The organism is Nocardia sp. NPDC051832 (genome assembly GCF_040681285.1).
In the GTDB taxonomy this organism is placed as follows: Bacteria; Actinomycetota; Actinomycetes; order Mycobacteriales; family Mycobacteriaceae; genus Nocardia.
Genome location: NZ_JBFAYL010000002.1, coordinates 1,360,378 through 1,470,880 on the forward strand (window position 1 = coordinate 1,360,378; position 110,503 = coordinate 1,470,880).

At 68.0% G+C, this 110,503-nt stretch carries 115 protein-coding genes, 1 tRNA gene and 1 pseudogene (2 of these 117 running past the window's edge); 59 read left to right on the forward strand and 58 right to left on the reverse strand.

The genetic code is table 11. The features are described 5' to 3' along the window. The 4 genes from AB0M14_RS16140 to AB0M14_RS16155 all read right to left on the reverse strand — a co-directional run. On the reverse strand, positions 1–34 hold the beginning of the coding sequence (locus tag AB0M14_RS16140; RefSeq protein WP_364994835.1) for a hypothetical protein. It extends 929 nt beyond the left edge of the window; the window shows 34 of its 963 coding nt (coding positions 1–34); it begins with the start codon at positions 32–34; the stop codon falls past the left edge of the window. Between the two features lie 6 nt (positions 35–40). Beyond that, positions 41–550, reverse strand: coding sequence for a hypothetical protein (locus tag AB0M14_RS16145; protein ID WP_364994837.1), 510 nt, complete (start codon positions 548–550; stop codon positions 41–43). 261 nt (positions 551–811) lie between these two features. Further along, the gene (locus AB0M14_RS16150) at positions 812–1,228 is read right to left on the reverse strand and encodes an acyl-CoA thioesterase (RefSeq protein ID WP_364994839.1); all 417 of its coding nucleotides are present in this window, start codon (positions 1,226–1,228) and stop codon (positions 812–814) included. A 79-nt stretch (positions 1,229–1,307) separates the two neighbouring features. After that, positions 1,308–1,808 carry a cupin domain-containing protein gene (locus tag AB0M14_RS16155; protein ID WP_364994842.1) on the reverse strand — a complete coding sequence of 167 codons (501 nt, stop codon included), beginning with the start codon at positions 1,806–1,808 and terminating at the stop codon, positions 1,308–1,310. 70 nt (positions 1,809–1,878) lie between these two features. Here AB0M14_RS16155 and AB0M14_RS16160 point away from each other — a divergent pair, with 70 nt between their 5' ends. After that, positions 1,879–2,385, forward strand: a complete 507-nt coding sequence (locus tag AB0M14_RS16160) for a MarR family transcriptional regulator (RefSeq protein ID WP_364994845.1) — start codon at positions 1,879–1,881, stop codon at positions 2,383–2,385. Between the two features lie 16 nt (positions 2,386–2,401). Here the strand turns inward: AB0M14_RS16160 and AB0M14_RS16165 are convergent. Next, positions 2,402–2,483: transfer RNA gene (locus AB0M14_RS16165), tRNA-Ala, on the reverse strand. A gap of 23 nt (positions 2,484–2,506) precedes the next feature. Further along, positions 2,507–3,406, reverse strand: a complete 900-nt coding sequence (locus AB0M14_RS16170) for a LysR substrate-binding domain-containing protein (protein ID WP_364994847.1) — start codon at positions 3,404–3,406, stop codon at positions 2,507–2,509. Positions 3,407–3,475: 69 nt separating this feature from the next. Between AB0M14_RS16170 and AB0M14_RS16175 the strand changes: the two genes are divergently transcribed. Continuing rightward, positions 3,476–3,991: a GNAT family N-acetyltransferase gene (locus tag AB0M14_RS16175; protein ID WP_364994850.1), complete on the forward strand. Its 516-nt coding sequence runs from the start codon at positions 3,476–3,478 to the stop codon at positions 3,989–3,991. On the opposite strand, the gene AB0M14_RS16180 is transcribed toward AB0M14_RS16175, so the two are convergent. From AB0M14_RS16180 to AB0M14_RS16195, 4 genes are all read right to left on the reverse strand, one after another. Then, the gene (locus tag AB0M14_RS16180; protein WP_364994853.1) at positions 3,988–4,197 is read right to left on the reverse strand and encodes a hypothetical protein; all 210 of its coding nucleotides are present in this window, start codon (positions 4,195–4,197) and stop codon (positions 3,988–3,990) included. The two genes, AB0M14_RS16175 and AB0M14_RS16180, sit on opposite strands and share 4 nt — an antisense overlap. A 2-nt stretch (positions 4,198–4,199) precedes the next feature. Next, positions 4,200–5,270 carry a LacI family DNA-binding transcriptional regulator gene (locus AB0M14_RS16185; RefSeq protein WP_364994856.1) on the reverse strand — a complete coding sequence of 357 codons (1,071 nt, stop codon included), beginning with the start codon at positions 5,268–5,270 and terminating at the stop codon, positions 4,200–4,202. Positions 5,271–5,365: 95 nt separating this feature from the next. Then, entirely contained in the window at positions 5,366–5,932 is a 567-nt protein-coding gene (locus AB0M14_RS16190; protein ID WP_364994858.1) for a helix-turn-helix domain-containing protein, read from the reverse strand. A 127-nt stretch (positions 5,933–6,059) separates the two neighbouring features. Beyond that, positions 6,060–8,879, reverse strand: coding sequence for an aconitate hydratase (locus AB0M14_RS16195; protein WP_364994861.1), 2,820 nt, complete (start codon positions 8,877–8,879; stop codon positions 6,060–6,062). 325 nt (positions 8,880–9,204) lie between these two features. On the opposite strand from AB0M14_RS16195, the gene AB0M14_RS16200 reads away from it, so the two are divergent. The 5 genes from AB0M14_RS16200 (at position 9,205) to AB0M14_RS16220 (ending at position 15,656) form a co-directional block, all read left to right on the forward strand. Further along, positions 9,205–9,741, forward strand: a complete 537-nt coding sequence (locus AB0M14_RS16200) for a DUF6676 family protein (RefSeq protein WP_364994865.1) — start codon at positions 9,205–9,207, stop codon at positions 9,739–9,741. A 180-nt stretch (positions 9,742–9,921) separates the two neighbouring features. Beyond that, on the forward strand, positions 9,922–11,340 hold the full coding sequence (locus tag AB0M14_RS16205; protein ID WP_364994867.1) for an NlpC/P60 family protein: 1,419 nt from the start codon (positions 9,922–9,924) through the stop codon (positions 11,338–11,340). Between the two features lie 388 nt (positions 11,341–11,728). Further along, complete coding sequence (locus AB0M14_RS16210; protein WP_364994870.1) at positions 11,729–13,312, forward strand: CocE/NonD family hydrolase; 1,584 nt, start codon at positions 11,729–11,731, stop codon at positions 13,310–13,312. Beyond that, positions 13,309–14,850: a glycoside hydrolase family 20 protein gene (locus tag AB0M14_RS16215; RefSeq protein ID WP_364994872.1), complete on the forward strand. Its 1,542-nt coding sequence runs from the start codon at positions 13,309–13,311 to the stop codon at positions 14,848–14,850. Before AB0M14_RS16210 ends, AB0M14_RS16215 begins: the two co-directional genes overlap by 4 nt. Continuing rightward, on the forward strand, positions 14,847–15,656 hold the full coding sequence (locus AB0M14_RS16220; protein ID WP_364994874.1) for an alpha/beta fold hydrolase: 810 nt from the start codon (positions 14,847–14,849) through the stop codon (positions 15,654–15,656). The genes AB0M14_RS16215 and AB0M14_RS16220 overlap by 4 nt, the downstream gene beginning before the upstream one ends. A 16-nt stretch (positions 15,657–15,672) precedes the next feature. Here AB0M14_RS16220 and AB0M14_RS16225 read toward each other — a convergent pair whose 3' ends face one another. From AB0M14_RS16225 to AB0M14_RS16250, 6 genes are all read right to left on the reverse strand, one after another. Beyond that, complete coding sequence (locus tag AB0M14_RS16225; protein WP_364994876.1) at positions 15,673–16,719, reverse strand: medium chain dehydrogenase/reductase family protein; 1,047 nt, start codon at positions 16,717–16,719, stop codon at positions 15,673–15,675. A 76-nt stretch (positions 16,720–16,795) separates the two neighbouring features. Next, the gene (locus AB0M14_RS16230; RefSeq protein ID WP_364994878.1) at positions 16,796–17,365 is read right to left on the reverse strand and encodes a TetR/AcrR family transcriptional regulator; all 570 of its coding nucleotides are present in this window, start codon (positions 17,363–17,365) and stop codon (positions 16,796–16,798) included. Positions 17,366–17,431: 66 nt separating this feature from the next. Next, positions 17,432–18,223 carry an ABC transporter permease gene (locus tag AB0M14_RS16235; RefSeq protein ID WP_364994880.1) on the reverse strand — a complete coding sequence of 264 codons (792 nt, stop codon included), beginning with the start codon at positions 18,221–18,223 and terminating at the stop codon, positions 17,432–17,434. Then, on the reverse strand, positions 18,211–18,960 hold the full coding sequence (locus AB0M14_RS16240; protein WP_364994883.1) for an ATP-binding cassette domain-containing protein: 750 nt from the start codon (positions 18,958–18,960) through the stop codon (positions 18,211–18,213). The genes AB0M14_RS16235 and AB0M14_RS16240 overlap by 13 nt, the downstream gene beginning before the upstream one ends. A 25-nt stretch (positions 18,961–18,985) precedes the next feature. Further along, complete coding sequence (locus AB0M14_RS16245; protein ID WP_364994886.1) at positions 18,986–19,468, reverse strand: hypothetical protein; 483 nt, start codon at positions 19,466–19,468, stop codon at positions 18,986–18,988. A gap of 104 nt (positions 19,469–19,572) precedes the next feature. Further along, on the reverse strand, positions 19,573–20,574 hold the full coding sequence (locus tag AB0M14_RS16250; RefSeq protein ID WP_364994888.1) for a saccharopine dehydrogenase: 1,002 nt from the start codon (positions 20,572–20,574) through the stop codon (positions 19,573–19,575). An 85-nt stretch (positions 20,575–20,659) separates the two neighbouring features. On the opposite strand from AB0M14_RS16250, the gene AB0M14_RS16255 reads away from it, so the two are divergent. Continuing rightward, on the forward strand, positions 20,660–21,241 hold the full coding sequence (locus tag AB0M14_RS16255; RefSeq protein WP_364994890.1) for a TetR/AcrR family transcriptional regulator: 582 nt from the start codon (positions 20,660–20,662) through the stop codon (positions 21,239–21,241). Between the two features lie 36 nt (positions 21,242–21,277). On the opposite strand, the gene AB0M14_RS16260 is transcribed toward AB0M14_RS16255, so the two are convergent. Then, complete coding sequence (locus AB0M14_RS16260) at positions 21,278–21,670, reverse strand: nuclear transport factor 2 family protein (RefSeq protein WP_364994893.1); 393 nt, start codon at positions 21,668–21,670, stop codon at positions 21,278–21,280. Between the two features lie 92 nt (positions 21,671–21,762). Between AB0M14_RS16260 and AB0M14_RS16265 the strand changes: the two genes are divergently transcribed. From AB0M14_RS16265 to AB0M14_RS16300, 8 genes are all read left to right on the forward strand, one after another. Beyond that, entirely contained in the window at positions 21,763–22,368 is a 606-nt protein-coding gene (locus AB0M14_RS16265; protein ID WP_364994896.1) for a TetR/AcrR family transcriptional regulator, read from the forward strand. Positions 22,369–22,470: 102 nt separating this feature from the next. Continuing rightward, the gene (locus tag AB0M14_RS16270; RefSeq protein ID WP_364994898.1) at positions 22,471–23,652 is read left to right on the forward strand and encodes a MoxR family ATPase; all 1,182 of its coding nucleotides are present in this window, start codon (positions 22,471–22,473) and stop codon (positions 23,650–23,652) included. 17 nt (positions 23,653–23,669) lie between these two features. After that, positions 23,670–24,620, forward strand: a complete 951-nt coding sequence (locus AB0M14_RS16275; RefSeq protein ID WP_364994901.1) for a DUF58 domain-containing protein — start codon at positions 23,670–23,672, stop codon at positions 24,618–24,620. After that, positions 24,617–25,618 carry a VWA domain-containing protein gene (locus tag AB0M14_RS16280; protein ID WP_364994904.1) on the forward strand — a complete coding sequence of 334 codons (1,002 nt, stop codon included), beginning with the start codon at positions 24,617–24,619 and terminating at the stop codon, positions 25,616–25,618. The genes AB0M14_RS16275 and AB0M14_RS16280 overlap by 4 nt, the downstream gene beginning before the upstream one ends. A 99-nt stretch (positions 25,619–25,717) precedes the next feature. Then, the gene (fabG1, locus tag AB0M14_RS16285) at positions 25,718–26,434 is read left to right on the forward strand and encodes a 3-oxoacyl-ACP reductase FabG1 (protein ID WP_364994906.1); all 717 of its coding nucleotides are present in this window, start codon (positions 25,718–25,720) and stop codon (positions 26,432–26,434) included. Between the two features lie 60 nt (positions 26,435–26,494). Then, a complete protein-coding gene (gene inhA / locus AB0M14_RS16290; protein ID WP_194813858.1) occupies positions 26,495–27,334 on the forward strand; it encodes an NADH-dependent enoyl-ACP reductase InhA in 840 nt (279 codons plus the stop codon). Between the two features lie 2 nt (positions 27,335–27,336). Further along, positions 27,337–28,398 carry a ferrochelatase gene (locus AB0M14_RS16295; protein WP_364994910.1) on the forward strand — a complete coding sequence of 354 codons (1,062 nt, stop codon included), beginning with the start codon at positions 27,337–27,339 and terminating at the stop codon, positions 28,396–28,398. A 66-nt stretch (positions 28,399–28,464) separates the two neighbouring features. Further along, entirely contained in the window at positions 28,465–28,986 is a 522-nt protein-coding gene (locus AB0M14_RS16300; RefSeq protein ID WP_364994913.1) for a hypothetical protein, read from the forward strand. A gap of 9 nt (positions 28,987–28,995) precedes the next feature. On the opposite strand, the gene AB0M14_RS16305 is transcribed toward AB0M14_RS16300, so the two are convergent. After that, positions 28,996–29,814 (reverse strand): hypothetical protein, encoded by an 819-nt coding sequence (locus AB0M14_RS16305; RefSeq protein WP_364994915.1) that lies wholly within the window; start codon positions 29,812–29,814, stop codon positions 28,996–28,998. 72 nt (positions 29,815–29,886) lie between these two features. Continuing rightward, positions 29,887–30,714 carry a DUF3097 domain-containing protein gene (locus AB0M14_RS16310; protein WP_364994918.1) on the reverse strand — a complete coding sequence of 276 codons (828 nt, stop codon included), beginning with the start codon at positions 30,712–30,714 and terminating at the stop codon, positions 29,887–29,889. 70 nt (positions 30,715–30,784) lie between these two features. On the opposite strand from AB0M14_RS16310, the gene AB0M14_RS16315 reads away from it, so the two are divergent. From AB0M14_RS16315 to AB0M14_RS16335, 5 genes are all read left to right on the forward strand, one after another. Then, positions 30,785–31,216, forward strand: a complete 432-nt coding sequence (locus tag AB0M14_RS16315) for an NfeD family protein (RefSeq protein ID WP_364994921.1) — start codon at positions 30,785–30,787, stop codon at positions 31,214–31,216. After that, positions 31,216–32,490, forward strand: coding sequence for an SPFH domain-containing protein (locus AB0M14_RS16320; protein ID WP_364994924.1), 1,275 nt, complete (start codon positions 31,216–31,218; stop codon positions 32,488–32,490). Before AB0M14_RS16315 ends, AB0M14_RS16320 begins: the two co-directional genes overlap by 1 nt. A 160-nt stretch (positions 32,491–32,650) precedes the next feature. Then, positions 32,651–33,886: a fused response regulator/phosphatase gene (locus AB0M14_RS16325; protein ID WP_364994927.1), complete on the forward strand. Its 1,236-nt coding sequence runs from the start codon at positions 32,651–32,653 to the stop codon at positions 33,884–33,886. Then, entirely contained in the window at positions 33,883–35,469 is a 1,587-nt protein-coding gene (locus tag AB0M14_RS16330; RefSeq protein WP_364994930.1) for an ATP-binding protein, read from the forward strand. Before AB0M14_RS16325 ends, AB0M14_RS16330 begins: the two co-directional genes overlap by 4 nt. Beyond that, the gene (locus AB0M14_RS16335; RefSeq protein WP_364994933.1) at positions 35,466–35,906 is read left to right on the forward strand and encodes a response regulator; all 441 of its coding nucleotides are present in this window, start codon (positions 35,466–35,468) and stop codon (positions 35,904–35,906) included. The genes AB0M14_RS16330 and AB0M14_RS16335 overlap by 4 nt, the downstream gene beginning before the upstream one ends. Positions 35,907–35,910: 4 nt before the next feature. Here the strand turns inward: AB0M14_RS16335 and AB0M14_RS16340 are convergent, their stop codons facing one another. Beyond that, complete coding sequence (locus AB0M14_RS16340; RefSeq protein WP_364994935.1) at positions 35,911–36,276, reverse strand: STAS domain-containing protein; 366 nt, start codon at positions 36,274–36,276, stop codon at positions 35,911–35,913. Between the two features lie 171 nt (positions 36,277–36,447). Here AB0M14_RS16340 and AB0M14_RS16345 point away from each other — a divergent pair, with 171 nt between their 5' ends. Then, positions 36,448–36,894, forward strand: a complete 447-nt coding sequence (locus AB0M14_RS16345) for an ATP-binding protein (protein ID WP_364994938.1) — start codon at positions 36,448–36,450, stop codon at positions 36,892–36,894. A gap of 3 nt (positions 36,895–36,897) precedes the next feature. Here the strand turns inward: AB0M14_RS16345 and AB0M14_RS16350 are convergent, their stop codons facing one another. Beyond that, a complete protein-coding gene (locus AB0M14_RS16350; RefSeq protein ID WP_364994941.1) occupies positions 36,898–37,998 on the reverse strand; it encodes a 4Fe-4S binding protein in 1,101 nt (366 codons plus the stop codon). A gap of 172 nt (positions 37,999–38,170) precedes the next feature. On the opposite strand from AB0M14_RS16350, the gene AB0M14_RS16355 reads away from it, so the two are divergent. The 4 genes from AB0M14_RS16355 to AB0M14_RS16370 all read left to right on the forward strand — a co-directional run bounded on the left by AB0M14_RS16355 (position 38,171) and on the right by AB0M14_RS16370 (position 43,687). Then, positions 38,171–39,460 carry an ABC transporter substrate-binding protein gene (locus AB0M14_RS16355; RefSeq protein ID WP_364994944.1) on the forward strand — a complete coding sequence of 430 codons (1,290 nt, stop codon included), beginning with the start codon at positions 38,171–38,173 and terminating at the stop codon, positions 39,458–39,460. After that, entirely contained in the window at positions 39,457–41,346 is a 1,890-nt protein-coding gene (locus tag AB0M14_RS16360) for a hypothetical protein (RefSeq protein ID WP_364994946.1), read from the forward strand. Before AB0M14_RS16355 ends, AB0M14_RS16360 begins: the two co-directional genes overlap by 4 nt. After that, positions 41,346–42,965 carry a tetratricopeptide repeat protein gene (locus tag AB0M14_RS16365; protein ID WP_364994949.1) on the forward strand — a complete coding sequence of 540 codons (1,620 nt, stop codon included), beginning with the start codon at positions 41,346–41,348 and terminating at the stop codon, positions 42,963–42,965. The genes AB0M14_RS16360 and AB0M14_RS16365 overlap by 1 nt, the downstream gene beginning before the upstream one ends. Before the next feature lie 104 nt (positions 42,966–43,069). Next, the gene (locus AB0M14_RS16370) at positions 43,070–43,687 is read left to right on the forward strand and encodes a hypothetical protein (protein ID WP_364994951.1); all 618 of its coding nucleotides are present in this window, start codon (positions 43,070–43,072) and stop codon (positions 43,685–43,687) included. Positions 43,688–43,756: 69 nt separating this feature from the next. Here AB0M14_RS16370 and AB0M14_RS16375 read toward each other — a convergent pair whose 3' ends face one another. Then, the gene (locus tag AB0M14_RS16375; RefSeq protein WP_364994954.1) at positions 43,757–44,641 is read right to left on the reverse strand and encodes an SDR family NAD(P)-dependent oxidoreductase; all 885 of its coding nucleotides are present in this window, start codon (positions 44,639–44,641) and stop codon (positions 43,757–43,759) included. An 8-nt stretch (positions 44,642–44,649) separates the two neighbouring features. After that, positions 44,650–45,525 (reverse strand): metal-dependent hydrolase, encoded by an 876-nt coding sequence (locus AB0M14_RS16380; RefSeq protein ID WP_364994958.1) that lies wholly within the window; start codon positions 45,523–45,525, stop codon positions 44,650–44,652. A 207-nt stretch (positions 45,526–45,732) separates the two neighbouring features. On the opposite strand from AB0M14_RS16380, the gene AB0M14_RS16385 reads away from it, so the two are divergent. The 4 genes from AB0M14_RS16385 to AB0M14_RS16400 all read left to right on the forward strand — a co-directional run bounded on the left by AB0M14_RS16385 (position 45,733) and on the right by AB0M14_RS16400 (position 48,391). Continuing rightward, a complete protein-coding gene (locus AB0M14_RS16385) occupies positions 45,733–46,635 on the forward strand; it encodes a trypsin-like peptidase domain-containing protein (RefSeq protein ID WP_364995833.1) in 903 nt (300 codons plus the stop codon). Positions 46,636–46,893: 258 nt separating this feature from the next. Continuing rightward, entirely contained in the window at positions 46,894–47,247 is a 354-nt protein-coding gene (locus AB0M14_RS16390; protein ID WP_364994960.1) for a hypothetical protein, read from the forward strand. A gap of 66 nt (positions 47,248–47,313) precedes the next feature. Then, positions 47,314–47,541 (forward strand): hypothetical protein, encoded by a 228-nt coding sequence (locus tag AB0M14_RS16395; RefSeq protein WP_364994963.1) that lies wholly within the window; start codon positions 47,314–47,316, stop codon positions 47,539–47,541. A gap of 169 nt (positions 47,542–47,710) precedes the next feature. Then, the gene (locus AB0M14_RS16400; RefSeq protein ID WP_364994966.1) at positions 47,711–48,391 is read left to right on the forward strand and encodes a DUF6461 domain-containing protein; all 681 of its coding nucleotides are present in this window, start codon (positions 47,711–47,713) and stop codon (positions 48,389–48,391) included. A 21-nt stretch (positions 48,392–48,412) separates the two neighbouring features. Here the strand turns inward: AB0M14_RS16400 and AB0M14_RS16405 are convergent, their stop codons facing one another. After that, positions 48,413–48,943, reverse strand: coding sequence for a nitroreductase/quinone reductase family protein (locus tag AB0M14_RS16405; protein ID WP_364994969.1), 531 nt, complete (start codon positions 48,941–48,943; stop codon positions 48,413–48,415). Between the two features lie 89 nt (positions 48,944–49,032). Between AB0M14_RS16405 and AB0M14_RS16410 the strand changes: the two genes are divergently transcribed. Together AB0M14_RS16410 and AB0M14_RS16415 are read left to right on the forward strand one after the other, a co-directional pair. Then, positions 49,033–49,611, forward strand: coding sequence for a helix-turn-helix domain-containing protein (locus AB0M14_RS16410; protein ID WP_364994972.1), 579 nt, complete (start codon positions 49,033–49,035; stop codon positions 49,609–49,611). A 75-nt stretch (positions 49,612–49,686) separates the two neighbouring features. Then, positions 49,687–50,283 carry an NAD(P)H-dependent oxidoreductase gene (locus tag AB0M14_RS16415; RefSeq protein ID WP_364994975.1) on the forward strand — a complete coding sequence of 199 codons (597 nt, stop codon included), beginning with the start codon at positions 49,687–49,689 and terminating at the stop codon, positions 50,281–50,283. Here AB0M14_RS16415 and AB0M14_RS16420 read toward each other — a convergent pair. The 5 genes from AB0M14_RS16420 to AB0M14_RS16440 form a co-directional block, all read right to left on the reverse strand. Further along, entirely contained in the window at positions 50,274–50,879 is a 606-nt protein-coding gene (locus tag AB0M14_RS16420) for a DedA family protein (protein WP_364995836.1), read from the reverse strand. The two genes, AB0M14_RS16415 and AB0M14_RS16420, sit on opposite strands and share 10 nt — an antisense overlap. Positions 50,880–51,165: 286 nt before the next feature. Continuing rightward, positions 51,166–52,572 carry a lipase family protein gene (locus AB0M14_RS16425; protein ID WP_364994978.1) on the reverse strand — a complete coding sequence of 469 codons (1,407 nt, stop codon included), beginning with the start codon at positions 52,570–52,572 and terminating at the stop codon, positions 51,166–51,168. Positions 52,573–52,835: 263 nt separating this feature from the next. Beyond that, entirely contained in the window at positions 52,836–53,246 is a 411-nt protein-coding gene (locus AB0M14_RS16430; protein WP_364994980.1) for a hypothetical protein, read from the reverse strand. 250 nt (positions 53,247–53,496) lie between these two features. Next, on the reverse strand, positions 53,497–54,939 hold the full coding sequence (locus AB0M14_RS16435; RefSeq protein ID WP_364994983.1) for an NAD(P)/FAD-dependent oxidoreductase: 1,443 nt from the start codon (positions 54,937–54,939) through the stop codon (positions 53,497–53,499). After that, positions 54,936–56,279: a DoxX family protein gene (locus AB0M14_RS16440; protein ID WP_364994985.1), complete on the reverse strand. Its 1,344-nt coding sequence runs from the start codon at positions 56,277–56,279 to the stop codon at positions 54,936–54,938. The genes AB0M14_RS16435 and AB0M14_RS16440 overlap by 4 nt, the downstream gene beginning before the upstream one ends. Before the next feature lie 189 nt (positions 56,280–56,468). On the opposite strand from AB0M14_RS16440, the gene AB0M14_RS16445 reads away from it, so the two are divergent. The 3 genes from AB0M14_RS16445 to AB0M14_RS16455 all read left to right on the forward strand — a co-directional run bounded on the left by AB0M14_RS16445 (position 56,469) and on the right by AB0M14_RS16455 (position 60,279). Then, a complete protein-coding gene (locus AB0M14_RS16445; RefSeq protein ID WP_364994988.1) occupies positions 56,469–57,713 on the forward strand; it encodes a sensor domain-containing protein in 1,245 nt (414 codons plus the stop codon). Positions 57,714–57,724: 11 nt separating this feature from the next. Then, entirely contained in the window at positions 57,725–58,369 is a 645-nt protein-coding gene (locus tag AB0M14_RS16450; RefSeq protein WP_364994990.1) for a response regulator transcription factor, read from the forward strand. A 182-nt stretch (positions 58,370–58,551) separates the two neighbouring features. Then, on the forward strand, positions 58,552–60,279 hold the full coding sequence (locus AB0M14_RS16455) for an SMI1/KNR4 family protein (protein ID WP_364994993.1): 1,728 nt from the start codon (positions 58,552–58,554) through the stop codon (positions 60,277–60,279). 13 nt (positions 60,280–60,292) lie between these two features. Here the strand turns inward: AB0M14_RS16455 and AB0M14_RS16460 are convergent, their stop codons facing one another. After that, positions 60,293–60,943 carry a class I SAM-dependent methyltransferase gene (locus AB0M14_RS16460; RefSeq protein WP_364994996.1) on the reverse strand — a complete coding sequence of 217 codons (651 nt, stop codon included), beginning with the start codon at positions 60,941–60,943 and terminating at the stop codon, positions 60,293–60,295. Positions 60,944–61,067: 124 nt separating this feature from the next. Between AB0M14_RS16460 and AB0M14_RS16465 the strand changes: the two genes are divergently transcribed. Beyond that, complete coding sequence (locus AB0M14_RS16465) at positions 61,068–61,691, forward strand: hypothetical protein (protein WP_364994999.1); 624 nt, start codon at positions 61,068–61,070, stop codon at positions 61,689–61,691. On the opposite strand, the gene AB0M14_RS16470 is transcribed toward AB0M14_RS16465, so the two are convergent. Next, positions 61,630–62,037: a hypothetical protein gene (locus tag AB0M14_RS16470; RefSeq protein WP_364995002.1), complete on the reverse strand. Its 408-nt coding sequence runs from the start codon at positions 62,035–62,037 to the stop codon at positions 61,630–61,632. The two genes, AB0M14_RS16465 and AB0M14_RS16470, sit on opposite strands and share 62 nt — an antisense overlap. A gap of 149 nt (positions 62,038–62,186) precedes the next feature. Continuing rightward, positions 62,187–62,426, reverse strand: a complete 240-nt coding sequence (locus AB0M14_RS16475) for a hypothetical protein (protein ID WP_364995005.1) — start codon at positions 62,424–62,426, stop codon at positions 62,187–62,189. 112 nt (positions 62,427–62,538) lie between these two features. Here AB0M14_RS16475 and AB0M14_RS16480 point away from each other — a divergent pair, with 112 nt between their 5' ends. Beyond that, the gene (locus AB0M14_RS16480; protein ID WP_364995008.1) at positions 62,539–62,994 is read left to right on the forward strand and encodes a hypothetical protein; all 456 of its coding nucleotides are present in this window, start codon (positions 62,539–62,541) and stop codon (positions 62,992–62,994) included. Positions 62,995–63,745: 751 nt separating this feature from the next. Then, positions 63,746–64,585 carry an AraC family transcriptional regulator gene (locus AB0M14_RS16485; RefSeq protein WP_364995012.1) on the forward strand — a complete coding sequence of 280 codons (840 nt, stop codon included), beginning with the start codon at positions 63,746–63,748 and terminating at the stop codon, positions 64,583–64,585. Here the strand turns inward: AB0M14_RS16485 and AB0M14_RS16490 are convergent. The 3 genes from AB0M14_RS16490 to AB0M14_RS16500 all read right to left on the reverse strand — a co-directional run bounded on the left by AB0M14_RS16490 (position 64,566) and on the right by AB0M14_RS16500 (position 67,635). Continuing rightward, positions 64,566–65,759, reverse strand: coding sequence for an MFS transporter (locus tag AB0M14_RS16490; RefSeq protein WP_364995015.1), 1,194 nt, complete (start codon positions 65,757–65,759; stop codon positions 64,566–64,568). The genes AB0M14_RS16485 and AB0M14_RS16490 overlap by 20 nt on opposite strands. Before the next feature lie 106 nt (positions 65,760–65,865). Next, entirely contained in the window at positions 65,866–66,855 is a 990-nt protein-coding gene (locus tag AB0M14_RS16495; RefSeq protein WP_364995018.1) for a hypothetical protein, read from the reverse strand. Positions 66,856–66,984: 129 nt separating this feature from the next. Beyond that, a complete protein-coding gene (locus tag AB0M14_RS16500) occupies positions 66,985–67,635 on the reverse strand; it encodes a TVP38/TMEM64 family protein (RefSeq protein ID WP_364995839.1) in 651 nt (216 codons plus the stop codon). Positions 67,636–67,904: 269 nt separating this feature from the next. Here AB0M14_RS16500 and AB0M14_RS16505 point away from each other — a divergent pair, with 269 nt between their 5' ends. The 3 genes from AB0M14_RS16505 (at position 67,905) to meaB (ending at position 73,211) form a co-directional block, all read left to right on the forward strand. Beyond that, a complete protein-coding gene (locus tag AB0M14_RS16505; RefSeq protein WP_364995021.1) occupies positions 67,905–69,764 on the forward strand; it encodes a methylmalonyl-CoA mutase family protein in 1,860 nt (619 codons plus the stop codon). Further along, positions 69,764–72,028, forward strand: coding sequence for a methylmalonyl-CoA mutase (scpA, locus tag AB0M14_RS16510; RefSeq protein ID WP_364995024.1), 2,265 nt, complete (start codon positions 69,764–69,766; stop codon positions 72,026–72,028). The genes AB0M14_RS16505 and scpA overlap by 1 nt, the downstream gene beginning before the upstream one ends. A 73-nt stretch (positions 72,029–72,101) precedes the next feature. Continuing rightward, complete coding sequence (meaB, locus tag AB0M14_RS16515; RefSeq protein ID WP_364995026.1) at positions 72,102–73,211, forward strand: methylmalonyl Co-A mutase-associated GTPase MeaB; 1,110 nt, start codon at positions 72,102–72,104, stop codon at positions 73,209–73,211. A gap of 4 nt (positions 73,212–73,215) precedes the next feature. Here the strand turns inward: meaB and AB0M14_RS16520 are convergent, their stop codons facing one another. Further along, on the reverse strand, positions 73,216–73,821 hold the full coding sequence (locus tag AB0M14_RS16520) for a CGNR zinc finger domain-containing protein (RefSeq protein ID WP_364995028.1): 606 nt from the start codon (positions 73,819–73,821) through the stop codon (positions 73,216–73,218). A gap of 89 nt (positions 73,822–73,910) precedes the next feature. Here AB0M14_RS16520 and AB0M14_RS16525 point away from each other — a divergent pair, with 89 nt between their 5' ends. Both AB0M14_RS16525 and AB0M14_RS16530 read left to right on the forward strand, forming a co-directional pair. Next, entirely contained in the window at positions 73,911–74,714 is an 804-nt protein-coding gene (locus tag AB0M14_RS16525) for an MBL fold metallo-hydrolase (RefSeq protein ID WP_364995031.1), read from the forward strand. Continuing rightward, the gene (locus tag AB0M14_RS16530; RefSeq protein ID WP_364995034.1) at positions 74,711–75,955 is read left to right on the forward strand and encodes an MFS transporter; all 1,245 of its coding nucleotides are present in this window, start codon (positions 74,711–74,713) and stop codon (positions 75,953–75,955) included. Before AB0M14_RS16525 ends, AB0M14_RS16530 begins: the two co-directional genes overlap by 4 nt. A gap of 246 nt (positions 75,956–76,201) precedes the next feature. Here the strand turns inward: AB0M14_RS16530 and AB0M14_RS16535 are convergent, their stop codons facing one another. Beyond that, complete coding sequence (locus tag AB0M14_RS16535) at positions 76,202–76,549, reverse strand: cupin domain-containing protein (RefSeq protein WP_364995037.1); 348 nt, start codon at positions 76,547–76,549, stop codon at positions 76,202–76,204. 64 nt (positions 76,550–76,613) lie between these two features. On the opposite strand from AB0M14_RS16535, the gene AB0M14_RS16540 reads away from it, so the two are divergent. Next, positions 76,614–78,038, forward strand: a complete 1,425-nt coding sequence (locus AB0M14_RS16540; RefSeq protein ID WP_364995040.1) for a PLP-dependent aminotransferase family protein — start codon at positions 76,614–76,616, stop codon at positions 78,036–78,038. Between the two features lie 57 nt (positions 78,039–78,095). Here AB0M14_RS16540 and AB0M14_RS16545 read toward each other — a convergent pair whose 3' ends face one another. The 3 genes from AB0M14_RS16545 to AB0M14_RS16555 form a co-directional block, all read right to left on the reverse strand. Continuing rightward, entirely contained in the window at positions 78,096–78,506 is a 411-nt protein-coding gene (locus tag AB0M14_RS16545) for a type II toxin-antitoxin system VapC family toxin (protein WP_364995043.1), read from the reverse strand. Then, positions 78,503–78,778 (reverse strand): type II toxin-antitoxin system Phd/YefM family antitoxin, encoded by a 276-nt coding sequence (locus AB0M14_RS16550; protein ID WP_364995046.1) that lies wholly within the window; start codon positions 78,776–78,778, stop codon positions 78,503–78,505. The genes AB0M14_RS16545 and AB0M14_RS16550 overlap by 4 nt, the downstream gene beginning before the upstream one ends. A gap of 220 nt (positions 78,779–78,998) precedes the next feature. Further along, positions 78,999–79,589 carry a TetR/AcrR family transcriptional regulator gene (locus tag AB0M14_RS16555; protein ID WP_364995049.1) on the reverse strand — a complete coding sequence of 197 codons (591 nt, stop codon included), beginning with the start codon at positions 79,587–79,589 and terminating at the stop codon, positions 78,999–79,001. A gap of 49 nt (positions 79,590–79,638) precedes the next feature. On the opposite strand from AB0M14_RS16555, the gene AB0M14_RS16560 reads away from it, so the two are divergent. The 4 genes from AB0M14_RS16560 (at position 79,639) to AB0M14_RS16575 (ending at position 82,044) form a co-directional block, all read left to right on the forward strand. Then, on the forward strand, positions 79,639–80,037 hold the full coding sequence (locus AB0M14_RS16560; protein WP_364995053.1) for a nitroreductase/quinone reductase family protein: 399 nt from the start codon (positions 79,639–79,641) through the stop codon (positions 80,035–80,037). A gap of 104 nt (positions 80,038–80,141) precedes the next feature. Next, positions 80,142–80,879 carry a thioredoxin domain-containing protein gene (locus AB0M14_RS16565; protein ID WP_364995056.1) on the forward strand — a complete coding sequence of 246 codons (738 nt, stop codon included), beginning with the start codon at positions 80,142–80,144 and terminating at the stop codon, positions 80,877–80,879. 113 nt (positions 80,880–80,992) lie between these two features. Next, entirely contained in the window at positions 80,993–81,382 is a 390-nt protein-coding gene (locus tag AB0M14_RS16570) for a hypothetical protein (protein WP_364995060.1), read from the forward strand. A 23-nt stretch (positions 81,383–81,405) separates the two neighbouring features. Beyond that, a complete protein-coding gene (locus AB0M14_RS16575; RefSeq protein WP_364995062.1) occupies positions 81,406–82,044 on the forward strand; it encodes a DUF3558 domain-containing protein in 639 nt (212 codons plus the stop codon). Positions 82,045–82,173: 129 nt separating this feature from the next. Here the strand turns inward: AB0M14_RS16575 and AB0M14_RS16580 are convergent, their stop codons facing one another. Continuing rightward, on the reverse strand, positions 82,174–82,668 hold the full coding sequence (locus tag AB0M14_RS16580; protein ID WP_364995064.1) for a MarR family transcriptional regulator: 495 nt from the start codon (positions 82,666–82,668) through the stop codon (positions 82,174–82,176). A 110-nt stretch (positions 82,669–82,778) separates the two neighbouring features. Between AB0M14_RS16580 and AB0M14_RS16585 the strand changes: the two genes are divergently transcribed. Then, entirely contained in the window at positions 82,779–83,414 is a 636-nt protein-coding gene (locus AB0M14_RS16585; RefSeq protein WP_364995067.1) for an NAD(P)H-binding protein, read from the forward strand. A gap of 142 nt (positions 83,415–83,556) precedes the next feature. Here AB0M14_RS16585 and AB0M14_RS16590 read toward each other — a convergent pair whose 3' ends face one another. After that, positions 83,557–84,399 carry an oxygenase MpaB family protein gene (locus AB0M14_RS16590; RefSeq protein ID WP_364995069.1) on the reverse strand — a complete coding sequence of 281 codons (843 nt, stop codon included), beginning with the start codon at positions 84,397–84,399 and terminating at the stop codon, positions 83,557–83,559. A gap of 179 nt (positions 84,400–84,578) precedes the next feature. Here AB0M14_RS16590 and AB0M14_RS16595 point away from each other — a divergent pair, with 179 nt between their 5' ends. Then, a complete protein-coding gene (locus AB0M14_RS16595) occupies positions 84,579–85,508 on the forward strand; it encodes a TIGR03621 family F420-dependent LLM class oxidoreductase (protein ID WP_364995072.1) in 930 nt (309 codons plus the stop codon). A gap of 158 nt (positions 85,509–85,666) precedes the next feature. Continuing rightward, on the forward strand, positions 85,667–85,945 hold the full coding sequence (locus AB0M14_RS16600; protein ID WP_364995074.1) for a YggT family protein: 279 nt from the start codon (positions 85,667–85,669) through the stop codon (positions 85,943–85,945). 4 nt (positions 85,946–85,949) lie between these two features. Here the strand turns inward: AB0M14_RS16600 and AB0M14_RS16605 are convergent, their stop codons facing one another. From AB0M14_RS16605 to AB0M14_RS16635, 7 genes are all read right to left on the reverse strand, one after another. Next, positions 85,950–88,100 carry an MMPL family transporter gene (locus AB0M14_RS16605; RefSeq protein ID WP_364995076.1) on the reverse strand — a complete coding sequence of 717 codons (2,151 nt, stop codon included), beginning with the start codon at positions 88,098–88,100 and terminating at the stop codon, positions 85,950–85,952. A gap of 130 nt (positions 88,101–88,230) precedes the next feature. After that, the gene (locus AB0M14_RS16610; RefSeq protein WP_364995078.1) at positions 88,231–89,406 is read right to left on the reverse strand and encodes a peptide synthetase; all 1,176 of its coding nucleotides are present in this window, start codon (positions 89,404–89,406) and stop codon (positions 88,231–88,233) included. Next, a complete protein-coding gene (locus AB0M14_RS16615; protein WP_364995080.1) occupies positions 89,403–90,446 on the reverse strand; it encodes an NAD-dependent epimerase/dehydratase family protein in 1,044 nt (347 codons plus the stop codon). Before AB0M14_RS16615 ends, AB0M14_RS16610 begins: the two co-directional genes overlap by 4 nt. Before the next feature lie 4 nt (positions 90,447–90,450). Beyond that, the gene (locus tag AB0M14_RS16620; RefSeq protein WP_364995083.1) at positions 90,451–90,747 is read right to left on the reverse strand and encodes a hypothetical protein; all 297 of its coding nucleotides are present in this window, start codon (positions 90,745–90,747) and stop codon (positions 90,451–90,453) included. Then, positions 90,744–92,411 carry a fatty acid CoA ligase family protein gene (locus tag AB0M14_RS16625; RefSeq protein WP_364995085.1) on the reverse strand — a complete coding sequence of 556 codons (1,668 nt, stop codon included), beginning with the start codon at positions 92,409–92,411 and terminating at the stop codon, positions 90,744–90,746. The genes AB0M14_RS16620 and AB0M14_RS16625 overlap by 4 nt, the downstream gene beginning before the upstream one ends. Continuing rightward, positions 92,408–93,298: a hypothetical protein gene (locus AB0M14_RS16630; RefSeq protein ID WP_364995088.1), complete on the reverse strand. Its 891-nt coding sequence runs from the start codon at positions 93,296–93,298 to the stop codon at positions 92,408–92,410. The genes AB0M14_RS16625 and AB0M14_RS16630 overlap by 4 nt, the downstream gene beginning before the upstream one ends. An 8-nt stretch (positions 93,299–93,306) precedes the next feature. Continuing rightward, a complete protein-coding gene (locus AB0M14_RS16635; RefSeq protein WP_364995090.1) occupies positions 93,307–94,356 on the reverse strand; it encodes a 3-oxoacyl-[acyl-carrier-protein] synthase III C-terminal domain-containing protein in 1,050 nt (349 codons plus the stop codon). A 515-nt stretch (positions 94,357–94,871) separates the two neighbouring features. On the opposite strand from AB0M14_RS16635, the gene AB0M14_RS16640 reads away from it, so the two are divergent. The 4 genes from AB0M14_RS16640 (at position 94,872) to AB0M14_RS16655 (ending at position 99,666) form a co-directional block, all read left to right on the forward strand. Next, on the forward strand, positions 94,872–95,516 hold the full coding sequence (locus AB0M14_RS16640; RefSeq protein ID WP_364995093.1) for a TetR family transcriptional regulator: 645 nt from the start codon (positions 94,872–94,874) through the stop codon (positions 95,514–95,516). After that, positions 95,513–97,162 carry an FAD-dependent monooxygenase gene (locus AB0M14_RS16645; RefSeq protein ID WP_364995096.1) on the forward strand — a complete coding sequence of 550 codons (1,650 nt, stop codon included), beginning with the start codon at positions 95,513–95,515 and terminating at the stop codon, positions 97,160–97,162. The genes AB0M14_RS16640 and AB0M14_RS16645 overlap by 4 nt, the downstream gene beginning before the upstream one ends. A gap of 77 nt (positions 97,163–97,239) precedes the next feature. Next, entirely contained in the window at positions 97,240–98,733 is a 1,494-nt protein-coding gene (locus AB0M14_RS16650; protein ID WP_364995098.1) for an NAD(P)/FAD-dependent oxidoreductase, read from the forward strand. A gap of 105 nt (positions 98,734–98,838) precedes the next feature. Continuing rightward, positions 98,839–99,666, forward strand: a complete 828-nt coding sequence (locus tag AB0M14_RS16655) for an SDR family NAD(P)-dependent oxidoreductase (RefSeq protein WP_364995101.1) — start codon at positions 98,839–98,841, stop codon at positions 99,664–99,666. Here AB0M14_RS16655 and AB0M14_RS16660 read toward each other — a convergent pair whose 3' ends face one another. From AB0M14_RS16660 to AB0M14_RS16670, 3 genes are all read right to left on the reverse strand, one after another. Then, complete coding sequence (locus AB0M14_RS16660) at positions 99,667–100,470, reverse strand: putative protein N(5)-glutamine methyltransferase (protein WP_364995104.1); 804 nt, start codon at positions 100,468–100,470, stop codon at positions 99,667–99,669. A 151-nt stretch (positions 100,471–100,621) separates the two neighbouring features. Further along, positions 100,622–101,857: an NERD domain-containing protein gene (locus AB0M14_RS16665; RefSeq protein WP_364995842.1), complete on the reverse strand. Its 1,236-nt coding sequence runs from the start codon at positions 101,855–101,857 to the stop codon at positions 100,622–100,624. Positions 101,858–101,970: 113 nt separating this feature from the next. Then, positions 101,971–102,843 carry a YdcF family protein gene (locus AB0M14_RS16670; RefSeq protein ID WP_364995106.1) on the reverse strand — a complete coding sequence of 291 codons (873 nt, stop codon included), beginning with the start codon at positions 102,841–102,843 and terminating at the stop codon, positions 101,971–101,973. 250 nt (positions 102,844–103,093) lie between these two features. Here AB0M14_RS16670 and AB0M14_RS16675 point away from each other — a divergent pair, with 250 nt between their 5' ends. Continuing rightward, positions 103,094–103,933 (forward strand): bifunctional 5,10-methylenetetrahydrofolate dehydrogenase/5,10-methenyltetrahydrofolate cyclohydrolase, encoded by an 840-nt coding sequence (locus AB0M14_RS16675; protein ID WP_364995108.1) that lies wholly within the window; start codon positions 103,094–103,096, stop codon positions 103,931–103,933. Here AB0M14_RS16675 and AB0M14_RS16680 read toward each other — a convergent pair. Beyond that, positions 103,930–104,628: a hypothetical protein gene (locus AB0M14_RS16680; RefSeq protein ID WP_364995111.1), complete on the reverse strand. Its 699-nt coding sequence runs from the start codon at positions 104,626–104,628 to the stop codon at positions 103,930–103,932. The genes AB0M14_RS16675 and AB0M14_RS16680 overlap by 4 nt on opposite strands. Positions 104,629–104,731: 103 nt before the next feature. Beyond that, a complete protein-coding gene (locus AB0M14_RS16685; RefSeq protein ID WP_364995113.1) occupies positions 104,732–105,196 on the reverse strand; it encodes a MarR family transcriptional regulator in 465 nt (154 codons plus the stop codon). A gap of 85 nt (positions 105,197–105,281) precedes the next feature. Here AB0M14_RS16685 and AB0M14_RS16690 point away from each other — a divergent pair, with 85 nt between their 5' ends. Beyond that, positions 105,282–107,039 carry an ABC transporter ATP-binding protein gene (locus tag AB0M14_RS16690; protein ID WP_364995116.1) on the forward strand — a complete coding sequence of 586 codons (1,758 nt, stop codon included), beginning with the start codon at positions 105,282–105,284 and terminating at the stop codon, positions 107,037–107,039. A gap of 4 nt (positions 107,040–107,043) precedes the next feature. On the opposite strand, the pseudogene AB0M14_RS16695 reads toward AB0M14_RS16690, so the two are convergent. Together AB0M14_RS16695 and AB0M14_RS16700 are read right to left on the reverse strand one after the other, a co-directional pair. Then, a pseudogene (locus AB0M14_RS16695) lies at positions 107,044–107,409 on the reverse strand (L,D-transpeptidase); the annotation flags it as partial. A 260-nt stretch (positions 107,410–107,669) separates the two neighbouring features. Continuing rightward, positions 107,670–108,320: a cyclodeaminase/cyclohydrolase family protein gene (locus AB0M14_RS16700; protein ID WP_364995118.1), complete on the reverse strand. Its 651-nt coding sequence runs from the start codon at positions 108,318–108,320 to the stop codon at positions 107,670–107,672. Between the two features lie 59 nt (positions 108,321–108,379). Here AB0M14_RS16700 and AB0M14_RS16705 point away from each other — a divergent pair, with 59 nt between their 5' ends. Further along, the gene (locus tag AB0M14_RS16705; RefSeq protein WP_364995121.1) at positions 108,380–109,417 is read left to right on the forward strand and encodes an LLM class F420-dependent oxidoreductase; all 1,038 of its coding nucleotides are present in this window, start codon (positions 108,380–108,382) and stop codon (positions 109,415–109,417) included. Positions 109,418–109,476: 59 nt separating this feature from the next. Here AB0M14_RS16705 and AB0M14_RS16710 read toward each other — a convergent pair whose 3' ends face one another. Continuing rightward, positions 109,477–109,812 carry an STAS domain-containing protein gene (locus AB0M14_RS16710; RefSeq protein ID WP_364995845.1) on the reverse strand — a complete coding sequence of 112 codons (336 nt, stop codon included), beginning with the start codon at positions 109,810–109,812 and terminating at the stop codon, positions 109,477–109,479. Between the two features lie 170 nt (positions 109,813–109,982). Between AB0M14_RS16710 and AB0M14_RS16715 the strand changes: the two genes are divergently transcribed. Then, positions 109,983–110,447: an SRPBCC family protein gene (locus AB0M14_RS16715; RefSeq protein WP_364995124.1), complete on the forward strand. Its 465-nt coding sequence runs from the start codon at positions 109,983–109,985 to the stop codon at positions 110,445–110,447. Between the two features lie 4 nt (positions 110,448–110,451). Here AB0M14_RS16715 and AB0M14_RS16720 read toward each other — a convergent pair whose 3' ends face one another. Beyond that, on the reverse strand, positions 110,452–110,503 hold the 3' portion of the coding sequence (locus tag AB0M14_RS16720; RefSeq protein WP_364995127.1) for a SpoIIE family protein phosphatase. It continues 2,234 nt past the right edge of the window; the window shows 52 of its 2,286 coding nt (coding positions 2,235–2,286); its start codon lies off the right edge, out of view; it ends in the stop codon at positions 110,452–110,454.

The following is a 110,503-nucleotide window of genomic DNA, read 5'->3' on the forward strand; positions in this document are numbered from 1 at the left end:
CGATCAGGACCGAACCGGGGCGGCGCGCCACCATCGCGGGTCAGTCGAGACTGTCGCAGTTGATGCCGTCGTCGCTGCCGTCGTGCGATTTGGTCTGGCAATAGGTGAAGGTCGCACCGCTGCCGCCGGCCACGTCGACGAGCTGCAGCCGGTCGGCCCACGAGGCCGTGAGTTGTTGCAGCAGTTCGTCGCCCAGCGCCGGCGAAGGTTCCGCGGCGAGGGTCATCGGGCGGTCCACGAGGTCGACCCGGCGGCGCTGGGTGAAATCGGCCAGGGCGCCGGGGCGGATGTTCACCAGCACCGAGTCGCCGGCGCTGGTGTGACCGCCCAGGGTCGCCGAATCCAGCATGCGCAGGACATCGGAGCGCCGGAAGGTCCAGGTGCCCTCGTCGACGCGGACGCTGATATCGCGGGCGGATTCGCCCACCAGGACGCCCTGGAGAGCGGGAGTGCGATCGCCCGACGGCTTGGAACCGGGGTTTTGGATACGGGGATGGTCGGCGCCGGAGCTTGCGGAGTCGCCGGGGTGGGTGGAATCAGCGTCGGTCATAACGTGCACTCCGATCTGCTCGCGATTAGCCAGGGCCCCCGAGCGGGAACTGGATCATAACGCGGGCGGATCCCCGATCGGCTCGGTTCGAAAGATTTCACGGCCGGTGGCAAACGGGGTCCTGAGCCTGGATGGGCTTGCACCGAAAGATTTTCGGTGCCCCCTCGACCGGCAGTAAGCAACCCTGGAGTTATTTCCGTGTGGCAGATTTACTCAGCGAATTGCCCGGAATTGGCGGCGATTTCGCGATCGCGTGTGTTATTAGAGGCCGAACAGCTCCGGGCGTTCGCTGATGGCGCGGAAACGCTCCCGCGGATCGCTCGCCAGCTTACGGGCGGTCAGGTCCATCACGCCGCCGGTCACCGTCACCAAGGCGGAGATGGTGCCGTCGATCTTGCGGATTTCCTGATGCATCCGGAAGGTCTTGCCCTCGGTCCATTCGAATTCGCAGGACACGGTGACCTCGTCGCCGGCCCGTAGTTCGCGCTGATATTTGATGTTGTTCTCCAGGACCACCGGGGCGAAGCCGGTGGCCAGCAGCTTGTCCTGGCCCACTCCGGCGGCGCGCAGCAATTCCCAGCGGGCGTGCTCGGCGTACTGCAGATAGACGGCCTGATTCACGTGGCCCAGGCTGTCGAGTTCGTAACCGCGCACGGTAATGGGGACAGAGAAGGTCATGCTTTGGCGAACCTTTCCCGGCTCCGCGTTTGTTCCCGTTTCCGCTGATAGCTGGGCCACATTCGGGCAGCGCCGGCTCTCACCGCCGGTTGGCGTTGCGTTCGGCCCACCACTCGGGCGCGTCGACGAAGTGGTTGTCGAATTCCTCCTGGGCGGCCAGCAACTCCTCGAACGAGGACTCGCCCTTGCCGATCCGATCCAGCAGCCGGAAGTACTCGAACCGCTCCACCCCCGGCATCAGCGCGATCATGATCCGCGCCGAGCTGTCCGGCGTCGCGCCGAACGCGTGCGGCATGAACTTCGGGACCACGATCGACCCGCCCGCACCCACCGTGACGATCTCGTCGCCCGCCATGACCTGCAATTCGCCGTCGGCCACATAGAACAGTTCGTCGGATTTCGTGTGGAAGTGCGGGGCTGCGCCGTCGGCGCCCCGCGCCATGGTGACCTCCACTGTGCTGACGGTCCCGCCGGTCTCGTTCGAATCGATGAGCAGCCGCACCTGTCCATTGGGATTGCCGAGGGTCTCGGCATCCTGCGGCCGGCGGATGGCGGCGGGGCGGGTGGCGAGGGTGCTCATACTGACTCCAAGTGATTCGTTGTTTGATAATTCGCTACCGAACTATATCTGAGCGAATAGAATCCTGTCCATGGCTGCGTCGAAAAAAGATCCGGTAGACCTCATCGCCGCTCAGTGGCAGCGCGAACGCCCGGACCTGGACCTGGCGGCAATGGCGATCCTCGGCCGCCTCGGCCGTCTGATGACGGTGGCGATGCCCAGGATCGAAGCGGTGTTCACCGCGCACGGCCTCCAGCGCGGCGAGTTCGATGTGCTTGCGGCGCTGCGCCGCTCCGGTGCGCCCTTCGAACTCAACCCGTCGGTCATCGCCGACACCCTGATGCTTTCCCGCGCGGGGATGACGGGTCGGCTGGACCGCCTGGAGTCCGCGGGCCTCGTCCGCCGCACCGCCGACACCGCCGATCGCCGCGCGATCCGCGTCGCCCTCACCGAACAGGGCCGCGACGTCATCGACAAGGTCGTCACCGAGCACACCGAAAACGAAACCCGCCTGCTCGCAGTCCTTTCCGAACAAGACCGCGCCGAACTCGACCGCATTGCCCGAGTCCTGCTGGCCGGCCTGGAGGCGGGGGCATAGCGCACCCCGGAGCGGATGGCGGCCATGGCGGCGGGAATCGAACCCGCGACCTTCCACATGCAGTGAAGACGCTCTACCTGCTGAGCTACGCCATGGCCGGTATCAGCTTAGGGTGCGGACCCTATTGCGACGCAATGTGATTCGGTAGCAAGGCGAGGAAGTTACGGATCAGTGCGCGATCGTCGGCGGTGCGGTGCGCGACGTAGATCGTGGTGTCGGCGTCGGTGCCGGCCAGGGGGAGGATGCGGACGGAGGCCGGGGCGGTGAAGGTGGCGCTGCGGGGGGCGATGGTGACGCCGAGGCCTTCGGCGACGAGGTACATGATGGTGGTCCAGGTGTTGCCTTCCTGGACTATGCGCGGGTGGCGGCCGGTTTCCAGGAGCGGCGCGAGGTTCTTGTCGTGGGCGAGAGTGCCTGCGGCTCTGGGGAAGAAGACCAGGGGGTTGGTGGCGAGTTCGGGGCCGGTGATGGTGGTGCGGGTGGCGTCGGGGTGGTCGGCCGGCAGGACGGCGACGAAGGGCTCGGTGATCATGGGGGCGACGTGGATTCCGGGCAGGTCGTCGGGGTCACGGACGAAGGCGGTGTCCAGCGCGCCGTGGCTGAGCTGCTCCATCATTCGCGAGGTGTAGCCCTCCACCAGGTCCACCTCGACCAAGGGGTAGCGCTCACGGAACAAGCGGACCCCGCGGAGCGGCTCGAGCGGGAGCACCGAGGGGACGAAACCCAGGTGCAGCCGGCCCTGGCTGCCTTGGCCGACGCGGGCGACCTCGTCCAGGTCGCGGGCGGCGTGACCGAGCACCGCGGCGGCGCGTTCGCGCAGCACCGCGCCCGCGGGGGTGAGGGCGACGCTGCGGGACGTGCGGTCGAGCAGGCGGGTGCCCAGCAGGGATTCCAGGCGCTGGATCTGCTGTGTCAACGCGGGCTGTGCGATGTGCAGGCGGGCGGCGGCGCGGCCGAAGTGCAATTCGTCCGCGACGGCGAGGAAGTAGCGCAGGTGGCGGAGTTCGACCCCATCGATCATAAGTTGAGATTATCAATCGCACGTATCAAGTATTGGACGTTATGGCTCGGGGCGGAGCATGCTGGTCGAGTGCCTCAGTCAACCGAATCCCTCGCCCCAGACCAGCGCGGCGCCATCGTCGTGGAACCCATGCGCACGCCCGCCGACGCCCGCGCCTTCAAGGAGATCAACGAGGAGTGGATCCGCGCCTACTTCTCGCTCGAAGCCGCCGACTCGCATCTGCTCGACCATCCGGAGACCGAGATCGTCGCGAAGGGCGGGCAGGTGCTGATCGCCCGCGACGGGGACGACATCGTGGGTTGCGGCGCGGTCGTGCCCGAGGGCCACGGCGTCTACGAGATCTCGAAGATGGGCGTCGCGCCGCGCCAGCGCGGCCGCGGGATCGGACGTCTGGTGCTCGCGGCGGCGATCGACTACGCCCGCGCGCAGGGCGCGAGCACCCTGTACCTGGAGAGCAACAAGCGGCTGGCCAACGCCGTGCACCTGTACGAGTCGGTCGGGTTCGTGCATGTGCCGCCGGGCAGCCTGCGGCAGAGCCCCTACTCCCGGGCCGACGTGTTCATGAAGTACGACCTGACCGGCTAGCGATGCGCCAGGTGGGCGGGGGCGTGGTCGAGCCGGTCGGCCAGCCGGGCGGTGTGCTGCGCGGAGGCGCGCAGCAGTGCCGCCACCCGGATTCGCAGGTGTGGTGTGCGCGGGGGCGGGTCGGGGCGAACCGGGGCGTCGGGTAGCGCCGAATTGGCTTGGGCCCGTACCGCGTTGACGGCCTGGCCGGCGGCGATGGGATGCATGATTATTCCTTTCCGGTGGGCAGGCGGCGGGCCGGGCCGGTGCTGGATCGGATGATCAGCTCCGTGGGCAGCACGACGCGTTCTTCGGTGTAGGTCGGATCCAGCAGCATGCGACCGAGCAGTTGCCCTTTGCTCCGGATCGGCTGACGGACCGTGGTCAGGCCCGCGTTCTCGGCGGCCGGGATGTCGTCGAATCCGGTGACCGAGATATCGCGGCCCGGGATCAAGCCGCGGCGGCGCATCGCTTCCAGGACGCCGAGCGCGAGCACGTCACCCCCGGCGGCGATCGCGGTCGGCGGATCGCGGCGGTCCAATATCAGTTCGGCCGCGGCGATTCCGGATTCGACCGAGTTGTGACCGCCGGTGACAACGGTCAACTTCGCCGCAGCGCCCAAACCCTCGCGGACGCCCTGCACCCGCAACTGCGCGTTGTTGTAAAGCGCCGAGAGATCGGTGATTTCACCCGCCGCGACCGCCGCTCGCCCGGAGTCCACGACCATCGCCACCTCGGTATGGCCGAGTTCGGCCAGGTGTGTGCCGACCGCGTGCGTGGCGGTCAGCTCGTCGATCACCACCCGCCGCCCGGGAAAGTCGTCGTCGGAATGCGCGAACGGCAGTCCGCGACTCGAAATCACCTCGAGCGCAGGATGATTGGCATCGACACAGTAGGCGGCGACGCCGTCGACCACGGCATTGCGCACCGTCTCGACCGACTCCCGGATGGCCTCCTCGTCGGCTCCGGGCTCGAACCGCGGCAGCGGAATGAGCAGCAGCCCGGTGCGGGTCCGCTCGGCGACCTCGCTGAGCCCGGCGAGCAGCCCGACCGCGAACGGATCGGAGAACGCGTAGGACAGCTCCTCGGTGAGCAGCAACCCGATCGCACCGGCACGCCTGCCGCGCAGCGTGCGCGCGGCCGCGTCCGGCCCGGAGTATCCGAGCTCGCGGGCCGCGCTGAAGATCCGCTCGCGCAGGGCGTGCGAGAGCTGTTCCGGCTTGTTGTACGCGTTCGACACCGTCGACATCGACACGCCCACGGCCGTTGCCACGGACTTCATGGTCGCCTTGGGGGGCATGCGGGGAACCTGTCTGTATCGATCTAGTAAATCGTTCTACTAAAACGATACAGAAGAACTCGCGGCAATGCCAGAACGAGGGGAATCCGGTGGTGTCAGTCCTTGCGGCGGACCGAAGCCTCGACGAGATCGAGAACGGCGGAGAGGTTCTCGTTGGTATGGCCCGAGGCGATACGGGCGATCAGGCCGTCCAGGACCAGGTCCAGATAGCCCAGGAGCACATCGGTGGGGACGTCGTCGCGCAGCGCCCCGGCGGCCTTACGGCGTTCCAGGCGGGCCAGCGTGGCGGCGGTGAGTTCGGCGGAGCGCTGCGTCCAGCCGGCTCTGAAATCGGGGTCGGTCCGCAGGCGTCTGGCGATCTCCAGACGCGTTCCGAGCCAGGTGAATTCCTCGGGATGGGCGAGCATGTCCCGCATGACCTGCACCAGGCCCTGATTGGCGGCGACGTCGGCCATGCGCTCGGCGTCCTCTTGCGCGAGCGCGAAGAACAGCGCGTCCTTGTCGCGGAAGTGATGGAAGATCGCCCCGCGGGACAGGCCGATGGCCTCTTCCAGGCGGCGCACGGTGGCGCCGTCGTAGCCGTACTCGCCGAAGCAGCGGCGGGCGCCGTCGAGGATCTGGTTGCGCCGGGCGACAAGGTGATCGTCGCTGACCTTGGGCATGGGCGGACTCCTCCGGGCTGAGCGGGCAGTGCCGAAAAGCGTTGATGCGGAGAGGTCCGCGCACCGCACGCTGCGTTCATGCAGGAAGTGCGGTGCGCGGACCTAACTTTCGAGCCGAGCTACAGGACTAGCCGCGAATCATGTTGCGCAGCACGTACTGCAGGATGCCGCCGTTGCGGTAGTAGTCGGCCTCACCGGGGGTGTCGATCCGGACCACCGCGTCGAAGGTGATCTTCTCACCGTTCTCCTTGGTAGCGGTCACCTTCATGGTCTTCGGAGTCACACCCTCGTTCAGCTTGGTGATGCCCTCGATGTCGAAGGTTTCGGTGCCGTCCAGCTTCAGCGACGCGGCCGACTCGCCGGCCGGGAACTGCAGCGGGACAACGCCCATGCCGATCAGGTTCGAGCGGTGGATGCGCTCGAAGGACTCGACGATGACGGCCTTGACGCCCAGCAGGCTGGTGCCCTTGGCGGCCCAGTCACGCGAGGAACCCGAGCCGTACTCCTTGCCGCCCAGCACGACCAGCGGGATGCCCGCGGCCTGGTAGTTCTGCGAGGCGTCGTAGATGAAGGCCTGCGGGCCGCCGTCCTGGGTGAAGTCGCGGGTGTAACCACCCGAGACGTCGTCCAGGAGCTGGTTGCGCAGCCGGATGTTGGCGAAGGTGCCGCGAATCATGACCTCGTGGTTACCGCGACGCGAGCCCAGGGAGTTGTAGTCCTTGCGCTCCACGCCGTGCGAGTCCAGGTACTGCGCGGCCGGGGTGCCCGGCTTGATCGGACCGGCCGGGGAGATGTGGTCGGTGGTGACCGAGTCGCCCAGCAGCGCGAGCACGCGCGCGCCCTTGATGTCCTCGACCGGAGCCGGCTCCATTTCCATGCCGTCGAAGTACGGCGCCTTGCGGACGTAGGTCGAGTTCTCGTCCCACGCGAAGGTGTCGCCCTCCGGGGTGCTCAGGCCCTTCCAGCGCTCGTCGCCCTCGAAGACGGTGGCGTAGGAGTTGGTGAACATGTCCCGGCTGATCGCGGACTTGATGGTGTCGTCGATCTCCTGCGGCGACGGCCAGATGTCCTTCAGGAAGACGTCGTTGCCGTCGGTGTCCTGACCCAGGGCGTCGGTCTCGAAGTCGAAGTCCATGGTGCCCGCGAGCGCGTAGGCGATGACCAGCGGCGGGGAGGCCAGGTAGTTCATCTTCACGTCGGGGGAGATGCGGCCCTCGAAGTTACGGTTGCCCGAGAGCACCGCGGTGACCGAGAGGTCGTTGTCGTTGATCGCCTTGGAGATCTCCTCCGGCAGCGGGCCGGTGTTGCCGATGCAGGTGGTGCAGCCGTAACCGCCCACGTAGAAGCCCAGCTTCTCCAGGTACGGCCACAGGCCGGCCTTCTCGTAGTAGTCCGAGACGACCTGCGAGCCCGGGGCCATGTTGGTCTTCACCCACGGCTTGGAGGCCAGGCCCTTCTCCACCGCGTTGCGGGCCAGCAGGGCCGCGCCCAGCATGACCGACGGGTTGGAGGTGTTGGTGCAGGAGGTGATGCCCGCGACCACGACGGCGCCGTGATCCAGGACGAAGTCACCGCGCTCCGGATCGGAGACCTTGACCGGCTTGGTCGGACGGCCGACATTGCCGTTGGCGGCGGAGGGGATGAGCACCGCGTCGTCGTCGGCGAAGGACAGCACGGCCGGATCGGAAGCCGGGAAGGACTCCTCGATGGCCTCGTCCAGGTGGGTGTGCGGGGTGGCCGCGGCCGGGCCGGACTCCGCGTCGTTGGTGTAGTTGTGGATGTCCTTGCGGAACGCGGTCTTGCTGTCCGACAGCAGAATCCGGTCCTGCGGGCGCTTCGGGCCGGCGATGGACGGCACCACGGTGCTCAGGTCCAGCTCCAGGTACTCCGAGTACGCGGGCTCGTTGTCCGCGTCGTGCCACAGGCCCTGCTCCTTGGCGTAGGCCTCGACCAGCGCGAGCTGCTCGTCGGTGCGGCCGGTCAGGCGCAGGTAGTTGATGGTCTCCTCGTCGATCGGGAAGATCGCCGCGGTGGAACCGAACTCGGGGCTCATGTTGCCCAGGGTGGCGCGGTTGGCCAGCGGCACCTCGGCGACGCCCTTGCCGTAGAACTCGACGAACTTGCCGACCACGCCGTGCTTGCGCAGCATGTCGGTGACGGTGAGCACCACGTCGGTGGCGGTGACGCCGGGCTTGATCTCACCGGTCAGCTTGAAGCCGACGACGCGCGGGATCAGCATGGAGACCGGCTGGCCCAGCATCGCGGCCTCGGCCTCGATGCCGCCGACGCCCCAGCCCAGCACGCCCAGGCCGTTGACCATGGTGGTGTGCGAGTCGGTGCCGACACAGGTGTCGGGGTAGGCCTGGCCGTTGCGGACCATGACGGTCGGCGCGAGGTATTCGATGTTGACCTGGTGCACGATGCCGACGCCCGGCGGGACGACCTTGAAGTCGTCGAAGGCGCCCTGGCCCCAGCGCAGGAACTGGTAACGCTCGCCGTTGCGCTCGTACTCCAGGTCGACGTTGCGCTCGAGGGCGTCGGCGCGGCCGAACACGTCGAGGATGACCGAGTGGTCGATGACCATGTCGGCGGGGGAGAGCGGGTTGACCTTGGACGGGTCGCCGCCGAGGGTGGTGACGGCCTCACGCATGGTGGCGAGGTCGACGATGCAGGGCACGCCGGTGAAGTCCTGCATGATCACGCGGGCCGGAGTGAACTGGATCTCGGTGTCGGGCTGGGCGTTGGGGTCCCAGTTCGCGATCGCGCGCACGTGGTCGGCGGTGATGTTCGCACCGTCCTCGGTGCGTAGCAGGTTCTCCGCGAGGACCTTCAGGGCGTAGGGGAGTTTCTCGGTGCCCGGCACGGCCGAGAGACGGAAGATCTCGTAGGAGTTGCTTCCGACCTCGAGGGTGCCCTTGGCGCCGAAAGTATCGATACTCTTCGTCACGTCAGCTCCACTCGTCTGTGAGGGTGGCCGTCGGCGGGGCTGTGCCGTCGGCCTACGTTTTTGGAGGATTCCCACCCCGTAAGGTGCGGGTTCCTCGCATGCCTGAGCTTAACAGTACGCTTGTCCTGTGAAACGCCGGGGGCCCAGGGGGTGGCCGGTTGGCGGGCGTCGCGCCACCAATGCGAGACTGCCTCGCGTACTGTGCTTTCGAGCTATTCGGGGTGAGTGCACCCCGTAGTGATGGATGCCCGTCGCCTCGCCTGCCGATGCGGCTCGACAGACCGGATGGAAGATGACCGTCTCGCACACATCGGTTTTCCGACCCATGGCCGCGGAACTGCCGCCGCCCGTCACCGATAAGACCATCAGGAGTGTCATCATTCCTGATCTCGCGGACGATCATGTCGCCAATCTGACGAACAAGCCGATGCCGCAACTCGCGGCCATCGCGGCGGACGCCCGGTCCCAGGGGATCGAGCTCAGCATTGTGGTGGTTCCAGGCAATCCCGGACACGACTCGAGCCTACGTGACCTGGCGACCGAGGTCGGCAAGAGCGAGCACGGCACGGTCGTGGTCTTCAGTGACGACTGGCTGGGCACCTACAGCGATTCGATCAGCCGGGTGCGGCTCGAATGGGCCGAGGACGCCGCCAAATACAAGGGTGGCGGGCACACCGCGGAGGCGGCGCAGATCTTCGTCGACCGGTTGGAGTCCGGCTACGACCTGTCCTGGACAGGGATCACCAGCGTGTTGCTCGCGGGCACCGTGCTGGGTATCGGCGGGCTCTATCTGCTGAAGTCGCGGCGCCGGAGTTCGGAATCGGAGGGTGCGGCGCCGGTGTCCGGTTCGGCTCCGCAGTAATTTTCCAAACGGTCGGTCTCTTTCTCGTCGTTTCTCCCCTTCTTGGGTTGGCTAGGGCGCTGACCAGGGCAAATTACTTCGGTGTGATTCTGTTACTAGAGTTTCTTTAGTGACTGAAGTGTCGTACGGTTCCTGTGAGCTCATTATCGCCAGGCTGGATTTCGGATCCATGGAGGTGCGATGCGCAGGAACGGCGACCCGGTCCAACGACGCCCCATTTCGGTCGCCCTCGGGTTGCTGATCTGCGCGGTGGTCTTCGCGACGGCGGGCCCGGGCAGAGCCGTCCCGCCCGCTCCACCCAATCCCAGCGACGGGCAGATCGCCGAGGCGGGCGCGCAGGTCGAGGCGCGGGTCGGCGAGGTCGGCGCGCTGATCAACGAGGTCGCCGCGGCCGATCAGCAGCTCCAGGAACTGGACGCCGCGGTGGCGGCCCGGCGCGAAGCGGTCAACAAGGCGCTGGTCGACCTCCAGGTCGCCCGCGAAGCCGCCGACGCGGCCGCCGCGCGGGTGCAGCAGACCCAGGATGAATTGGCCACCGCCGCAGGCGAAGTCGACGAAGCCCGGAAGAATTTCGACAGCTTCGCCACGCAGGCCTACACCCGGCCCGGCATGGATTCCATGCTCAGTCATCTGGGGGCGCGCAGCCCCGGTGACGCCATCGACCGCTCGCAGATCATCGGCCTGGTCACCAAGAACCGGCAGCAGATGCTCACCGAGCTACGGCGCGCCCAGATCGGGCTGGGCAACAAGAACTCCGTTGCCCGCCAGGCGAAGGCCGAGGCCGACGCCGCGGCGGCCGCCGCCGAGCAGGCGAAGCTCGCCGCCGAGCAGGCCGTCGCCGCCGCCAAGGCCGAGCTGGAACAGCAGACCGCCCGGCGGGATCAGTTGCAGCGCGACCGTTCCGCCGCCCAGGCCCGGCTGGAGCAGGCCCGGACGAATGTCGCCGGCCTGCAAGATCAGCGCCAGGCTTTCGTGGCGTGGGACGAGCGCCGCCAGGCCGAGGAGACCGCCATGCGCCAGGCCGCCGCCGAAGCGCGCGCCCGCGCCGGCGGCGACCAGGACGCGCTGGATCGCGCCGCGGCGCTCGCCGAAGGCCGCCGCCCGCACACCTCCGTCGACGACGACGGCAAGCCGCGCCGCAGCAAGACCCGCCCGTCCCAGCCCTCGGTGCGGGGCGCCGCGGCGATCGAGACCGTGGTGGACCGTGCGCTGTCCCAGCTCGGCGTCATCTACGCGTGGGGCGGCGGCGACGAGAACGGGCCCACCCTCGGCATCCGGGACGGCGGCGTGGCCGACGCGCACGGCGACTTCGAGAAGGTCGGCTTCGACTGCTCCGGGCTGATGATCTACGCCTTCGCGGGCATCGGCCTCTCGCTGCCGCACTACAGCGGCTACCAATACACCATGGGCACAAGGGTTCCCGTCGAGGAACGGCAGCGCGGCGACATGGTGTTCTGGGGCGCCAACGGTTCCGCGCACGTCGCCCTGTATCTGGGCGACGGCCAGATGGTGGAGGCCCCGCAGTCCGGCGACGTCGTCAAGGTGACTTCGGTACGCGAAGGCGGAATCATGCCCTACGCGGTGCGCCTCGTCGACTGACACATACCGCGTTTCGGCTGGTGGCCGAAAGATGCCGCAGCCCATGGCATGTCCCGAAATTGCCATTTGGTTTACGCATTATTCGAGATAGGGCGGCTAGTCGAGGGTTCGGATCAAGATCTGTGCCGCCCCGGCAATTGATCCGATGATTGTTGATGATCGGTTTAATCATTTATAAAGCACAAACGGTCAGCTAGCGTGTGTGCGAGATGGGTACGAACGCGTACCTATCTCGGCCTCGGCGATGGGTAGGACTGACCGCATGCACCAACTTCCAGCTCCCGATTTGGTCGGCACACTCCTGGGCTATCTCCTGATGTCGCCGCTGTCGCTCCTGCACAATCTCGGACTCGCCCTCGCGAATCTGCTCGGCCACTAGGGAGTTTCGATGTCGAAGCGACTGGCGAGCGTTCTGGCCGCCGCCACCCTCATCGCCGCCGGAGCCACCCTGGGCGCCGCGCCGGTGACCGCCGTCCCGATTCCGGGCGGCCAGGCCACCACGCTGTTCATTCCCGGCGCCGGTGGCGTCCGGCTCAACGCAGTCATCACCGCGCCCGCCGATTTCGGGGCGCGCAAACATCCGCTGGTGCTCCAGCCTTCCGGGTGGGGCATGCCGGCCATGGGCAGCCTCGGTTCGGCCTACAAACTGTCCAGCGGAGCGGATTTCGTCTCGATCGAGTACACCGCGCGTGGCATGTACCTGTCCGAGGGTGAGGTCGACATCCTGGGTGCGAACGACGCCGCCGATGTCTCGGCGATCATCGACTGGGCCATCGCGACCTTGCACGTCGATCCGGACCGCATCGCCATCGCGGGCGGTTCCTACGGTGCGGGCATGGCGATCATCGGCGCGGCGCACGATCCGCGGATCAAGGCGCTGGTCGCCGACTCGCCGCCGGGCGACCCGGCCGAAGCGCTCGCGCCCAACGGCACTCCGAAAACCGGTGGCCCCGTCGCGCTTGCCCTCGCGGGTGCGGCGACCAACCGGTTCAGCCCCGATCTCACCGCGCGCGGGCTCGACACCATCCTGCGTGGCCGGGGCGGCGCTTTCGATTCCCTGCCCGCCGCGCGGTTGCTGGCCCGTGCGGTGCCCGCGCTCAACGCCAACGGCACCGCGGTCTTCCTCGCGCACGACTGGCAGGACAGCCTGCTCCCGGTGGACCCGGTGTACTCGCTGTTCGATCAGCTCACCGGACCCAAGAAGCTGTTCCTGCAACCGGGCGACCATTCGACCGGCGGCGGTCCGGGTCAGGTAGCGGGGCTGCCCAATCCGATCTGGGATGCCGCGCTGCGCTGGCTCGATCACTACACCAACGGCGCGGCCAACGGGATCGAGAACGAGCCCGTGGTGACGATGGAACCGGCCAATACAGGCCCTTACGTGCACTTCGCTTCGGTCGCCGCCGCCGCGCGGGCCGTGCGCTCGCTGCCGCTGTCCGCGCCCGCCGCCGGTGTCATGGGCGCGGATCCGGCCGAAAGCTGGGTGCAGTCAACGGTTTCCGCGCCGACCATCGCCGTAGCGGCCGTGCCCTACCTGACCGGAACACTGGCGCAGCTCGGGGCGGCGCCATCGATTCCGATCGGCGGCATCGACCGCACCATGGCGGGAGTGTGGCGCAGCGCCCCGTTCGCCGGCGGCGGTGTGGTCTCCGGACACCCGCGCCTGAATCTCACGGTGATTCCGGCGAGTACGGATCTGACCCTGATCGGCATCCTGTACGACGAAGCGCCCGACGGCACCGGCAAGGCGATCAGCTATTGGCCGCTCACCCGGCGCGGATTGGCCCCGGGCGTACCGGCCACGATGGCGTGGGATCTCGCGCCCACCTACTGGAATATCGCGCCTGGGCACCGGCTTTCGCTCACCGTCACCTCGCAGGATCCGATTCCGTTCCAGAGCTCCACGCCGCTGGGCAGCACCGTGACTTTCGCCGCGCCGTCCACCGTGGACCTTCCGGCGAGTGGCGCGTGAACCGGCGTTCGCTGCTGGCGCTGACGTTGCCGGTGCTGGCCCTGGGGGCAACACCGGTCCCGGCGGCAGCTGCCTCCGCCGTGCCGGTGACGGTGCCCAGTATTCGCCGATTCGATGGCGGCCCCGGGCAATTCACACGCACCGCGGATACCCGCATCGTGGCTTCCGGTGCCGCCGCGGCCGTGGCACAGCTGCTGGCCGGTGATCTCGCCCGAGGCGGCCGCGCCGTCGCGGTGGCCTCGGGACCCGCGCGGCCCGGCGATGTGGTGCTGCGCGTCGACGCCGCGGGCCCGCCCGAACCGGAGTCCTATCGCATCGACATCGGCGACGTCGTGACCCTGCACGCCCGCACTCGGCAGGGCCTCACGCATGCGACGCAGACTCTCCTGCAATGGTTCTCGCGTTCGGCCACACTGCCCGGCGGAGTCGCCACGGACTGGCCGGACTTCACCGAGCGCGGGCTGCTGCTCGATGTGGGCCGGCAATTCCTCAGCGTGGACTGGATCAAGCAGCGCATCCGCGAGATGGCCTTTTATCGGATGAACCTGCTGCAACTGCACCTTTCGGACCGTTTCGGTTTCCGGCTGGAAAGCAGCAGCCGGCCCGAGATCACCTCGGCGCAGCACTACAGCCGCGCCGATCTGACCGAGATCCTTTCCTATGCCGCGGATTTCGGTATCGAGGTGATTCCCGAGATCGGATTCCCGGGGCATATGAACGCCATCCTCGCACCGTACCCGGAGATGGTTCTGCATCCGGCCGCCACCGGTCTTGTCGACGCGGTTACCGACGGACTGCTGGCCGGCACCGCCGAAGGCCGGCTGGACCTGTCGCATCCCGGCGCCGGTCAGCTCCTCGAGGATCTGCTGCACGAATTCGTGCCGATGTTCCCCGGCCGCTACTTCCACCTCGGCGGCGACGAATATGTGTCCGACTTCAGCCGCTATCCGCAGCTCACCGCCGCCGCGCGGGCCCGGCTCGGTCCGGAGGCAGGCGGGGCGGACCTGGTGGCGCACCACGTGAATTGGGCAAACGGCATCGTGCGTTCCTACGGCCGGACCGCCCGCCTCTGGAACGACGGAATCCCGCGTGGCACAAGCCTTCCGGTGGACACCTCGATCATCGTCGACCATTGGACCGGTGGCGGCGGCCTGCTGCCGTGGGCCGGCAACGACAACGGCCCCGAACAGCTGGCCGATCAGGGCTACGTGCTCAGCAACTCCGCGTTCACCCCGACCTATTGGGCCTCGGGCGGCTACGCAGCCCCGATGAACGCGCCGACGGGGCTGCTCTACGCGTGGGACCCGGGGCTTTTCGTGACCGGCGCCCGGCTGCGCCCAGACCAGCGTGCGCGGCTGCTCGGATCGAAACTGCATGTGTGGTGCGATGATCCGACCGCGATGACCGAGCAGCAGATGATCGGGCCGGTGCGGGAACGGCTTCCGATCATGGCCCAGCAGTTGTGGTCGGGGACCGGTGGCATCGGTTACGCCGACTTCGCCGAGCGGGTGCGAATCCTGGGGGTGCCCACCGCATGACCGCACGGCGGCTCCGCACGGTGACGGCGGCCATCGCGGCGGCGTGCGCGTTATCGACCGTCCCGGCCGCCGCGGCTCCCGCCGACATCGGTACCTGCACACCGGCTGCCGCGCACCGGGTTCCGGTGGTCCTGTTGCACGGCACCATGGACGATGCCGCCGCCTGGAACGAGCTGGCTCCGCAGCTACGTTCGGCCGGATTCTGTGCGTACGCGCCGACCTACGGCGTCACTGGCTCCCTGCTCGGCCTGGGCGGCCTCGCCCCGGTCGCGCGGTCGGCAACGGAAGTGGCGGAATACATTTCGCGGGTGCGGGCCGCCACCGGGGCCGAGCAGGTGGATATCGTGGGCCATTCGCAAGGCGGAACCATCGCCGCGTACTACGCGAAGGTCCTCGGCCAGGCGGCCAGGGTGCGCTCGGCGATCCTGCTCGCGCCGGTCTCGCACGGCACGAGCCTGGGTGGCGTCGTGGGCCTGGCCGACGCGGTGCCCGGCCTGCGAGGCGCCCTCGATTCCGCTGTGCTGCCGCTCTTTTGCGCCGCCTGCGCGGACCTGGAAACGGGCTCCGCGTTCATGAACGCCCTGGCCTCCGGTCCGATCGCCCAGCCCGGGGTCCGCTACGCGGTGCTCGCCACCCGTGACGACACGGTCAGCACGCCGCCCGGGACCGCGTCCTTCATCGACGAACCCGGCGTGACAAATCTGTTCGCGCAGGAACTGAATCCGGCCCCGGTGTCGCACCAGGGCCTGCCCCGTGACGGGGCGGTCCGGGACTGGATTCTCCAGCAACTGGCCGAGACCCCTTGAGGCCGAGCCGATTCGGTCAAGACCGGGCGTCGGGAACGATCACGACCTTGCCGGTGACGGTTCCGGACTCGGCGAGCTCCAGCGCGCGTGCGGCCTGCGTCAACGGAATTCGCGCGGCGACCTGGGCGTGCAGCGTGCCGGCGGCCGCGAGGTCGAACACCGCGCCGAGGTCCTCGGTGATCCGGTTGCGGAACCGCGTGAGATTGCGCTTCCCGGCCCATAGGTTGTAGAAGTGTGCGTTCCGCTTGTTGGGCAGCATGTTCCACCACAACAGCCGCGCGAACAGCTTCAGCACGGGCAGCCGGGAATTCCCCTCGTCGTTCTTCGTCGAGGCGGTGCCGTAGGAGACCAGCGTGCCGCCCGGTGCGAGCAGTCCGAACGAATCCACGATGCCGGGCCCGCCCACATGGTCGAACACGGCGTCCACGCCGGCCGGTGCGAGTGCTCGGACCTGTTGCGCCACATCACCGCGGTAGTCGACGGCGGTCGCGCCGAGGGCTTCGACGGCCGCCGCGTGCCGCGCCGACGCGGTGCCGATGACGCGAATCCCGGCGGCCCGGGCGAGCTGAACCAAGGTGGAGCCGACCCCGCCGTTGGCGCCGTGCACCAGAATCGTCTGCCCGGCCCGCACCCGGGCGGTCCGATACATCATCTGCCAGGCCGTGATCCCGTTGACGACAAAGGTTTCCGCCTCGGCGGGGTCGAGGGCGGCCGGGACCCGGACGAGATCCGCGGCATCGAGCACGACGTGGCTGCTCCAACCGCCGATCTTGGTGAGCGCGGCGACGCTGCGCCCGACCAGTGCCGGGTCTGCTCCAGGGCCCACCTCGAGCACCGTGCCGACGAGGTCGTAGCCGGGAACGAAGGGGAAGGGCGGCTGGTCATAGTACTTCCCGCGGCGCATCTGCTGCTCCGCGAACGAGACGCCCGACGCCTCGACCCGGATCAAGGCCTGCCCCGGGCCGGGAGCGGGCATGTCGCGGTGCGTGACGAGCAGCCCGTCCGGCTCCACCCGCCCGGGCAGGACGATCTCGACGGCGGTGCTGTTGGCGGTGGTGGACATGATCTTCTCCTAGTGTGTGACTGGTCAATCACTCGTTGGGTAAAAAGAGTGCCCCGCACGGGGGCTACTCACTGAATCAGTGCGCGTTCGGGTGGCGAATGCCCGCGGTGAGCACGGCGGCCCAGTCGCTGTCGTCCCCGTCGAGTTCGAGGGTGGTGATCAAGTGGCAGAGCTGACCGAAGGCGATGAACCGCTGCACCGCGCTGTCCGGCGCGCCGGAGCGCGCCTTGGCGAACTCGGTGACCCGGGCGAGCCCCCGGCGCATCGCCTCGGAAATCTCGGGGATATCGGCCGCCGACAGTGCGTGCACCTGAAGCATCAGCAGACTCTGGTCGGTGATGAGTTCGGCGTACGCGCCGCCCATCTCGTGCAGGATCCGCTCCGGGTCGGCGCCGTGGGCGCGGGCGGCCCCGGCGGACAGCGCGCGTTCCACCAGCTCGAAGCAGCGGTCGAGCGCGGCGACGAACAGGGCTACCTTGCCGGGGAACAGCTTGAACACGTAGGCCGGTGAGATCTCGGCTTTCGCGGCGACGCTGTTGATCGGCGTGCCGTGATAGCCGGTCCGGGCGAACTCGGCGATGGCGGCGTCGACGACGACGTCCCGCCGGGCCTCCGAGGTGGAGAGTGTTGCGCCGCGCTTAGTCATGTGAGTGACTGTACACTCACTCTTCGGGCCGCGCAAGAATTCGGGCCGTGCAAGAAGAGGTATCGATCAGTCGGTGGTGAGGTCGCGTCGGGAAAGACGCACAGTGCCCAGCACGAAGAACACTGCCGCGATGAGGGCGAAGTACGCGAGGGAGCCGTTGGCGCCGCCGAAGATCGGACGGATCGTCGGATACTGGCCCGCACCCAATTCGCCGTTCTTGAACGGCATCCACTGTTGAACGACGTTGCTGATCCGTACCGGCAGCATCGCGGAGAAGGCTTCGATGCCGAACTTCCACAACAGGACCACGCCGACCACGACGCCCGGTCGTGGGATCAGGCCCGCCAGGCCGATGCCGAGGGCGCTGACGAAGAACGCGAAAACCGGCAGGGCCCAGAGCAAACGGAGGCCAGGTGCTGAGGTCAGCTCGACGCGACCCCACACCGTGGGAAACAGGGTTGGAAAGGCCGCGAGGAGAACGAGCACGGCGATCAGGGTGGCGGCCGCGGCGATCAGTCCGAACACGATGAGCTTCGCCGTCGGCAGCAGCCAGCGCCGAGTCTGCGCGCCGTACGCCAATTCCGCTGTCGCGTACTTGAACTCGTTGCTCAGGGAGGCGACGCCCGCCGACATCAGGATGATCGTCGAGAAGATCATGACCCAGTAGCCGGCGTTGTTGGTGTCCATGCCGCCGGTTCCGTTGACCTTGTTCATCTGAGTCGCTATCGCCAGGCTCGCGTTCAGGGCGATCGGCAGTAGGACGGCGATCGGTACGATCGCGAGCCAGACCGGGCTGCGCCAGGACAGTTTCGCGAGTTCGCTGCGGACCGCGCGGCCCAGATCCACTACGGTCCGCACTGTTTCCCCTCGCTGGTACCCGCGTATTCGACACTGCCGCGCGTGACCGCCAGGTAGGCGGATTCGAGTCGGCGCGGGCCCGAGCCGAGCGCTACTGCTTCGTCGCGGTCGGTGTCGGACAGAACTCGCCCGCGGCCCATGATGACGATCCGGTCGGCGGTGATCTCGACCTCGGTCAGATTGTGCGAAGCGACCAGCAGTGTCCGACCCTGCCGGGCGAGTCCGGTCAGCAGCTCACGGAGCCAGAGGATTCCGTCGACGTCGAGGCCGTTGTCCGGCTCGTCGAGCACGATGGTTCGCGGATCGCCGAGCAGTGCGCCGGCGATGCCGAGCCGCTGCAGCATGCCGAGCGAGAAACGGCCGACCAGACGGTTCTGGACGTCGGACAGGCCCACTCGCGCGAGCACGTCGCCGACTTCGCTCGTCGGAATCCCGCCGAGGCGGGCCTGCCACGTCAGGTGTTGCTTCGCCGTGTGTTTCGGGTTCCGCGCGAAGGTGTCGAGGTTGAATCGAACCTCCCGCATGGTGTCGGAGAGCTTGCGGAGTGGCTGTTCATTGATGCGCACTGTGCCCGTGTCCGGGGTGGTCAGCCCGGCGATCATGCGCATGGTCGTGGACTTCCCGGCGCCGTTGGGCCCGAGCAGATAGGTGATCGAGCCGCCGGCGGCCTCGAAGCTGACATCGCTCACAGCGACCTTGTCGCCGAATCGTTTGGAGATGCCGGAAACGCTGATCATCGGCGAGCGGGTCGTCGGCAACGGGTCAGTAGCCGAAGTCGGGGTTGCCGGTGCAGCCGCCCATGCCCGCGCAGGTGGCCTTCCAGTCGACCTTCCACAGGCCGTCCTCGCGGATGTAGGTGTAGGTCCCGCTCGACGCGGGGAAGCCCGCCATCACACCGGACATGTTCGCGGTCATGGTGTTGCCGGTGATGCTCTTCGACGTCCCGCGCAATTGGATGGAGAGGAAGTCGTAGACCCCGCCCTGGGACAGGATGCCCTGCAGTGCCGGGCCGACCGAGGCGCCGTGGTAGCTGACCTCTTCCTTCGCGCTCATCGGCAGATTCGGGTTCCAGAGCGCCGCGAACTGCCCCGCGATCGCATCCAGCGACGGATCCGCGTCCCGGAGGTAGAGGTCCGCGACAGTCGCGTCCCGGACCGAGCGGTCCGCGAGCGCGGGGGTCGCGGTGCCGACGGTGAGCAGACCGGCAAGAGTCAGGGCGGCAAGCAATCCGGCGATTTTCCTCATGACAACTTCCTTCGCGGACGGCGGGGACGGTGCGGCGCCGGGAACGCTACCCGTCGTAATTAGGGTAGTCAAACCTAACTTGGCACCGCCCCGGCCGAGGTGCCTCAGGCTCCGACGAACATGCCCCCGATCTCGGTTATCCGCTCCACTGCGTAAGCCGGATCGTGCAGTCCCTCGGGAGTATGGATGCCAGGCGCCAGCGCCTCACCCCGCAGGCCGAGCATCCGCTCGACACCCAACGCGATGGCGAGCGCGGTCAATGGGCGCTGGCCTGCGGGGTGCGAGAGGTGGTGCGTGGTCGCCAACGGCGCACCTTCTGGATCGGCGCCTTCCAGGTCGATGCGGAGCTCGGTGGACGCGGCGGCGCCGTGGCGTCTGCCTGCGGATTCGCCGATCGCCAGGTCGAATCGGACGTTTGGTGCGCCCGTCGCGAGCGCGAGACTCGGTACGTCGAGAATGCCGACGCTCTGGGCGGACAGCGGGGTGCCGTCGAGGCCCGCCACTTCGGTCTGCGCCTCGGATTCGGAGATCCAGGTGAAAACGCCGTCCCGGCGGACCAATCCCGCCGCGGTGACGGTGGCCCAGCGCTCCAGGTCCGCCAGGCCCGCGGGTCCACCCGCATCCAATTCGTCCAGTACCGCGCCGATCCGGACGGAATCGATGCGGGCGAAGGCGCGGGCCGCGTGCAGAGTCGCGACGACGCCGAGACCGGCGAGGTAGTGGCTGGCGACCAGAATCGGGGCCGCGTTCGCCTGGTGGGCGCCCGCGACGACCTCCGGCGCGATATCGAGCAGGCCGCTGGAGATGCTGAGGTAGGGGAGCCCGTGGGCTTGCGCGTAGCCCAGGCCGTTGAGGCGGTTGTCCCAGACCGTCGCCACCACCGCCGAGTAGTCGCGGTCGCGGGGTAGGCCGAGATCGGCGCGGGCCAGATCGATGGTCACCGCGTCGGCGGTGCCGAGCCGGTCGGCGACGCGCTGTGCGCGCTCGAGATTCCGGCCCGCGATGGTCAGCGGCAGCCCCGGATGCCACCGGCGCAGGAGGGCGGCCGTATCCGAACCTGCTTGGCCCGAACCGCCCATGATCAGAACTGATTTCGACTGCTCCACGGTGTGTCCTCTCGCATGACCAATAAGCTACATTTTGTAACCTACATTTTGTAGCTAAACTTGGGCGAGAGCGCAAGGAGGATCGATGCCCACACCATCGCAGCGCCTGTCCAAGCAGGCGCGGCGCGAACAGTTGCTGGATACCGCCATGGCGATCGTGCGCGGCCGCAGCACCGATGAGCTGACCTTGCAGACCCTGGCCGAGGCCGCCGGGGTCAGCAGGCCGATCGTGTACGACCACTTCGGCACTCGGCCCGGCCTGTTGTTCGCGCTGTATCAGCGGCTCGAGGAGCGGCATCGCTCGGCGACGGAGCAGGCGTTGCGGAACGCGGGCGGGAGCCCGGGGGAGGTCGCCGGCGTCATGAGTGCCGCGTACTTCGCGTGCGCCACCGACATGCCGGAATTCACCGCGATCTCGGCCGCGCTGAAGGGGAGCCGCGAAATGGAGCTGAGCCAGCGGGAGATGCTCGACGCCTACACCGCGTTGATGGCCGACGCGCTGCGGCGGCATTCGGATCTCGGGATCGAGGAGCTCCGGCTGCGCTGCGTCGGCGTGCTCGGGGCGGCCGAAGCGATAGCCGCGGAGCTGAATTCGGGGCGGATCACCGCATCGGTCGCGGTCGCGGCGCTGACCGATCTGATCGTGGGCGGGGTGACCGCCCGGTAGCAGGCACGACGCACCTGCTACCGGTGGCTTTTCCGGCTAGGCGCTAGCCGGTGGGGTCAGCGCTGCCTGCATGGCCACCCCGTCGACGTAGGTGTGCTTTTCGAGCACCTCGCCGTCGGCGACCAGCACCAGATCCATGATGTCCACGTCGACCACGTTTCCGGCCACCGAGGTGCCCGACAGCGTCCACTGGACGGTCCAGAAATCGTCGCCGACGCGCAGGTTGACCAGATGGAAGGTCAGGTCGGGGACCAGGGCGAAGTTGGCCGCGGCGGCGGCGCGGATCTCGTCGCGGCCACGAGCGGGCTTGCTGCCGGAATGCAGATGGAAGATCGAATCGGCGGCGTGCAGCTCGGCGATGCGGTCGGGATCGCGGTCGGCCCAGCAGGCGTGGTAGCGCTCGAACAGGTCTCTGGTGGCTTCGGACATCTCGGAATCCTCCCAATATACAAACAGTCTGACTGTATGTTCCGTCACGGCGCTGTTTACGGTCAAGGGGTGCAATAGACTTCGACGTCGCCATGAACGCAGACCGCCGCACCCAAGCCGAACGCTCGGCCTCGACCCGCGCCGCCGTGATCCGCGCCGGGCGAGAACTGTTCGGCGAGCACGGGTACGGCGCGGTGAGCACGATCGCCGTCGCGGCGGCCGCGGGCGTCAGTCGCGGCGCGCTCTACCACCAGTTCGCCGACAAGCGCGACCTGTTCGAAGCGGTCTTCGAAGATCTGGAACGCAGCGTGGTCGGCATGATCAACGACGCTGTCGGACAGGCTCGAGCTCCCGACCCGCTCGCCGGGCTCCTCGTGGGCTGCCTGGCCTGCCTGCAAGCCTCGACCGCGCCGGACGTGCAGCGCATCGCGCTGCTGGACGGGCCCGCCGTGCTGGGCTGGCCACTATGGCGCGAGATTCAAGGCCGGCACACCACCCGCCTGGTGGAAGACGCGCTGACCGCGGCCATCGACGCGAACCAGGTGCGCCGCCAGCCGGTGCGCCCGCTGGCGCTGGTCATCGTGGGAGCGCTCGACGAGTGCGCCCGGATTCTCGCCCATTCCGAGGACGTCGCCGCCGACACGGTGGTGGTTCGCGGCGTCGTCGAGCAGATTGTTTCCGGGCTCGCGCTCGACTAGAAAACATTACGAATTCCCGTGAGAGCGGAGCCGGTTGCGGCAAGTACCGCCATTCAATGGAATAGTTGGTGCAGCACGCACAGGACCAAAGCGAAAGCGGGGATGTTGGTGACTTCGACGGACAGTGTGAGTGGGGCGAACTTGGCGAAGGATGCGCCGGAGCCCCCGTCGGGCACCCTGGAACGTGACGTCCAGACCCTGGAGAAGGCGATCTACGAGGTCAAGCGGGTGATCGTGGGCCAGGATCGCCTGGTCGAGCGCCTGCTCGTCGGTGTGCTCGCGCGCGGCCACGTGCTGCTCGAGGGTGTGCCCGGCATCGCGAAAACCCTTGCGGTGGAAACCTTCGCGAAGGTGGTCGGCGGCTCGTTCTCGCGGGTGCAGTTCACCCCCGACCTGGTGCCCACCGACCTCGTCGGTACCCGCATCTACCGGCAGGGCCGGGAAGAATTCGACACCGAGCTCGGCCCGGTCGTCGCGAACTTCGTGCTCGCCGACGAAATCAACCGCGCGCCCGCCAAGGTGCAGTCGGCGCTGCTCGAGGTGATGGCCGAACGGCACGTCACCATCGGCGGCAAGACCTACCCGATGCCGAACCCGTTCCTGGTGATGGCGACGCAGAACCCGATCGAGAGCGAGGGCGTCTACGCCCTGCCCGAGGCGCAGCGCGACCGCTTCCTGTTCAAGGTGGTCGTCGACTACCCGTCGGTCGAGGAAGAGCGCGAGATCATCTACCGGATGGGCGTCACCCCGCCGGAGGCCAAGGCGATTCTCGAGCCCGAAGAGCTGATCCGCCTGCAGAAGGTCGCGGCCAACACCTTCGTGCACCACGCGCTGGTCGACTATGTCGTCCGCGTGATCGCCGCGACCCGGACCCCGGCCGAATTCGGCATGCCCGACGTGGCGAGCTGGATCTCCTACGGCGCCTCGCCGCGCGCCAGCCTCGGCATCATCGCCGCCGCCCGCGCGGTCGCGCTGATCCGCGGCCGCGACTACGTGGTGCCGCAGGACGTCGTCGAGGTCATCCCGGACGTGCTGCGGCACCGTCTGGTGCTGTCCTACGACGCGCTGGCCGACGAGGTCACCCCGGACGACGTGATCAAGCGCGTGCTGCAGACCGTCGGCCTGCCGCAGGTCGCGCCGCAGGCGGTGGCCCCCAACGCCGCGCCCGCCCCGGCGCCGGCCGTGCCCGCGGCCCCCAACGCCGCCGCGTCGCAGAAGATCCCGCAGCCGCCGCAGGCCGCCCCGGCGATGTCGCAGGCGTCCGGCAACAACCAGCCCAAGTGACGGCAGCACGAGCAGCGATGGCATCCCATGCTCCACCGTCCTTCCGCGCGGGCGAACTGACCGACCCGAAACTGACGGCGGCGCTGAAAACCCTGGAACTGACCGTGCGCCGCCGCCTCGACGGCGTGCTGCACGGTGATCATCTCGGGCTGATCCCCGGCCCGGGTTCGGAACCGGGGGAGGCGCGCACCTATCAGCCGGGCGACGATGTGCGGCAAATGGATTGGTCGGTCACCGCCCGCACCACGCATCCGCACGTGCGGCAGATGATCGCCGACCGCGAGCTGGAGACCTGGATGGTGGTCGACCTGTCGGCCAGCCTGGACTTCGGCACCGCGAACTGCCAGAAGCGCGATCTCGCGATCGCGGCGGCCGCCGCCATCACCCACCTCACCAGCGGCGGCGGCAACCGGATCGGCGCGGTCGTGGCCACCGGCGAACAGCTGGTGCGCATGCCCGCGCGCAGCGGCCGGGTGCACGCGCAGTCGCTGCTGCGCGCCATCGCCACCACCCCGCACGCCCGCGACGGCGTGCGCGGCGACCTGCTCGGCGGCATCGAATCGCTGCGGCGGCCGCAGCGCAAACGCGGTCTGGCCGTGGTGATTTCCGATTTCCTCGGCGACATCAACTGGCAGCGTTCGCTGCGCGCCATCTCCGCCCGGCACGACCTGCTCGCGGTCGAGGTGCTCGATCCGCGCGATCTGGAACTGCCCGACGTGGGTGATGTGGTGCTGCACGATCCGGAGACCGGCCGCACCCGCGAATTCAGCGTGACGCCCACGCTGCGCGCCGATTTCGCGGCCGCCGCCCAGCGGCATCGGGAACAGGTCGAGCAGGCGCTGCGCGCCTGCGGCGCACCGGTGCTGACCCTGCAGACCGACCGGGACTGGATCGCCGACGTGGTCCGGTTCGTGTCCACCCGGCGCCACAGCTTCGGCGCCCCGAGCGGACGGGCCCCGCGTCAGTGAGTATTTCGCATTTCACCGCGCTGATCTGGCTCGGTTTCCTCGCCGTGATCGCGCTCATCCTGCTCGGCTATGTGCTGGTACAGCGCGGCCGGCACAAGCGCATGCTGACCTTCTCCAATATGGAGTTGCTGGAGAAGGTCGCACCCGCGCGGCCCTCGCCGATCCGGCATGTGCCGATCGCGCTGATGCTGGTCGGGCTGGTGCTGCTCACCATCGCCGCCGCCGGGCCGACCGCGGTCAAGAAGGTGGCGCGCAACCGCGCGACGGTCATGCTGGTGATGGACGTGTCGCTGTCCATGCAGGCCACCGATGTGCAGCCGAGCCGGTTGCAGGTGGCGCAGAAGGCGGGCAAGGAATTCGTCGACGGCCTGCCGCAGGGACTCAACATCGGATTCATCACCTTCGCGGGCACCGCCTCGGTGATGGTGTCGCCGACCGTCGATCATGAAGCCGTCAAGGTGGCTATCGACAATGTGCGCTTGGCCGAGCGCACCGCGACCGGTGAAGGCATCTTGACCGCGATCCAGGCGATCGAGACCCTCGGGACCGTGCTGGGCGGCGGGTCCGAACCGCCGCCGGCCCGGATCGTGCTGATGTCCGACGGCAAGCAGACGGTGCCGTCGTTCGAGGACGTCGACAATCCGCGGCACGAGTTCGTCGCCGCCCGCCTGTCCAAAGCCAAGAACATCCCGATCTCGACGATCTCCTTCGGCACCGACTGGGGTGCGGTCGAGATTCCGCGCGAGGGCGGCGGCCAGGACGAGGTGAAGGTTCCGGTCGACAACGAAGCCATGCGGGAAGTGGCGAAGCTCAGTGGCGGCGAGTTCTATACGGCCTCCTCCTTGCAGGACTTGACCAGGGTGTACGACACCTTGGAAGAGCAGATCGGGTTCGAACTGACCCGCGGCGACGCCAGTCGCCCGTGGCTGTTGTTCGGCCTGCTCATCACTTCCGCCGGTGTGATCACCGGACTGCTGCTGCGCCAGCGTCTTCCGTAATTTCGCGTTGCTCGCATTGTGGGTTGACACAATGCGAGCCCCGAAAGTCTGGGGTGCCCGGGCGATGACGCGCGAACTCGAACAGATAGGTTGAAGCCCATGTCGAACATCACATCCCGGTCGGTCCTGGTGACCGGCGGTAATCGCGGCATCGGTCTCGCGGTCGCGCAGCGCCTGCTCGCCGACGGCCACAAGGTGGCCGTCACGCATCGTGGATCGGGGGTGCCGGACGGGCTGTTCGGCGTGAAATGCGATGTGACGGATACGGAATCGGTCGACGCCGCGTTCACCGAGGTGGAAGCGCATCAGGGACCGGTCGAGGTGCTGGTCGCCAATGCCGGCATCACCGACGACACGTTGCTCATGCGGATGACCGAAGAGCAGTTCGAGAAGGTCATCAATGCCAACCTGACCGGCGCTTTCCGCTGTGCCAAGCGGGCTAATCGGGCGATGCTGCGGGCCAAGTGGGGCCGGATGATCTTCCTCGGCTCGGTCGTCGGCATGATGGGCCAGGCGGGGCAGATCAACTACGCCTCCTCCAAGGCCGGCGTCATCGGCCTGGCCCGCTCGGTCACCCGCGAGCTCGGTTCGCGCAATATCACCGCGAATGTCGTGGCTCCCGGTTTCATCGAAACCGATATGACCGCGGACCTGCCGGACGATATGAAGGAAATGGTCGAGAAGTACATCCCGCTGCGGCGGGTCGGCCAGCCCGAGGACGTCGCGGCCGTGGTCAGCTTCCTGGCCTCGGAGGACTCGCGCTACGTCTCCGGCGCCGTCATTCCGGTCGACGGCGGCATGGGCATGGGCCACTGAGCCCCGCTGCTCGAACCCCCTAGTCCGCAAGAACTTTCAACGAGGAGAACCGACCAACCCATGAGTGGACTGCTCGCCGGCAAGACCGTCCTCATCACCGGCATCATCACCGATTCCTCCATCGCTTTCCACGCGGCCGCGGTCGCGCAGGAGCAGGGCGCGAAGGTGATCATCACCGGTATTCCGGAGCGGCTGCGGCTGATCGACCGGATCGCCAAGCGCCTGCCGCAGGAGGTGCCCCCGGCGATCCCGCTGGATGTCACCAGCGAAGAGAACCTGGCCGAGCTGGCCGGGAAGCTGCGTGAGCTGGCGCCCGAGGGCATCGACGGCGTGCTGCACTCGATCGCGTTCGCGCCCAAGACCCTGATGGGTCCGGACGCGGTGTCCTTCCTGGACGCGCCGGGCCCGGACGCGGCGCGGTCCTTCGAGATCTCCGCCTGGTCCTACGCCTCGCTGGCGCGCGCGGTGCTGCCGGTGATGAACGAGCGCGGCTCCATCGTGGGCATGGACTTCGATCCGCGCACCGCCATGCCGTACTACAACTGGATGGGCGTGGCCAAGGCCGCGCTGGAGTCGGTGAACCGGTATGTGGCGCGAGAGGTGGGCGAGGCCAAGAAGATTCGCTCCAACCTGATCGCCGCGGGCCCGATCAAGACCCTCGCCGCCAAGGCCATCGCCGGCACCGCCACCGACGACGCCAAGCAGCTCGACATGCTCAACACCTACTGGGACGGCGCCTCCCCGATCGGCTGGGACGTCGACGACCCGCGCGCGGTGGGCAAGTCCATCTGCGCGGTGCTGTCGGATTGGCTGCCCGCCACCACCGGTTCGATCATCTACGTCGACGGCGGCGCCTCGCACAACACCTGGCTGCCGACCGACGGTTTCGGCGCGAACTAGCCATGGCCGTGGCCGCCGACGCACTACTAGTCCTGTCCTTCGGCGGCCCGGAGCGCCCCGAGGACGTCATGCCGTTCCTGGAGAACGTCACCCGGGGCCGGGGGGTGCCGCGCGAGCGCCTCGAGGAGGTCGCGCAGCACTACCTGCACTTCGGCGGCGTCTCGCCGATCAACGCGCTCAACCTGGCGATCATCGCCGCGGTCGAGGGCGAATTGGCGGCTGCCGGCCTCGAGTTGCCGGTGTACTTCGGCAACCGGAACTGGCATCCGATGGTGGAGGAGACCGTCGCGCGGATGGCCGCCGACGGTATCGGTTCCGCGCTGGTGTTCCCGACGTCGGCGTGGGGCGGATACTCGGGCTGCCTGCAATACCAGGAGGACATCACCAGGGCCCGTGCGGCTTTCGGTGACACGGCGCCGGAACTGGTGAAACTGCGGCAGTACTTCGATCATCCGCTGTTGATCGAGTCCTTCGCCGACTCGATTCGCGCTGCGGTGCAACAGATTCCGGCGGACCGGCGGGACCGTGTCCGGCTGGTCTTCACTGCCCACTCGATTCCGGTCTCCGCCGATGTCGCCGCGGGCCCGCCCGCCGACGGCGGTCACCTCTACAGCCGCCAGGTCGCCGACGCGGCCCGATTGTGCGCCGCCGCAACCGGATTCGACGACTACGACGTGGTGTGGCAGTCGCGCTCCGGCCCGCCGCAGGTGCCTTGGCTGGAACCCGACATCGTCGATCATCTGGAAGTGTTGTCCGGCAAGGGCGTCGACGCGGTCGTGGTGTGCCCGGTCGGCTTCGTCTCCGATCACCTCGAGGTCATCTGGGACCTGGACAACGAGGCGAAGGACAAGGCCGCTGAACTCGATATGGCCTTCGCCCGCGCCGCCACCCCCGGCACCGACCCGCGCTTCGCGCAGCTGGTCGTAGAGCTCGTCCGGGAACAGCTCGGTGCCGCTGACGTGCGCCGCCTCGGCGCGGTCCCGGGCTACGGCTGCACGCCCAACGGCGCGCCCTGCGCGCCCGGCTGCTGTGCCCTCACCCGCCCGGCGCGAACAACCTCCTGATGCGTTAGCATCGGTGCGTTCCTCGGCCTTTGGGCCACAGCTCTTTTCGACGGGGGAGGCCCATCGTTGTTCGGTGATGTCCTGGCCAATGCCAATCTGCTAGCCGTGCAGACACTGCAGCTGACATCGGTCACGGAGACCTTCGAGGCGCGCCGGGGCGGTGGCGGCGGCAGTAGCAGTTCCTGCAATCCCGAATATGAGGATTGCGACGACAACGACTGGATCCTCTGGCTTTTCCTGGCGATCGTCGTGGCCGTCGCGCTGTTCTTCCTGATCCGCTTCATCATGCGCCAGCAGTCGAACCGGCCGTCGCCGCCGCCGTACCAGCCGCCGCAGCAGCAGTTCGGCCAGCAGCCGTATCAGGCGCCGCAGCAACAGTTCCCACAGCAGCAGTACGGTCAGCAGCCGCAGTACGGCCAGCAGACTCCGCAGCAGGGTTATCCGCAGCAGCAGCCCTACGGTCAGCAGCCGCCGCAATATCCGCAACAGGGTTATCCGCCGCAGGGCTACCCGCAGCAGGGTTATCCGCCGCCGCAGGGCTATCCGCAGCAGGGCGGCTATGCGCCGCAGCAGTACCCGCCGCGCTGAATTCGCCTACTACTGCCCGCCGCGGGCCGCCGCGTGCACAGCGACCAGGCGGGCCGCGCGGATTGCGTTCCAGAGCGGGCGCAGCAGGTCTTCCTGAGCGTTGATCGCGGTGGCCGAGGTCGGGGAGGACGCCGGTTCCCGTTGCGCCACCGTGAGAATCGCGGCCACGTGGTCGGCGGTGTCCAGGATTCTCCTGGCCCGCAACGGGATCGATTCCGGGTAGTCGTGGCGGGAGTAGGCGGCGAGTTCGGCCTCGATGAGCTCGCGCGGGTCGGCGTCGGAATCGCCGCCGACCGCGGTGGTGTGCAGTTTCATGAGGGCGTCGGCCGCGTCGCGGACCGCCTCCCGCATCGTGTATTCCGCTTCGCCGAGCGACATTTCGTCGACCGGGGCGGGCGGAACCGGCGCGGTATAAACAGTCCACCGCAGCGAGTTGTCATCTTCGAGGTATGGGATCAGCCCCGTGCCTTCGCTCCCGGGCACGCCGATGAGCAGCCCCTGTTCGGCCTCGATGGCGTCGGCGGCGAATTCGGTGCCGATCGGCAGCCCGCGCACGTCACCGGGGACCGGCAGCACCAGCCGCAGCTGGGCGCCGGGCGCGGCCATGGCTTCGCGAATCACCTTCAGCAGGGCCATGACTCCGCTGCCGGCGGTGTTGCCGTGCGCCGACCACGGCAGGTCGGTGCGGCCGCCGGTGATCGGGTCGCCCGCGGCGATGGTGTGGCGCGGGGCCCAGGCGTGTAGTGCCTCCAGGATGTCGTCGGGCGCGCTGGAACCGGCCAGCCAGGAGCCGGCCCACACCGTCAGAGTGGCACTAGGAGAGCACATAATTATCGAGCATAAAGGGTCCGCGCTACTGGTGGGCGGCGCCACCACAACCCTCGTGAGCTGCCCCCTTTGTTACTCGGGTTCTGTCACGAAGTCGATCAGCCGTTCCACCGCGCCGATCAAGGGCGACTCCAGGTCCCGGAACGAATCCACCGCGTTGTAGACCCGCCGCCAGCCCTCCTGCGGCGTGCCCCAGCCGAGGCGGCGGCAGATACCGGTTTTCCAGTCCTCGCCGCGCGGCACGACCGGCCAGGCCTCGATGCCGACGGCGGCCGGGCGCACGGCCTGCCACACGTCGACGAAGGGGTGCCCGGTGACCAGCACGTGCGGCCCGAGCCCGGTGGTCAGCTGGGTTTCCTTGGAGCCGGTGACCAGATGATCGACCAGCACGCCGACCCGCTGGCCCGGACCCGGCTCGAAGTCGGTGAGCCGCTGCGCGAGGTTGTCCAAACCCTCGAGGTGTTCCACGACAACGCCTTCCACGCGCAGATCGTGCCCCCAGACCCGCTCGACGAGTGCGGCATCGTGGACGCCCTCGACCCAGATCCGGCTGCCGCGCGCCACCCGCGCACGCAGGCCCTCGACCCGGGTGGATCCGGACGCCGAGCGCGTGGCCTGCTTGGGCGCGGCCGCGGCGGGTTTGATCAGCGTCACCGGCTCGCCGTCGATGAGGAAGGCCGCCTCCCGCATCGCGAACAGCCGGACCGCGCCGCGCGCGTCCTCGAGTTTGACGAACTCGCCGTCGTAGCTGCGGTCGAATCCGACTACGGCGCCGCAGAATCCGGTCGCCGCGTCCTCGACGACGAGGTCTGGCTCGGCCGGCACGGTGGGCACCGCGCGCGGCTTGGCGCGGGAGTGTCCGGAGAAGATGTCGCCGCCGTAGATATCGCGTCCGCTCACCCCGCTGAAGCTAGCACCGACGCCCCGGTATCCGCCTCCGAGATCATCACCGGCGGCCTACAGTGGTGGTGTGGCCGCAATAGTTTGGCTGGTCGCGGGTGTGCTGCTCGCGGCGGCCGAGATGCTCACCGGTGATTTGACCTTGCTGATGCTCGGCGCCGCCGCGCTGGGCACCGCGGGGGCGAGCGCCGCGCTGGACACCTCGGTGGTCGCCGATGCCGTGATCTTCGGCGTGATCTCGCTGTTGCTGCTACTGGGGTTGCGGCCGATGTTGCGGCGCAAATATGGTGCCCCGCCGATGATTTCGACGAACGTGGATGCGCTGCTGGGCAAGGAAGCCCTGGTGCTGGAGCAGGTCGGCGCGCACGCGGGCCTGGTGAAGTTGGGTGGTGAAACCTGGACGGCGCGGCCGATGGATCCGGCCGAGGTCTACGAGCCGGGGACCACCGTGAGTGTCTGGAAGATCGACGGCGCCACCGCCGTCGTGTGGAAGGGGCCCTAATGGCTTTGCTCATCGTCGCCGCCGTCCTCGTCCTGCTGTTCGTGGTCGTGGTGTTCAAATCGATCGCGCTGGTGCCGCAGGCCGAGGCCGCCGTGATCGAGCGGCTCGGCCGCTACCAGCGCACCGTCTCCGGTCAGCTGACCTTCCTGGTGCCCTTCGCGGACCGGATCCGTGCCAAGGTCGACCTGCGCGAACGCGTCGTGTCGTTCCCGCCGCAGCCGGTGATCACCGAGGACAACCTGACGCTGCACATCGACACGGTGGTGTATTTCCAGGTCACCAGCCCGCAGGCGGCCGTCTACGAAATCAGCAACTACATCGCCGCGGTCGAGCAGCTCACCGTGACCACGCTGCGCAACGTGGTCGGCGGCATGACCCTCGAGCAGACCCTGACCTCCCGCGACCAGATCAACGGCCAGTTGCGCGGCGTGCTGGACGAGGCCACCGGGCGCTGGGGCCTGCGGGTCGCCCGCGTCGAGCTGAAGAGCATCGATCCGCCGCCGTCGATCCAGGAGTCGATGGAAAAGCAGATGAAGGCCGACCGGGAGAAGCGCGCGATGATCCTCACCGCCGAGGGCCAGCGCGAATCCTCGATCAAGACCGCCGAGGGCGCCAAGCAGGCGCAGATCCTGTCGGCGGAAGGCGCCAAGCAGTCCTCGATCCTGGCGGCCGAAGGCGAACGGCAGAGCCGGATCCTGCGCGCCCAGGGTGAACGCGCCGCCGCCTACCTGCAAGCGCAGGGTCAGGCCAAGGCCATCGAAAAGGTCTTCGCCGCAATCAAATCCGGCAAGCCGACCCCGGAACTGCTGGCCTACCAATACCTCCAGACGCTGCCGATGGTGGCGCGCGGCGACGCCAACAAGGTGTGGCTGGTGCCCAGCGATTTCGGCAAGGCCCTGGAGGGGTTTGCCAAGAGCTTCGGTACCCAGGGCGAGGACGGCGTGTTCCGCTACGAGCCGCCGGAATCCGATGGTTCCGAGTCCAAGGTCGAGGACGATTCCGACGTCGCCGACTGGTTCGACACCGCACCGGACCCGGCGATCGAGAAGGCGGTGCGCGACGCGGAGGCCACCGCCCGCGCTTCGGTCGAGGGCTACAGCCTCTCGCCCGGCCGCGCGCCGCAGCCCTCGCCGCATCAGCAGGTGCTGCCGGAGTCCGAGGAGCCGCCGCAATTGGAGAAGAAGCAGTCGCCGGAGCCGAAGCCCGAGCCGGCGCGGGAGGAGCGCCCGGGCTACGGCCGGCCCTGGCAGCCGCCGGAGAATTACCGGCAGTAGACAGACCGGTCCGACCCGCCCGATCGTCATGCGAGACAATGCATCAGAGGATCGCGCCGGATGTGAAATAACCCACGCATAGTCTGCGCGATGCTGGGTATGACGCCTCTCGGCTCAGGCCTCGATCTGACCACCCGCATGAGAAAGGGGCCGTTGGCCGATGCTCGACGACCGGCGCGCGCAGCGCGGAGACCTCGACCGCCCGGTCGGAGTCGGATGGGACCGGGAAGCGACGCTGCTGCTGGTCGAGGACGATCCGGCCGACGCGCTGCTGGTGGAGGAACTGGTGGCCGATGTCGGCCCCGGTTTGCGTCTGGAGTGGGCGCGGTCGCTGGCCGAGGCCGCCGAGCGTCTCGGCGCGAGCGTCCCCGACTGCGTGCTCCTGGATCTGCACCTGCCCGACGCACAGGGCCTGGAAGGACTGGCCCGGGTGCGGGCCTGCGCCGACGAGGTCGCGATCGTGGTGCTCACCGGTTTGGATCAGGAGCAGACCGGGCTGGCGGCGGTCGCGGCGGGCGCCCAGGACTACCTGGTCAAAGGCCGGGTCGAGCCCGAATTGTTCGGGCGCGCGGTGCGCTACGCGATTCAGCGTAAGCAGGCCGAGCGGGCAACCGCCGAACTGCGGGCCAGCCAAATGCGGGCGCGGGAGAACGCGCGCCTGGAGCGTGGCTTGTTGCCGACGCCGCTGCTGCACGGTCCGCGCCGGGTGGACGTGGTCGCGCGCTACCGCCCCGGTCGCGCGCAGTCGCTGCTCGGCGGCGACTTCTACGACGTGGTGCAGCTGCCGGACGGCACCGTGCACGCGGTGATCGGCGACGTCTCCGGGCACGGCCCCGACGAGGCGGCTACCGGCGTCGCGCTGCGCCTGGCCTGGCGCACCCTGGTGCTCAGCGGTTTCAGCGGCACCCAGCAGCTGGCGCTGCTGGAGCAGATGTTGCTGGCCGAGCGCACGGGGGACCAGACCTTCGTGACCGCGACGACATTGGTGTTGTATCCCGACGAGCACCGGGTACAGATCATCCGGGCGGGCCATCCGGGCCTGCTGCTCTGCTCCGCCGAGGGCGTGGACTGGTTGGAGGTGCCGGGCGGTCCCGCGCTCGGGTTCCTTCCGGGACAGGTGGTGTGGACCACCTACGATCTGCCGCTGCCGGTCGGCGGCGGACTGGTGCTGTTCACCGACGGCCTGTTCGAAGGCCGCGTCGGCCCGGGCTCCGAGCGGCTCGGCGAGGAAGGACTGCTGGAACTTGCGCGCACCCTCGCCGGACGCGCGCCGGCGGAGTTCGTGGACGAGCTCATCGACCGCGTCGAGCTGGCCACCGGCGGCGGCGACGGCTGGGACGACGACCTCGCCGTCATGTATCTGCACTGGACCACAAGGAGTTCCGAAAACCGATGACACTCTCCCCCGAGCGACCTCGCGGCGCCGGCCGGCTCACCGTGCAAGGCTGGTTCCAAGTGGTGCTGGCTTCGATGATCCTGCTGGCGGCCGTCGGCACCATTCTGGGTGCGCAGGTGATCAGGGAGACCAACGCGGTCACCGATCGGCTGCTGAACAAGTCCCTGCCCGCCGCCGCCGAGACCTACCGGCTGCAGAGCGCGCTGGTCGATCAGGAGACCGGGCTGCGCGGCTACGCCATCGCCGGGGACCGCGAGCTGCTGCTGCCTTACACCCAGGGCAAGGCGGACGAAGCGGCCGCGATGGCCCGGCTGCGCGACCTGCTCGCCGGACGCGAGACGCTGCTGGCCGAGCTGGACGCGGTGGAGGAGACCGCGCAGTCCTGGCGCTCCGACTACGCCGAGCCGGTGGTCGGCACCGCGGCCGTGGGGCCGGTCTTCGCGCCGAATGTGGTGCGCGGCAAGGAGATCTTCGACACGCTCCGGTTGCGTTTCAATACCCAGAACGCGGGCGTGTCCGCCGTGATCGCGGCCGATCGCGAGGAGCTCTCGCAGACCCGGCAGCGGCGCGATCTCGTGCTGGGCGGGATCGTCGCGGGTTTCGTGCTGCTCGGTGTGGTGATGCTGATCCTGGTGCGCCGCTTGGTCGCTCGGCCCCTGAGCTATCTGGAGAACGGGTCCGCGCGCGTCGCCGGCGGCGATTTCGATCATCACATCGCCGTGCACGGCCCCGCCGATCTGGCCACCGTCGCGCAGTCGGTGGAGGCCATGCGCCGCCGGATCGTCGAGGAGCTGGCCGCCTCGCGCGACCAGGAGGCGGTATTGGCGCAGCAGGCAGCCGATTTGGACGTGCAGACCATCGAATTGCGCCGCTCCAATGCCGAGCTGGAACAGTTCGCCTACGTCGCCTCCCACGATCTGCAGGAGCCGCTGCGCAAGGTCGCCTCGTTCTGTCAGCTGCTGGAGAAGCGCTACGGCGACCAGCTCGACGAACGTGGCAAGCAGTACATCGATTACGCCGTCGACGGCGCCAAGCGCATGCAGGTGCTGATCAACGATCTGCTCACCTTCTCCCGGGTCGGCCGGATCAACGACAGCAATGTGCCCACCGACCTGCGGCAGACCCTGGACAAAGCGCTGGGCAACTTGGCGACGGTGGTGGAGGACGCCGACGCGCGGATCGAAGCGCCCGAGAACTTGCCCGAGATCCTCGGCGATCCGACGTTACTGACCATGTTGTGGCAGAACCTGATCGGCAACGCCATCAAGTTCGCCCGGCCCGGCGAGGCGCCGGTGATCCGCATCGAATGCGAAGCGGGACCGCCCGAGTCCGGCGGCTGGCAGTTCAGCGTCGCCGACAACGGGATCGGCATCGCCCCGGAGTTCGCCGACAAGGTGTTCGTGATCTTTCAGCGGCTGCACAGCCGCGACGAATACAGCGGCACCGGGATCGGTCTGGCACTGTGTAAGAAGATCGTCGAGTTCCACGGCGGCACCATCCGGATCGACACCGGATACACCGGCGGTACGCGATTCTGCTTCACTTTGAATCCGGCTGTCATCGACGAAGGAGTTCCCGCATGAGTCTTCCCGGCCGCCCGATCGACATCCTGCTCGTCGAAGACGATCCGGGCGATGAACTGATGACCCGGGAAGCGTTCGAGGACAACAAGATCGGCAATACCCTGCATGTCGCGCGAGACGGCCAGGAGGCGCTGGACTTCCTCTACCGGCAGGGCGTGCACGCCGAGGCGCCGCAGCCCGATCTCATCCTGCTCGATCTGAATCTGCCCCGATACGACGGCCGGCAGGTGCTCGAGAAGATCAAGTCCGATCCGGACCTGAGCCATATCCCGGTGGTGGTGCTCACCACCTCGGCCGCGGAGGAGGACATCCTGCGCAGCTACCGCCTGCACGCCAACGCGTACGTGACGAAGCCGGTCGACCTGGACCAGTTCGTCGCCGCCATCAAGCAGATCGACGATTTCTTCGTCCAGGTCGTCCGGCTTCCTCCGCGCTGACCAGCTAGCCGGCGGTGGGTTTGCCCACCGCCAAGGCGTCCTTCAGGGAATCGAACACCGCCAGCATGTTGTCCAGCCCGGTCAGCTCCATCGGCCGCCGGGCCGCATCCGTCGCGACGATCCGCAGCTCGGTGTCCGGATAGGACCGGGACGCACCGAGCAGCACACTCAGGCCCGCGGACCCGAGGAACCCGACCTCCGACATATCGACGACCAGCGTCGCCGGAGACGTACGCAACACATCGTTCAGCCCGGCCTCCAGTTGCGGCGCGGACGCCATGTCGATCTCGCCGCGCACCGCCACGATTACTGTGGCCGCTTCCGTCCGCGATCCGATCTCGAGCGACCCCGGGGCACTTTCAGCACTCACTGTCCACCTCCTGTGACGCGTAACTCCGCGGTGAACTTACCCCATCGCGTCCGGTCTAATCGCCAACCGCCGATGCGCTCCAAGGCATTTCCCGGCGGTGGTTCAAGATCGCGCGCGGAGGTATGTCCGTCGGGGAATCGGGTATGTCTACATCGAGCAGGGAGGTGACCCATGACGAATATCCACCGACCAGCGCCCTTGGACCTGAGTTTCCCCGCCGAGCCCACCCGGCTGGCCGAGGCCCGCCGTGCGCTCCGACAGTGGCTGGCCGAGCGCGCAATCGGTGCCGAGCAGGCCTACAACATCCTCGTCGCCACCGACGAGGCCTGCGCGAACGCCATCGAACACGGCTGCCGCGACCGTCGCGACGGCTCCGTCCGCCTGCGCGTCTCCGCGGAATCGCACTACCTCCGCGTCACCGTTCGTGACAATGGCCACTGGAAGACCCCGGCTACCAAGCACGACAACTATCGCGGCCGTGGCCTGACCTTGATGCGCAACCTGATGGACCAGGTCAACGTCCAGCCGACGCCGGGCGGTACCACCGTCGACATGCACACCAAGCTCCCGGAGCCGGCCCGAAGATCGGCCGGCGCACACGGCTTGGTCGCGCACTGACGGTCAGTCGGCTGGGTCGCGTGGTCTGGGGCGGGGGCCGATGGCGTCGAGCAGAGCGTTGACGTCGTCGCCGAAGCCGTTGCCGACCCGTTTGACGGATTTGTTGGGGAAGCGTTTGGTGGCGTGTTCCTCGGCGGCGGATCCTTCGAGGACGTAGACGGGTTCCGGTTTGTTCTGCAGGGGCCGCACGACCTCGTCGAGGTGCTGTTTGCGGCTGTCCAGGAAGGGGCCGATGACGTCCTCCCCGGCCGGGCAGACGGCCATGCAGTAGCCGGCTTTGTAGTTCGGTTTGAAGGACAGGCTCTGCCACATGGAAAAGGATTCGCCGCGGGTGACGCGCTCGTTGTATTCGGCGCGGCTGTCGCTGTCGGCGACGGTTTCGGCCCAGTCGGTGAAGCCGCCCATGAATTCCCGGTAGTTGTGGGTGTAGCAGGCCTGGAAGTCGAAATTGTTCTCCATGATGGCGCCGACCGGACAGGCGGAGATGCAGAGTTTGCATTCCAGGCAGGGGTTGTAGTCCAGGGCGGCGGTCGGCTCGTCGATCACGGCGTCGGTGACGACGGTGCCGAGCAGGATGAAATTGCCGAACTTCGGGTGAATGACGTTGCGGTGTATGCCCATCACGCCGAGACCGGCGGCCTGGGCGATCACCTTGTGTTCGAGCACCCAGATCCGGCCGGGGAACTGATCGACCTCCATCGGGTAGCCGGGCGCGGGATAGACCGCGCGATAGCCCGCGTCCTGGAGTGCCCGGGTGATCCGGCGCGACACCTCGTTGGTGTCGTCGTCGGCGTGATTGAATTCGGCATTGGCGAGGCTGCGCTGCGGAGCCCGCAGGTTGTCGCGGTTCATTCGCACGCAGAATGCGATGTAAGTCGCTGCGCTGGGCAGGATTCCGCGCGCGTGCTCCAGTTCCGCGGCCACGCTCGGATGCTCGACCGAGACGAAACCCGCATCATCGGCGCCGGCCGCGAGACAGATCTCCCGCAGCCGCGCCGCCTCGAGCACCGGCGGTGTCGTCCGCTCCCGCTCGCGCATCTTCACGACGGTCGGATGATCCGCCAGCCGTCGCTGACCCGTTGGTTCGTTGTCCGGTACCGACATCGGCCCTCCTGGTATCGCTGAGACCGATCCGGTCCCATGCAGATAAGACCGCACGGCGCCGCGAAACTCATCGGCACGAATTCTTTTGGCGCGGAAAGTGTGTGGCGTCGATCTTGCCCGGCGGCGCGGTGCGATGGGCAATACTGGGCGAGGAGCTGCGATACGGGGTGATATGGGGAGCAGACGAGCCTTCCTCCGAGCGAGCGCGATCATGCCGCTGGCTGCCGCCTGCGCTCCGGAGGTGCTGCTCGGCCAGTCGGGCGTGGTGCGGATCGCGGTGCCGTGGAGCGGATCGGAGCTGGCGGCGTTCCGCGGCGTGCTGGCGGGCGTGGCCGGTAGTCAGCCGGTGGAGGTGATTCCGCTCGGCGACGAGATCGAGACGGCGTTCGCCGCCGGCGGGCAGACCGCGCCCGACATCGTGATGCTGCCGCGGGCGGGGCGGATCGACGATCTGGTCGCGAACGGGAAGCTGCTCCCGGTGCCCGAGACGCTGTGGGCCGGTGAATATCCGGACTACTGGCGTCCGCTGCTGACGCACGACGCGAAGCTGTACGGGGTGCCGTTCAAAGTGGCCGATAAATCCATGATCTGGTACGACCGCGAGGCGGTCGAGCGATACCGGCTCGGCGATCCGGAATCGTGGACGCTCGCGTCTTGGACCGAGGACGCGATGGGCAAGCTGGCGCGCACCCCGAGCCGGCTGCTCGCCCTGGCGGGCGCGGACGGCTGGGTGCTCACCGACTTGTTCGAGAACATCCTGCGTTCGGAGAACCCGGACGCCTACGACCTTTTGGCAACCGCCCGCGGCGACCGAGACTGGAGCATCCCGGGCGTGCCGGAAGCCTTCGGGCACTTCGGCACCCTGTGCGGCGATCAGCATTCCTTCCCGGGCGGTGTCGGTGCGAGCTTGACCCGGCAGTTCCCGGACGCCGTGCGCGAGGTTTTCGAGCGCCGCAACGCGGTGCTGGTCGTCGCGCCGGACTTCGCGGAATCGGTGGTGCGCCGCAGTATTCGCCGCGCCGGGCGGCCCGACAGCGTCGTCGGCATCGCCGAGTTCCCGCGGGTCGCCGCCGGCAAGGATCGGCCGCATGTCATCGGCGGCGACATCATCGTGCTGACCCGGGCCGCCGGCGCGGCAGCCCAGACCATGGTGGCCAAGCTGGCAGCTCCGCGCGCGCCGCTGGCCTGGATCCAGGAGCACGGCGGATTCCTGGCCGCGAACAAGCTGACGCCACCGGCCTATTCGGAGTGGCTGCGACCGCGGGCGGCGGCGCTCGCCACCCGCGGCGACAGTCTCGCTTTCGAACTCTCCGACCGGATCGGCGTCGTCGGTGGGCGAAACGGGCTGTGGCGCATCCTGACCGAGTTCCTGGTCGCGGTCGGTGACGGCGGCCCCACCCCGGTGGCGCTCGCGACCGATAGAGCTATCGCCGATCTGAACAAGCTGGAACGGCAGCGATGAGCCAGACACCGAGCACCGAGCCGAAACTCACGATCCACGGGCTGGAGCTGGAGCTCGCGACCCGGCGCATGCGCGGACCGCTCGTCCCCGGGCGGCCACCGTGGCAGTGGCCCGCGTGGGCGGCCCGGATTCCGGCCATCGTGCTGATCGTGGCCTTGCTGGTCGCGCCGTTCCTGTGGACCGTGGGGATCGCGGCGATCGACAATCCGCCCATGGTGCTCGGGTGCGTCCTGATCGTCGCGGGAGTGGCCGGATTACGAGGGGTCTACCCGGTTGGGGCGGCGTGGAATTGGCGCAACGGCGGATCGGCGGCCGTCCTGCTCGTCGTCGCGGTATCCGGTCTGCTGGTCACCGGCTGGGCCCTGCGTGAGATCGGCCTGTGGTCGTATGTCCGGACGGTGCTCTACGGCGTCGGCGGGGTCGCGCTGGTCTTGGTCTTCGGTCTTGTGCTCGCGTTTCCCACCCGGCGGATGCGGTGGTTGTGGCTGCCGCTGCTGGTGGCGTTCGGAATTTCGGCGCTGGTGTCCGGAGTCGCGTTCCGGCTCGTCTTCCAGCGGCTGGGCAGCGGAATCGACAGCCTGTGGGGATACCAGGCGCTGTTCGTCTGCATGCTCGGCTCGGCGTTTCTGTGGACCTGGCTGGGATTCGCGGTCGGCGCGTTCCGCGCGGGCCTCCGCGCGCTCGAAGCAGACCCGGCGAATTCGGAGTTCCTGGAATGGCCGGGGTGGAGCGGCGCGTTCGGCTTCGGTAAGAAGTTGCTGGAGTTGCTCTCTCCGGTGGTGATGGTGGTCGTTCTGGTGGTCGCCGTCGCCGCCGCGCGGGTCTTCGACATCGTGCTGATCGGTGTGCCCGGATCGATGCAGCACCAAGTGGACACCGCGACCGTGCAGTGGTGGCGGCTGGCGACCGAGGCGGAACCGGGTGTCGCCGCGGCGTACTCCTTGCCGCTGGTCGTGCTCGTCGGGTGTGTGGCGTGGTTTCTGCGGACGCACATCGGGGCGCAGCGCCGGAGCCTGACGGCAGTGCCGGAACCAGGCGCGGAGATCGTGCGCGATCGACCGAGGCGGCGGTCGACGATCGTGGTCGCGCTGGTGTCGGCGCTGGCGCTGGTTCCCCTGCTCGCACTGGCCGCCGCCAGTCTCGGATTGCCGGACGATGCCGGCCTCGCGGCGCTGAGCCGGGCGCTGCGCGACGCGGCGCTGTGGCGGTCGCTGGCGACCACCGCGGTGGTCGCAGGCACCGCGACCATTCTGGTTGTCGCGCTGGCGGTTCCGGTCGCACATCAACTGGCCGCCTGGGAGCCGGAGGATCCGGTCGACTCGACGGGTCACTGGGTGCTGCGGCGCCTGCGCAAGCTGAAACCGCATGCCCTGCAAGCGGGAATGGTCGCCGTGGTGGTGCTGGCCGTGCTTCCGGTGCAGAGTTATCTCGGCCCGCTCGATCTGTTCCTCGAGGAGCACGGGCTCTCCGGCACCCGGGTGCCGCTGGTCGTTTTGCATGTCGCCGCCGGACTGCCGATCTCGATTCTGATTCTGCGTGGCGCGCTGCTGGCGAAAAAGGGCAGCCCGGAGGCAGATACGCTGCGCGGACTGGCGAGCCCCGGACAGATCCGGGTGCGGGTGCGCCGGGCGGCGGGCCCCGCGCTCGTGGCGGTGGCGGTGCTCGAATTCGTCCAGGTCTGGAACGATTTCGTGGTCGGGCTGATGATCAGTGGTGCGGGCGCGAGCCCGTGGTCGCTGCTGCTGTGGGGCGAGGCCCGCCAGTTCAGCGAGAACATCGGCCAGCTGGCGGCCGGGGCGTTGCTCTCGTCCGTGCCGCCGGTCGTGCTGGTGCTGATCACCTGGCGCCGGTGGTTGCTGCCGGGGCTGATCGGCAAGGTGCTGTGATGAGTGCGCCCCAGTCCAGCGCCCGGGACGACGACGAACCCGCCGCGATCGGGCTCACGCGGTCCTCGGTCTGGCGGCAGACCGTGGCGGCGGCGTCGCTGATCGGCACCGGCGTGGTGACCAAGTTGCTCGGCGACATGATGGTCAAGTCGCTCACCGAGGACTCCTTCCTGGCTACCCTCGGCCGCGCGCTCTCGGGTCTCTGGCTGGCGCTGCTCGCGGTGGCGGCGGTGTTCGCGCTGTATCGGTGGACCGAGAGCCGACGCGAGAAGCGGCGCGCGGCACGGGAAATCGAGCTGATTCAGCAGCTCGTACCACCGGGCCCGATCATCTACCCCCCGGCGCATGATTGTCCGCAGTCCGCGCAGGACAGCGACCTGGGCGACTTGACGGGCTCGTACCGCGAGCTCGCGGCGGCATTGCGGGTACTGCCGTTCGAGGAGTACGACCCCGCTGTGCTGCTGGCGATAGTCGCCGCGGTCGCGGAGACGGCGGTGCCCGCACCGGGGGCACAGGACGCGGTACCCGAGGCCGTCCATGCGCTGCTGCGGAAGCTGGTCGATGCACGTGTGCTCCATCTCGGCGGACGGCAAGGCTACTGCGCGGGCCCGAGGGCTGCGCCTTCGGCGCAGGACCGCGCGGCTGCCGAGCAATCGCGCGCGTGGCGGGTGACGGTTTCGGTGCTATTGCACCACTGGTCGGAACTGGCGGGGCTCTGGGCGCTCGGGCTGAACCACAGTGACCTGGCGGAGGGTGCGCGACGGTGGTTCGAGTACCGGGAGACCTTCCTGTACGCCTTGGCCGAGGAGGCCGCGCGGGCGGGCGACAAGGTTCCCCGAGACGCGATTCCAGCCGCCGCTCGGCTGGTCGATGCACTCGACGTGTGGCAGGCGGCGATCGGGCGGCCTGCCTACCGGGTGCGGGTCACCGGCTGGATGTCGCAGCGGCTCGACGACAAGCGTCTGGCGTGGATGCGCGCGGGCCGACTCAACGAGCGCCCGCGGTATCGCAGTCGATTCCTCGTGCTGCCGGGGCGCCGGGCGCGGAAACTGCATCGCGCGGCCCTCGACGATCTGGTGCGAGTAGCGAATTCCGCGCCACCGGGCTCGGCGCCCGCGGCAGGGAGTTTCGATCCGGTGGTGGGCAAACTCACCCGGGTGTGGTGGCGGCTGCCGCGCACCGACCTGTCCGGAGAGGTATGCACCGCGATCAACTTGGCGATCACGCATATCTTGCAAGGCCGCTACGACGCGGCCGACGACCGGCTAGGGCTGGCCGAATCGCTCGCCGAGCGCGGCGATCCCGGGGGGCTGGCGCACACCTACGAGATCCGGGGGTGCCTGTATTGGGCGCGCGGTGAATCGCGCCAGGCTTTGAGCTGGTGGATGCGGGCGTTCGAGGCCTATCAGCCGCTCGCCGACGGGCTGGGCGCGAGCCGCTGCCGCAAGCACATGGGCGCAGCGCTGCGGGAAGCCCCACAGCATGCGGGCGTAGTGTGGGACATCGACCGGGACGGCGACCCGACGCTCGACCGGGTGCGGGCGAAAGCCGATGCGTGGGTGGCCGAGGCGACCGAGCTGCGCGCAGCCGTCGAGCGCTTGGGTTCTGCGATCCCTTAGTTCCGTTGTGGTGCTTGATATTACGGTTTCGCATCCGAGTAACGCCGCGCTGAGCCCGATCGATGAACAGCACAGTTCGTCGGGGTGTTTCCGGAGGAGGCGACATGAAGTCCTTGGGGATGACGATCGCGGCGATGGCAGCGGTCGTGGGTCTGGTGGGATGTGGCGGCGAGTCCGGTACTGCCGGGTCAGCGTCGGGGACGAAAGGGGTGGCCTCGCCCGCCGAACCCAGTGCGCCGGCGCCCGAGCGTTCGCCGACGGCCGCACCCGCGACGACGCCGCTCCCTACCAGGAACGACGCGACGGTAGACGCTCGGGACTACCAGATCGGCGACAAGTTCTACTTCCAGTCGCCGAGCGGAAACATCATGTGCGGGTTCATCAACGACGACAACTTCGGCACCGGCTGTCAGTTGAAGGATGCGAAGGTGATCCCCGCGCAGTTGCAGCCCCGCTGCGACAACAGCCCGGCCCGGAAGGTCGGCGCTCATCTGCAGGGCTCCAGCGCCACGTTCATCTGCCTGAGTCAGGGGATATTCGTGGGCTTCCCGGAGTACCCCGGCTCCGACGGCGGCTCCCGCGAGGGCGGCGGCAAGGTGCTGAACTACGGCGACACCCTCATCGTGCGGGGGACGGCCTGCACCTCGTTCACCACGGGCGTGCGCTGCGACCAGGGCGGTCACGGGTTCTTCCTCGCCGCGGACCAGCAGTCCCTGTTCTGAGCCGGACCACCATGCGGTGGCGCCGGGTTGTCGCCGGCTTTCCGGCGCCGCCGCATGGTGATCATTCATTCAGCTGGTGCGCACTGCGCGAGCGGCCCAGCGCTCCAGGAGTTCGATCGAAAACGGCTGCGTCATCCGGCGATTGATGCCCGGCGCGACGCGCAGCAGGAAGTAGCCGAGCCAGGCTTCCGGCCGCACCGGCACGATGGCGAGGTCGTAGCGGACCGCGCGCTGCACCGCCCGGGCCACCTGGTCCGGGCTCAGCGGATCGAACGGCAACCGCGCCGCGGCCTGCTGGAGGCGGCGGGTGAACTCCTTGCCCCGGGCCACCAGGTCCGGATCGACGCCCACCAGCTCCGCGTGCTCGCCGATATTGGTGTTGATCACGCCGGGACAGATCGCGCTCACCCCGATGCCCTTCGGCCCGAACTCCAGCCGCAGGCATTCGGTGAGCATCTTCACCCCGGCCTTGGACACCGAGTACGCCGACATCACCGGTGTCGGGGTGAACGCGGCCGCCGACGCGATATTGACGATGTGGCCGTGCTTTCCGGCTTCGATCATCTGCTGTCCGAAGGCCCGGCAACCGTGTACGACGCCGAAAAGGTTGACCGCGAGCTGCTTTTCCCAATCCGCGGGCGTCAGGTCGACGAACGCGCCCGACACGGCGATGCCCGCGTTGTTGACCAGAACGTCCGGAACCCCTTGTGCGGCACGGACTTCGCGGGCGAAGGCGGACCAGGCGTCGGCGTCGGTGACATCGAGCCGGGCGGCCGAGGCACGGCCGTGCCGATCCTGGATCAGCTCCACGGTTTCCTTGGCCGCCGGCAGATCGATATCGGACACGATCACGTGCGCGCCGGCCGCGGCGAAGCGCAGGGCGGTGGCGCGGCCGATACCGCTGCCCGCGCCCGTGACCACCACCAGGTCGGGGTGAATGGTGTTGAGTTTCATTCGAATCCTTACCGGAGATGGTCGACGAGCTGACCGTCCTGGCCGAACAACTCGCGCTGCCACTCGGCCAGCAGTTCGCTGGTGTCGTAGTCGTCGGGATGGAATCCGGGCCGCAGATAGCGGGCGAGTTCGCGGCCGATGCCCTGGAAGATGGGGCCCCGGAACAGGGTTCGCGCCTGCCGCGCCACCAGGATCGGGTGCCGCCGGGCGTAGGTGTCGAGCGCGAGGGCGACGCTGAGCCCGCCCGCGGTGAGCGGCACCGTCAAGGCGAGCAGACCCGCCATGGTGGCGATGCGCATCGCCTCGCCACCGCCGACCGCGCGGTAGACGTCGAAGGCCACCGACTTGTGCTCCACCTCCTCCAAGGCGTGCCAGTTCAACAGGTTTCGTACCTCGTCGTCCCCGGCCAGGGCCTGGATCTCGGGTTTGCTGAGGACCCGCACCGCGAGCACGGTGGTGTAATGCTCGGCCGCCGCGGTCGCGGCCAGGTGCAGGCTCGCGGGTACCAGCAGTTCGAGCTGTTTCGTGCGATCGGCGACGCGCGAGGAGTCGATCCAGGCGATGGGATAGCCCAGGGCCGCCAGTTTCGCGTTGAGCTTGCGGTGCTCGCGTCCGTGCGTGGCTTCCTGGGCGGTGAAACCGGTGGCGCGCCGCTTCAGGTCCGGATCGGTGATCTTGCCGGACATCCGGACCACCGACCGGATGAAGGATTCCTCGCCGGGCGGGAATCCAGCGGACAAGCCGGCGATGAAATGGCTGAACACCATGTCCCCGCCGGCGAAGTACTTCGACATCGGCTGTGGTTCGCCGAAAGTGAACCGTATTCGCCTGGCCTTCGGATAGACGGCGGCGTGGTCCTTGATACGCATGCTCGGGTTGCTCATGAGACACCTCGTTGTATCGGTACCCGTGGTACTGGGTTTCTCCACGATAGCGTCTCAGACAGTCGTTGCCCAGTCTGGATTTCGCCACCAAGATCACGAATTCGCTTGTGCCTCTGGCGAACACGGTGCGCAACCTTGCGTTCGCAGGCATGCTGGAAGGGGCGGCAACGGGTGGGCAGGAGGGTGGTCGAAGTGGACGACGCTGCGATGGACGCGTATTCGCGCACCGTGATCGAGGTCGCGGGCTCGGTGACGCCGCATGTGGCCAGCGTGCGGACCCGCCGGGGGAGCGGATCGGCGGTGGTCTTCACCGACGACGGATTCCTGCTGACGAACGCGCACGTCGTCGGCTCGTCCTCGGGCGGCGAGGTGGTCTTCGCCGACGGCGTCGAATCCCGGTTCGATGTGGTCGGCATCGACCCGCTGTCGGACCTGGCGGTGCTGCGCGCCCGCGGCGGCGCACCCGGCGCGGTCCGGCTCGGTGACGCCGACAAGCTCGTGGTGGGGCAATTGGTCGTCGCGGTGGGCAACCCGCTGGGGTTGGCGGGTTCGGTCACCGCGGGCGTGGTCAGCGCGCTGGGGCGGGCGGTCCCGGTCGCCTCCCGCCGCGCCGGCCGCGTCATCGAGGACGTCATCCAGACCGACGCCGCCCTGAACCCCGGCAATTCCGGTGGCGCACTGGCCAATTCGGCCGGCCGGGTGGTCGGCATCAACACCGCCGTCGCCGGTATCGGTGTGGGCCTCGCCATCCCGATCAACGCCACCACCCGCCGCATCATCGGCACCCTGCACAGCGAGGGCCGGGTCCGCCGCGCCTACCTCGGCCTGGTCGGCGTCCCCGCGCCCCTGCCCGCCACCCTCGCCTCCCGCACCGGCCAGCGCGCCGGCGTCCGCATCATGGAGGTCGTCCGCGGCGGCCCCGCCGAACTCGCAGGCTTGCGCCGCGGCGACCTGGTCCTCAGCGTCGCCCGCTCGGAAGTCCGTGACGCCCAAGGCATTCAACGCCAGCTCTTCGGCGACGCCATCGGCAAATCGATGCCGGTGACGGTGCTGCGCAACGGCGCGATGGTCGACGTCTTCGCCATCCCGATCGAACTGGCCGTGGACTAGGTTGGGTCGAGAGCCCGGCAGCTGTGAACCGTGCGGCCACGAGACCATGGTCCGGCAGACTGCCGGAACCTGAGCCGGACCCCGCGGTCGAGCCCGCGCGGCCTCGTTCGCGTCGGATATCGGTGTTTCATCGGGCTGAAGGCCACCACGAGGGCGGCTTCGGTTACCGAGAGACTGTCGACAGCCGCCGAGCGATTGGGCGCTGAGTTACCTGAAGGTCGGCGTAGAGTCGGTAGCCCCAGGCGACAGGAGTTGCTGATGTCCATACGCGCCAGACCAGCGGTTTTCCGGACCGCCGCGATCGCTGTGGCCGTGGGTGCCGCCACGCTCTTCGGCACGGTCGGGCAGGCATCCGCCGACGTCGAACCCGGCCCTTACACGTCCACGACGTGGTCGGCCGGCATCGTGCTCCTGCAACGTGACGCACGCGTCGAGGGCGGGGAACTGGTTTTGATAGGGCGCTACCCGATCCATCCGACGCCCGAGGGCGGTTATGTAGATCTGTTTCCCGGGCATCGCGTCCTGCTGATCAGCGACGGACGTGGCGGGTACGCAGGCCCGGCGTACTTCGGTGGAGTGGAAATCGGCAGCATCACGCTGACGCCCCGCTGACTATCCCTCCTGAGCGGTTAGCGCGGAGCGGCGCAAGATCAGCGACCGTAGTGCAGACTCGGCGTTGTGAGTGCGGACGATGCCGTAGACGTGATGCTGTTGCTCGACGATCTATGTGCCCAACTCGGCTTCTGCCTGTCACCAGCAGAAAGAAGCAGACTGTGTGCATCGCCGCCTGCCGACGCCGAGTCATTCACCGATGCCGTCTTCGTTGCCGAGGGCATGGATCCTCAGGCGGACAAGCGTCTTCGTAACTCGGTCCACCAGCGAGTGCTGCACGCGTTCCAGCATTGACAGTGCCCGCACGCGTGCGCAGCCCGGATCGAACGCACCCTATTGGCTCCTCGCTCTGGAAGTCCTGACCGCGACCAGGAACTAGAGCTCAGCGGTGTCTCGAATTGTCCTCTGGCGCAGAAAGAAACGAGGCCGCCGATTGTCGGTAGCAGCTGCCATCATGCACTGTATGGCGACTTCCGACCCGCTGGCCCCGTACTACTGGCTCAATGCCGACGACGGAAATGCCTGCCCGCTGGGCGAGATCTTCACCGTAGCCTTCTTCCGCGGGCTCGACCCGTCGGAGGTGGTGCGCCGCTTCAGTCGCGGCGCGGACCAGGGCCGGGAATCGGACTTCGATGGGATTATGCGGCAGGCCAGCGAGTCCTGCTCCACACCATCCGAGGGGCTCGCCGTGGGTGTTTGGCAGGCCGGTGAGTGGAGCGTGGCGATCGAGCCGTTCGGGTGGATGGCCACGCTCCCCGACGTCCTGGCCGAATTGTCGCGTGATTGTGAGGTCGTGGCCATCACTCACCACGCCTACGCCGAAGACTGCTTCATGTACGCGATCGACGGCACGCTTGTCACGGGCTACAAACCCTTGTCGTGCCCGCACATTCGATTCGGCTCCGAGCCCGACCGGCTGTATGAGTTCATGCGGGAACTCGGCATGCCGCTGGACATGGAGGAAGAGGAGCATGAATGGGACTGGGATGATGACGACGACGATTACTTCGCTGCCTTGCCGAGAGCTTTCGCCTTGACCGCGCAGCTCACGCAGGTGCGGTTCACACCGGAAATGCTCGATCGTGCGATGCTCGTCGGACCTGTCGCGTTCAAGTGGTCGGCCGGTGGTCGCGGCGACGAGTAGGTGCAGGGTCCCAAGGTCGGGTCAGCGGTAAACCGTGTTCCCCAGGACTCGCTCCAGCACGACAACCGGGATCTGCCTGCCCGCGGCCGCTTCGAACTCGGCGAACTTCGGAACGAGCGCTATCTCTTTCGCCCAGATCCGTTCGCGCTCAGCACCTTCGGCGACTCTCGCGACGGCAGTCACTGTTTCGGTGCCGGTCTCGACGGTGATCCGCGGATTCGTCGTGAGGTTGCGGTACCACGCCGGATTGCGTGGACTGCCACCGTGGGTGGCGAAGACGGCCCAGTTGTCGCCGACCGATTGATAGAACAATGGGCTGATCCGTGCGAGTCCGGACTTGGCTCCGGTGTGGTGCACCAGGATGAGCGGCATGCCCGGGTGCTCGTCGTAGAGGCCGGGGATTCGAGGCGGAACCGGGCGGCCCGCGGCGAATTCGGCTGCGGTACTCCAGAGCGCATACCCGGCGTTCGCCCTGACCTCGGCGATGATTCGGGCGTTCCAGTTGTTGAGGTCAGGGACCTCGGTGCGGCGTGTTGCCGACGGATCAGACATGGTGTCTCCCTGCACTATCCGGAGCAGATGCTCCTCAAAGTTAGCATAGAACGGAGCAGCTGCTCCGGTTAAGGGATAAGCTGGGCGGTATGACCGAAAGCCGACGCCGCGCGCCCCGGGTGGACGCGATCCGCAACCGCGAGGCGATCATCGAGGCCGCCTCGGCTGTACTGGCCGAGCAGGGCACCGCGGTGGATGTCCGCGAGATCGCCCGCCGCAGCCAGGTGGGCATGGGCACCCTGTATCGGCACTTCCCGAAAAAGGAAGATCTCGTCCAGACGGTGCTGCGCAGGGACTTCACGAACTGGGCGGAGTCCGCGCGCGCGGCAGCCGCTGAGGCCGAGGATCCCTGGGCCGCACTGACCGACTTCTACCAGCAGGCGCTGACCGGCTACGCCCACCACCGCGCGATCATGGAGCACTTCGCAATGGTCGTGCCGGAGCCCGGCCCCGACGGCCTCGGGCGGCTTCGCCTCGTCATCGAGGACCTGTGCACCCGCGCCGAAGGCCTGCTGCGCCCCGGCGTGACTGCCGATGACCTACTGCTCCTGCTGGTCACGCTGGGCCATGCCGTCCAGATCACCGACCGGTGCCGCCCGCACATGTGGCACCGACTGCTACGCATCTCCCTCGACGGCCTGCGCGCCGACCTCCCACCACTCGCCTGACTACCGGGGTCGCACGGATAGGCTCGCGCCAGGCAACAAGATCAAAATCCGCGAAACGGGTATGGAGGTCGAACGATGACTGACAGCACCGCCGGCGTGAAGTCCTCCACTGACAAAGTGGCGGTAGTGATCGGCAGCACGCGACCCACCCGCATCTGCCCGGAGATTGCCGCATGGATTCGGGACGTCCTGCAGGAGGGCAGTCCGTTGCAGTACGAATTGCTCGATCTGGCAGAGCAGAAGTTGCCGTTGCTGGACGAACCCCTGAAGGCGGCCTTACGGCAGTACCAGCATGATCACACCAAGCGGTGGAGTCGGACAGTCGACTTCTACAGCGGATTCCTGTTCGTCCTCCCGCAATACAACTGGGGCTACCCCGCCGCGCTGAAGAACGCGCTGGACTACCTGTATCACGAGTGGAGCGGCAAACCCGCTGCGGTGGCCACCTATGGAACCCGTGGCGGCGGCAAGGGTGCGGCACAGCTGTTGCAGGTCCTGCAAGGTCTGCACATGCGTGCCGTGGATGATCACCTGGAACTCGTTGTGACCGATGCCGATGTCGATGAGAACTGGCAGTTGATCGACGTCGGTGTGACCCTGCGTCCGTACCGGGAACAGGTCCGTGGGATCGATCAGCAGCTGGTCGAAGCCATCAAGGACGATCAGCTCTGACGATGTGAGCCCACTGATCTGGGTGAGTCGTTGCGGCGGCGTAGTCGCCGCAGCACGAACCGCACCACGACGAGAACCACGACCGCGCTCACCACGTATTGCAGTGCCGCCGAATACGGCTCGACGACATGCCAGTTGGCGCCCAGCGCATAACCGGCACCGATGAACGCGCAGTTCCAGATCAGACTACCCAGCAGTGTGAACAGGGTGAACGAGGCGAAGTTCATCCGCTCGGTGCCCGCGGGTAGGGAGATGAAACTGCGGAACAACGGCACCATGCGGCCGAAGAAGACGGCTTTGGTGCCATGGCGGGCGAACCACGCGGTGGTCTTGTCGATGTCGTCGACCTCGATCAGCGGAATACTCGACGCGAGCTCCCGCATCCGGTCGTGCCCCAGCCACGCACCCAGCCCATAGAGGCACCACGCGCCCAGTATCGAGCCGATCGTCGTCCACACCACTGCCTCGACCAGGGAGAAATGGCCCAGCCGTGCGGAGAATCCGGCCAGGGGCAGCACGACCTCGCTGGGCACCGGCGGGAACAGGTTCTCCAGGAAGATAGCCAGGCCGGCACCGGGACCACCGATGCGCTCCATCAGGCTCACGGCCCAACCGGCCAGGCCTCCGATCTCGGCAGTTTCTGTGGGTGGCAACGAAATCGGACCTTTCGACGGCAGCAGGGCGGAAACTCCCCATGTCGGGCAGGGGCGTCTCTGGTCCTCTAATACCCAGTTCTGCGGCAGACCCCCAGTGCACGCGCTGAACTACCGATTAGGTGATGGTTCGTCCGCACAGCAAGAGAACGGCGAACGGCAGGACGAGCCGCCGAGCCGAGCGGGACCAGGCCTGGGCCACCCAGTTTGATCGGAGGATCGAGTGTGGTCAGACGGGTAGGCCCAGCGTGGAGGCGAGGGTTTGTCCGATCATGTTGACGAAGAACTGGATGGAGCCGGGGTCGAGAAACGCGGAGAGCACGTCGCGGTTGTTGCAGCCGGGCGGGATGTCGATGCCGTTGAGGCGGTCGTTGAGCCACATGGCGGCGGTGCCGATGCTCGCGGCGTCGGCGATGACGTGCTCGCTGAGCAGGTCGCGGGTGTAGTAGACACGTGCGTTGCTGTCTCGGCAGTAGGTGTCGTAGAGGTTGTTGACCGCGTTGATCGGCATGGCCTCGTCGAAGGGGGATTCGAAGAGGAACAGCGGCGATGTCGGGGTGCCGCGGTTGCCGAGGCTCAGTTCGTCGAGCACGGCCTGCATGTCGGGCGCGCGCATGGGATCGCCGGGATAGTCGAACAGGCCCTTGAGGTTGACGAAAGGGAAGGCGGCGGCTTGTAGTGCCACGCATTGGTTTTCGTGCACCAGCCGCAAGGCTTTGCCGAACGGGTTCAGGTATCGCTCCATGAACTGGTCGACCTCGGGGTATTCGCGTGCCACACCCAGCAGGCCCCCGATGACCAGGCCACCGACGAGCGAGGTGGTGTTGTTGTAGTCGACGGCCATGCGAACATCGGCCATGATGCCGCCGGCGGCGGTACCCACGAGGTTGATCTCCGGCGCGTAGGTCGGTTGCAGTTCCGCGGCATGGGCGGTGGGGATGGCGCCGCCCGAATAGCCCCACGTGGTCACGCGGGTGTCGGTGCCGGGCAGTCCGGCCGGTTCGAATCGTTCGGCGGCGCGGATGCCGTCGAGGGTGATCCGGGCGCCCAGCGGTCCGGCGGCATAGGCCGCGTTGGGTCCTTGGTGGTCGGGCATGACCACGGCGTGACCCAAGTGCAGCATCGCCTGCACCTGTGCGAATTCCACCGAGATGACCGCGTTCAACGGGTTCGGCAGTGATCCCATCTGCAGCGTGTACGACGGTGCGCAGTTGATCGACAGGGAATCCTCGGCGAACTGGAAGGAGACCAGTCCGCGCTGCCCGGTCGGTGCGGGGCGCTGCGGAACGACCACGGTGGCTACCGCTGCGATCGGTTCACCGCGGGTGTTGGTACTGCGGTAGGACAGCTGCCAGGCCTTGACGTTCAACGGGATCAGCCAGAAGTTGGCGAGATTCACCTGCCGCGCCGTCAGGATCTCGCCAGGTTCGGCTGCCGCGACGCGAGCCGGATCCGGTTGGTAGAACGTGGTATCCAGGTAGGGAGGTGCGGGTGGCACCGGGAATGGCAGCGCTGGCTGCACCGGAATCTCTTGCCCCGAAGCAGTATTGGCTACCACCGGGCTGGCTGAGATCGTCAGACCCGCCGCGACGGCCAGACATGCCTGGCCGAGCGCCTTCCGGGCTCCCGTTGTCACATGAACTCCTCTGTGTCACAGGGCGACCCGCACCCCACACATAGAGAGCGCCCGATCGCTAAGAATGTGTTCCGGACGTTAGGGCGTGATTATGAAGAGCGTCAATGGTCATAGGAAAAGCTTGTGCACATGGTCTAAACCGCTCGGCGAGTTTGCGTCGCCAGACCAACATTCGCCCACCGCAGAACAAGGAACCTAGGCACGATCCGGACGCTGCCGGCGCTCGACAGCCGGATGCCCCCGCGGTATGGGACACGATCGGTTCAGAACGATGAGCCGGTACCGCCGAAAGGCCACGGTGGAATCGGGCTGTTGTCGACGACAACATTGTCGTACCTGATCCCGAAGATAAGATTGGGGCGGCTGCATGAACTCAGGCTCTTGCCGCCATCCGAACAGGGCTCGCTGCGACTACCGCATCCACCGTTCACACTCGTCGTCCTGCGCGCCGGAAGATGCGCCCGAGTGACACGCTCCATCCCGAAACCGCAGTCGACGATCACATCTACGCGATAGGTGTCATCGGTTTCGTTACGGCACCAGAATTCGGTGCACGAAACCCAGGGCGCCAACACGACCGTTGGCGCCGCGGCGGCCTGGGGAGCGGTAACGCCAAGGGTGATGGCGAACAGCGGACTGGTGATGCCCAACAGGGCTGTCAATCGGCGGGGCATATCGATCTTTCCATGCTGCGCAGTGGAACTCGCGATCGAATCTACACCGCACGTCCCTGGTCTACGAAGTATCGAACTGATCAGCAGCTGCCCCCAGTTCTACTGTTTTGCAATGGCTTTCAATCCATGGTCAGGCCATGCAGTAATCAGCGCTCAATGCGGACCAAGTCCGTCGGAACGCCCTCTTCTGCCGACGAGCGGATATCAGCAAGGCCGCAGCGTCGTGGTGCGGCCGGGTCCGGCGGGTCGGTCATTCCGGCCTCGCCCTCCGCGCGGCCGATTCCGGCAGTCGACGAAGGGCCGACAGTGCGGCGTTGTGGCCGGACATGCCGTGCGCGCCCGCGCCGGGAGGGGTCGCGGCGGAGCAGATGAACATCCCCGGAACGCCGGTGTAGTACGGGTCGGGGGCGATGCGGGGGCGGGTGAGCAATTGTGCGGGGGTGGCGGCGCCGCCGATGACGTCGCCGCCCACGAAATTGGGGTTGGCGGCGGCTAGGCCGGTTGTGGTGGTGGCGGATACGGCGAGGACCCGGTCGCGGAAGCCCGGGGCGAAACGTTCGATCTGGGTAAGGATTGCTTCGGTGGCGTCACCGGAGAATCCATGGGGCACATGGGCGTAGGCGTAGATGGGGTGAGTGTCTCCCCGTGAGCGCCCGGGGTCGGCCAGGTATTGCTGGCCGACAATGAGGAAAGGGCGTGCGGGCATGCGACCGGCGTTCGTGTCCCGCTCGGCTGCCACCATTTCCTGGAAAGAGCCTCCCACGTGCACGGTTCCGGCTCGACGGCAGGTCTCGTTGGTCCAGGGGATACCGGCCTCAACCGCGAAATCCAGTTTGAATGCGCCCGGGCCGTAGGTGTATCGGCGATAGGCGCGCTGGATTCGATTCGGCATACGGTCGGCCAGCAGGTCGGCGACCGCGCGCGGGCCGAGGTCGAACAGGGTGAGGTCGGTGGGTGGCAGTTGCGCCGCCGAGGTGACGCGCACACCCGTCTCGATTCTTCCGCCCAGCGAAATCAGCAGCGCGGCAAGCGCATCGGTGATGGTCCGAGAGCCCCCACGCGCCACCGGCCAGCCGTAGCGCTGGTTCACGGCCAGGAACATCATGCCGAGAGCCGAGGAGAACGGCCGGGTCAACGGCTGGAAGGAGTGCGCGCACACGCCGCCGAACAGCGCTTTCGCCTCGTCGGTCCGCCACAGTCGCGCCAGTAGCGCGGCCGGTGCGGCCGCGGGAATACCCAGGCGCACCAATGTAATCGGATGGCGCGGCAGATGCAGTGGCGGCTGGAACACCTCGTCGAGCAGGTCGTCGATGCGTTCGGACAGTTTCCCGTACAGGTGATTCCAGCGCGGCTCGTCGACCCCGAACCCGCGCGCGGTCTCGGCTACCGAGCGCACCAGCGCTCCGGCTTTCCCGCCGGGCAACGGATGCGCCAGGTCGATGGGTGCGTAACACCATGTGAGACCGTACTTTTCGAGGTCGAGACCGCGCAGGAACGGCGAGGCGGCGGCGAACGGGTGGACCGCGGAACAGTGGTCGTGCAGCAGTCCCGGCAAGGTGTACTCGCCGCTTCGGGTGCCACCGCCGATGGATCGGTCGGCCTCCAGCACGGTCACCTCGACGCCGCGCTGGGCCAGCGTCACGGCCGCGGCCAGACCGTTCGGCCCCGAACCGACCACGGTCGCGGTCCTCACGCGCCCGCCCGAGATGGTGACGGAAACAGCGGATGGGTTCCGTCGTTCTGCACCCACGGGACGTCGCCGCGTTTCAAGGGGAAGGTCTCGGGGTCGATTCGGGTCGTGTTCATGTGCAGTCCTTGGCCGTCGAGAATCAAGCTGTCGTCGGGGCGCTCGAAGCGCAATCGCACGGTTTCCTCCGGCTTCCCGGGCATCGCCAGGGTGAGCATCCGGTTGTCGGTGTCCACCGTAGCGGCGTAGACCGTGCGCGAATCGTCCATGCTCGAGACGGTCACGAGCCCCGGCAGATCGAAGATGACGCGCCGCCAGCGTCGCGTATCGGTGACCAGCGGCGGCTGCGGCACACCGTCGCGCGAGAATTCCTCGACATTCCAGATCCCGTACAGCGGAACCGTTTTCGATCGGTCGTCGAGTTGCCGCCAGGCCGTCCCCGACTCCCATGCCTGATATCCCAGCGTCCACAATCCGCAGATCAGCACGACCAGGGCCATGACAACGCCACCGCCCGGGGATCGCAGCGGCGCGCGCCGGGCCGACGGCCCCGCCGCACGACCACCGAAGACCGCGAGCAATCGCGGCACATCGGGAGCCACCAGCACCAGCGCCATCAGCAGCAGATGAAACGAATGCAGTCGTACCGGGACACCGAAGCAGACGTCCATGAGAAACACCTGGCCCATCGACACCGCACACAGCAGCGCCCCGGGCAGCACCGTCCGCGGGAGCAACAGCAGCAGCCCGCCCGTGACCTCCGCGCAGCCGAGCAAGATCTCGTACGGAGTCGACGCGCCCACCTGCGCCCACATGATGCCGGCCGGGCTCAGCTCGCCGAGCGGTTGTACCAACCGGTCTAGCGGCACCCACATCTGTATCGGGAAGACCTTGGCCATGCCGTACAAGAACATCTGTGCCGCCAGCATGAGCCGCAGCAGAATTCGGAACCAGGGCAGCAGCGCGGAATAGGTGAGGCGACGGCAATCCAGGACCGTCCAGACCGTCGCGGCCGCCAGGGCGATGATCAGGTAGACGCCGAGCCGCGTCCATTCGAAGGTGCCGTCCCCGGAGCCACCGATGGGCGATCCGGTCTCGACACCGAAGATGTGCCGTCCCGCCCACTCGACCAGGCCGGCCGACCAGTCGGCGGTGCCATTGTTCAGATCGCGGCCCAGATACCCCAGCATGGCCAGAAAGACCTGCGGAATGCCGAGGCAGTACAAACCGAAATAGACGACGCCGAACCGGAATGCGATCCGGGTGAGCGGATTCCATCGGTCGGCAGCCGGATGCCCTTCGCTGTCTATCTCTTTCGGCGGGGTGATGACCGCATTGATTCCCATGGTGGGTTGCTCCTGATTCTCTGCGCTGGCATGGCGCGGCAGCGTCACGACGACGTGTTCGAAACTTAGGAACAAGCGGCGTTGAGAACACGCCCGCCCGCACCAGAGCCGGGGTGGGGGTAGCCCCAGGGTGCCGCCGCCTGCTGGCGGGGTGGAACGACGCGGATCGGACCTGGAATCCTTGCCCTCATGTTCAATCTGCCGCAGGCCCGGCGCGATCTGGTCTATCTCCTGCCCGGCATCGTCGTGGGGCTGGTCGGTTTCCTCGTGCTGACCTGCGGACTGCTCCTGGGCGGCGCGACGGCGGTAATCGGCATCGGAATCCCCCTCCTGTTAGGCACCCTGACGGCGGCCAAGGGGTTCGCCGCCCTCGAACGACGCCGAGTAGCTGCGGTAACCGGGCATTCGCTGCTGCCCGCCTACTACGGCAGCACCGGCGGGCCCTGGTCACGCCGAATCCGGACGATGCTGACGACTCCGCAGTACTGGCGCGACCTGGCACACGGCGTGCTGACACTGCCGGTGTCCTTGTTCACCTGGGGTATCACCATGATCTGGGTGGTCGGGGCGGTGGCGGGCACGCTGTATCCGCTCTACGGCTGGCGGACTTATGCCCCGGACTCGCAGGGCCTGGCCGATCTGCTGGGCCGACACGGCCTACTGCCCAACATCGTCACGAATACGCTGCTGGGGCTGGCGCTCCTGGGTACAGCTCCGATCGTGCTGCGCGGCCTCGCCTCCGTGCACACGGGTTTGGCCCGCGCGCTGCTGACCGATGAGACGGCCGCACTACGGGCGCGCGCCGAGCAGCTCACCGAGAGCCGCAGTGCCGTGGTCCAGGCCGAGGCGCAAACGCTGCGCCGGGTGGAGCGCGATATTCACGACGGGCCGCAACAGCGACTGGTCCGGCTGACCATGGACCTCGAGGCGGCCCGCCGGCGCATGAAGAGCAACCCCGACGCCGCGGAAGCCTTGGTCGGCGAAGCGCTCGAACAGACCCGCGAGGCCCTGAGCGAACTGCGCGCGGTCTCCCGCGGTATCGCGCCACCGATCCTCATCGATCGTGGCCTCGCAGCCGCGCTCGCCGCCGCCGTGGCCCGCTGCCCGGTGCCCAGCACGCTCGAATGCACGCTGCGCGAGGATCAGCGGCTGGCCGAATCCGTCGAGAACGCAGCATATTTCGTGATCAGCGAGGCCTTGACCAATATCGCCAAGCATTCGCAGGCGGACAGCGGCGTGGTGTCGGTGACCACCGATGCGACGACCCTGTGGCTGCGGGTGACCGACAACGGGTCGGGTGGCGCGCACCTCGGAAAGGGCCACGGCCTGGCCGGTCTGGCCGATCGCCTCGCCGGAGTGGACGGCCGGCTCGACGTGCACAGCCCGGCCGGCGGACCGACAGTGCTGACCGCCGAGATACCGCTGCCTCGTTAGGCTCGCCGGTTATGCGTGTAGTTCTGGCGGAAGACTCCCTGCTCCTGCGGGAGGGGCTCGTGCGATTGCTCGACGAGGCGGGCGCCACCGTTGTCGCGGCGGTCGGCGACGGTGTGGAGCTGGTGCGCGCGGTGGTCGAACATCGGCCCGACGTTGTGGTGACCGATGTGCGCATGCCGCCGTCGTTCACCACCGAGGGGTTGCGTGCCGCGCTGGAGGCCAGGCGTCTCGTGCCCGGCACGGCGGTATTGGTGCTGTCCCAATACGTCGAGCAGGCCTATGCCACCGATCTACTCGCCGAGGCCGGACTTGGCGGCGTCGGCTATCTGCTCAAGGATCGGATCGCCAAGCTCGAGGAGCTGGCCGATGCCCTGCGCCGGGTGCAGGACGGCGGCACCGTGCTCGACCCCGAGGTTGTCGCCGGGCTGTTCGCGCGGCGGCGCAGCGGCCCACTGGACGAACTGACCCCACGGGAGCGCGATGTGCTGGCCCTGATGGCGGAGGGGCGTACCAATCGGGCGATCAGCAAGCAACTGACGATCACCGAAGGCGCCGTGGAGAAACACATCTCCACCATCTTCGCCAAACTGAATCTGCCACCGTCCGCCGATGACCACCGTCGCGTCCTAGCGGTAGTGGCCTGGCTACAGTCCTGACACGGCGCGGCTTCCACACCCGATCCGATCCGATGGCTGCAGCTGACGGCAAGGCGGCCGGCGGAACGGTCAGGCCAAGCGGCTCAGCGTGAGGTGAACTCGGGCCGTTTCGATGCCCGCTCATACCGATTACCGCTCGATCAGCAGGCATAGATGTCAGAGGTTGATGTGATGATCGCGCCATGCACGTTCACCTCGTGGAAGAGTCGTGGCGACGGATTGACTCCTGGCTCGCCGCGCACGCGCCGCGCACCTTCGCATCCCTGCGCCCGCCCGCCTCGCAGGCGGCCATCAGCACCGCAGCCGCCGAGCTGGGGGTGGAGTTCCCGGCGGACCTGATCGCGTATCTGCGGCACCACGACGGAGTTTCCGCCGGGAAGCGGGGTTACGTCGCCCCAGAGGAAGGGGGTTTCAGCTTCCCCGGCTTCGAGCCCTACACCCTCGCCGAGATCCTCTCCGCGGGCTCGAGCAAGCAGGAGTCGTGGGCCAGGTACGCCGAGGACGAGCTACTCGAGGGACCCGGGGGCTATTGGCACCGGGATTTCCTGGCCTTCGCCCGTAACTTCAGTGCGGACGCGCTGGTCCTGGATTGCCGTCCAGGAGAGTCGTTCGGCGCGGTGGGCCAGGATGCGGAGGCCGAGGGCACGCGGTTCGGGGAATGGGCAAGCTTGGCAGCCTTCCTGCAACAGGTCGCCGACTCCCTGGAGGGCGGAACCGCCATGACGGTGGGGCTACCGTATGTTCCTGTCGTCGACGACGGGATGCTGCTGTGGGAGCTGGTTCCCGAACGGCCCCACGAGCCTCGGTCTCTGTTCGACTCAGCGCTCGTCGACCCGGTCATCGCCGCGCCGCGCCGGACGACTTCCCACGCCACACCGGGCATGGCCTGGCCCCGCGGGTACGACAATCTCTGCCTGACCTTCGCGCAGGCATTGGACGAGGACGAACTCCTGCGCCGGTTCGGCGCGTTGCCCCAGACCCGGCGTCCGCGGTGGCGGGAGGAGGCGGAAAGTCCAGACCAGCAGGTGCAGAATCCTCGCGTGTTGCTGCCGGTGGTGCGGGTAGGAACCCACCGCGGTTGGGCTTTCGGTGTTGAGGAAGGTCCTCAGATTTTCGAGGGCACCCGCGATGAGGTGCTGCGCCGTGTGTCCCGTGGTACCCGTGCGGTGTCGGTCAGCTATCGGGGTGACCGCGGCTTTATCTTGGTGTCCCTTGTCGACAACGGCGAATTGGTGACGAAGTACGACACGCAGGGGGCCGCGCTGCTATGGGCAGTCCCGCCTGACTACGGGCGCGACCCGTTCAAGGTCTTCCCCGGTCTGCCACCGTACGACGGTCAGGAATCCACACCCGAGCAGTGGCGGGAACGGCTGCTGGCAGTATGTGATGCGGTCGCTAGCCGCTGCGGCATCGCACTGCCGCCGCCCGGCCTGGACGGGGAACTCGACAGCGCGCGGATCCTTCCCCTGCTCCCGGACAACAACTTCGGGTACCCGGAACACAACTTCAAGACCCCCGTGCCCGACCGGTTCACCCCTCTCGTCGACGCCGCGACCCCCGAGCGCCTGCGCCGCGTTCTCGCCGCGCAGATGTCGTCACTGGCCGCCGAGACCGGACTCGACACCTATACCGAGGTCACTGCCGCACTGTCCCTGCTGAGCGCGGAGGATCACCCCGGCGTTACCGACGACTCTGCCCTTGACCTGCGGCTGCGCCGCGTGCACGCCGAGGCCCAGGTGACATACGCCGACTGGAAGGACCGCTCGGTCTGGCAGGACCGGGCCATGGCCGCCCGCGCCCTGGCCGAGGCGCTCAACCTGCCGGCCCGGGAATCTCTGGGCTTGGTCGTGGGCTGCCGTCAGGACCCCCGTTGGCGGCAGGAGTTCCGCAAGCAGTTGACCGACGACTGATCCCTGCGTGGAACTACTGGTAGGGCTGGTGCCGTGCGAAAAGTATTGCTTGCGATGCTCTTTCCTCCGGGGCGAGGAGCAGGTGAGCCTCGACCTTGAATCCGGCATCACGCAGCCAGGTCGTCATGAGGTCGGGCTGTCGATGGTGGACATGGACGTTCATCGGGTGACCGCCATAGCCTTGGGTCTTCAACTGCGACTCGTTGCCGACGTGGAACAGTAATTGCAGAGTTCCGCCGGGCCGCAGTACTCGATGAAAGTGCCTCAGCACGGCCGGGACCTCGTCGTCGGGGATGTGGATCAACGACTGCCAGGCCAGCAGGCCGGCCATCGAGGCTGCCGGGAAGTCCAGCTCCGTCATAGAACCCACTTCGAACCGCAGGCCGGGGTGGTCACGCCGAGCCGTCTCGATCATCCCGGGGGAGAGATCGACGCCGAAGGCATCGACACCCAGCTGGTGCAGGTAGGCGGTGACGTGTCCGGGACCGCACCCGACATCGGCTACGAGCCCGCCGCCGGCGGCCCGCACGCTGTCGGCGAACAATGCCAGAGCTGCACGGAGGTATGGGTGTCCAGCCAGGGCATCGCGCACCTGGTCGGCATAGCTCGACGCGACTGTGTCGTAGGAGATTCGGGTATCGGTCAACCAGTCGTCCGCGCTCATCATCGGCAGGGTAGTCCGTAACCATGAGATCGGGGATGGCCGGCGAGTTCTATAGAGTGGCGGGAGGTCCGGCTGCCGGAGTCGCGCCGATTTGGACAAGTTGGCCCGGGCGTTGGGGAATCAGATGGATCCCGAGTCGAGTGGGCAGTGGCCCGCGTTCGACAGGGCGGTGCGTCGTTGGCGCATCGCCTGGCTGGTCACGGTTGCTGCGCTTTTGGTGGCGGCTCCCGCGGCAGTACTTGCGATCTATGTGTCGGACCGTTTCTATCGGTTGCAGGAGATCCCGTTTCTGTCTCCGATGGTGTGCTGGCTCGCAACGGGGGCGCTGATTGTTTACGCGCCGAGGTGGGGTTGGCCGCGTTTGCGGGCTCGGCTTGTGCCCGCAGTTGTCCTGGCGTTCGAGGTGGTGCCTCTGCTGCCGTTGATGTTGTTGTGGGCGGCCTTCGCTCCGGGGCCGAGCGCGGTCGTGGCCGTCGAGGTGAGCTCGGACGGTCGCCACGAGGTCGTCACGCACTACGTGAAAGACGTGATCGATACGCTGTGCGCCGTCCGGCTGCGGGAGCGTGTCGGGGTGTTCAGCAGGCAAACCTCAGTATGGACGGGGGTTGAAGGTGAACGCTGTCCTCAGCGGGTGTCCTTCATCGGGGATGACAGGATCAGCATCCTCGATGGGCGCGGCCGGGAGATCACGGCACGCTTCGACGCCGGCCGGATGCAGTTAGGGCAACTTGTGCGGCAGTCGTCGTGACTGATGCGGGCCCCGTGCAAGTCAGCAGGATCCCGGCCGCCACCGGGTGGTCGCCCATGGCCGCGGCCAGGCTCTCGACGACATCAGCGACAACGCTGGCGGTATTGATGTAAATCATGCGGCGACAGCCCAATGCGCGATAGTTGGCCCACATCGCGGCAAGATTTCGTTCGGCCAACCCCCGACTGTCCATCGGTGGATACGCCGCCATATCGAGGAAATCGCCCTCGATCAGGCAATGCCGTACCCCTGCCGCCGACAACTGCGCGTGCACCTCGTAGCCGACGCTGCTCTTGCCCACACCGGACCGGCCCCCGATGAACAACACCTCTGTCGCCGCGCTCATCTGCCACCCATCCCTGCTCGACTTGTTGGGCGTGTCGCCGAAAGCGCTGATACCGGCATCATCAACGCCGTCACGACCCCCACCTCACACCGAGAGAGGCCGCCGGGCAACCGAACGTCTCAGTGCCTTCAAGTACTGCGGTGTGGAGCTCACCGATCGGCGGACGAGGAGTTCCCCGGTCGATGCTGTCGGGGCCGAGAGCGGTGACCGGGCAGCATCGAAGGACGCGAAGCCGTCACCAGCACTGTCAATTTCCGGAACGCTGCCCAGGCCGATGCCGCGGCCAGGATCAGCGCGGCGAGCAAGCGCCGCGGCAACGGCCCGCCGATGTCCAGCGGACTGCCGTTGCGGGTGATCTCGAGCGGTCCGAGGACCCGAGCCACAAGCACACCGCCAGCATACGAAAGCAGTGCGCAGCGCGGTTGTATGCGGCCTGTAAGGGTCGTGAGCCACAGTTGCCGCCTCGGGTTCACGGATAGCGACATCGGGGAAGGAACGATCATGACCACATCGCACATGCGAGTTCTCTTCATCGCCGCCCTATCAGCGGCGCTGCTCAGCACACCGCCGACGGCGGCGATTGCCCAGCGCCCGCAGGCGACCGCGCCGCCTGCGTTTATCGGCCTGTGGAACAACACAACCCACCGGCTGACAGTGAGTGCGGTCGTGATCGACAGCGGAGCGGGTTTCGACATCGATCCGCCGCAGATCATCGAGCGGGGTGCCAGAGGCTACTGGATAGTCCGCCCGAGCTATGTGCACACCCGCTCCGAAGGCTATGTCACCTATTCGGTCGAGAATGCCTACCCGGCGTACGCCCACGTCCACTGGGATGCCCGCTACACCGGTCCGACCAACTTCGATGGTCAAGCAGGGGGCCTGTTCACCATCACACGCACCCTCGCCCACGGCTACACCGCGGAGTTCCAGTTCAACTGCGTCTCTCCGCACTGCTGACCGGGAGCCCTGTGGGCGCAGGGGCTCGGTTGGTCGGGCGGGTGCCGCCCGGATTTGCCAGGGGAACGCTCGAGTGGGTCAGTCGACGTGAGCTCACCCGAGCTGTGCGCACCCCGCTGCGACGGAGTGCGCACAGCGAATCAGCAACAGGTTCGAACGCACGCTACTGCCGCGACCCGGGGGCGTTTCGGACCAGGTGTGTCCGCGGCCGACGAATGCACGCGCATGCCGCATGCGGCGCTGACGGAACCATCATGCGCTCCAAGAGCCGTCCGGGTTTTGCTTCAGTTCACGGTCGGCGGAGCGAGGAACCAGTGGGCCTATCAGCTGGTTGAGCTCAGCATCTGTCATCGTGCCGCCATGGCCTAGGCCAACCCAGTTCCACGACTCTTTGAGAGACTTCAAGGAGATTTCGAAGGCATGAGACAGGTAGCCAACGAGCTGGATGTTGCGGACTGACCCAAGCTCTCCCACCAACCAGGTACCGACCTCGGCTGGAGTATCTCCTCGCTGAGCCCGTGCTCGCAGCTCACCGATGATGCGCTCCCTGTCACGCACGATGAACACCCTCTCTCGCTGTGCCAGCAATCGTGGCGAAAACCGCGGTCAGGCTATCCCGATCCTTGACTCATCAACATCCGATTTTTGCCGCGACCCGCTCGGTTCGGCGAGGTCAGCATCCGGGGGTGCATGATCTGCGAGCGTCGAGCATACAGCCGTTGGTACAGTTTTCAACCATGAGGGGCGCACGGTGACGCAGGTCGAGCGCGGCATCGATGACGTGCTCGCCGGTGTGCAGTGGCGTTTCGCGGGGCGTGATGAGTTCACCCTGACCGCAGGTCAGTGGCAATTCATGGCCGAACCGAGCGTGCTGGTCGTGCTCGAGGGGCTCGTTCGCGTCGAAGGGCTCAGTGCGACAGAGGATTTGGCCAGCGGTGACTTCTTGCTGGTTCCCGGTAGCGACCGATTCGCGATCAACGCGCTGGCGGCGGGCACGGTACTGCGCGTGCGGCTCGATCCGGTCGGGACCGGTAGCGCTATGACCGCGTTGCCGCAGCGGCTGTTGCTGACCGATTTCGTCGAGCACACCCCGCTGGCGGCGACGATGATGCGCCATCTGGTCGAGCAATGCCCGGACCCGTTCGGTGTGCAAGGCGACCGGGTCGCCACGTTGATCACGTCGATGGCGATCGAGTCCTGGCATGCCCGCGGGTGCGCCCCGCCGCGGTGGCTGTTGAAGGTGAATGAGCCGGGGGTGGCGCAGGCAGTGGCCGCCATGCACGCCGATCCGGGGCAGGAGTGGACCGTCGAGGCACTGGCGCGCGTCGCGCTGGCATCTCGGTCAGGTTTCGCCGCCCGGTTCCAGGCGGCGACGGGGCTCCCGCCGGGGCGGTATCTGACGAAGCTGAGAGTCGAACGGGCACAACGTTTTCTGGCGGAGACTGAGATCCCGATCGGGGCGGTGGCACGGCGTCTGGGCTACCGGTCGGAGACCGCGTTCGGACGAGCGTTCCGCCGGGATACCGGCCACACGCCGTCGGAATGGCGGCGTGTGGCCCGGAGGTCGTCGGCTAGTGCGGTGCTCGGATGAGCGATGCCCGCACCAGCACCCCGCCGACTATCGCGGCCAGCGCCGCGAACCCGTAGGTGGCGGTGAGCCCGATGCTGTCCACACCGCGACCGCCCACCGCCGAGCCCAGGATGATCGCCAACTGGAAGCTCCCGACGACCAGTCCGCCACCTGCCTCCATCCGCTCGGGCAGCATCCGCGACGCCCACACCTGGACGAGGTTGAGAATTCCGCCGAACGCGGCGCCCCACACCAGCACGGCGAGGTAACCGGGCAACGGAAGTGCCTCGGCCGCGAGTATCACCAGCAGCGAGACTCCGATAGCTACCGGTACCGCGATCAGCAAGGTACCGAGCCGCCGGTCGGCCAGCGACCCGACGACGAAGTTCCCGATCAGGCCGCCGATGCCGAACAAGGCCAGGAGAACGGGGATCACTGCTGGACGGGCGTGCAGAAGTTCGTCCAGGGCAGGACGGATATAGGTGTACCCGGCGAAGTGCCCGGCGATGACCGCTACCACGCTGACCAGGCCGAGCGCCACGCCAGGCGCGCGCAGCGCGGCACCGAGCGCCGCGAACCCGACGCCCTCGCTCGGTGCGATCGGCGGCAATATCATCCGTACCGCGACCGCCGTCGCCACGGTGAGCGCCGCCGCGACGACGAACGTCGCCCGCCAGCCCGCGGCGGCGCTCAACAGCACCCCCAGCGGAACACCGGCGACCGTGGCGACGGTGGTGCCGGCGTTGACGATCATCATCGCCTTACCCAGCCGTTCGGCGGCCACCAGTTGCGACGCGATCACCAGCGCCATCGACCAGTAACCGCCCACTGCCAGCCCGAGCAGCAGTCGCGCGATCAGGAGCAACGCGATGTTCGGTGCCAGCGCCACAACGACATTCGAAGCCGCCGCCGCGATGGTCAACCAGATCAGCAACGTCCGCCGATCGATCCGCGGGAACAGCGCTCCCAACGCGAGCGCGGCGATCAGCGCGGTGAATGCCGTCGCACTCACCGATAACCCCACCACCCCTTCGGGCACCCCGAGGTCGTGCGCGAGCGCTGTGAGTACGCCCGGCGGCAGGAACTCCGCGGTCACCAGCGTGAAGCTGCCGAGGAACATGGTCAGCAAGGCGGGCCAAGCCTTGCGGCGGGCCACCTTTGGTGCGTCGGCTTCGGCCGTCGATCTCGTAGTCATGCCGGATGCAACGACTCGGGACTGTCCTGCGACGCGACTCAAACGCCACAGCGATCGTCCCAAACGCCAACGTGTCCGAGCGACGACTTCGCCGCCCGAAGGTTCCTCAGGGCTCTCGAGCCGCGGGTCTGTCGTCCGGGCGCACCCGGGACGTCCAGTGGCCGTACCGCACAGTCTCCGCGCTCATCCGGTGTGCGGTGAGAAGCCGTGCGAGTTGTTCGAACTCGGTCGGCGTCACGAAGGCCAGGTAGAAGTCTTGCGCGGATTCCAGCGACGCCAGGACGGTACCGAGGGCGAAGGCGCGCTCACCGATCTCTTCGAGGAACTCTTCGACATGACCGACGCGGTAGCCGGCCGGCAGGGCGAAGGTGGCGGCCCAATCCCAGGGCAGCGCTGTGGGATAGGAGTTCAGCGCTGTCAACTGCGCACGGACGGACACGAGATCGGCCTCGCGGGAGATGACCGCGATATCCGCGGTCCCGTTGGGCGATTCGGCGTCGCGAAACGATTCGGGGCCTTCAGGGGTGAGTTGCGCTCGTCGCTGGGCCATGAGGGCCCGCGCGCGGACCCGGTCGTCGGGTTGCCGGCGGGCCCAGTCATGGGAATGGGCCGCGTGCTGTGAGGTTTGGCGCACGATGCGGTCCGGTTCGGGTGGGGCGGGCCAGAACTGGAGGAGGTAGCGGTCCAGCAGTGGCTCCTCGCCGAGTCTGACGTCTGCTTCTTGTGCCTGGTCCATGCCCTTGGCGCAGTAACGCACCCGGTAGTCGAGTCCTTCTTTCAAGTCCAGTTCCCAGAAATCCTCGCCGGCCCACTGCAACAGGAAGCTCTGATCTGAAAGCGGGTAGAAGGAGACTTCCACGACGTCTTCCCAGGACGGATCCAGTGCGGGAGCCTGGCCGCGCACTTCGACAGTGAAGCCGACGCTGCCAGTGTGCAAACCGGTCGACAGGAAAAGTGCGCCGGGTACCGCGGCGCCGCACAGCCCTGAGTTCTGTCCGGCGAATGCCTCGTGCATGCGCGGGCCGAAGTCCCCGGGGTCACTTTCGACATAGATCTGGCCGTAGTGGACGTGCACTTCGCCATCGAGTCTGAACACTGCTCACACCACCGGCAAGTGCGGCCGGGAAAGACTGTGCTGCGGTCTGGTTCTGGAACGGGTCATGGTCGGCAGCGTAGAGAAACCCACCGACACTCAGCTCTGTCCAACCCGAATCCGGCGAGAGCGTCAGTCGCGCACCGGAATTGCGGGCGGCTGCCAGCGGGCGTCGACGATCAGCCCCGCGACGCCGATCGCGAAGCAGACCGCGGTGATGACGTACATCGCGGGATGTGTTCCGCCGGTGAGGGAGTCGGCCAGGATGACGGTGCCGACGGTGCCGGGCACCGAACCCAGCACCGAGGCGATCAGGTACGGCCAGAAGCGGATCGCCGACAGTCCGCAGCAGTAGTTCACGATCGAGAACGGGGCGATCGCGATCATGCGCAGCGATCCGACGGCGAGCCAGCCGCGGCGGGCCAGGCGATCGTTGATGGTGCGCACGGCGGGGTGGGTGAGCCGCGAGGCGACCTGGTCTCGATCCAGGGCCCGCACCAGGAGCAGGGCCAGCGCTGCCGCCGCGGTGGTCGCGACCAAGGCGACCACGAGCCCGAGACCCGCGCCGAAGAGCACCCCGCAGCTCACCGTGAAGACCGACCGGGGCAGCGGAGCCACCGTCGCGACCGCGTAGATGGCGCAGAACAGCAGCGGGAACCACGGACCGAACGAGCCGGCCCACTGCTGGATCTCCACGGGGGTCGGCAGCGGAGCCAGCGATCCGGCCACGAACAGCGCCGCGACCACTGCGAGCAGAACGAGGGTTCGAGGGTTGCGGAGCAGCCGGAACGCTGTCGCCCGCCACGCCGGCGCGGTGCCCGCGCGGCCGGAGGACTCGCTCGCCACCGCGTCCTCGATCAGCTCACTCACCGGCGCCAGGTTACCGGTTGGTAGTGGCGGCCAAGGTCAAGGCTCGGTAAGGGTGCCGCTAGCATCAAAGGGAACGAACGAATGCTCGTTAACTAAAGTGGGCTCTGACCTGGATGTATATCCAGATAAACAGTGTTCACCGAGGGTGCGCCGCTGGCGCGAGTGGAAGAGGGATAGCAGCGATGCCGATTGCTTCAGATCCAGGCGGATCGGAACCGGTGCCGGAGTACGCCGCGTGGCGTAAAGGTGTGGCGGGCGTGCTGGCCAAGGCCCGCAGGGTCGACGCCGCCGACCTGCCGGATGAGCCGGAAAAGCTGCTCGACGAGACCACCTATGACGGGTTGACGATCGCCCCGCTGTACACCCGCCGCGACGAGCTGCCCGAGCAGCCGCTGCCGGGTGCGTTTCCGTTCGTGCGTGGCGGGACCGCCACCCGCGACGTGCATCGCGGCTGGTACGTCAGCGCGTATGTGGCCGGCGACGGCGCCGCGGCGAACCGGGAGATCCTGGCGGGCTTGGAAACCGGCCTCAGCGCGATCTGGCTGGGCGCCGGCGAGCGCGGCGTGCCGGTCGGCGAGCTGCCGACGGCGTTGTCCGGCTTGCTGTTCGAGCTCGCACCGTTGACCCTGGCCGCGGGTAGCGACGTATCGGCCGCCGCCGCACAGGTTTTCGCGGTGCTCGACGAATACCAGGTGGCCGATCGCGCGGCGATCCAGGTCGCGCTCGGCGCCGCCCCGCTGACCAGCCGCTTCGCCGGAACCGCGGACATCGAGCCGGCCGAGGCCGTGCAGCTGGCCGGCCAGGCGATCGCGCGACCGGAGACCGTGCGGGCGATCACCGTGGACGGCACCGTCTTCCACGACGCCGGCGCGGCCGAAGCGCAGGAACTCGGTGCGGCGATCGCCGCCGGCCTGGAGTACCTGCGCCAGCTCACCGCTGCCGGATACGACACCGCGGCCGCGCTGCGGCAGCTGGAATTCCGCTTCGCCGCGACGGACGACCAGTTCGCCACGATCGCGAAATTCCGGGCCGGCCGCCAACTCTGGGCCCGGGTCGCCGAGGTCTGCGGTCTGCCGGACTTCGGCGGTGCGCCGCAGCACGCGGTGACCTCGGCCGCCATGATGAGCCAGCGCGACCCGTGGGTGAACCTGCTGCGCACCACGCTCGCCGCGTTCGGCGCGGGCGTCGGAGGCGCCGACACCGTGACGGTGCTGCCGTTCGACGCCGCGCTGCCGCCGGGCGAACTCGGCGTCTCGAAGTCGTTCTCGGACCGCATGGCTCGCAACACCCAGCTGCTGCTGCTCGAGGAATCCCACCTCGGTTTCGTGCAGGATCCGGGCGCCGGTTCCTGGCACGTGGAAAGCCTCACCGCCGAACTCGCCGCCAAGGCTTGGGAATTCATGCAGGAACTGGAGACCGCGGGCGGCTACCTGGCCGCGCTGGATTCCGGGCTGCTGGCCGAGCGCATCGCCGCGACCAAGGCCGCGCGCGATGCCGATGTGGCGCACCGCAAGACGGCGGTCACCGGCGTCAACGAGTTCCCGAATCTGGCCGAGAAGCCGCTCTCGGCGGCGGCGCGGGAGCCCGGCCGGGTGGCGCGCTATGGCGCCGCGTTCGAGGAGCTGCGTAACCGTTCGGATGCCTATCTGGCCGAGCAGGGCGCGCGCCCGAAGGCGCTGCTGGTGCCGCTCGGCAGCGTCGCCGAACACAACGTGCGGGTCACGTTCATCGCGAACCTGCTCGCCTCGGGCGGGATCGAATCGATCAACCCGGGCCCGCTGACGGTCGAGGGCATCGCCGCGGCCGCAAAAGAATCCGGCGCTTCGATCGCGGTGCTGTGCGGCGCGGACAAGCGCTACGGCGAAGAAGCCGGTGCGGCGGCGACGCAGCTGCGCGCCGCCGGCGTGGACACGGTGCTGCTGGCCGGTGCGGCGAAAGCCGTTGCCGCGCTGAGCGATGCCGAGCGGCCCGACGGCTATCTGGCCGCGAAGATCGACGCGGTCGCGGCGCTATCCGGCCTGCTGGAGAAGGTGGGAGCCTGATGACAATGTCGGAAATCAAGCATGTGATCGGCAATTTCGCCGAGGTGCCGCTGCACGAGCACGCCCCCGAGGCCGCCGCGGTGGACGCCGCGCAGGTCGAGGCGTACATCGCGGGCGCGGCCGAGGCGAATCACTACGCGCCGAGCCAGCTGTCCTGGCCGACCCCGGAGGGCATCGACGTGCCGCCGGTGTTCACCAAGGCCGACCGGGATGCCGTTGTGGCCGAGGGCTATCCGCTCGACAGCGTGCCGGGTATCGCGCCGTTCCTGCGCGGCCCGTACCCCACGATGTACGTCAACCAGCCGTGGACCATCCGCCAGTACGCGGGCTTCTCCACCGCCGCCGACTCCAATGCCTTCTACCGCCGCAACCTGCAAGCCGGGCAGAAGGGCCTCTCGGTCGCCTTCGACCTGGCCACGCACCGCGGTTACGACTCCGATCACCCGCGCGTACAGGGTGACGTGGGTATGGCCGGCGTCGCGATCGACTCGATCCTGGACATGCGCCAGCTCTTCGATCACATTCCGCTGGACCAGGTTTCGGTCTCGATGACGATGAACGGCGCGGTACTGCCGATTCTCGCGCTCTACGTGGTCGCCGCCGAGGAACAGGGCGTCGGGCCCGAGCAGCTGGCCGGAACCATTCAGAACGACATTCTGAAAGAGTTCATGGTCCGCAATACCTACATCTATCCGCCGAAACCGTCGATGCGGATCATCTCCGACATCTTCGCCTACACCAGCGCGAAGATGCCGAAGTTCAACTCGATCTCGATCTCCGGCTATCACATCCAGGAAGCCGGTGCGACCGCCGATCTGGAGCTGGCCTACACCCTCGCCGACGGCGTCGAGTACATCCGTGCCGGGATCGACGCGGGCATGGAGGTGGACAAGTTCGCGCCGCGGCTATCGTTCTTCTGGGCGATCGGCATGAACTTCTTCATGGAGGTCGCGAAACTGCGGGCGGGACGGCTGCTCTGGAGTGAGCTGGTCGCCAAGTTCGAGCCCAAGAGCGCGAAATCGCTGTCGCTGCGCACCCATTCGCAGACCTCGGGCTGGTCGCTGACCGCGCAGGACGCCTACAACAACGTGGCGCGCACCTGCATCGAGGCGATGGCCGCGACCCAGGGGCACACCCAGTCGCTGCACACCAACGCCCTGGACGAGGCGCTGGCGCTGCCCACGGACTTCTCCGCCCGGATCGCCCGCAACACCCAGCTGCTGATCCAGCAGGAGTCCAACACCACCCGGCCGATCGATCCGTGGGGCGGTTCCTACTATGTGGAATGGCTGACCCACCAGCTGGCCAACCGGGCCCGCGCGCACATCGCCGAGGTCGAGGCGCACGGCGGTATGGCCCAGGCCATCGGCGAGGGCATTCCGAAGCTGCGCATCGAAGAGGCCGCCGCCCGGACCCAGGCGCGCATCGACACCGGCCAGCAGCCGGTGATCGGCGTCAACAAGTACCAGGCCGAGGAGGACCAGCAGGTCGAGGTCCTCAAGGTCGAGAACTCGCGGGTGCGGGCCGAGCAGATCGAGAAGCTGGAACGCCTGCGCGCCGAACGGGATCCGGACGCGGTGCGCCGCGCGCTGGACGAATTGACCCGGGCCGCAGGCTCTTCGGCGGGCGGTATGGAGAACAACCTGCTCGCCCTCGCCGTGAATGCGGCGCGCGCCAAGGCCACCGTCGGCGAGATCTCCGACGCGCTGGAGAAGGTATACGGCAGGCACCAGGCCGAAATCCGTACGCTCTCCGGTGTGTACCGCGACGAAGCCGGGAAATCCACCAACATCACCAAGGCCATCGAGCTGGTCGAGGAATTCGCCGAAGCCGAGGGCAGGCGTCCGCGCATCCTGGTCGCCAAGATGGGACAGGACGGGCACGACCGCGGCCAGAAGGTGATCGCCACCGCCTTCGCCGATCTCGGCATGGACGTCGATGTGGGCCCGCTGTTCCAGACCCCCGAAGAGGTGGCGCGGCAGGCGGCCGACAACGACGTGCACCTCGTCGGCGTCTCCTCGCTCGCCGCGGGCCACCTCACGCTGGTGCCCGCTTTGAAGCAGGCGCTGGCCGAGGTCGGGCGGCCCGACATCCTGGTCATCGTGGGCGGCGTGATTCCGCCCGGTGACTTCGACGAGCTCTACCAGGCGGGTGCGGCGGCCATCTTCCCGCCGGGCACGGTCATCGCCGACGCCGCCATCGATCTGATCAAGAAGCTGGCTCTTTCGCTGGGCCACGAGATCGGTTCCGGCACGGCCGAATGAGCGAGCGCTGCGAGCGAGACATGGGCCGGCGCGCGACGCGCACGCCGGGGCCGATCGCCGGCGAGGCGGAGGCATGAGCGACGCCGGACGCGGAGCCGGGGAGGGTGCGAATCATCCCCGGCTCGGCACCACCGCCGGGGTGGCGTTGCCGGGTCAGGTGACCCCCGGGGTCGCCGCCGGCGTGCGGCGCAGTATCGATGTGGCCGATTTGGCGGAGCGGATCCGAGGCGGCGAGCGCGCCGCCCTGGCGCGGGGTATCACGCTGGTCGAGTCGACGCGGGCCGATCATCGGGCGCTGGCTCAACAGCTGCTCTTGCGGTTGACACCCGAGGCCGCGAATTCCGAAGCCGGCGCGGTGTCGAATCGTGTTGGTATCACCGGTGTTCCGGGCGTCGGCAAGTCGACGTTCATCGACGCGCTCGGCATGCGCCTGATCGGGCAGGGTCATCGGGTCGCGGTGCTGGCGGTCGACCCGTCCTCCACCCGCACCGGTGGTTCCATCCTCGGCGACAAGACTCGGATGGCACGGCTCTCGCTGGAGCGTGACGCCTACATCCGGCCGTCGCCGACCGCGGGCACCCTCGGCGGTGTCGCCAAGGCGACCCGCGAGACCATCGTGCTGCTCGAAGCCGCGGGTTACGACGTGATCCTGGTGGAGACCGTCGGTGTCGGCCAATCGGAAGTGACCGTCGCGAACATGGTCGACGTGTTCTGCTTCCTGACGCTGGCCCGCACCGGAGATCAGTTGCAGGGCATCAAGAAAGGCGTCCTGGAACTGGCCGACCTGGTCGCGGTCAACAAGGCCGACGGCAAGCACGAGCTGGAAGCCAAGTCGGCCGCCCGCGAACTGACCGGCGCGCTGCGGCTGATCCATCCGCACGACGCGCTCTGGCGCCCACCGGTTCTGACCATGAGCGGTCTGGAAGGCGTTGGCCTGGACAAGTTCTGGGACACCGTCCTGGACCATCGCCGGGTCCTCACCGATGCGGGGGAGTTCGACGAGAAGCGCCGCCGCCAGCAGGTCGACTGGACTTGGACCATGGTGCACGACCAGCTGCTGCGCCGCCTCGCCGACAACCCCAACGTGAAAGCCATTCGGGCACAGGTGGAGACGCAGGTCCGTGCGGGAACGCTGACCGCCGCCCTGGCCGCCGAGCAACTCCTCGACGCCTTCGACAGCTGATCGATCAATCGGGGTCTGTCCGCGGCTGAGTACGCCGGGTGTAGGCACGGGCCGCGCGAACTCGGTCGCCGCAACGGGTCGAGCACCAGTGCCGGCGGCCGTGGCGGATCAGGTAGCGGTTGCACGGGGGTGAATCGCAAGTCGTGAGCGCGCCCGCGTCCGGTCCGGTGAGGAGGTCGGCGGTGTCGGCCGCGAGTGTCGCGAGCGCGCGGTCGAGGATCTCGCCGGGCGGGCAGGTCTGTGCGCGAAACGGGCCGCGCTGCTCGTCCCACTCGAGCAGGGCCGCGGTAGGGGTTCTGCGCATCGCGTCGTTGACAGCGGACAGTGCCGTGGGCAGGGCGGGCAGGCCTGCGGTGTGGGCGGCGAACAACGCTCGGACATGTTCGCGCAGCGCGCGTAGCTGCGTCGTGCACATCTCTCGCAGGCCGGCGTCGGCGGGCGCGAGATCGTGCGCGGTGAGCCAGCGATTCGTCGCTTCGGGCGTGCCGAGCAGGTCGAGGAACCGGTCGCCGGGCAGCGCGATGGCGCTGTTGGCGAAGTCGAGCGCGCGGTACTGCTCGGCCCCTGGTGCGGGCGGGAGCCCGCGGGCGGCGGTCAGGGTCTCGCTCATGATTCTCATGGTACATCTTGTGTTTATCCGTGAGAACTGCCTACGATCTCTCACGGATAGATTTGAGATTGCCCGTGAGGAGTTCGTTCGTGGTTTCCGTAGCTGCCGCCGATCAGCATGTCCCAGTACACGTTCTGGGCGGCCCGACCGCCCTCCTCGAATACGGCGGGTTGCGCTTCCTCACCGACCCGACCTTCGACGAACCCCGTGACTATCAGCAGGGCGGCGGCCGGCTGACCAAGACCGCAGCCGCCGCCGTGGCACCGGCCGACCTCGGCCGGATCGACGTCGTGCTCCTTTCCCATGACGAGCACCCGGACAATCTCGACGAATCCGGACGGGCGATGCTTGCCGGAGTCCCGCTCACCCTCACTACCCCCGGCGGCGCGCGGCGGCTCGGGAACGGCGCGGTGGGGCTGGCGGATTGGGAGTCGATCGAACTGGACCGCCCCGGCGGCGGGGTGATCTCGGTGACCGGGGTGCCCGCCATCCACGGGCCGGGCGCACGCGAGCAGGTCGAACCGATCACCGGCCAAGTCGTCGGATTCATCCTGACCGGTGCGGGGCTGCCCAGCGTCTACGTCAGCGGCGACAATGCCTCGCTCGACGCGGTCCGGGAGATCGCCGATCGCTTCGGTCCCGTGGACACGGCCGTCCTCTTCGCCGGGGCGCCCCGCTTCCCGTTCCTTTTCGACGGTGCGCCACTCGTGCTCGACAGCGTCCAAACCGTCGTGGCCGCAACGATTCTCGGTGCCAGGCGGGTAGTCCCGGTGCACTTCGAAGGGTGGGCGCATTTCACCGAGGGGCGGGCCGCGCTGGCCGCCGCCTTCGCCGCGGCTGGGGAACGGGACCGGCTGGACCTGGATATGACGACCGAGTCGACCCGCTCGTGACTGTCGCACCCACGCCGACCGTCGACCTGGCGCAGGTCCAACGCCGGACCCTGCGGGTCTTGGTCGCCGCGCAAGCCTTCAGCGGCGCTGGGCTGGCCGCCGGAGTCACCGTCGGCGCCTTGCTCGCGCAGGACATGCTCGACTCCACCAGCCTGGCCGGTCTGCCCGGTGCGCTCGCGACCGGCGGTTCCGCGCTCGCCGCCGTTGCCGTCGGGCGGATTTCGCAGGCGCGCGGCCGGGGACCCGGCCTCGTCGCCGGGTATCTGACCGGTGCGCTCGGCAGCGTCGGCGTCATCGCGGCCGCGGTCGCCGGTAATCCGGCCCTGATGTTCTTCGCACTGTTCGTCTATGGCGCGGGCACCTCGACCAATCTGCAAGCGCGTTACGCGGGAGCCGATTTGGCGGGTCCCGCCCACCGCGCCCGCGCCGTGTCCACCGTGCTGGTCGCCACCACGCTGGGCGGTGTGGTCGGTCCCAATCTCACCGCGCCGACCGGCGAACTCGCGCACGCGCTCGGCATCCCGCATTTGGCCGGACCGTTTCTTCTGGCCGCTGTCGCATATGCGATGGCGGCGATAGTCCTGGCCGTCTGGTTGCGCCCCGACCCGCTGCTGCTCGCGCGGACGCTGGACGCAGAACGCGCCGCCGAGGCGCCGGACGATCCGGGGCGGCCCGCGACCCGAAGGCGCGGCGCCGGTGTGCTGGTCGGTGTGCTCGTCATGGTGCTCACCCAATTCGTCATGGTCGCGATCATGACGATGACGCCGGTCCACATGGACCAGCACGGTCACGGCACCGCCGCGGCCGGCCTTGTCATCGCCATTCACATCGGCGCGATGTATCTGCCCTCGCCCGTGACCGGCCGCCTCGTCGATCGCTACGGCCGCCACGCCATCGCGGCCGTCTCCGGGTTGACGCTGCTGGCGGCGGGTATCGTCGCCGCCATCGCACCTGCCGACTCCGTGGCCCAATTGGCTTTCGCCCTAGCGCTATTGGGTGTCGGCTGGAATCTGGGTCTGGTCACCGGCACCGCCATCATCGCCGACGCCGTCCCGCTGGCGACCCGCGCCAGAACGCAGGGCGTGGTCGACTTGGCGGTCGCGCTGGCGGGTGCGGCCGGTGGCACCGCCTCGGGTCTGGTGGTCGCCGCGGTCGGGTATCCGCTGCTGGCCATCGGCGGTGGCATTCTGGCGCTGGCGATCATGCCCGCGGTCCTCGTCGCGCGCGGCGCCCCGCGGTAGATTGACCGGCTCGCGATCATCGGCAGCTAAATGGCTGGATTCGTGCACCGGTGGGACCGTAGAGTCCGGGGGGACGGGCCGGAGACGATCGGTTATCGGCCACGCAGGAGATTGTGGGTTCGATTCCCGCCGGGGGCGCGAAGCTCCCGTGGCCTAATTGGAAAGGCGCCTGCTTTATATTTCCGGTCGGCACCACCATGACCGTCGGTGGGCCAGGGGATCTTGCGGGATCCCCTGGCGCACAGGTCAGTTCCCGTACTGTGCGGTTTCCGGACGTTCGATGAGCACGACGTGGGCGGGGCTGTCGGCGACCGGGCGGTGACGAACGCCCTTCGGGACGACGTAGAGTTCGCCGGCGCGCAGGACGACTGGCGGCTGATCCGCCAGCTCGATTCGGAAGGCGCCGTCCCAGCACAGGAACAACTCGTCCTCGTCGTGGTGGTGCCAGGGGAATTCGCCGTGCAGTTGAGCTACCCGGACGACGGTGTCGTTGACGAGGGCGAGCTCGCGCTGCTGGAACGGGCCGGGTAGAGCGGCGATCGCCTCGATGACGGAGACGGCCGCGGTGGCTGGGGCGCTGATGTTTTCGCTCATGGGAGCAATGGTCGGGCAGGCGCGTTCGCCCGCACAGAGCCAATCGGGCAGAATTGGTTTGGTTATGGAGCCAATTGATGTGCCGGAGCGGTTGGGCCGGTGGTCCTCGGGCCGCGGGTCGTTGTATGTGCTGCTCGCCGCGCGCCTGCGGCAGCTGATCGATGACGGGGAGCTGCCGCCGGGCACGTCGTTGCCGCCGGATCGGCAGTTCGCGGCCGACCTCGCGGTGGGGCGAAGTACCGTGGTCGCCGCCTACGATCAGCTGGCGGCCGAAGGGCGGATCGTGCGGCGACAGGGGAGTGGGACCAGGGTCGCGGGTTCAGCCGAAACAGCGGTACCCGACACCACCAGCGCGCCGATGTTCCTGCACCTGATCGAGCCTCGGCCCGAGGTGATTTCGCTGGCCTGCGCAGCGCCGGACGCGCCGCCGCCGGAGATCGCGGCGGCGTACGCGCGGATCGTGCCGGAACTGGCCGCGATGACCGGCGAAATCGGTTACCACCCAGCCGGTTACCTGCCACTGCGCGCCGCGATCGCCGAACGCTACACCCGGCTCGGCGCGCCGACTCGGCCGGAGCAGATCCTCGTCACCAACGGCGGCCAGCAGGCGCTGACCCTGCTCGCCCGCGCCCATCTCCGGCCAGGGGACGGCGTTTTGCTCGAAACGCCCACCTATCCAGGTGCTTTGGCGGCGTTCCACGAGGCGTCCGCGGTGCTGCGGCCCCTGCCGCTGGGCCTGAGCGGCTTCGAGGCCGCCGCACGCACGCACCGTCCGAAGCTCGCTTACGTCACCCCGACCTTCCACAACCCCACCGGCACAGTCCTTTCCGCGCTCGTCCGCCGCCGGCTCGCCGAAGCGGCCGAAGCGGCCGGGGTTCCCCTCGTCGTCGACGAAGTCCTCGCCGACCTCGCCTTCCCCGGCGAACTCACCCCACCGCCGGTCGCTGCCGACGTCGACTCGGTCCTCACCATCAGTTCACTGAGCAAGAACCTCTGGGGCGGTCTCCGAGTCGGCTGGATCCGCGCCAGCCCCGCCCTGGTCGCGCGCTTGGCCCGCCTGCGCGCGGTCGACGACCTCGGCGGAAACCTCCCCGCCCAAATGGCCGCCGTGCACCTGCTCGCAGACCTCGACACGCTGTGCCGTACCCACGCCGCCGAACGAAAAGCCGCCCACGACAAGTTGTTGGCGGCTCTGTCCACCCACCTCCCGGACTGGCGCCCCACTCCGGTCCGGGGCGGCCAATCCCTCTGGATCCGCCTGCCGCACGGCGACGGCGACTCTTTCGCCCAAACCGCCCTCCGCCACAACATCGCCATCCTGGCCGGCAACGGCCTCGACATCACCGGCGCCGGCAACGACCACATCCGCCTGCACTTCCGGCACCGTCCCGAAGTGCTGCAAGAAGCGGTTTCTCGCCTGGCTACCGCCTGGCACGCCTACCGTCCGCCGGCTCGCAGAACAGCGCCCCCACCAGCGTTCGCGATCTAGAAACTCGATCCGTATATCGAATGCGCTATTACCAGCGGGGTGCTGTTCTATCCGGAATCATTCGAATGGGTTGACGGTCGGGACTCCCGAGGATTCGAAGTCCTTGGTGTTGCCGGTCACGATCGTCAGTCCGTGATTCAGCGCGGTTGCGGCGATCCAGGAATCGCACGTCGCCATTGGCTGTCGAGGACTGAGTTCGGCCCACGAGCGCGCCACGTCGATTGTCACCGGCAGGATTCGGTCACTGAAGAACGACTCCAGCTCAGCCACTTTTTGTTCGATCCGCACTGCTTGGTCGAAATCCTTGCGGTTTCGCAGCAGCGTGATGCCCCGCCTCATCTCTCCGACCGTGATCACGCTGATCCACCGCTCGTCTTGTGCGGTCCGCCCGACCCAATCCGGCACGGACTTTTTCGGTCGCTGTTTGCAGAGCTCGGACAAGACGTTGGTGTCGAGCAGGTACCTCATTCGTCCACCCCGAAGACATCACGCGGAAGGCTGTTCTTGCGTTCCGCGATCACTTCGTTGAGCACATCCGCGACCTCGTCGCCTAAGCCGACGAAACTCATCAGGTACTCGTTGAACGTGATTTTCGGCTGGGTCAGCCGCCGATACTCGCTGATACCGATTACGACGGCGACTTCCTCGCCGTGTTTGGTGATAGTTTGCGGGCCTTCGATTTCCACTGCGCGTAACACCTCCGAGAATCGCTGCTTAGCCTCTTGGACTTGCCATTTCATGAGTCGACCTCCTCGGCATCCAATGAGTTAAGTAGCTGCAGCGGTCGCTTGCGTGCGACCGTCATGTACCGATTCAGAACCCTCGGTACCCTCGGTTTGTCCCGATCACCGTGAGCGGCAGCGAACCATCGGGAATCTTCGCTGTCACAGAATGATGCCGCGTATCTGGACAGACTAGACCGAATTTCTGCCGCCGTCGAGGTCCAAGGCTTTTCGGGGTTCATGGTGCTGCGCGCAATTGGGTGGTCAAGGCGGCGGCGAGGTCGGTGGCGGTGGTGTGTAAGGCGTTGGGGCGGAAGAGGATTTGGTACCAGAGGACGCCGAAGGCTTGGTCGACGGCCAGGGGGATGGGGGCGGTGGCGGGGATTTCGCCGCGGGCGTGGGCGCGCTCGATCAGGGCCGTGAGGGCGGTGCGGCGCTGGGCGAGGAAGGCGTCGAGGGCTTCGGCGAGGTTCGGGTCGTCTTGGGCGGCGACGGCGGCGGTGATCAGGGCGCGCCGGTTGCGTTCGAGCGCGGCGGCTTCGAAGGTGGCGCGGAGGAATTGCTCGAGGTCGGAGCGCAGCGCGCCGGTGTCCGGGACCGCGACGGCGTGTTCGGCGCTGTGTATCAGGGCGTCGAGCAGGACGGCGTCCTTGGAGGACCACCAGCGGTAGATGGTTTGGCGGCCGACCCCGGCGTGCGCGGCGAGGCGATCGATGGTGACGCCCGTGGCGCCGTGTTCGGCGAGGAGTTCGGTTGCGGCGCTGAGGATTGCGGCACGGGCCTCCTCGTTGCGGCGGGAACCGGTGTGCGGGCGGCGGGGCGTCGGCATGAGAACAGCATAGCTTGACGAGACTGTTAGTCTCGACAACACTCGGAGTATGGCTACAGCAACGAAATCCTGGCGGCTTCGGTTCGACCATTTGTTTCATCGACGCCTCGCGAATCCCATCGCCACTCGTACGCCGGGGCAGATCCTCTTGGAGACGCTCGGGCGCAAATCCGGGCAACCGCGGCAGACGCCGGTGGGCGGGAAGATCGACGGCGCGCATTTCTGGATGGTGTCCAACCATGGCGATCAGTCCGACTACGTGCGAAACATCAAGGCCAACCCCGCGGTTCGCGTTCGCGTCGGCGGGACCTGGCACAACGGCATCGCCCGGCCGATGCCCGAGGACGACGCGCTGGCACGCTTGAAGACGCTGCCGCGCATGAACAGTGCCGTCGTCCGGGCGCTCGGCACCAATCTGCTGACTATCCGGATCGACCTCACCACCTGAAATCTGTGCGCACGCTGAGAGCGGGTCGGCCGGTGCTCGGGCTGGTGGGCAGTGCCGATTAGGGTGGCTGGGCGAATTTCTTCGGCTAGCGAAAGTGATGGTGCGTGACGGTGAACGCCTACCCGGGCGCGGGGACTCCTCCGCAGCGCAATGACCGCAAGCTTCTGATCCAGGTGCTGGTGGCGGTCGCTTTGGTGACGGTGATCGCGGTGGTCGGCGCGGTGCTGGTGCTGCGCAAGACCGCGACCGCGGACGATACGGTCGCCGGGCAGGCGCTGCCGGTGACGCCGCGGAACGTGGCCGCCGACGGGTCTGTGCGCGTGGGGGATTCGGACGCGAAGGTGACGGTGCGGTTGGTCGCGGACCTGCAATGCCCGGCCTGCCAGGCGTTCGAGAAGTTGAATGGCGCGGTGCTCGAGGACGTCGTGGCCAAGGGTGAGGCCGCCGTCGAGTACAGCATCATCACCTTCCTGGACCGCGCCTCGACCGATCAGTACTCCTCGCGCGCGGGCAACGCGTCCTACTGTGTCGCCAATACCGGCACCGAGAACTACCAGAAGTGGCTGAAAGCCATGTTCGAGCAGCAGCCGCACGAAGGCGGCGCCGGACTGCCCGACAGCACACTGATCGATATCGCCGAGCGCGCCGGCTACACCGATCCCGCAGTCGCACAGTGCATCACCGAACGCACCTACGACAACTACCTGCGCGGGAAAACCCAGGAGGTCTTCGCCACCGGCGTGAACTCCACCCCCACCGTCCTGGTCAACGGCACCAAGGTCCCCAACAGCCAACTCGGCACCCAGAACGGCCTCGCCGCCGTCATCGCCGCCGCCCGCTGACCCGCCGCCCCTTCCGCCACACCCGGATTCGGCCGAAATTACCGGCCGATGGAACCTGTGCACCCGCCCATGCGTCTCTATGATCAAGCGGAACCAGCGGAAGGGGCGTGACGGTGGCGATAGCAAGCCCGTTCGGGGCATACATCGAGGACGCGAAAACGGGGGCGTTGGCGGTGCGGATGGAACCACAGGTGTTCCTCGACATCGACAAGGCCTGCCAGGACCTGATCATCGAACTGTCCACGGTCCAGAACGACGCGCGCGCCCTAGGCGAGCGAGCGTCCTGGGGCCTCGGTGAAGACAACCCGCGCCTGTGGTCGGCGATCGAACTGGTGAAGTTTTTCCGGGAGAAGGCGTTCGGTGGACCGAACAACGCCTACGACACGCTCGCGGACTACATCGCCGTCGCCACCGAGATCCAGTCGCTGTTCAAGACGATCCAGGAAACCTACGAGCGCACCGACGAAGACTTCGCCCGCCGCCTCCGCGAGCTGCGCGTATGAATACCGGCACGAGCACATCGCGAATGGCGCACCAGGGCAGGGCTTCTCGGCGTTCGCCGCACTCCAGCGTCGCCCGCCGTGGGATCCTGCGTGCGAGTTGGTTGCTGTGCACGGGCGCGGTGGCCGTGCTTGCCGCTGCCTGCACCAGCGATCCCGCCGACCCACCGCCCACCACCTCGGCCGGCGCTCCCTCGACCTCGGCGGCGAAAACCACAGGCGCGGCAACGACTACGCCTACCTCGTCCGCCTCCTTCGACCCCTGCACCGCACTGACCTCCGACTTCCTGGCCCAGCACCAATGGAACGCACGTCCACCCGCGCAGCGCCAAGACCAAGTCGGCGGTTTCACCTGGCAGGGCTGCCTGTACGTCGCGAAAACCACTTACACCTTCCGAGTCCAGACCAGCAACGCCACCCTCACCCAAGTCCGCGAAAAGTTCCCCACCGCAGCCGATCTCACCATCAGCGGCCGAAAGGCCCTGCGCTACGAAGCCCGCCCCGACGTACCGGGTGGCTGCACCATCAACATCGAACTACAGTCCGGCTCACTGTCGATCCTCGTCGACGACCCCCGCAGCACCCACCCCCGCAAACTCAGCCCCTGCGACAACGCCAAAGAGATCGCTGAGGCAGTGGCACCCCTGCTTCCATCGGGAAGCTGACTGCCGCTTTTGCCCAACGGTCGTCCTGATGTGTCCTGCTTTGGCATCACGCGACCCTGCGCCATGTCGGGCCACGTTCGGCGCTGGGGCTGCAGGCAGCGGTGGGGATTGGCCTGTGGCGGTGGGGGATTAGGGGGTGTCGCCGAAGGATTCGAGTAAGGCGCGGAGGGTGGCGGCCAGGCGGGTTCGTTGAGCTGGGGTCAGGGTGGAGAGGAGGCGCTCTTCGGTGGCCAGGTGATCTGGTAGGGCCTTGTCGATGAGGGCCCGGCCCTCGTCGGTGAGGGTGACCTGGATGCCGCGGCCGTCGGATGCGCTGCGGGAGCGGGTGACGAGGCCGCGTTCCTCCAGGCGGTCCAGGCGCTGAGTGATCGCGCCCGAGGTGACCATCGCCGAACGCATGAGCTCGGTCGGGGTGAGGCAGTGCGGCTGGTCGCTGCGGCGCAGGGTCGCGAGGACGTCGAAGGACGCGGCGTCCAGGCCGTGTGCGGCAAAGGTTTTGCGCAGTTCCGCACCGGTGAACTGGCTGAGCCTGCTCAGCCGGCCCAGCACGGCCATCGGCGAGACGTCCAGGTCCGGACGTTGGGTCTGCCACTGGGCGAGCACCCGGTCGACATGATCGGTCACGTCAGCAGCCTAACGAATACCTCACCGGTGAGCTATCTCATAGCGGGATTTTTCTTAGCCCTAAACTATGTTCCTTAGAGCTAAGTAACCATGCTCGGAGAGGAAAGATCATGCGCATCACGGTGTTCGGAGCAGCAGGCGCGGTCGGCAGTCGAGTCGTCGCCGAAGCATTGACCCGCGGACACGAAATCACCGCCGTCGTCCGCGATCCCGCCCGCGCCGCCGCGGTGCCCGCGGGCGCACAACTCGCCGTCGGCGACGCCTCCGTGCCCGCCGACGTCGAAAGGCTGAGCGCCGGAGCCGATCTCGTGATCACCGCGACCCGTCCCCCCGCTGGATCGGAATCCGCCCTGGTGGATGTCACCACCGCCCTCCTGCGAGCCCTGGCCGGCTCGCCCACCCGCTTGCTGGTCGTCGGTGGCGCCGCCACCCTCACCGTTCCCGGCGGCGCCACCCTGCACGAAACCCCCGATTTCCCAGCCCAATTGCGCGGCATCGCCCAAGCCTGCTCCGACCAGCTCGACCTGATCCGATCCGCCACCCACACCAACTGGACCTACCTGAGCCCGCCCGCCGACCTCGTCCCCGGCCACCGCACCGGCACCTACCGCCTCGGCCGCGACGAACTCCTCACCAACGCCGCCGGAATCTCGACAATCTCCATGGAAGACTTCGCCGTCGCCCTCCTCGACGAAGCAGAACGCCCCGCCCACCACCGAACCCGCTTCACAGTCGCGGCGGCCTGACAAACCCAACCCCCTGGCAACACCCGCCCAGCATCTCGCCGGGCCGCACCGCAATACCAGCCACCTCGCCCTGGTGGTCGCACGTCGACTCGCGACTGCACACACGTCAACTCGTGTGTGCAGTCGCCGTTCGCTCTGTGGGTCAAGCCGCTGGGTGGTAGCGGTCGGCGCGGGTGCCCGCGCCGACGACCCGAAGGGCGGTGCGCAGGCCCCAGTGGTTGAGGCGGTGGGGGACTATGCGGGTGCCGTGGGTGAGGGCGGTGGCCATGGCGGTGAAGGTGGCGTTGTCGGCGAGGGTCCAGGGGATGGCGAACCGGTCGCGGACCATTTCGGGGAGGCAGCCGAAAGTGATGACGCGCAGGGGCGGGGACAGTACGAGCCCGGCGGCTCGGCCCAGCCGGTCCGGGGCCATCGGCACCATGTTGACGCGGCCGCCGCCGTGCTGCGCGATGTGCAGGGCGCGGGCCGCGGACGGTGTCAGTTCCAGGTCTTCGGCGCAGATCTGACGGAATTTCGTCTGGAAGGCAACATAATTCGGCGGCACCGGGCGGGTGCTCACGCCGTAGCGCTCGTACCAGTCGACGGTTTCGCCGTAGAGGCGTTCCTGCTCGGCGGTGGTCAGCGTTTCCGGGTGGAAGAACTGGACGGACCGGAAGATCTCCCAGGTGAAGGTGGCGTGTGCCCACCAGAAGGTCTCGGGTTGCAGGGCGTGGTATCGACGCCCGCGGGTGTCGGCGCCGCCGATGCCGCGGTGCAGGTCGCGGATGCCGCGGGCGCGGGCGGCACCGTCGGGGGCGAGGATCGTCGCCCAGATCTGCGGGACCGAGCGGGTGATCCGCTCGAAGGGTTCGTTGAAGAAGTCCGAATGTTCCTCGACGCCGGCGCCGAGCGACGGATACATCAGCTGCATGACGCCCGCGGCCGTGCCGGGGATCAGGGAGCGCACATCGGCGGCATACCGCCGCAGCAGGGAATCGGAGTTCATCGCCGAAGCCTTTCGCGAACCACACTGTTCCCCTTCAAGGTAAAGCGACTGAGATAGTGAGACAACAACTGTCTCGGACTTGTTGGCGACTCGTTAGCCGGTCGCGCTTCGCCCAGAGCAGAACACCGGTCGCCGTGTCCTCCGGCGAACTACCGTGTGCCGCAACGGAAGGAGCTCCCATGACGGTTGCGGTGACGTTCTCGATCCAGGGCAATCTCGCCGGGGTCGAGTCCTGGACGGAGTTCGCGCAGGACTGCGAACGGGACGGTTTCGACACACTGCTGCTGCCCGACCACCCCGGCGCGTGTGCCGCGCCGTTCGTGTCGCTGGCCGCCGCGGCGGCGGTGACGCGGCGAATTCGCTTGGGCACCAACGTGATCAACGGCGGCCTGTGGGAGCCGCTGCCACTGGCGGTGGAGGCGGCGACGCTGGATCTGCTGTCGGCGGGCCGGGTCGATCTGGGTGTCGGCGCGGGTCACAATCCGTTCGAGTGGAGCATGCAGGGCGCCGACCGTCCGGCGCCCGCGGCCCGGATCGCGCGCATGATCGAGCTCACCGAGCTCACCCGCAGGCTGCTGGCGGGGGAGACGGTGTCGGCGGCGGGCGAGCATTTCACGCTGCGGGAGGCACTGCTCGACACCCCGCGCCCGCTGCAGCAGCGGATCCCGCTGCGCGTGGGCGGCAACAATCCCCAGCTGCTGCGCTACGCCGCCGCCCACGCCGACATCATCGATTTCACCGGGCTCGGCCGCACGCTGGCCGACGGTCGTGACCATGAAACTCGCTGGGGCCGAACGCAAATCGACCAGCAGGTGGACCTCGTTCGCCAGGCCGCCGACGCGGCGGGCCACGCCCCGGAATTCGAGGTGCTCGTCCAGCATCTGGAAGTCACCGACGACGCGGAAGCGGCCGCCGACACCTTGGCCGCGGAAGTCACCGGCGCCACGGGACAGGACTTGCTCAACGCCCCCTATGTCCTGATCGGCACCCTGGCGGACCTGCGCACCGAGATCCTCGACCATCAGAAGCGCTGGGGCTTCGGGAGATTCGTCGTCCGGGGCGCGCATCGAGCGGAGGCGGCCCGCCTGCTGGCCACGCTGCGCGGGTGAAATAACGGCCTTCCAATACCGGGATCCAGCCAGGTCACTGCTTATGGTGATGGTGGAGTGCAGAACCAACCGTCGGCGCGGCGGCCGGAACTTTCGGACTGGTCAGCCGCGTTGAAGCCGGTAAGACGCCATCGCGGCGATCACTAAGGAGTGCACCAATGGCCGCTCTCGGTACCCTGCTCGGTGTCCTGACCACCGTGTTCATCGTCCTGCTCATCGCCAGGATGGTGCTGGACTGGGTCATGATCCTGGCCGACCGGCCGCAGTGGGCCGAAAAGCCCCGCCAGCTGGTCACCACCCTGACCGAGCCCGTCCTCGCGCCGGTCCGCAAGGTGATCCCGCCGATCCGGTTCGGCGGTACGGGCATCGACCTGGCGTTCACCGTGGTGTTCATCGTCGCGCTGATCCTGCGCGCCTTCTTCTTCAGCTGGGGCTGAGGCCTCAGGCCTTGACCTCGGCCGCCGCCGCGCGGCCGGGGTCGGCGGCCGTTTCGACCACCGTCACCGCGTGCCCGCGCCGCCGGAACGGCAGCCACCAGTTCGCCGGGCCCATCAGCTGCACCAGCGCCGGAACCAGCAGCATCCGCACCAGCGTCGCGTCGAGGACCAGCGCGGTGATCATCCCGATGCCGATGAACCGCATCGGCGTCAGCGGCGAGAGCGTGAACGCGCCGGTCACGAACACCAGCAGCACCGCGGCCGCGGTGATCACCCGAGCCGTCTTGATGGTGCCGATCCGCACCGATTCGGCGGTGTTCGCACCGGCCTGATGCGCCTCCGACATCCGCGACAGCAGGAACACCTCGTAGTCGGTGGACAACCCGAAGATCACGGCGATGATCAGCACCATCATGCCCGCGTCGATCGGGCCGGGCGCGACGCCGAGGACACCGCCCAGATGACCCTGGTTGAAGATCCAGGTCAGCACGCCGAAGGTGGCGGCCAGACTCAGGAACGCCATCGCGACGGCCTTGAGCGGCAACACGATCGATCGGAACGCGAGCAGCAGCAACAGCACCGTCGCCAGCACCATCGTGGCGATCATGAACGGCATCCGGGACATGATGGCGTCGATGCCGTCGCGCGCCGCGCCGGTGTCACCGCCGACCTGGATCGTGGTGCCCGCGGGCGGGGCGACCTCGCGCATGGCCCGCACGGTGTCCTGGGCGGCCGGGCTGCGGTCGCCCGCCTCCAGGAAGGCGTGCAGCACCACGAAATCCCCGGTGCGGCCGACCTGCACCACCGAGCCGACACCCGGGACCGCGTCCAGATCGCGGACGGCGGCGGCGAGCTGGGCGGACTGCGGGACCGCGCCGTCCACGCCCTGCAGCACCGCGGTCGCGCCGGTCTTGGCCGCCGGGAACACCGCGCTGAGTTCGTCGACGGTCTGGCGCATGGCGTTGTCGGCGGGCAACGCGCGATGATCGATCTCGCCGAGCCGGATATCGAGCACCGGCGCGGCCAGCAGCAGCAGGATCGCGCCGACCACCAGGGCGACCGTCCCGGGTTTGCGCAGCACCGCGTCGACCACCCGGCCCCAGAACTGCTCCGTCCGGTCCTGCCGGGCAAGCTTCTTGGCCTTGGCCCGTCCGATGCGCTTGCCGAACAGCGCGAGCAGCGCCGGCAGCACGGTGAGCGACAGCAGCGCCGCCAGCGCGACCGCGGCGATGGCCCCGAAGCCCAGCGAGCGCAGTACCGCTTGCGGGTAGACGAACATGCCCGCGAACGCGCAGATCAGCAGCAGCGCGGAGAAGGCGACGGTGCGGCCCGCGGTGGCGCAGGTGCGCTGGATCGCGGCGGGCACGTCCCGGCCCTCGCCGATCTCCTCCCGGAACCGGTTGACCAGGAACAACCCGTAGTCGATGGCCATGCCGAGCCCGAGCAGCGAGGCGATGTTCACCGCGAACGTGCTCACCTCGGTGAATTCGGTGAGCACCCGGATCGCGCCCATCGAACCGGCGACCGCGAGCAACCCGACCACCACCGGCAGCGACGCCGCGACCATACCGCCGAACACCAGCACCAGGATCAGCAGCGTGATCGGCAGCGAAATAGATTCCGCGACAACGATATCGCGCTGCGACTGGGTGGTGATCTCGGTGGACACCGCGCTGTAGCCCGACATTCGGGTCTGCACGCCCGGAACCTGTAGCGCCGCTTCGAGTTCCGGATACGCGGCCAGGCGGGCCTGCTCGTCACCCGCGGTGAACACCACCGCGATCGCCTGCTTGCCGTCGGCCGAGCGCAGGAGGGGCCGCTGCGGCGGCATACTGTGCCAATAGCTTTCGATCGGCTTGGCCAGCAGCGTCGGCTCGACCCGATCCAGCCGCGCCCGCACCTCAGGGCCGATATCGTCGACCGTCTTGCCCTCGGGTGCGGTGTACAGCGCGATCAGGTCGGCGTTCTGCGGTCCGAAATGTGCGCTGACGAGCCGATCGACCTGTGACGATTCGCTGTGCGGATCGGTGAATCCGCCGGCGCTGAGGTTCTTCGAGCCGCCCGCGCCGTAGATCCCGAACAATCCGATACCGGCGACGACCAGCGCCAGCACCAGCTTGGGGTGCGCGATGACCAGCCGTGCCCAGGCGGTCATCGGGCGCTGCCCGCGCGGGTGGGTCGGATGTCGGACGCGATAGGGGTGCTCACGGGTGCCTCTGCTGCGGTCTGGCGGAATCGATCTCGCTTGATTCTGTCCGGGCTGCGGTCTGGTCTTGGACAGGGGGTCAGTCGTTTGCGGAAAACTCCTGTTCGAGGGTCTGCACGATCCGGTCCAGCAGGGCTTCCAGGCGGCTTTCGAGGCCGACGCCGTTGCGGGCCGACACCGTCAGCTCGGTGCGTCCGTCGAACTCCATCAACCCGAACAGCAATGGCATCGCGACGCTGTGCTGCGGCAGGGTGTAGATGGCGGTCGGTTCGAATCCGGGGACGGCGAGTTCGTCGCGGGTGAAGCGGCCCATGTGGGAGACGGTCGCCGAGGCCAGATTCCGCCCGTAGTCCGCGCCCAGCCGGTTGAGCGAACGCAGCAGCGCGTGGTTGGCGGGGTCGGGGATCAGGGTGAGTTTGGCGGCGGCCATCTGGTTCAGTTCCCGGCGCTCGATCAGGCCGGACTTGATCTGTTCCTTCACGGCCGTCCACGGGGCCCCGGGCTCGATATCGAGGAACAGCGGCAGCGCCAGGTTGGCGGTGGAGCGCAGCTCGGGGTCGTGGCGGCGCAAGTCGACCGGCATCATGATGCGCGACTTACCGGCGGTCTGCGCGGCCAGCAGCGCCGAGACCCGGGCGACCGCGCCGGCACCAGTGGCGTGGATGGTGCGGCGGCGCAACAGGTGTCGCGGGGCGCGAGGTTCCTGACGGCCGTGGCCGAGCGCGGTGCGGAAGATCGGCAGCATCGCGGCCGGGCGGCCCGGCGCGCCGACGCGGCGCACCAGTTCGGCGTCGGCGATCGGGTCGGGCAGCTCGGCCGGAGCTTCGCCGCGCAGAACCCGCAGCACGCTGGTGGCGAACAGGACCATCCCCATGCCGTCCATGACGCCGTGGAAGACCCGGAACACCAGCGTCACCGGCGCTCCGGTGACCAGGAGCACCTCGACGGTGGAGTCCGGGTTCGGGCCGATCGGGCTGGTCAGCACCGGATCCGCTTCGATCTTCGGATATTCGAGAGTGTGCCCGGCAACCACCCGGACGGTCGGCGCGATCCCGCTGTCGATCCACTCCTTACCGCGCCGGACCAGCCGGGCGCCCGGGCAGGCCTGCGCGGCGATCTTGACCGCCTGCTGGAGCTGTTCGGCATCGATCGCGCCCTCGCCCGAGATCACCAGCTGCATGAGGAACGGCGGCGCCAGCTCGCGCATCGGGAAGTACATGCGCTCGGTCGGCGAGATCGCCCGGCGGAAGGTCATCGCACATCCTTGGTGAGAGTTGTTACGCCACCCTGGGTTTCGAGCCAGGCGAGGAAACTCGCCAGGCCGGTTTCGCGGTCCACGATCGGCCGATAGCCGAAATCGCGGGTGGCGGCGCCGGTGTCGTAGGTGGCGCTGCGGGTCATCAGCGCGACCGCGTAGCGCGACAGCGGCGGCGACCAGCGGGTCGCGACGAACGGTATGCGCCAGACGGTTTCGATCGCGGTGACGATCGCGCCGAGCACGCGCGGATTCGGCTGCCGGGTCGGCGGCTGGTACCCCAGCCGGGTCGCGACCTCCCCGAGGAAGCGCCACACGTTGGTCCGCTCGGCGTCGGCGACGAAATAGGCCTTGCCGCCCACCGCATTCGAGCTCGCCGCCCGCACGGCGGCCTCGACGATGTTGTCGACATGGCAGAGCGAGGCGTAGATGTCGCGGCCGTAGGACAGATCCGGCAGCTTGCCGGCGGCCGTGCGGCTGAGCAGGCGCACGATCGGCCCCGATCGGTCGCCCGCACCCCAGATCGCCCGTGGGCGCAGCGCGCAGGCGCTGAATTCCGGTGTGTTCGCGGCCAATACGGCGCGTTCGGCGGCGGCTTTAGTTTCGGAGTACAGGTTCAGATAGCGCCGCGGGTACGGTACCGACTCGTCGACGTCGAGCTGGTCGCCGCCGTCGTAGTCCATCAGCGCGCTGGGACTGGAGATGAACACGAACCGCGCCGCGCCGTTGCGCCGCGCCGATTCCAGCAGGCGCTCGGTGGCGGTGACGTTCTCGGCCCAGAACTGTGCGCGGGTGCCGCGCTCGTCGACCCGGGCGGCGCTGTGGAACACCACATCGATGCCGCTGGTCGCCGCGATCAGCGAATCGGGGTCGGCGAGGTCGCCGTACACGAGCCGCACCTGCTCGCGGGCCGCGCCCAGATCGGCCAGATCGCTGGTGCGCCGCACCAGAATCGAGACCTCGTGCTCGCCGTCGGCGACGAGCCGGCGCACCAGCGCGCCGCCCAGGAATCCGGACGCGCCGGTCACCAGTACCTTCATCGTCTTACTCCTCTGTCCCGCAGCAGGATTCGCAGTCCGCGGCCGAATCCTGGGTACGCCAATAGGTCAGGCCGAAGATCTGGGTCAGGACCGCGGTCTTCACCGGGTCCTGACCGGGGGTGGCCCGCAACGCCGCCGGGATCTGAGCGGCGTGTACGACGATGCTCAGGAACGCGTCGATCCACCAGATCGCCCGCAGCGCACGGCTCTTCGGTGCGCGACCGGCGAGCGCGGCGAGCAGGCCGCCGATCAGGTAGATCCAGCCGAGCACCGGGATTGCTTGGAGCGCACTTGTTTTCACAGCGCACGCACCTGCTTGGCAGCCCAGACCGCGAGCTGTTCGCGGCCGATCTTGGCGTTGTGCCGGATGTCGACGGGGAATCCGGGATGCACCAGGAAGTGCTCGATCGTCTTGGTGAGCTCGAATGCCGTGGCCCGGGCCAGCAATGCGCTGATGGTCGCGCCCCGATCCGCGCCCGCGGCGAGCTCCACGCACAGCACCGGACGCTGGGTCCCGGCGGCTCCGATGCCGACCAGCGCGGTCCGGGAGACACCGGGCAGACTGTTGAAGATCTGCTCGACCTGCACCGTGAACATCGGCCCGTCGGCCGTCTCCAGCCGCTGACTCTTACGCCCGCAGAACCAGATCCGGCCCTGGTCATCGATCCAGGCGAGGTCGCCGGTGCGGTGCCAGGTCACCGCGCCGTCGGCGATCTTGCCCGCGATATTGGCCTGCTCCGGCCAGTAGTAGTGCGTGCTGACGTTCGGGCCGGACACGACCAGTTCGCCGATGCCGCGCGAGTGCTCCAGGCGCCCCGCCAGGGCGCGCGCCTCCGGCCAGGTGGCGATCGGCTCGTCGGTGATGGCGATCAGCCGGGCCTCGATCCGGTCGGAGGGCCGCCCGATGCAGGTGCCCTCGCCCTGGTGCGCCCGCTCGACGAGACCGTCGAGCAGTTCCCGCGATTCGATGGTCGACATCGGCAGCGCCTCGGTCGAGCCGTAACCGGCGAACACCTGCGCGTCCGGGCGCAACACCGCGCGCAAGCCCGCGATACACCAAGCCGGCACCGGCGCACCGCCGGAAAAGATGCTGCCCAGACTGCGCAATCCCGCGGGGTTGGCTTCCAGATGCCGCAGCAGCGGAATCAATACGGCGGGGGAGGCGAACATGGTGCGCACCTCGAACCGCTCGATCGCGTCCACCACGTGCGCGGGATCGGTGGAGCCGACCTTGCTCGGAATCAAAGGCGGTAGCACGCACCGGGATCCGAGCAGCAGATCGAGAATCCCGACCAGCGGCAAGGTGATCAGCGAAGTGTCCGGCGCGACCTCGCCGCGCGCGGTGTGCACCTGCTCCACCATGGCGGCGAGGTTGCCGTGGGTCAGTTCCACGGCCTTGGCCGGACCCGTACTGCCCGTGGTGAATCCGATGACGAGCACGTCCGCCGGGTCGGCCGGGACCCGCTCGGGCAGCGCACCCGTCGGCGTGCGACCCCAGCTCGCCAGCGTCGGCCCGCCCCAGAACCAGCGCTTGCCGACGGTGACCACGGTCCGGACCCGCCGGAAACTGCGGGGGAACAGCACCCGTAGCGCGTGCGCGGGCGGAATCCCGATGAACGCCTCGGCTTCGACCGCGCGCAGGCAGTGCACCATCCGGCGCACCCCCATGCCGGGATCGATGACCACCGGCACGGCGCCGATCTTCAACAGCGCGAACAGGATCGCGTACAGCTCGGGGCTGGGCAGCACCAGCACGATGGTGCGGGTGCCGCTGCCGACGCCGGAGGCGGTCAGCTGTTCGGCGATCGTGTCCGACCAGTCGTCGAGCTCGCGGTAGCTGAGCGTGCGGTAGACAGGCAGCCCGTCGGGTGCGGTTCCGTCGGGGTAGATCACCGCGGGTCGAGCCGGTTCCGCGCGCGCGAACGCGCGGAACCGGTCGATAGCCTGCCAATAGGTGGCGGTCATGCCGCCAGCCGGTAGAGCACGGCGGCAGCCGAAGGCCCGGCGCCGGCCGCCACGAACAGCACCTGGCTGAATCCGCCCAGCGTATCCCCGGCCACCGCACGGTCGTAGGCCAGCGGCAGCGCCGCGGTGTGCGGATCACCGTCGGACAGATCCGGTGTGCGCACCGAATCCTGGTCGATGCCCAGGGCGTCGGCGAGCAGCTTCGGGAACTCCGGCGACGGCGTGGAGGCGATCAGCGCGATCCCGGACAGGTCCTGACCGGCCAGCGCCGCCTGTGCCGCCTGTACGGCCACCTCGAGCAGGCGGTCGGTGAAATCCGGGACCCGCTCGATCGTCATCAGTGATCGGCCGACGGTGCCCATGGTGGCGGTGTCGACGTAGGCCTCGCCGGCGGGGCCGCCCGGCCCGGTCGCGGTGTGCACCGGTCCGAAGCCCTCGTGATCATCGGTGCGCTCCAGCAGCAGCGCGGCGCCTGCGGTGGCGTAGGGGAACTCGTCGTCCGCGGCGAACCGCTCCAGCGACGGATGGGTGTCACCCGAGACGATCAGTACGTGCTCGACGCCACCGGCCGCCAGCGTCGCGGTGGCGACCTGCACCGCGTTCAGCACGCCGACCGCGCCGTTCATCAGGTCGAACGAGAACGTCCGCGGGTCATCCTTGGAGTGGTAGTCCAGGCCGATCCCGGCGGCCTTCTGGATCAGCGCCGAGACGGCCGGTTCCACGGTATTGGAATCGCGGAACACGCCCGCGTTGATCAGCACGCCGACCTGTTCGGGCCCGATTCCGGCCCGCTCCAGGCTGATTCGCGCGGCGTGACCGCTGTGCTCGACGATGCTGTTGGTGCTGCCGCCCCGGCTGGTTCCGGTGGCTTTGATACGGATGCCCATGTCTGACCTCAGACCTTCAGCGACGAGATGGTGGTGGACAGGAAGCCGGCGACGACGCCGGAGGCCGCGGGGACCATCAGCACCTTCGAACCCGCGTCGATGTTCTGCTCGCCGAGCTGATCGTGCAGCACGATGAAATGCGAAGTGGTGGAGGTGTTTCCGTACTTATGGATGACATTGAGATCCGGTGGAATGGCAGCGCCGAACTCCCGCGCCGCGATCGCGTTGGCGTAAGGCACGGCCGCCGCGCCGAATTGGTGGTGGATGATGTAGTCGAACGCCTCGTCGGCGAAGGTGGAGTCGCGCTGCTCCAGGAAGGAGCGTTGCGCGTCCGGCCACAGCATGAACCGCGCCTCGTTGTGCATCTTGCGGTTGTCGGTGTAGAGCGCCACGCCGGGCGTCTTGTCGCTGGGCATGCCCAGACACAGGTGCGAATGCTCGGACGCGGTGAGCAGTTCGATGTAGTGGATCTTGTCGGCGTCGTCGACGGCCTCGTCGAGCACTACCGCGCAGCCCGAATCGCCCACCGACAACGACGCGAATTGCAGATCGTATTTCTCCGAAATCTCCTCGACCGCCGTTTCGGCGATCGGAGTAATGGCCTCACCGCTGACCACGAGACCATTGCGGACCGCGCCGGAGCGGATCATCCGGTCCAGAATGTAGGTGCCGGTGAGCATTCCGGCGCAGGCATTGGAAACGTCGAAGGTAATGGCTTTTGTGGCGCCGAGCTGCTTTCCGATGAAAGACGCGAAGGACGGCTCCATGTACATCCGGGTCGCGTCTTTGCTGCGCGTGATCGAGGTGGAGATGATCACGTCCAGTTCCGCCGCACCGTAGCGCGACCTGGACAAACAGTCGTCCGCGGCCTTCAGTGCGAGCGTGAGGGAATCCTCGTAGGACTCCGGCCGGGTGTCGTGCACGCGGCGTTCCTTGATTCCGGTGATCTTTTCCAGATCGAAGGCGGGCGGCTCTTTCAGCCGCGCGATCAGATCGTCGGTGGAGACGATATTCGAAGGCAGATAGGCGCCGATGGATTCGAATCGAGAATGCGACACGGAGGCTCCTGGAATTCGCTGACAGATTTGACCGGCGGATCGTCGGTGATCATCGGCGAGCGGAACATTACCCGACAGTAACAACGGATGGGCAAGTGTAAGAACGTTTCCAACCTTCTGGGACAGCGGTCGCGGAAAAGTGTGTGTGTCGTGAAGTTTCGGAAACTGGTGATCGTGCGGCTATGCGATCTCACGCTGTGCGGATGTGCCGGAGTGTGCTGGTGTCACCGGGTTTCGACTGAAAGCCTCGGACTGATATGCCCACTCTGGAACGCATGGCTACTGTCTGGCAATTCATAGCTGCCGGGGTGTCGTGGGAAGAATGGTGAGCCACTTCATTCTCTGGGTGTGAGTGACTTCACGCCGGAATCGGACAAATGGAGGCCGCGCGGTATGTGGGGCGTGGGGGCGAACGGCGCACGGCCGGAAGGGATTCCGGGCATGAACGGAGTCATGTTCTGATTGTGCCGGAAAGGTAAAGTTGCCGAAAGTGCAATATTCCGTATACTGAGACCATGGAGACAGACGGCCTCGGATTACGGGAACGCAAGAAGCGCGCGACCCGGCTCGCGCTGAGCGCGGCCACTATCCAGCTCAGTGTCGAGCGCGGCTGGTCGAACGTGTCCGTCGAGGACATCGCGGCCGCCGCCGACGTCTCCGTGCGTACCTTCCGCAACTATTTCGCCAGCAAAGGCGAAGCGGTCGCCTTCCGGCAGCTGGAACGGATGCGGCAGGTCGCCGAGGCGTTGCGGGCCCGCCCCGCGAAAGAGCCGTTGTGGACCGCGATCTCGGCCGCGGTGGCGGAACGGTTCCCGCTCGGGCACGACATGAGCGCCGAGAGCGCGGGCCAGCGGGAACGGCACTGGGTGGCGGGCGTCCGGCGCATGCTGGCCGAACCCGCGGTGCGGGCCGCGATCCTCGAAGTCAATACCCGCGCGCAGCACGAACTAGCCGTGGCCGTCGCCGAACGCACCGGCACCGACGCCGAACACGACCTCTACCCGAAACTCGTTGCCGCCGCGGTCGGTACCGCCACAGCGGTCGCGATCGAACACGGCCAGGCGGCGAATCCGCCGCTGCCCGTGCTGCCGCTGCTGGCCGAAGCCCTGAACCAACTCGCGACGGGTCTGCCGGAACCTGCGCCACGGAGGAATTCATGATCGACGTAATCATCGCGGGCGCGGGCCCGTGCGGGCTGCTGCTGGCCTGCGAACTCGCGGCCGCCGGGATCCGCCCCCTGGTGCTGGAACGCCTACCGGAGCCGAGCGCCGAACCGAAGGCCAACGGGCTGGTGGGACAGGTCGTTCCGCTGCTGGGCCGCCGCGGCCTGCACGAAAGCCTCAGCGGCACTGCGGAACCGCCGCAGCCCAACGGCTCCTACTTCATGTTCGCCGCGATGCCACTGAATTTGCGTGTGCTGGAACGGAGCCCGGTGTACACACTGCCGGTTCCGCAGCAGCGCATCGTCGAAGTGCTGGAGCGGCGCGCCCTCGAACTCGGGGCCGAGATTCGGCGCGGCGCCGAGCTGATCGGGATCACACAGCACGCGGACGGTGTGTCCGTGCGGGTTTCGGGACCGGGTGGGCCCGCTGAGCTGCGCGGCCGGTTCCTGGTGGGTGCCGATGGCGCGCACAGCGCGACCCGGAAACTCGCCGGAATCGGATTCCCCGGCGTCAGCTATGACCGCACCACCACCCGCACGGCCCACGTGACGATCCCGGCGAACCTGGTGGATCCGGAGGCCGGCGCGCTGACAGTGCCCGGCTACGGCACCATCCCGCCGTTCCTACCGCATCGCAACGACCGCGGCGGAATCTCCTACGCGCCCTTCCCCGGTCATCCGCCGCTGGTCAGCACGACGGAATGGGACCAGCCCGCGACCGATGGGCCGATGACCCTCGGCGAACTCCGCGCCAGTATCGCCCGGGTGCTCGGAGTCGAGGTGCCGCTGGATCCGCCGCCCGGCGACGGTCCGCACGTGCTGCGGCGACTGGTCGGCGGCAATACCCGTGTCGCCGACCGCTTCCGGGACAGGCGAGTGTTCCTGGTCGGCGACGCCGCCCATGTGTTCGCCACCGGCGGCGGCCCCGGACTCAATGTGGGACTACAGGATTCGCTCAACCTCGGCTGGAAACTGGCCGCGGAGCTCAACGGTCACGCGCCGCCCGACCTGCTGGACAGCTACGACAGCGAACGCCGCCACGCCGCAGAACGAACGCTGCTCTCGGCACGCGCCCAGTCCGCCCTGATCGCGCCCGGCGGCGACGTCACCGCCCTGCGCGACGTGTTCGCCGAACTGATGACCGACGAGCCCGCGGTGCGGCGGCTGGCCGATCTGGTCGCGGGCGCCGACATCCATTACGACATGGGCGAATCCGGTCATCCGCTGGTCGGCCGATGCGCAGAAGACTTGGAACTCGACACCGCCCACGGTCCCACGCGGCTGAGTGAACTGGCCCGGACCGCGCGACCGTTGCTGCTGGACCTTTCCGGCAGCGCTGTTCGCACTGACCGCGCCGCCGACGCGGCAGCCGCTGTCCCGTCGGGTGAGGTTGGTCCCGCTGGTGTCGACGAACCTGCCGGCGACTGCGGGCTCGCTGAGGTGGTCGCCGAGTGGGCGGGCCAGGTCGACTACGTCCGTGCCCGGCCGCGTGGCGGCGCACCGGCGTTGGCGCTGCTCCTGCGCCCGGACTCATATGTCGCCTGGGCCGCGGGCGGGCCGGAAAGCACTGACCTCGAGGCACTTCGGGCGGCGCTGGTCCGATGGTTCGGTGTCCCTGCTCAGCATGTGCACCAGGGTCGATAGTCTGGAGGTATGAGGCGGCGCCGACGGGCCGCCTGCTCGCGGCCCGTGTGCCGCGCCGACCGGAGGAATGACCAATTATGACCACCGCTGACGAGCACGTCGATGTGCTCATCGTCGGCGCCGGACTGTCCGGCATCGGCGCGGCCTATCACCTGAAGCAAGCCTTCCCGCACAAGAGCTATACGATCCTGGAGAGCCGAGAGAGCCTCGGCGGTACCTGGGATCTGTTCCGCTACCCGGGAATTCGCTCCGATTCCGACATGTACACCCTGGGCTACCGGTTCCGGCCGTGGCTGGGGGACAAGGCTATCGCCGACGGGCACACCATCCTGGACTATCTGCGCGATACCGCCTCCGAGAACGGGATCGACCAGCGGATTCGCTACCGGCACAAGGTGGTGCGCGCCGATTGGTCCTCGGCCGAGAACCGCTGGACGGTGCGCGCCGAACGCGGCGACACCGGCGAGACCGTGACACTGACCGCGAATTTCCTGTTCGCGTGCTCGGGCTACTACCGCTACGACGAGGGCTATACCCCTGAGTTCGCGGGCACCGATCGCTTCGGCGGCCCGGTCATTCATCCACAGCACTGGCCCGAGCACCTCGACGTCGACGGCAAACGGGTGGTGCTGATCGGCAGCGGGGCCACCGCCGTCACGCTCGGTCCCGCGCTCACCGATCAGGGCGCGCATGTCACCATGCTGCAACGTTCGCCGAGCTACGTCATTTCCATGCCCGCCAAGGACGACTTGGCGTTGCGGGCGCGAAAGGTCTTGCCGCCCAAGACCGCCTATGCAGTGGCGCGAGCCAAGAACGTCGCGCTGTCCACTGCGGTGTACCAGTTCAGCCAGCGCTTCCCGGAGCGAATGCGTGAGCAGATCCGCACCTGGCAACGGCGTTGGCTGCCGCCCGGCTTCGACATCGACACCCATTTCACCCCGCGCTACAACCCGTGGGATCAGCGGCTGTGCCTCTCGCCCAACGGTGATTTTTTCCGCGCCATCCGGAAGGGGAAACTCGATGTCGTCACCGACACCATCGATACCTTCACCGAGACCGGCCTGCAGTTGACCTCGGGGCAGACTCTGGACGCGGACATCGTCATCACCGCGACCGGCCTGAACCTGCTCGCCTTCGGCGGCATGGATCTCACGGTTGACGGCGAAACCGTCGATATGGCCGACCATCTCGCCTACAAGGCGATGATGCTGTCCGACGTCCCGAACTTCGCGTTCGTCGTCGGCTACACCAACGCCTCCTGGACACTCAAGGCCGACCTGGTCTCCGAATATGTGGTGCGCCTGCTCCGGCACATGGACAACGGCGGCTACACCCGCTGCGTCCCAGTGCACGACCCGGCGGTCGGCAAGGCCCCGCTGTTCGCGAACTTCATGCCCGGCTATGTCCTGCGCGCCGCCGCGCTGTTCCCGATGCAGGGCGACCGCGCGCCGTGGAAGCTGCGGATGAACTACGTGCGGGATTTGATCACGCTGCGCCACGGCTCGATCACCGACAGCGCCATGCGTTTCGAACGTTCCCGGCGGCGTGACCCGGTGCCCGTGCAAAGGTGACGAGCGCCTCCCGGCCACCGTCCCAAAGTATGTGTAACTCCCAGTAATCTGGTACCGGCGTTCAGGAAGGGCCGGACGTCAGGGGTAGCACAGGGATAGGGACGAATGAAGCTGGAAACGGTCGCGGGCAAGAAGGTTCTGGTCACGGGTGCAGCCATGGGGCTGGGCAAATTGTTCGCCGAGCGCGCGGTGCGCGAGGGCGCGGCCGCGGTGGTGCTGTGGGACGTGAACGAGATCGCGTTGAAGGCCACCGCGGCCGAGCTGTCCGGCCAGGGCACGGCGGTGCACGAATACCCGGTCGACGTCTCCGATCAGGACGCCATCGTGGCCGCGGCCGCCGCGGTGCGCGCCGAGGTCGGCGATATCGACATCCTGGTCAACAACGCCGGCATCGTACGCGGCAACAGCTACTTCTGGGAAACCGAGAACCGCGCCGACATCGACAAGACCATGGCGATCAATTCGATGGCGCCGATGTACATCACGCTGGAGTTCCTGCCCGCCATGGTCCAGGGCTCCGGCGAAGCCCGCGTGCTGACCATCGCGTCCTCCGCGGGCCTGGTCGCCAACCCGCGCATGAGCGTCTACGCGGCCTCCAAGTGGGCGGCGCTGGGCTGGTCGGATTCGGTGCGCCTGGAGCTGGAACAGGCCGGCCACGAGCACGTCCGGGTCACCACCGTATGCCCGACCTACATCAACACCGGCATGTTCGACGGGGCGAAGGGCTTCTGGTTCACTCCGATCCTGGAGCCGGACGAGGTCGTCGAAACCTCGTGGCAGGAAATGAAACAGGGCAACCCGCTGGTCATCCTGCCCTGGACCTCCCGCCTCAACAAGGCGCTCTCGGGCATCCTGCCGATCAAGCTGCGCGACGTCTTCCTCAGCACCGTCGGCGTCTACAACTCGATGGAGAAGTTCACCGGGCGGAAGTAGCTAGCGCGGGGCCCGGGTGCCGATGACGACGGTGGCGTAGTACTCCTCGGATTCGGCGACCCGGGCGCCGAGCCCGTGTTCGGCCAGCACCGCCGTGGCGGTATTCGCTTGCGCCGCACCGGATTCCACCAGCAGATGCCCGCCGGGCGCGAGCCAATCGCGGGCGCCGGCGACGACTCGGCGGAAAATGTCGAGGCCGTCGGGGCCGCCGTCGAGGGCGGTGCGCGGCTCGTGATCCCGGGCTTCCGGCGGCATCCGCGCGATCATCTCCGACGGCACATACGGAGTGTTCGCGAGCAGAATGTCGATGCGCCCGCGCAATGTGGTGGGCAGCGGCTCGAACAGGTCACCTTCGTACACGGGGGCACGCAGCGCCGCGAGATTGCGCCGCGCGCACTCGACCGCGACCGGCTCGATATCGGCAGCCGCCAATTCGACGGCGATTCCCTTTTCGCCGAGCGTCGTCGCGAACGCCAACCCCAGCGCCCCGGACCCACAGCACAGGTCCACGACCACCGGTTCCCCCGGCACCAGACGGGCCAGCTCGACCGCCTCGTCGACCAGGAATGCCGTCCGCTGCCGCGGCACGAACACTCCGGCCGTCACCCCGACCCGCACCCCGTGGAACTCCGCCCACCCCACCAGATACTCCAGCGGCTCACCCGCCACCCGCCGCGCGACCAGCCCATCCAGCTCCACGCCGGTCTCGGCGGCCGCCTCGATCAGCAACCGCGCCTCGTCCTCGGCGAATACACACCCGGCCGCCCGCAACCGGGCCACCACGTCCACACTCTCCGTTGCCACCCGGATATCCTGCCACTGCCGAACGGTCAGCAGTCGGCCTGGAACGGGTAGCAACCCTGCGCGGGAACCCGCGACGTATCGGCCGGGGACCGATGGTTGTCGGCCTTGTCGGCTGGGTGGCCGCCGCCCAGACTCCTACGCTGCCGAACGGTCAGCAGTTGGCCTGGAACGGGTAGCAGCCCTGCGCCGGAACCCGCGACGGCGCGGGCATCGGTGGCGCTTCGCTGACCGGTGCGGACTCCGCGGCCACCGGCGCATGGACCAGCGACGTATCGGCCGGGGACCGATGGTCATCGGCCTTGTCGGTCTGGGTGGCCGCCGCCCAGACTCCTACGCTGCCGATCAGCGCGGCCAGAACAGCCAGTGCGGCCAGGTTGGACCGCAGGTGGGAACGCCTGCCGTCCGCCGCCGGTGCCACGCCATATCCCCGCGACGATAGAAAGCGCTGGTCGAAGGCGGCTTGTGTGGCGGTGGGGCGGCCGCCCGCGCCGGCGAAAGCGGGCAGTTCCAGCGCTGGCGCGGCCGGGGCCGAAGGCTCATCGGCCGGGCCGGAAATCGGCTCGAAGCCAGCGGCAGGACGAAAGGGGCTGCCCTCGGCCGGGCGAACCGGGCGGCGGGCGGCGGGATGAAGCGGGCGGTCCTCGGTCAGGCCATACGGGCGGTTCTCGGCCGGGCGAAATGGGCGGGCCTCGGTGGGGCGAAGCGGGAAGCCCTCGGCGTGCAATTCGGCGAGGCTGATCTGGTCGCCGAGATCCAGCTGCTGGAGTACCTCATGCACGTCTTCGGCATGCCACGCCTTCTCCCGGCGCCAGGCGGCGCGATGGAACCAGGCGCGCAATTCCTTGGGTCCGGAGCCGAGCAATACGTCGCAGCCGGTCGGCGTGACGCCCTTGTCCAGCGTCATGGTCGACTGGGCCGGCGGCACGACCAGGACCAGCGCCGAAACGAAGACGCGGCGGCCCCGGGCTTCGGCGAGGTTCTTCAGGTTGTAGGCGCTCGCCGACGCCTGCCCGAGCGGGTTGACATCGCCTTCGCGCACGTGCACCGGGTCGCCGGAATAGCCGGATAGTCGCCATCGGCCGTTGGCCTTACAGGTCAATATTCCTGACGTCGCCTCGGCCACTGCGCCTTTGACCTCGATGGTGGCCGCGGCTTCCGGAGTGATCACCACCAGATCGGCTTCGATGTTCCGGCCCCTGCGATCGGGGATGTAGCAGCCCGAAACCGCGATGCCGGGTATCTGATAGGTCCCCGTCCAGGACTGTAGCCAGGTGACCGCGCGCTGTTCTGAGTACGGCATGGTCGGTCGGTTGCCGTTGATTACCAGCATCGGATGAGCCCCCTCGCCCCCTGCAATCGGTGATTCCGGCACAATACCGCCCGGCACCGACAATTTTCCGATCATTGGTTGTGCCACAACGTTTCTCACCGGGGGGCTACGAACAGGCCTGCCGCGCACGAACCCTCTGGTGAGGACGTGCGCGGCAGGCGGGGGAAGGGCTAGCGGGCGGTGGCGAGCTGGAAGGTGCGGGTGGCGTCGAGGTAGATGCCGCGCTGGGCATGCCGGGCCGGGGGCGGGAGCTGGGAGACCAGTTGCTCCATCGAGGTGGTCGCGCCGACGACGCGGGTGCCCGCGACGATGAAATCGGCGACCGCGCGGCGGATGTGATTGGGCGAGGTGACCACCACCGCGCTGTCGGCGCCCAAGTCACGCAGCAAGCGGGTGCTGAACAGGGCGTTCTGCACGGTGGAGCCGGCGCGGGTTTCGATGTGGATGCGGTCGGCGGGGACGGCGCGGCCGAGCAGCCAATTGCGCATGGCCTCGGCTTCGGTGATGCCGTTCTGCGGTGCGCCGCCGGTGACCACGATGGGGGAGAACGGTGCGGCGAGGGATTGGACCCAGGCGGCCGTCAGGCGGTTGACCAGCTCGGGTCGCAGGCCGCCGTCGGGCAGCAGGCCGTAGCCGAGGACGACGATGCCGGTGTTCGGGCCGACCAGCGCCGGGATCGGATTGGGCAGGGTGCCCGCGGCGGCCGAGACGGCGTGGATGACGTTCTGCGTCCCGCCCGCCATCGCCGGATCGATGCCGTTGAGCCGGGCTAGCGAATCATGCACGGCCAGTAGGTCGTTGGCGTAGTGCGACCAGATCGCGTGGAGCGCCAGCGCCTCGGCGTCGCCGGGATTCGCGTCGATCACCGCCCGCAGCTGGGCGCGGCCGGCGATGTCGTCACCGTCGGTGAAGGCGCGCTGGGCGGAGTTGTAGAGGGCGTCGAGATCGGGGGCGGCCTGGGCGGGCGCGCCGGTCGTGCCGGACAGGGCGGCGGCCGCGAACACCGCGGCGACGAAGGGTTTCCAATGCCTCGAGATCTTCACTACAGGCGACACCTTTCCGCTTGTGCCGAGCGTCGGGGTGCGCGGCAACAGGGGTTTTCGGTAGGTCAGCTGGCAGTTAGCCGGTGGCAAGCACTCCCACGATACGACCGGTCCCGGGCTAAGCGGCGCAATTGCCAGGGGGGTTTCGGCGGTTATTTCCGAGGAGCCGGGCAAACCGGGCGGAACCTACCGCCACGCCCGGGCCGGGCGCGCGGAACCCGACCGGCCGCGCCCATTAGGCTGTGCGAACGTGGATACTGCCTCGTTGACCGGCAAGGAACTCGCCGCCGCCATCAATGCCGACACCAAGCAACGCGCCGCGGCGCGCGCCGCCACCGGTTCGGCCCCGCGCCTGGCCCTGGTCGTGGCCAACGACGATCCGGCCAGCGCCTGGTACGTGAACTCGCTGCGCAAGGCCGCCGAACGTCTCGGAATCGCCTGCGACCGTATCGATCTCGGCGCCGACGCGACCGCCGAACAGATCCGCGCCGAGCTCGAGGCGCGCAGCGCCGACGCGAGCGTGGACGCCATCATGCTGCAGACCCCGCTGCCCCAGGGCGTCGCCCTCGACGACGTGAGCTCCGCGATCGCGGCCGGCAAGGACGTCGACGGCGTCAGCCCGCTGTCGCTGGGCTTGCTCGCCTCCGGCCTGGACGGCTTCGTCCCCGCCACCTCCGAGGCGGTGGTCGAACTGCTCGAACATCACGGGATTCCGCTGCGCGGCCGGCACGTGGCGGTCGTCGGCCGGTCCAATATCGTCGGCAAGCCGCTGGCTCAGCTGCTGCTGGCCCGGGACGCCACCGTCACCGTGTGCCATTCCCGCACCGCCGATCTGGCCGCGATCACCTCGACCGCGGAGATCGTGGTCGCCGCGGCGGGCCGCGCGGGCCTGGTCACCGGCAAGCACATCGCGGACGGCGCGATCGTCATCGATGTCGGCACCAACGAGGCCGCCGACGGCAGCATCGTCGGCGATGTCGACGCGGAGACGGTGCGCGGCAAGGCTGCCGCCCTCAGCCCGGTGCCCGGCGGGATCGGTCCGGTCACCACCGCGCTGCTCATGCGCCACGTGGTGGACGCGGCGAACTAAGCCGGTTTGATCGCGGTGATCAGGGTTTTGCCGCCGTTGCGCTCGGTCACGACGAGCTGCGCGTTGTAGGTGAACGCGTGGCCGTCGGGCCGGTGCTCGGTGACCACGACGATGTATTGCCCGACGAAGGCGCTCTCGGTCACCGCGACGCAGTGCGTGGTCCCGGCCGGCACGCTGTCGATGCCCTGCTGCATCGCCTCGACCGAGGACACCGCCGCGTCCGGCGCGAGGTGGACGCGCGCCTTCTCCGCGGAACGGTCCACATAGAAGGCGTACTGGAAGGCGAAGATCGCACCGGGCCCGGAATCCACCCCGCCGACGCCATTGCCCTGAATCCGGTTGCCCACCCGCTCGTTCGGGCACAACGCGGCCGGCGGCGTGACGGAGGCGGGCGCGATATCGACCTGCGTCGAGGTGTTGGAGGCGACCGACTGCGGCGTGGGCCCACCCCGGAACATGAAGAACGCGGCGCCCAGCACGACCGCCACGAACAGCGATCCGGCCAGCGGCACCAGCCAGCGCGGCACCGGCAGGCGGCCCCTGGACCGATCGACCAGTTGCGAGAACTGATCGCGTTCGAAATACTCCGATTCGCGTGCGCGGGCGGGTGATTCGGACCCCCGGCTCACCCAGTCGGACCATTCGCCCTGGCGGGCGGGACCATCGCGGTGCGTCCTCGTATCCGGTCGATCCATTACCCCACCTTCATCAGGTCCTACGCACTCCCGGTTCACCGTCGAGACTAGTGGACGCGGCCGAGCCGCAAGGGTTCCCGACTCGCGGATGGCCTAAGTGCGCCTACCCGGCGCGTCGCGGCTCGTTCGGGCCGCACTGGTCCGCGGCGTCCACGTCCAGCAAGGCCAGCAGCTCCCGCAGACTCTCGCGCTGCTCCGGCGACAGCGTCGCGAACAGGTCGGCCGCGGCCCGGCGGCGATCCTCGGCCATGCGCTCTAGTGCCGCGCGGCCCGCCGCGGTCGGGGTCACCAGGGTGGAGCGGCGGTTGGCGGGGTCGGCGGCCCGGCTGACCAGGCCCGCGGACTCCAATGCGTCGACCACGGTGGTGGCCGAGCGCGGCACGATATCGAGCTGTCCGGCCAGCGCGGCCATGCGCAGCGGCTGCTCCGAACGTCCGAGAATGCGCAGGGCCCGCGCCTGTCCGGGGGTGAGGCCCAGGGGCGCGAGGCGGGCGTGCATGCTGCGGCGGATCCGGCGCGCGGTGCGCAGGAACAGGTCGGGAAGGTCGTGCTCGGAGCCGCTGTCCATGACGCTGATCATAGCTCATTGTTCTTTTCCGCAATTATGAGTCATACTCAGTGTTGTGCCCTGACTTCATCGGAAGGAGGCGCCTATGCAGCCGCCTGATCAGATTCGCCGGATTCTCCGGCTCTTTCAGCCCTATCGCGCCAAACTCGGCCTCGTCGCCGCACTCGTCGGCTTGTCCTCGCTCGTCGGATTGGCCTCCCCGTTCATGCTGCGGGCGATCCTCGATGACGCCCTCCCGCACGGCCGCACCGGTCTGCTCGGCCTGCTCGCCGGCGGCATGATCGTGGTCGCCGCGCTGACCAGCACCTTCAGCGTGCTCCAGACCTACATCTCCACCACCGTCGGCCAGCAGGTCATGCACGATCTGCGCTCGGCGGTCTATGCGCATTTGCAGCGCATGCCACTCTCGTTCTTCACCAGCACCCGCACCGGGGAGGTGCAGTCCCGGATCGCCAACGACATCGGCGGTATGCAGTCGACGGTCACCTCCACCGCCACCTCGCTGGTCTCCAACTTCACCACCGTGCTCGCCGCCGTCGTCGCGATGTTCGCCCTGGACTGGCGGCTCACCCTGATCTCGCTGGCGATGCTGCCCTGCTTCGTCTGGATCAGCCGCCGGGTCGGCAACGAACGCCGCAAGATCACCGGTCAGCGTCAGCACAAGCTCGCGGGCATGTCCGCGATCGTCGAGGAGTCGCTCTCGGTCAGCGGCATCCTGCTCGGCCGCACCATGGGCCGCTCGCCCGCGCTGGTCGAGGACTTCGCGCGGGAATCGCGGGGCCTGGTCGATCTGGAGATCCGCGCGAACATGGCGGGCCGCTGGCGGCAGTCGATCATCCAGATCGTCATGTCGGCGATGCCCGCGGTCATCTACTTCGCGGCCGGAGTCACGGCGGCGGGCGGGACGCCGCTGGTCACGATCGGCACGCTGGTCGCCTTCACCACGTTGCAGACGACGCTGCTGCGCCCGACGGTGATGCTGTTGCAGACCGGGGTCGAGGTGCAGGCCTCGATGGCGCTGTTCCAGCGGATCTTCGAGTACCTGGATCTGGAGCCCGACATCACCGAGCCCGCGCAGCCGGTCGCGCTGCGGAAGGTGCGCGGCGCGGTCCGGTTCGACCACGTCGGGTTCTCCTACGGCGCCGGCTCCGGCGATGTGCTCGACGACATCGACGTCACCGTGCCCGCCGGGACCAGCCTGGCCATCGTCGGCGAAACCGGTTCCGGGAAAACGACTCTGGGGTACCTGGTGGCCCGCCTCTACGACGTCAGCGGCGGACGGGTGACTATCGACGACGTCGACGTGCGCGAGCTGACCTTCGCCGATCTGGCCGCGGCGGTCGGCGTAGTCTCCCAGGAGACCTACCTCTTCCACGCCTCGGTCGCCGACAACCTGCGTTTCGCCAAACCGGACGCCACCGACGAGGAACTGCGAGCCGCCGCGCGGGCCGCCCGGATCCACGACCACATCGCGGCCCTACCCGACGGTTACGACACCAAGGTCGGTGAACGCGGCTACCGGTTCTCCGGCGGCGAGAAGCAACGCCTGGCGGTGGCGCGAGCCATCCTGCGCAACCCGCCGATCCTGGTGCTGGACGAGGCGACCAGCGCGCTCGACACCCGCACCGAGCGAGAGGTCCAGACCGCCATCGACGCGCTGGCGGCGGGACGCACGGTGATCACCATCGCGCACCGGCTCTCCACTATCCGGGACGCGGATCAGATTCTGGTGCTGGATCAGGGCCGGATCGCCGAACGCGGCACGCACGCCGAGCTCATGGAGCTCGGCGGGCACTACGCGGCGTTGATCGCCCGGGACGAACCGGTGCGGATCGCGGCCTGAGAGGTCACCAGTGCAGGGTGACCGGGTCACCGATGTCGAGGACGCTGTACACCCATTGGGCGTCCTCGGGGGAGAGGTTGATGCAGCCGTGGCTGACATTGGCGTAACCCTGTGAGTCCACCGACCATGGTGCGGAGTGGATGAAAACGCCACCCCAGGTGAGCCTTTCGGCGTATTCACCATTGATGACATAGCCCTCGGGTGAGCTCAGCGGGATACCGATGGTGCGCGAGTCGAAGACCACCGAGCGGAACTTCTCCAGGACGGGGAAGGTGCCGGACGGTGTTTCGAATCCGGGCTTGCCATAGGAGGCGTTCATGGTGCGCGGGACGCCGCCGACGGTCACCGTGAAGGTATGGTTCGACATGTCGCCGTCCGCGAATGTGCCTGCGCTGGCATGGAATTCGCTGGGCGCGGCCTGCACGGCGCTGGGTACGCCGAGGAGGGTCAGAGCTAGGAACGATAGAGCGAGGAACAGAGATCTGAGTGCGCTCCTCATGGCTTCCACCCCTTTCGAGATGGTGTGGTACGCGAAAGACCAGTTTAGCCCCCTATCAGAAGGGCCAACGGTTCAATTCTGATCTATATGTTCCCCGGGTACCCGCTGTTCGCCGGTTGACACCCCTTCGATCAGCGGCTGCGCACCACGTGCAGCACGTCGGCGTGCAGGGCGTCGGCCCGGGCGGTCAGCGCCTCGATCCGCAGCAACGCGGGGGCGAACTCGTCACCGTGCACGGCGTCGAGCGAGGCCACGTTGATCTCGATATTGAGCCGCGAACTGGTCGCGGCGGCGCGGGCCGCATCCGCGGCGGCGCCGATATCGGTGACCACGTTCGGGTTGCCGATCGGCAGCAGCTCGGCCGCCAGCGACAGGATCTCGTCGGCCTCGTCCACCACGGCGGCCGGCACGCGCGCCGCGCCGATCAGCGCCTCGGTGATCGCGGCGGCGCGATCCGGCGACTCCTTGGGCGCCTTGTAGGCGTCGCCGACGGCGGTGAACGCGGCGGCGTCGGCGTCGGCCAGGGCCAGCGAACGCTCGCGGCAGGCGTCGGCGGCCGCGATGATCCCGTCGATAACCGGCTTGTGCTCGGCGTCCTTGGCCCGGGTGGTGTAGCGCGCGACCATCGCGACCAGTGCGGCGCCCTGCGCGGCGTGCAGCGCGGCCACGGCGCCGCCACCCGGGGCCGGCACCTTGGCGGCCAGCTCGGCCAGGTAGTCCGCGACGGTGGTCCCGCCGAAGGTAGTGACAGTGCCGGTGGATGCGGTGCTGGACTGCGACATAGCGGTAACGCTACCGCCCGGTGCGCGGCAACCCGCGAGCGGCGGTTAGGTTGAGAACCATGCGGATCGGATTGGGCATCAACTATTCGGGCGGCTTCAAGGAAGCGGCCGCCGAAGTGGCCGACCTGGAGAAGGCCGGACTCGACATCGTCTTCGTGCCGGAGGCTTACTCGTTCGACGCGGTCAGCGCCCTGGGCTACCTGGCCGCCAAGACCGAGCGCCTGGAGCTGGCCTCGGGCATCCTGCAGATCTACACCCGCACCCCGAGCCTGACCGCGATGACCGCGGCCGGTCTGGACTTCGTCTCGGAAGGCCGGTTCACTTTGGGGCTCGGCGCGTCCGGCCCGCAGGTGATCGAGGGCTTCCATGGCGTGCCCTACGACGCCCCGATCGGGCGCACGCGGGAGCTGGTGGAGATCTGCCGCAAGGTGTGGCGCCGGGAGAAGCTGGAATACCAGGGCAAGTACTACCAGGTCCCGCTGCCCGCGGAGCGGGGCACCGGCCTCGGCAAGCCGCTGAAGCTGATCAACCACCCGGTGCGCGAACGCATTCCGGTCCTGCTGGCCGCGCTCGGCCCGAAGAACGTGCAGCTGGCCGCGGAGATTGCCGAGGGCTGGCAGCCGATCTTCTTCCTGCCGGAGAAGGCCAAGCAGGTCTGGGGCGAATCGCTGGACGCCGGTCTGGCCAAGCGTGATCCGGCGCTGGGCGAGCTCGAGGTGTACGCGGGCCCGGCGCTGGCGATCGGCGAGAACGTCACGCCGCTACTGGAATTCGTCAAGCCGCACCTGGCGCTCTACATCGGCGGCATGGGCGCCAAGGGCAAGAACTTCTACCACACCCTGGCCACCAACTACGGCTACGGCGCCGAGGCGGACAAGATCCAGGAGCTGTACTTGGCGGGCAAGAAGGAAGAAGCCGCCAAGGCCGTGCCGGACGACCTGGTGCGCGATGTCTCGCTGGTCGGCCCCGCCGGCTACGTCAAGGAACGCGTCGCGGCGTTCAAGGAAGCCGGCGTGACCGTGCTGAATGTGGTGCCGATGGCGGCCACTCCGGCCGACCGCGTCAAGCTGATCGAACAGCTGCGCGAACTGGTCTGAAAGACAGCGATGGCCGGGATCCCTCGACGATCCCGGCAATCGGCGTTTCTACGGTTCGGTCAGGACTGCACGGCGGCCAGCGCGGCTTCGAGCGTCGAGTACAGCGCGAAAACCTGGTCCAGGCTGGTCATTTTGAGCTGACGGCTGGTGGCGGGCCCGTCGGCCACGACGGCGATGGTGGTGGCGTCGCCGGCCCGCTGATGCGCGGCGACCAGCGCGGCCATGCCCGCGGAAGCCAGGAAGCTGACGCCGGTCAGATCGATGATCAGGGCCGGGGCCTTGTCAGCGAGCACGCCCTCGATCGCGGTCTCCAGCGCGGGGGCGGTGGCCAGATCGACCTCGCCGGCCACCGTCAGGACGGTGGCCCCGCCGTGCACCGTGACCGCCGTGGTCATCGTGTCCGAAAGTGGATGCGCGTCTCCGGAAGTGTTGGTCACGGTCACCAACCCTACCGGCTGGCCTGCGACCGTGGTGCCGGTCCACACACCGAGCGGTGGCTGTTTGCCCGCGGTGGGCCCGGGTATGCGGCGGTAGACCCGAGTAGGACGACGAAAGAGGTTCGATCATGAGCAGTTTGGCAGCCACCGTCGACGTCGAGGTACCGGTCCGCACCGCTTACAACCAGTGGACCCAGTTCGAGACCTTCCCGCAGTTCATGGCGGGGGTGGAGCAGGTGCGGCAACTCGATGACCGGCACACGCACTGGAAGATCCAGGTCGGTCCGTCGACGCGCGAATTCGACGCCACCATCACCGAACAGCATCCGGACGAGCGGGTGGCGTGGCGCTCCGACAGCGGCCCGAATCACGCCGGTGTCATCACTTTTCACCGGCTCGACGACACCCACACCCGGGTGACCGCCCAGATGGAGGTCGACCCCGAGGGATTCGTGGAGAACGCCGCCGACAAGCTCGGCGTGCTGAAGCACCGGGTGAACGGCGATATGCAGCGGTTCAAGGAGTTCATCGAGGCCCAGCACCACGAGACCGGCGCTTGGCGCGGTGACATTCCGCGCCCGGACGCCCGATAGCCGGTCAGATCTGGCGGTTGGTCCCCCGAAGCGGGTTCGCCACCGGCGATTTGATC

Excerpts from the sequence above, each read along its gene's own strand:
- AB0M14_RS16160 (WP_364994845.1), top strand. The coding sequence starts at position 1,879 with ATGGCTGCGTCGAAAAAAGATCCGGTAGACCTCATCGCCGCTCAGTGG.
- AB0M14_RS16405 (WP_364994969.1), bottom strand. The coding sequence starts at position 48,943 with ATGTCTGATCCGTCGGCAACACGCCGCACCGAGGTCCCTGACCTCAAC.
- AB0M14_RS16575 (WP_364995062.1), top strand. The coding sequence starts at position 81,406 with ATGGCGCACCAGGGCAGGGCTTCTCGGCGTTCGCCGCACTCCAGCGTC.
- AB0M14_RS16355 (WP_364994944.1), top strand. The coding sequence starts at position 38,171 with ATGGGGAGCAGACGAGCCTTCCTCCGAGCGAGCGCGATCATGCCGCTG.
- AB0M14_RS16200 (WP_364994865.1), top strand. The coding sequence starts at position 9,205 with ATGGCCGCGGAACTGCCGCCGCCCGTCACCGATAAGACCATCAGGAGT.
- AB0M14_RS16390 (WP_364994960.1), top strand. The coding sequence starts at position 46,894 with ATGTCCATACGCGCCAGACCAGCGGTTTTCCGGACCGCCGCGATCGCT.
- AB0M14_RS16320 (WP_364994924.1), top strand. The coding sequence starts at position 31,216 with ATGGCTTTGCTCATCGTCGCCGCCGTCCTCGTCCTGCTGTTCGTGGTC.
- AB0M14_RS16690 (WP_364995116.1), top strand. The coding sequence starts at position 105,282 with ATGCAGCCGCCTGATCAGATTCGCCGGATTCTCCGGCTCTTTCAGCCC.
- AB0M14_RS16645 (WP_364995096.1), top strand. The coding sequence starts at position 95,513 with ATGATCGACGTAATCATCGCGGGCGCGGGCCCGTGCGGGCTGCTGCTG.
- AB0M14_RS16245 (WP_364994886.1), bottom strand. The coding sequence starts at position 19,468 with ATGAGGAAAATCGCCGGATTGCTTGCCGCCCTGACTCTTGCCGGTCTG.
- scpA (WP_364995024.1), top strand. The coding sequence starts at position 69,764 with ATGACAATGTCGGAAATCAAGCATGTGATCGGCAATTTCGCCGAGGTG.
- AB0M14_RS16255 (WP_364994890.1), top strand. The coding sequence starts at position 20,660 with ATGCCCACACCATCGCAGCGCCTGTCCAAGCAGGCGCGGCGCGAACAG.
- AB0M14_RS16385 (WP_364995833.1), top strand. The coding sequence starts at position 45,733 with ATGGACGCGTATTCGCGCACCGTGATCGAGGTCGCGGGCTCGGTGACG.
- AB0M14_RS16305 (WP_364994915.1), bottom strand. The coding sequence starts at position 29,814 with ATGTGCTCTCCTAGTGCCACTCTGACGGTGTGGGCCGGCTCCTGGCTG.
- AB0M14_RS16470 (WP_364995002.1), bottom strand. The coding sequence starts at position 62,037 with ATGAGCGCGGCGACAGAGGTGTTGTTCATCGGGGGCCGGTCCGGTGTG.
- AB0M14_RS16630 (WP_364995088.1), bottom strand. The coding sequence starts at position 93,298 with ATGGGCATCCGTATCAAAGCCACCGGAACCAGCCGGGGCGGCAGCACC.
- AB0M14_RS16375 (WP_364994954.1), bottom strand. The coding sequence starts at position 44,641 with ATGAAACTCAACACCATTCACCCCGACCTGGTGGTGGTCACGGGCGCG.
- AB0M14_RS16345 (WP_364994938.1), top strand. The coding sequence starts at position 36,448 with ATGACGAATATCCACCGACCAGCGCCCTTGGACCTGAGTTTCCCCGCC.
- AB0M14_RS16350 (WP_364994941.1), bottom strand. The coding sequence starts at position 37,998 with ATGTCGGTACCGGACAACGAACCAACGGGTCAGCGACGGCTGGCGGAT.
- inhA (WP_194813858.1), top strand. The coding sequence starts at position 26,495 with ATGAGTGGACTGCTCGCCGGCAAGACCGTCCTCATCACCGGCATCATC.
- AB0M14_RS16445 (WP_364994988.1), top strand. The coding sequence starts at position 56,469 with ATGTTCAATCTGCCGCAGGCCCGGCGCGATCTGGTCTATCTCCTGCCC.
- AB0M14_RS16585 (WP_364995067.1), top strand. The coding sequence starts at position 82,779 with ATGCGCATCACGGTGTTCGGAGCAGCAGGCGCGGTCGGCAGTCGAGTC.
- AB0M14_RS16705 (WP_364995121.1), top strand. The coding sequence starts at position 108,380 with ATGCGGATCGGATTGGGCATCAACTATTCGGGCGGCTTCAAGGAAGCG.
- AB0M14_RS16185 (WP_364994856.1), bottom strand. The coding sequence starts at position 5,270 with ATGCCCCCCAAGGCGACCATGAAGTCCGTGGCAACGGCCGTGGGCGTG.
- AB0M14_RS16480 (WP_364995008.1), top strand. The coding sequence starts at position 62,539 with ATGACCACATCGCACATGCGAGTTCTCTTCATCGCCGCCCTATCAGCG.
- AB0M14_RS16270 (WP_364994898.1), top strand. The coding sequence starts at position 22,471 with ATGTTGGTGACTTCGACGGACAGTGTGAGTGGGGCGAACTTGGCGAAG.
- AB0M14_RS16615 (WP_364995080.1), bottom strand. The coding sequence starts at position 90,446 with ATGAAGGTACTGGTGACCGGCGCGTCCGGATTCCTGGGCGGCGCGCTG.
- AB0M14_RS16430 (WP_364994980.1), bottom strand. The coding sequence starts at position 53,246 with ATGCCCCGCCGATTGACAGCCCTGTTGGGCATCACCAGTCCGCTGTTC.
- AB0M14_RS16220 (WP_364994874.1), top strand. The coding sequence starts at position 14,847 with ATGACCGCACGGCGGCTCCGCACGGTGACGGCGGCCATCGCGGCGGCG.
- AB0M14_RS16450 (WP_364994990.1), top strand. The coding sequence starts at position 57,725 with ATGCGTGTAGTTCTGGCGGAAGACTCCCTGCTCCTGCGGGAGGGGCTC.
- AB0M14_RS16640 (WP_364995093.1), top strand. The coding sequence starts at position 94,872 with ATGGAGACAGACGGCCTCGGATTACGGGAACGCAAGAAGCGCGCGACC.
- AB0M14_RS16650 (WP_364995098.1), top strand. The coding sequence starts at position 97,240 with ATGACCACCGCTGACGAGCACGTCGATGTGCTCATCGTCGGCGCCGGA.
- AB0M14_RS16550 (WP_364995046.1), bottom strand. The coding sequence starts at position 78,778 with ATGAAATGGCAAGTCCAAGAGGCTAAGCAGCGATTCTCGGAGGTGTTA.
- AB0M14_RS16410 (WP_364994972.1), top strand. The coding sequence starts at position 49,033 with ATGACCGAAAGCCGACGCCGCGCGCCCCGGGTGGACGCGATCCGCAAC.
- AB0M14_RS16170 (WP_364994847.1), bottom strand. The coding sequence starts at position 3,406 with ATGATCGATGGGGTCGAACTCCGCCACCTGCGCTACTTCCTCGCCGTC.
- AB0M14_RS16600 (WP_364995074.1), top strand. The coding sequence starts at position 85,667 with ATGGCCGCTCTCGGTACCCTGCTCGGTGTCCTGACCACCGTGTTCATC.
- AB0M14_RS16460 (WP_364994996.1), bottom strand. The coding sequence starts at position 60,943 with ATGAGCGCGGACGACTGGTTGACCGATACCCGAATCTCCTACGACACA.
- AB0M14_RS16145 (WP_364994837.1), bottom strand. The coding sequence starts at position 550 with ATGACCGACGCTGATTCCACCCACCCCGGCGACTCCGCAAGCTCCGGC.
- AB0M14_RS16700 (WP_364995118.1), bottom strand. The coding sequence starts at position 108,320 with ATGTCGCAGTCCAGCACCGCATCCACCGGCACTGTCACTACCTTCGGC.
- AB0M14_RS16605 (WP_364995076.1), bottom strand. The coding sequence starts at position 88,100 with ATGACCGCCTGGGCACGGCTGGTCATCGCGCACCCCAAGCTGGTGCTG.
- AB0M14_RS16415 (WP_364994975.1), top strand. The coding sequence starts at position 49,687 with ATGACTGACAGCACCGCCGGCGTGAAGTCCTCCACTGACAAAGTGGCG.
- AB0M14_RS16420 (WP_364995836.1), bottom strand. The coding sequence starts at position 50,879 with ATGGAGCGCATCGGTGGTCCCGGTGCCGGCCTGGCTATCTTCCTGGAG.
- AB0M14_RS16685 (WP_364995113.1), bottom strand. The coding sequence starts at position 105,196 with ATGGACAGCGGCTCCGAGCACGACCTTCCCGACCTGTTCCTGCGCACC.
- AB0M14_RS16455 (WP_364994993.1), top strand. The coding sequence starts at position 58,552 with ATGCACGTTCACCTCGTGGAAGAGTCGTGGCGACGGATTGACTCCTGG.
- AB0M14_RS16260 (WP_364994893.1), bottom strand. The coding sequence starts at position 21,670 with ATGTCCGAAGCCACCAGAGACCTGTTCGAGCGCTACCACGCCTGCTGG.
- AB0M14_RS16505 (WP_364995021.1), top strand. The coding sequence starts at position 67,905 with ATGCCGATTGCTTCAGATCCAGGCGGATCGGAACCGGTGCCGGAGTAC.
- AB0M14_RS16545 (WP_364995043.1), bottom strand. The coding sequence starts at position 78,506 with ATGAGGTACCTGCTCGACACCAACGTCTTGTCCGAGCTCTGCAAACAG.
- AB0M14_RS16360 (WP_364994946.1), top strand. The coding sequence starts at position 39,457 with ATGAGCCAGACACCGAGCACCGAGCCGAAACTCACGATCCACGGGCTG.
- AB0M14_RS16230 (WP_364994878.1), bottom strand. The coding sequence starts at position 17,365 with ATGACTAAGCGCGGCGCAACACTCTCCACCTCGGAGGCCCGGCGGGAC.
- AB0M14_RS16380 (WP_364994958.1), bottom strand. The coding sequence starts at position 45,525 with ATGAGCAACCCGAGCATGCGTATCAAGGACCACGCCGCCGTCTATCCG.
- AB0M14_RS16595 (WP_364995072.1), top strand. The coding sequence starts at position 84,579 with ATGACGGTTGCGGTGACGTTCTCGATCCAGGGCAATCTCGCCGGGGTC.
- AB0M14_RS16610 (WP_364995078.1), bottom strand. The coding sequence starts at position 89,406 with ATGACCTTCCGCCGGGCGATCTCGCCGACCGAGCGCATGTACTTCCCG.
- AB0M14_RS16520 (WP_364995028.1), bottom strand. The coding sequence starts at position 73,821 with ATGAGCGAGACCCTGACCGCCGCCCGCGGGCTCCCGCCCGCACCAGGG.
- AB0M14_RS16335 (WP_364994933.1), top strand. The coding sequence starts at position 35,466 with ATGAGTCTTCCCGGCCGCCCGATCGACATCCTGCTCGTCGAAGACGAT.
- AB0M14_RS16590 (WP_364995069.1), bottom strand. The coding sequence starts at position 84,399 with ATGAACTCCGATTCCCTGCTGCGGCGGTATGCCGCCGATGTGCGCTCC.
- AB0M14_RS16555 (WP_364995049.1), bottom strand. The coding sequence starts at position 79,589 with ATGCCGACGCCCCGCCGCCCGCACACCGGTTCCCGCCGCAACGAGGAG.
- AB0M14_RS16490 (WP_364995015.1), bottom strand. The coding sequence starts at position 65,759 with ATGACTACGAGATCGACGGCCGAAGCCGACGCACCAAAGGTGGCCCGC.
- AB0M14_RS16210 (WP_364994870.1), top strand. The coding sequence starts at position 11,729 with ATGTCGAAGCGACTGGCGAGCGTTCTGGCCGCCGCCACCCTCATCGCC.
- AB0M14_RS16180 (WP_364994853.1), bottom strand. The coding sequence starts at position 4,197 with ATGCATCCCATCGCCGCCGGCCAGGCCGTCAACGCGGTACGGGCCCAA.
- AB0M14_RS16330 (WP_364994930.1), top strand. The coding sequence starts at position 33,883 with ATGACACTCTCCCCCGAGCGACCTCGCGGCGCCGGCCGGCTCACCGTG.
- AB0M14_RS16710 (WP_364995845.1), bottom strand. The coding sequence starts at position 109,812 with ATGACCACGGCGGTCACGGTGCACGGCGGGGCCACCGTCCTGACGGTG.
- AB0M14_RS16325 (WP_364994927.1), top strand. The coding sequence starts at position 32,651 with ATGCTCGACGACCGGCGCGCGCAGCGCGGAGACCTCGACCGCCCGGTC.
- AB0M14_RS16295 (WP_364994910.1), top strand. The coding sequence starts at position 27,337 with ATGGCCGTGGCCGCCGACGCACTACTAGTCCTGTCCTTCGGCGGCCCG.
- AB0M14_RS16150 (WP_364994839.1), bottom strand. The coding sequence starts at position 1,228 with ATGACCTTCTCTGTCCCCATTACCGTGCGCGGTTACGAACTCGACAGC.
- AB0M14_RS16225 (WP_364994876.1), bottom strand. The coding sequence starts at position 16,719 with ATGTCCACCACCGCCAACAGCACCGCCGTCGAGATCGTCCTGCCCGGG.
- AB0M14_RS16465 (WP_364994999.1), top strand. The coding sequence starts at position 61,068 with ATGGATCCCGAGTCGAGTGGGCAGTGGCCCGCGTTCGACAGGGCGGTG.
- AB0M14_RS16440 (WP_364994985.1), bottom strand. The coding sequence starts at position 56,279 with ATGGGAATCAATGCGGTCATCACCCCGCCGAAAGAGATAGACAGCGAA.
- AB0M14_RS16365 (WP_364994949.1), top strand. The coding sequence starts at position 41,346 with ATGAGTGCGCCCCAGTCCAGCGCCCGGGACGACGACGAACCCGCCGCG.
- AB0M14_RS16655 (WP_364995101.1), top strand. The coding sequence starts at position 98,839 with ATGAAGCTGGAAACGGTCGCGGGCAAGAAGGTTCTGGTCACGGGTGCA.
- AB0M14_RS16625 (WP_364995085.1), bottom strand. The coding sequence starts at position 92,411 with ATGACCGCCACCTATTGGCAGGCTATCGACCGGTTCCGCGCGTTCGCG.
- AB0M14_RS16265 (WP_364994896.1), top strand. The coding sequence starts at position 21,763 with ATGAACGCAGACCGCCGCACCCAAGCCGAACGCTCGGCCTCGACCCGC.
- AB0M14_RS16715 (WP_364995124.1), top strand. The coding sequence starts at position 109,983 with ATGAGCAGTTTGGCAGCCACCGTCGACGTCGAGGTACCGGTCCGCACC.
- AB0M14_RS16190 (WP_364994858.1), bottom strand. The coding sequence starts at position 5,932 with ATGCCCAAGGTCAGCGACGATCACCTTGTCGCCCGGCGCAACCAGATC.
- AB0M14_RS16240 (WP_364994883.1), bottom strand. The coding sequence starts at position 18,960 with ATGATCAGCGTTTCCGGCATCTCCAAACGATTCGGCGACAAGGTCGCT.
- fabG1 (WP_364994906.1), top strand. The coding sequence starts at position 25,718 with ATGTCGAACATCACATCCCGGTCGGTCCTGGTGACCGGCGGTAATCGC.
- AB0M14_RS16370 (WP_364994951.1), top strand. The coding sequence starts at position 43,070 with ATGAAGTCCTTGGGGATGACGATCGCGGCGATGGCAGCGGTCGTGGGT.
- AB0M14_RS16400 (WP_364994966.1), top strand. The coding sequence starts at position 47,711 with ATGGCGACTTCCGACCCGCTGGCCCCGTACTACTGGCTCAATGCCGAC.
- meaB (WP_364995026.1), top strand. The coding sequence starts at position 72,102 with ATGAGCGACGCCGGACGCGGAGCCGGGGAGGGTGCGAATCATCCCCGG.
- AB0M14_RS16155 (WP_364994842.1), bottom strand. The coding sequence starts at position 1,808 with ATGAGCACCCTCGCCACCCGCCCCGCCGCCATCCGCCGGCCGCAGGAT.
- AB0M14_RS16535 (WP_364995037.1), bottom strand. The coding sequence starts at position 76,549 with ATGAGCGAAAACATCAGCGCCCCAGCCACCGCGGCCGTCTCCGTCATC.
- AB0M14_RS16540 (WP_364995040.1), top strand. The coding sequence starts at position 76,614 with ATGGAGCCAATTGATGTGCCGGAGCGGTTGGGCCGGTGGTCCTCGGGC.
- AB0M14_RS16205 (WP_364994867.1), top strand. The coding sequence starts at position 9,922 with ATGCGCAGGAACGGCGACCCGGTCCAACGACGCCCCATTTCGGTCGCC.
- AB0M14_RS16560 (WP_364995053.1), top strand. The coding sequence starts at position 79,639 with ATGGCTACAGCAACGAAATCCTGGCGGCTTCGGTTCGACCATTTGTTT.
- AB0M14_RS16680 (WP_364995111.1), bottom strand. The coding sequence starts at position 104,628 with ATGGATCGACCGGATACGAGGACGCACCGCGATGGTCCCGCCCGCCAG.
- AB0M14_RS16275 (WP_364994901.1), top strand. The coding sequence starts at position 23,670 with ATGGCATCCCATGCTCCACCGTCCTTCCGCGCGGGCGAACTGACCGAC.